Annotated in this window: 104 protein-coding genes and 1 tRNA gene; 65 read left to right on the plus strand and 40 right to left on the minus strand. The window is 45.9% G+C overall.

Features of this window, described 5'->3' with window-relative positions; genetic code table 11:
* Positions 1-441: 441 nt before the first annotated feature.
* The 5 genes from GXP69_RS17835 to GXP69_RS17855 all read right to left on the minus strand — a co-directional run bounded on the left by GXP69_RS17835 (position 442) and on the right by GXP69_RS17855 (position 4,926).
* Entirely contained in the window at positions 442-1,158 is a 717-nt protein-coding gene (locus GXP69_RS17835) for an SAM-dependent methyltransferase (RefSeq protein WP_163916810.1), read from the minus strand.
* A 112-nt stretch (positions 1,159-1,270) separates the two neighbouring features.
* Positions 1,271-2,041: an alpha/beta fold hydrolase gene (locus GXP69_RS17840; protein WP_163916811.1), complete on the minus strand. Its 771-nt coding sequence runs from the start codon at positions 2,039-2,041 to the stop codon at positions 1,271-1,273.
* An 81-nt stretch (positions 2,042-2,122) separates the two neighbouring features.
* Positions 2,123-3,175 (minus strand): selenide, water dikinase SelD, encoded by a 1,053-nt coding sequence (selD, locus tag GXP69_RS17845; RefSeq protein WP_163916813.1) that lies wholly within the window; start codon positions 3,173-3,175, stop codon positions 2,123-2,125.
* 2 nt (positions 3,176-3,177) lie between these two features.
* Positions 3,178-4,206, minus strand: coding sequence for a tRNA 2-selenouridine(34) synthase MnmH (gene mnmH, locus GXP69_RS17850; RefSeq protein ID WP_163916815.1), 1,029 nt, complete (start codon positions 4,204-4,206; stop codon positions 3,178-3,180).
* A 6-nt stretch (positions 4,207-4,212) separates the two neighbouring features.
* Complete coding sequence (locus GXP69_RS17855; RefSeq protein WP_163916817.1) at positions 4,213-4,926, minus strand: pyridoxine 5'-phosphate synthase; 714 nt, start codon at positions 4,924-4,926, stop codon at positions 4,213-4,215.
* Positions 4,927-5,096: 170 nt separating this feature from the next.
* Here GXP69_RS17855 and GXP69_RS17860 point away from each other — a divergent pair, with 170 nt between their 5' ends.
* The 15 genes from GXP69_RS17860 to hemH all read left to right on the plus strand — a co-directional run bounded on the left by GXP69_RS17860 (position 5,097) and on the right by hemH (position 19,478).
* Positions 5,097-5,558, plus strand: coding sequence for a GatB/YqeY domain-containing protein (locus GXP69_RS17860; protein ID WP_163916819.1), 462 nt, complete (start codon positions 5,097-5,099; stop codon positions 5,556-5,558).
* 132 nt (positions 5,559-5,690) lie between these two features.
* Entirely contained in the window at positions 5,691-6,206 is a 516-nt protein-coding gene (locus GXP69_RS17865; RefSeq protein ID WP_163916820.1) for a CvpA family protein, read from the plus strand.
* A gap of 100 nt (positions 6,207-6,306) precedes the next feature.
* Positions 6,307-6,876: an anthranilate synthase component II gene (locus GXP69_RS17870; protein WP_163916822.1), complete on the plus strand. Its 570-nt coding sequence runs from the start codon at positions 6,307-6,309 to the stop codon at positions 6,874-6,876.
* A gap of 32 nt (positions 6,877-6,908) precedes the next feature.
* Positions 6,909-7,682, plus strand: a complete 774-nt coding sequence (locus tag GXP69_RS17875) for an alpha/beta fold hydrolase (protein WP_163916824.1) — start codon at positions 6,909-6,911, stop codon at positions 7,680-7,682.
* On the plus strand, positions 7,679-8,344 hold the full coding sequence (locus GXP69_RS17880) for a CBS domain-containing protein (RefSeq protein ID WP_163916826.1): 666 nt from the start codon (positions 7,679-7,681) through the stop codon (positions 8,342-8,344). The genes GXP69_RS17875 and GXP69_RS17880 overlap by 4 nt, the downstream gene beginning before the upstream one ends.
* A 2-nt stretch (positions 8,345-8,346) precedes the next feature.
* Positions 8,347-9,744 carry a POTRA domain-containing protein gene (locus GXP69_RS17885; RefSeq protein WP_235925822.1) on the plus strand — a complete coding sequence of 466 codons (1,398 nt, stop codon included), beginning with the start codon at positions 8,347-8,349 and terminating at the stop codon, positions 9,742-9,744.
* 10 nt (positions 9,745-9,754) lie between these two features.
* Positions 9,755-10,642 carry an NAD kinase gene (locus GXP69_RS17890; protein WP_163916828.1) on the plus strand — a complete coding sequence of 296 codons (888 nt, stop codon included), beginning with the start codon at positions 9,755-9,757 and terminating at the stop codon, positions 10,640-10,642.
* A 113-nt stretch (positions 10,643-10,755) separates the two neighbouring features.
* Positions 10,756-11,772 carry a DUF6089 family protein gene (locus GXP69_RS17895; RefSeq protein ID WP_163916830.1) on the plus strand — a complete coding sequence of 339 codons (1,017 nt, stop codon included), beginning with the start codon at positions 10,756-10,758 and terminating at the stop codon, positions 11,770-11,772.
* A 49-nt stretch (positions 11,773-11,821) separates the two neighbouring features.
* The gene (gene porG, locus GXP69_RS17900) at positions 11,822-12,586 is read left to right on the plus strand and encodes a type IX secretion system protein PorG (protein ID WP_163916832.1); all 765 of its coding nucleotides are present in this window, start codon (positions 11,822-11,824) and stop codon (positions 12,584-12,586) included.
* Between the two features lie 60 nt (positions 12,587-12,646).
* Complete coding sequence (locus GXP69_RS17905; RefSeq protein ID WP_163916833.1) at positions 12,647-13,390, plus strand: isoprenyl transferase; 744 nt, start codon at positions 12,647-12,649, stop codon at positions 13,388-13,390.
* A gap of 7 nt (positions 13,391-13,397) precedes the next feature.
* The gene (bamA, locus tag GXP69_RS17910) at positions 13,398-15,881 is read left to right on the plus strand and encodes an outer membrane protein assembly factor BamA (RefSeq protein WP_163916835.1); all 2,484 of its coding nucleotides are present in this window, start codon (positions 13,398-13,400) and stop codon (positions 15,879-15,881) included.
* 15 nt (positions 15,882-15,896) lie between these two features.
* Positions 15,897-16,550, plus strand: a complete 654-nt coding sequence (locus tag GXP69_RS17915) for an OmpH family outer membrane protein (protein WP_163916837.1) — start codon at positions 15,897-15,899, stop codon at positions 16,548-16,550.
* Positions 16,551-16,580: 30 nt separating this feature from the next.
* Positions 16,581-17,207 carry an OmpH family outer membrane protein gene (locus tag GXP69_RS17920; RefSeq protein ID WP_163916839.1) on the plus strand — a complete coding sequence of 209 codons (627 nt, stop codon included), beginning with the start codon at positions 16,581-16,583 and terminating at the stop codon, positions 17,205-17,207.
* 82 nt (positions 17,208-17,289) lie between these two features.
* The gene (locus GXP69_RS17925; RefSeq protein ID WP_163916841.1) at positions 17,290-18,327 is read left to right on the plus strand and encodes an RluA family pseudouridine synthase; all 1,038 of its coding nucleotides are present in this window, start codon (positions 17,290-17,292) and stop codon (positions 18,325-18,327) included.
* A 122-nt stretch (positions 18,328-18,449) separates the two neighbouring features.
* Positions 18,450-19,478 carry a ferrochelatase gene (gene hemH / locus GXP69_RS17930; protein WP_163916843.1) on the plus strand — a complete coding sequence of 343 codons (1,029 nt, stop codon included), beginning with the start codon at positions 18,450-18,452 and terminating at the stop codon, positions 19,476-19,478.
* Between the two features lie 248 nt (positions 19,479-19,726).
* Here hemH and GXP69_RS17935 read toward each other — a convergent pair whose 3' ends face one another.
* The 3 genes from GXP69_RS17935 to glmM all read right to left on the minus strand — a co-directional run bounded on the left by GXP69_RS17935 (position 19,727) and on the right by glmM (position 23,068).
* On the minus strand, positions 19,727-20,308 hold the full coding sequence (locus GXP69_RS17935; RefSeq protein ID WP_163916845.1) for an LOG family protein: 582 nt from the start codon (positions 20,306-20,308) through the stop codon (positions 19,727-19,729).
* Between the two features lie 79 nt (positions 20,309-20,387).
* Positions 20,388-21,530, minus strand: coding sequence for a cysteine desulfurase family protein (locus GXP69_RS17940; RefSeq protein WP_163916847.1), 1,143 nt, complete (start codon positions 21,528-21,530; stop codon positions 20,388-20,390).
* A 155-nt stretch (positions 21,531-21,685) separates the two neighbouring features.
* On the minus strand, positions 21,686-23,068 hold the full coding sequence (glmM, locus tag GXP69_RS17945; protein ID WP_163916849.1) for a phosphoglucosamine mutase: 1,383 nt from the start codon (positions 23,066-23,068) through the stop codon (positions 21,686-21,688).
* A gap of 204 nt (positions 23,069-23,272) precedes the next feature.
* On the opposite strand from glmM, the gene mazG reads away from it, so the two are divergent.
* The 13 genes from mazG to GXP69_RS18010 all read left to right on the plus strand — a co-directional run bounded on the left by mazG (position 23,273) and on the right by GXP69_RS18010 (position 35,316).
* Complete coding sequence (gene mazG / locus GXP69_RS17950; RefSeq protein WP_163916851.1) at positions 23,273-24,082, plus strand: nucleoside triphosphate pyrophosphohydrolase; 810 nt, start codon at positions 23,273-23,275, stop codon at positions 24,080-24,082.
* A gap of 519 nt (positions 24,083-24,601) precedes the next feature.
* On the plus strand, positions 24,602-25,468 hold the full coding sequence (locus tag GXP69_RS17955; protein WP_163916853.1) for a MotA/TolQ/ExbB proton channel family protein: 867 nt from the start codon (positions 24,602-24,604) through the stop codon (positions 25,466-25,468).
* Between the two features lie 30 nt (positions 25,469-25,498).
* Complete coding sequence (locus GXP69_RS17960) at positions 25,499-26,101, plus strand: ExbD/TolR family protein (RefSeq protein WP_163916855.1); 603 nt, start codon at positions 25,499-25,501, stop codon at positions 26,099-26,101.
* Positions 26,102-26,123: 22 nt separating this feature from the next.
* A complete protein-coding gene (locus GXP69_RS17965; protein ID WP_163916857.1) occupies positions 26,124-26,648 on the plus strand; it encodes an ExbD/TolR family protein in 525 nt (174 codons plus the stop codon).
* A gap of 3 nt (positions 26,649-26,651) precedes the next feature.
* Positions 26,652-27,479 carry an energy transducer TonB gene (locus GXP69_RS17970; RefSeq protein WP_163916859.1) on the plus strand — a complete coding sequence of 276 codons (828 nt, stop codon included), beginning with the start codon at positions 26,652-26,654 and terminating at the stop codon, positions 27,477-27,479.
* A 197-nt stretch (positions 27,480-27,676) separates the two neighbouring features.
* Complete coding sequence (locus GXP69_RS17975) at positions 27,677-28,522, plus strand: energy transducer TonB (protein ID WP_163916860.1); 846 nt, start codon at positions 27,677-27,679, stop codon at positions 28,520-28,522.
* A gap of 127 nt (positions 28,523-28,649) precedes the next feature.
* The gene (locus GXP69_RS17980) at positions 28,650-28,907 is read left to right on the plus strand and encodes a hypothetical protein (RefSeq protein WP_163916862.1); all 258 of its coding nucleotides are present in this window, start codon (positions 28,650-28,652) and stop codon (positions 28,905-28,907) included.
* Positions 28,897-29,841 carry a PstS family phosphate ABC transporter substrate-binding protein gene (locus tag GXP69_RS17985; RefSeq protein WP_163916864.1) on the plus strand — a complete coding sequence of 315 codons (945 nt, stop codon included), beginning with the start codon at positions 28,897-28,899 and terminating at the stop codon, positions 29,839-29,841. Before GXP69_RS17980 ends, GXP69_RS17985 begins: the two co-directional genes overlap by 11 nt.
* 56 nt (positions 29,842-29,897) lie before the next feature.
* Positions 29,898-31,544 carry a tetratricopeptide repeat protein gene (locus GXP69_RS17990; protein ID WP_163916866.1) on the plus strand — a complete coding sequence of 549 codons (1,647 nt, stop codon included), beginning with the start codon at positions 29,898-29,900 and terminating at the stop codon, positions 31,542-31,544.
* Positions 31,545-32,423: 879 nt separating this feature from the next.
* Positions 32,424-33,311: a GTPase Era gene (gene era / locus GXP69_RS17995; RefSeq protein WP_163916868.1), complete on the plus strand. Its 888-nt coding sequence runs from the start codon at positions 32,424-32,426 to the stop codon at positions 33,309-33,311.
* 69 nt (positions 33,312-33,380) lie between these two features.
* Entirely contained in the window at positions 33,381-34,694 is a 1,314-nt protein-coding gene (gene der / locus GXP69_RS18000) for a ribosome biogenesis GTPase Der (RefSeq protein WP_163916869.1), read from the plus strand.
* Between the two features lie 80 nt (positions 34,695-34,774).
* Positions 34,775-34,963, plus strand: a complete 189-nt coding sequence (locus GXP69_RS18005; protein ID WP_163916871.1) for a hypothetical protein — start codon at positions 34,775-34,777, stop codon at positions 34,961-34,963.
* 173 nt (positions 34,964-35,136) lie between these two features.
* Positions 35,137-35,316, plus strand: a complete 180-nt coding sequence (locus GXP69_RS18010; protein WP_163916873.1) for a hypothetical protein — start codon at positions 35,137-35,139, stop codon at positions 35,314-35,316.
* A gap of 48 nt (positions 35,317-35,364) precedes the next feature.
* On the opposite strand, the gene GXP69_RS18015 is transcribed toward GXP69_RS18010, so the two are convergent.
* Positions 35,365-35,934: a hypothetical protein gene (locus tag GXP69_RS18015; RefSeq protein WP_163916874.1), complete on the minus strand. Its 570-nt coding sequence runs from the start codon at positions 35,932-35,934 to the stop codon at positions 35,365-35,367.
* A 191-nt stretch (positions 35,935-36,125) separates the two neighbouring features.
* Between GXP69_RS18015 and GXP69_RS18020 the strand changes: the two genes are divergently transcribed.
* Positions 36,126-37,205, plus strand: coding sequence for a hypothetical protein (locus GXP69_RS18020; protein WP_163916876.1), 1,080 nt, complete (start codon positions 36,126-36,128; stop codon positions 37,203-37,205).
* A gap of 4 nt (positions 37,206-37,209) precedes the next feature.
* Here the strand turns inward: GXP69_RS18020 and murQ are convergent, their stop codons facing one another.
* The 4 genes from murQ to GXP69_RS18040 all read right to left on the minus strand — a co-directional run bounded on the left by murQ (position 37,210) and on the right by GXP69_RS18040 (position 40,630).
* Positions 37,210-38,025, minus strand: coding sequence for an N-acetylmuramic acid 6-phosphate etherase (gene murQ, locus GXP69_RS18025; protein ID WP_163916878.1), 816 nt, complete (start codon positions 38,023-38,025; stop codon positions 37,210-37,212).
* 48 nt (positions 38,026-38,073) lie between these two features.
* Positions 38,074-38,946: a hypothetical protein gene (locus GXP69_RS18030; protein ID WP_163916880.1), complete on the minus strand. Its 873-nt coding sequence runs from the start codon at positions 38,944-38,946 to the stop codon at positions 38,074-38,076.
* A gap of 38 nt (positions 38,947-38,984) precedes the next feature.
* Positions 38,985-39,254, minus strand: a complete 270-nt coding sequence (locus GXP69_RS18035; protein ID WP_163916882.1) for a cytochrome b5 domain-containing protein — start codon at positions 39,252-39,254, stop codon at positions 38,985-38,987.
* Positions 39,255-39,391: 137 nt separating this feature from the next.
* Entirely contained in the window at positions 39,392-40,630 is a 1,239-nt protein-coding gene (locus tag GXP69_RS18040) for a formimidoylglutamase (protein ID WP_317164611.1), read from the minus strand.
* 144 nt (positions 40,631-40,774) lie between these two features.
* Between GXP69_RS18040 and GXP69_RS18045 the strand changes: the two genes are divergently transcribed.
* The 7 genes from GXP69_RS18045 to GXP69_RS18075 all read left to right on the plus strand — a co-directional run bounded on the left by GXP69_RS18045 (position 40,775) and on the right by GXP69_RS18075 (position 50,489).
* Positions 40,775-42,538 carry an AMP-dependent synthetase/ligase gene (locus GXP69_RS18045; protein ID WP_163916884.1) on the plus strand — a complete coding sequence of 588 codons (1,764 nt, stop codon included), beginning with the start codon at positions 40,775-40,777 and terminating at the stop codon, positions 42,536-42,538.
* Between the two features lie 112 nt (positions 42,539-42,650).
* The gene (locus GXP69_RS18050; RefSeq protein ID WP_163916886.1) at positions 42,651-43,250 is read left to right on the plus strand and encodes a hypothetical protein; all 600 of its coding nucleotides are present in this window, start codon (positions 42,651-42,653) and stop codon (positions 43,248-43,250) included.
* Positions 43,251-43,466: 216 nt separating this feature from the next.
* Positions 43,467-43,901 carry a MarR family winged helix-turn-helix transcriptional regulator gene (locus GXP69_RS18055; protein WP_163916888.1) on the plus strand — a complete coding sequence of 145 codons (435 nt, stop codon included), beginning with the start codon at positions 43,467-43,469 and terminating at the stop codon, positions 43,899-43,901.
* A 24-nt stretch (positions 43,902-43,925) separates the two neighbouring features.
* Positions 43,926-46,328: a 3-hydroxyacyl-CoA dehydrogenase/enoyl-CoA hydratase family protein gene (locus GXP69_RS18060; RefSeq protein ID WP_163916890.1), complete on the plus strand. Its 2,403-nt coding sequence runs from the start codon at positions 43,926-43,928 to the stop codon at positions 46,326-46,328.
* Between the two features lie 82 nt (positions 46,329-46,410).
* Positions 46,411-47,589 (plus strand): thiolase family protein, encoded by a 1,179-nt coding sequence (locus tag GXP69_RS18065; RefSeq protein ID WP_163916892.1) that lies wholly within the window; start codon positions 46,411-46,413, stop codon positions 47,587-47,589.
* Between the two features lie 187 nt (positions 47,590-47,776).
* Positions 47,777-49,570 carry an acyl-CoA dehydrogenase family protein gene (locus GXP69_RS18070; RefSeq protein ID WP_163916894.1) on the plus strand — a complete coding sequence of 598 codons (1,794 nt, stop codon included), beginning with the start codon at positions 47,777-47,779 and terminating at the stop codon, positions 49,568-49,570.
* Between the two features lie 181 nt (positions 49,571-49,751).
* Positions 49,752-50,489: a glycosyltransferase family 2 protein gene (locus tag GXP69_RS18075; RefSeq protein WP_163916896.1), complete on the plus strand. Its 738-nt coding sequence runs from the start codon at positions 49,752-49,754 to the stop codon at positions 50,487-50,489.
* Here the strand turns inward: GXP69_RS18075 and GXP69_RS18080 are convergent.
* Positions 50,477-51,925 carry a hypothetical protein gene (locus tag GXP69_RS18080; protein WP_163916898.1) on the minus strand — a complete coding sequence of 483 codons (1,449 nt, stop codon included), beginning with the start codon at positions 51,923-51,925 and terminating at the stop codon, positions 50,477-50,479. The genes GXP69_RS18075 and GXP69_RS18080 overlap by 13 nt on opposite strands.
* 300 nt (positions 51,926-52,225) lie before the next feature.
* Between GXP69_RS18080 and GXP69_RS18085 the strand changes: the two genes are divergently transcribed.
* Positions 52,226-52,465 (plus strand): hypothetical protein, encoded by a 240-nt coding sequence (locus GXP69_RS18085; RefSeq protein WP_163916899.1) that lies wholly within the window; start codon positions 52,226-52,228, stop codon positions 52,463-52,465.
* 5 nt (positions 52,466-52,470) lie between these two features.
* On the opposite strand, the gene recG is transcribed toward GXP69_RS18085, so the two are convergent.
* The 5 genes from recG to mutY form a co-directional block, all read right to left on the minus strand.
* Positions 52,471-54,567, minus strand: a complete 2,097-nt coding sequence (gene recG, locus GXP69_RS18090; RefSeq protein WP_163916901.1) for an ATP-dependent DNA helicase RecG — start codon at positions 54,565-54,567, stop codon at positions 52,471-52,473.
* A gap of 177 nt (positions 54,568-54,744) precedes the next feature.
* Positions 54,745-55,365, minus strand: coding sequence for a gliding motility lipoprotein GldD (gldD, locus tag GXP69_RS18095; RefSeq protein ID WP_163916903.1), 621 nt, complete (start codon positions 55,363-55,365; stop codon positions 54,745-54,747).
* Positions 55,325-56,686 (minus strand): gliding motility-associated protein GldE, encoded by a 1,362-nt coding sequence (gldE, locus tag GXP69_RS18100; RefSeq protein WP_235925823.1) that lies wholly within the window; start codon positions 56,684-56,686, stop codon positions 55,325-55,327. Before gldE ends, gldD begins: the two co-directional genes overlap by 41 nt.
* A 25-nt stretch (positions 56,687-56,711) precedes the next feature.
* On the minus strand, positions 56,712-57,179 hold the full coding sequence (locus tag GXP69_RS18105; RefSeq protein WP_163916905.1) for a single-stranded DNA-binding protein: 468 nt from the start codon (positions 57,177-57,179) through the stop codon (positions 56,712-56,714).
* A gap of 103 nt (positions 57,180-57,282) precedes the next feature.
* The gene (mutY, locus tag GXP69_RS18110; protein ID WP_163916907.1) at positions 57,283-58,371 is read right to left on the minus strand and encodes an A/G-specific adenine glycosylase; all 1,089 of its coding nucleotides are present in this window, start codon (positions 58,369-58,371) and stop codon (positions 57,283-57,285) included.
* Between the two features lie 315 nt (positions 58,372-58,686).
* Here mutY and GXP69_RS18115 point away from each other — a divergent pair, with 315 nt between their 5' ends.
* The 3 genes from GXP69_RS18115 to GXP69_RS18125 all read left to right on the plus strand — a co-directional run bounded on the left by GXP69_RS18115 (position 58,687) and on the right by GXP69_RS18125 (position 61,733).
* Positions 58,687-58,992, plus strand: coding sequence for an HU family DNA-binding protein (locus GXP69_RS18115; RefSeq protein ID WP_007655567.1), 306 nt, complete (start codon positions 58,687-58,689; stop codon positions 58,990-58,992).
* A gap of 68 nt (positions 58,993-59,060) precedes the next feature.
* Entirely contained in the window at positions 59,061-59,927 is an 867-nt protein-coding gene (locus GXP69_RS18120) for a tetratricopeptide repeat protein (protein WP_163916908.1), read from the plus strand.
* Between the two features lie 210 nt (positions 59,928-60,137).
* Positions 60,138-61,733, plus strand: coding sequence for an Rne/Rng family ribonuclease (locus tag GXP69_RS18125; RefSeq protein ID WP_163916910.1), 1,596 nt, complete (start codon positions 60,138-60,140; stop codon positions 61,731-61,733).
* Between the two features lie 66 nt (positions 61,734-61,799).
* Here GXP69_RS18125 and GXP69_RS18130 read toward each other — a convergent pair whose 3' ends face one another.
* Entirely contained in the window at positions 61,800-62,471 is a 672-nt protein-coding gene (locus tag GXP69_RS18130; protein WP_204282091.1) for a porin family protein, read from the minus strand.
* 75 nt (positions 62,472-62,546) lie between these two features.
* On the opposite strand from GXP69_RS18130, the gene gldB reads away from it, so the two are divergent.
* Positions 62,547-63,539, plus strand: a complete 993-nt coding sequence (gldB, locus tag GXP69_RS18135; RefSeq protein WP_163916912.1) for a gliding motility lipoprotein GldB — start codon at positions 62,547-62,549, stop codon at positions 63,537-63,539.
* An 18-nt stretch (positions 63,540-63,557) separates the two neighbouring features.
* Complete coding sequence (locus GXP69_RS18140) at positions 63,558-64,757, plus strand: glycosyltransferase family 4 protein (protein ID WP_163916914.1); 1,200 nt, start codon at positions 63,558-63,560, stop codon at positions 64,755-64,757.
* 2 nt (positions 64,758-64,759) lie between these two features.
* On the opposite strand, the gene GXP69_RS18145 is transcribed toward GXP69_RS18140, so the two are convergent.
* Positions 64,760-65,260: a YdeI/OmpD-associated family protein gene (locus tag GXP69_RS18145; protein WP_163916916.1), complete on the minus strand. Its 501-nt coding sequence runs from the start codon at positions 65,258-65,260 to the stop codon at positions 64,760-64,762.
* Between the two features lie 124 nt (positions 65,261-65,384).
* Between GXP69_RS18145 and GXP69_RS18150 the strand changes: the two genes are divergently transcribed.
* Complete coding sequence (locus GXP69_RS18150; protein ID WP_163916918.1) at positions 65,385-68,207, plus strand: outer membrane beta-barrel protein; 2,823 nt, start codon at positions 65,385-65,387, stop codon at positions 68,205-68,207.
* A 151-nt stretch (positions 68,208-68,358) separates the two neighbouring features.
* On the opposite strand, the gene GXP69_RS18155 is transcribed toward GXP69_RS18150, so the two are convergent.
* The 7 genes from GXP69_RS18155 to GXP69_RS18185 form a co-directional block, all read right to left on the minus strand.
* The gene (locus GXP69_RS18155; RefSeq protein ID WP_163916919.1) at positions 68,359-69,054 is read right to left on the minus strand and encodes a hypothetical protein; all 696 of its coding nucleotides are present in this window, start codon (positions 69,052-69,054) and stop codon (positions 68,359-68,361) included.
* 175 nt (positions 69,055-69,229) lie between these two features.
* Positions 69,230-70,159 carry a PepSY domain-containing protein gene (locus tag GXP69_RS18160; RefSeq protein ID WP_163916922.1) on the minus strand — a complete coding sequence of 310 codons (930 nt, stop codon included), beginning with the start codon at positions 70,157-70,159 and terminating at the stop codon, positions 69,230-69,232.
* Between the two features lie 132 nt (positions 70,160-70,291).
* Complete coding sequence (gene nth / locus GXP69_RS18165) at positions 70,292-70,975, minus strand: endonuclease III (RefSeq protein WP_163916924.1); 684 nt, start codon at positions 70,973-70,975, stop codon at positions 70,292-70,294.
* Between the two features lie 18 nt (positions 70,976-70,993).
* The gene (locus GXP69_RS18170) at positions 70,994-71,224 is read right to left on the minus strand and encodes a hypothetical protein (protein ID WP_163916926.1); all 231 of its coding nucleotides are present in this window, start codon (positions 71,222-71,224) and stop codon (positions 70,994-70,996) included.
* Positions 71,199-71,801, minus strand: coding sequence for an RNA polymerase sigma factor (locus GXP69_RS18175; protein WP_163916928.1), 603 nt, complete (start codon positions 71,799-71,801; stop codon positions 71,199-71,201). The genes GXP69_RS18170 and GXP69_RS18175 overlap by 26 nt, the downstream gene beginning before the upstream one ends.
* 432 nt (positions 71,802-72,233) lie before the next feature.
* Positions 72,234-72,611, minus strand: coding sequence for a group III truncated hemoglobin (locus GXP69_RS18180; RefSeq protein WP_163916930.1), 378 nt, complete (start codon positions 72,609-72,611; stop codon positions 72,234-72,236).
* A gap of 168 nt (positions 72,612-72,779) precedes the next feature.
* Positions 72,780-73,112, minus strand: coding sequence for a hypothetical protein (locus GXP69_RS18185; protein ID WP_163916931.1), 333 nt, complete (start codon positions 73,110-73,112; stop codon positions 72,780-72,782).
* Between the two features lie 506 nt (positions 73,113-73,618).
* Here GXP69_RS18185 and GXP69_RS18190 point away from each other — a divergent pair.
* Entirely contained in the window at positions 73,619-74,890 is a 1,272-nt protein-coding gene (locus tag GXP69_RS18190; protein WP_163916934.1) for an MFS transporter, read from the plus strand.
* Between the two features lie 58 nt (positions 74,891-74,948).
* Here the strand turns inward: GXP69_RS18190 and GXP69_RS18195 are convergent, their stop codons facing one another.
* Positions 74,949-75,071: a 30S ribosomal protein THX gene (locus GXP69_RS18195; RefSeq protein WP_163916936.1), complete on the minus strand. Its 123-nt coding sequence runs from the start codon at positions 75,069-75,071 to the stop codon at positions 74,949-74,951.
* A gap of 70 nt (positions 75,072-75,141) precedes the next feature.
* Positions 75,142-76,143 (minus strand): T9SS type A sorting domain-containing protein, encoded by a 1,002-nt coding sequence (locus GXP69_RS18200; RefSeq protein ID WP_163916938.1) that lies wholly within the window; start codon positions 76,141-76,143, stop codon positions 75,142-75,144.
* A gap of 559 nt (positions 76,144-76,702) precedes the next feature.
* On the opposite strand from GXP69_RS18200, the gene uvrA reads away from it, so the two are divergent.
* The 7 genes from uvrA (at position 76,703) to GXP69_RS18235 (ending at position 89,468) form a co-directional block, all read left to right on the plus strand.
* Positions 76,703-79,519: an excinuclease ABC subunit UvrA gene (uvrA, locus tag GXP69_RS18205; protein WP_163916940.1), complete on the plus strand. Its 2,817-nt coding sequence runs from the start codon at positions 76,703-76,705 to the stop codon at positions 79,517-79,519.
* 825 nt (positions 79,520-80,344) lie between these two features.
* A complete protein-coding gene (gene tpiA, locus GXP69_RS18210; protein ID WP_163916942.1) occupies positions 80,345-81,106 on the plus strand; it encodes a triose-phosphate isomerase in 762 nt (253 codons plus the stop codon).
* A 93-nt stretch (positions 81,107-81,199) separates the two neighbouring features.
* Positions 81,200-81,559 carry a DUF6150 family protein gene (locus GXP69_RS18215; RefSeq protein ID WP_163916943.1) on the plus strand — a complete coding sequence of 120 codons (360 nt, stop codon included), beginning with the start codon at positions 81,200-81,202 and terminating at the stop codon, positions 81,557-81,559.
* Positions 81,560-81,567: 8 nt separating this feature from the next.
* On the plus strand, positions 81,568-82,395 hold the full coding sequence (gene prmA, locus GXP69_RS18220) for a 50S ribosomal protein L11 methyltransferase (RefSeq protein WP_163916945.1): 828 nt from the start codon (positions 81,568-81,570) through the stop codon (positions 82,393-82,395).
* 24 nt (positions 82,396-82,419) lie between these two features.
* Positions 82,420-87,222 carry a hypothetical protein gene (locus GXP69_RS18225; protein WP_163916947.1) on the plus strand — a complete coding sequence of 1,601 codons (4,803 nt, stop codon included), beginning with the start codon at positions 82,420-82,422 and terminating at the stop codon, positions 87,220-87,222.
* A gap of 147 nt (positions 87,223-87,369) precedes the next feature.
* The gene (plsY, locus tag GXP69_RS18230; protein WP_163916949.1) at positions 87,370-88,014 is read left to right on the plus strand and encodes a glycerol-3-phosphate 1-O-acyltransferase PlsY; all 645 of its coding nucleotides are present in this window, start codon (positions 87,370-87,372) and stop codon (positions 88,012-88,014) included.
* 92 nt (positions 88,015-88,106) lie between these two features.
* On the plus strand, positions 88,107-89,468 hold the full coding sequence (locus GXP69_RS18235; RefSeq protein ID WP_163916951.1) for a dipeptidase: 1,362 nt from the start codon (positions 88,107-88,109) through the stop codon (positions 89,466-89,468).
* A 79-nt stretch (positions 89,469-89,547) separates the two neighbouring features.
* On the opposite strand, the gene GXP69_RS18240 is transcribed toward GXP69_RS18235, so the two are convergent.
* From GXP69_RS18240 to GXP69_RS18275, 8 genes are all read right to left on the minus strand, one after another.
* Positions 89,548-90,207 carry a porin family protein gene (locus GXP69_RS18240; RefSeq protein ID WP_235925824.1) on the minus strand — a complete coding sequence of 220 codons (660 nt, stop codon included), beginning with the start codon at positions 90,205-90,207 and terminating at the stop codon, positions 89,548-89,550.
* Positions 90,208-90,545: 338 nt separating this feature from the next.
* Positions 90,546-91,100, minus strand: a complete 555-nt coding sequence (locus tag GXP69_RS18245; RefSeq protein WP_163916953.1) for a porin family protein — start codon at positions 91,098-91,100, stop codon at positions 90,546-90,548.
* Between the two features lie 224 nt (positions 91,101-91,324).
* Positions 91,325-92,863 (minus strand): YifB family Mg chelatase-like AAA ATPase, encoded by a 1,539-nt coding sequence (locus GXP69_RS18250; protein WP_163916955.1) that lies wholly within the window; start codon positions 92,861-92,863, stop codon positions 91,325-91,327.
* Positions 92,864-93,001: 138 nt separating this feature from the next.
* Positions 93,002-93,661 carry a hypothetical protein gene (locus GXP69_RS18255; RefSeq protein ID WP_163916956.1) on the minus strand — a complete coding sequence of 220 codons (660 nt, stop codon included), beginning with the start codon at positions 93,659-93,661 and terminating at the stop codon, positions 93,002-93,004.
* Between the two features lie 83 nt (positions 93,662-93,744).
* A complete protein-coding gene (lpcA, locus tag GXP69_RS18260; protein ID WP_163916958.1) occupies positions 93,745-94,317 on the minus strand; it encodes a D-sedoheptulose 7-phosphate isomerase in 573 nt (190 codons plus the stop codon).
* Positions 94,318-94,326: 9 nt separating this feature from the next.
* The gene (locus GXP69_RS18265; RefSeq protein ID WP_163916960.1) at positions 94,327-94,674 is read right to left on the minus strand and encodes a hypothetical protein; all 348 of its coding nucleotides are present in this window, start codon (positions 94,672-94,674) and stop codon (positions 94,327-94,329) included.
* A gap of 129 nt (positions 94,675-94,803) precedes the next feature.
* Positions 94,804-96,642: an ABC transporter ATP-binding protein gene (locus GXP69_RS18270; protein ID WP_163916962.1), complete on the minus strand. Its 1,839-nt coding sequence runs from the start codon at positions 96,640-96,642 to the stop codon at positions 94,804-94,806.
* A gap of 238 nt (positions 96,643-96,880) precedes the next feature.
* Positions 96,881-98,569 carry a capsule assembly Wzi family protein gene (locus GXP69_RS18275; protein WP_235925825.1) on the minus strand — a complete coding sequence of 563 codons (1,689 nt, stop codon included), beginning with the start codon at positions 98,567-98,569 and terminating at the stop codon, positions 96,881-96,883.
* A gap of 213 nt (positions 98,570-98,782) precedes the next feature.
* Between GXP69_RS18275 and upp the strand changes: the two genes are divergently transcribed.
* Together upp and GXP69_RS18285 are read left to right on the plus strand one after the other, a co-directional pair.
* Positions 98,783-99,439, plus strand: a complete 657-nt coding sequence (upp, locus tag GXP69_RS18280) for a uracil phosphoribosyltransferase (protein WP_163916964.1) — start codon at positions 98,783-98,785, stop codon at positions 99,437-99,439.
* Between the two features lie 160 nt (positions 99,440-99,599).
* Positions 99,600-100,046 (plus strand): small multi-drug export protein, encoded by a 447-nt coding sequence (locus GXP69_RS18285; protein ID WP_317164612.1) that lies wholly within the window; start codon positions 99,600-99,602, stop codon positions 100,044-100,046.
* A gap of 61 nt (positions 100,047-100,107) precedes the next feature.
* On the opposite strand, the gene GXP69_RS18290 is transcribed toward GXP69_RS18285, so the two are convergent.
* Complete coding sequence (locus tag GXP69_RS18290; protein WP_163916966.1) at positions 100,108-101,466, minus strand: DEAD/DEAH box helicase; 1,359 nt, start codon at positions 101,464-101,466, stop codon at positions 100,108-100,110.
* A 139-nt stretch (positions 101,467-101,605) separates the two neighbouring features.
* Between GXP69_RS18290 and GXP69_RS18295 the strand changes: the two genes are divergently transcribed.
* From GXP69_RS18295 to GXP69_RS18325, 7 genes are all read left to right on the plus strand, one after another.
* Positions 101,606-102,895 carry an erythromycin esterase family protein gene (locus GXP69_RS18295; RefSeq protein WP_163916968.1) on the plus strand — a complete coding sequence of 430 codons (1,290 nt, stop codon included), beginning with the start codon at positions 101,606-101,608 and terminating at the stop codon, positions 102,893-102,895.
* A 90-nt stretch (positions 102,896-102,985) separates the two neighbouring features.
* Positions 102,986-104,320: a dihydroorotase gene (locus GXP69_RS18300; protein WP_163916970.1), complete on the plus strand. Its 1,335-nt coding sequence runs from the start codon at positions 102,986-102,988 to the stop codon at positions 104,318-104,320.
* 15 nt (positions 104,321-104,335) lie between these two features.
* Positions 104,336-104,704 (plus strand): DUF6980 family protein, encoded by a 369-nt coding sequence (locus GXP69_RS18305; RefSeq protein WP_163916972.1) that lies wholly within the window; start codon positions 104,336-104,338, stop codon positions 104,702-104,704.
* A 51-nt stretch (positions 104,705-104,755) separates the two neighbouring features.
* Positions 104,756-104,983 (plus strand): hypothetical protein, encoded by a 228-nt coding sequence (locus tag GXP69_RS18310; protein ID WP_163916973.1) that lies wholly within the window; start codon positions 104,756-104,758, stop codon positions 104,981-104,983.
* Between the two features lie 82 nt (positions 104,984-105,065).
* A tRNA-His gene (locus GXP69_RS18315) sits at positions 105,066-105,139 on the plus strand.
* Positions 105,140-105,273: 134 nt separating this feature from the next.
* Entirely contained in the window at positions 105,274-106,197 is a 924-nt protein-coding gene (locus GXP69_RS18320; RefSeq protein WP_163916975.1) for a PfkB family carbohydrate kinase, read from the plus strand.
* Positions 106,198-106,352: 155 nt separating this feature from the next.
* Positions 106,353-106,553: a hypothetical protein gene (locus GXP69_RS18325; RefSeq protein WP_163916977.1), complete on the plus strand. Its 201-nt coding sequence runs from the start codon at positions 106,353-106,355 to the stop codon at positions 106,551-106,553.
* A gap of 73 nt (positions 106,554-106,626) precedes the next feature.
* Here the strand turns inward: GXP69_RS18325 and GXP69_RS18330 are convergent, their stop codons facing one another.
* Entirely contained in the window at positions 106,627-108,354 is a 1,728-nt protein-coding gene (locus GXP69_RS18330) for a M61 family metallopeptidase (protein WP_163916979.1), read from the minus strand.
* A gap of 274 nt (positions 108,355-108,628) precedes the next feature.
* Between GXP69_RS18330 and rpmH the strand changes: the two genes are divergently transcribed.
* The 5 genes from rpmH (at position 108,629) to GXP69_RS18355 (ending at position 112,265) form a co-directional block, all read left to right on the plus strand.
* Positions 108,629-108,790: a 50S ribosomal protein L34 gene (rpmH, locus tag GXP69_RS18335; RefSeq protein WP_162347583.1), complete on the plus strand. Its 162-nt coding sequence runs from the start codon at positions 108,629-108,631 to the stop codon at positions 108,788-108,790.
* 40 nt (positions 108,791-108,830) lie between these two features.
* Positions 108,831-109,241, plus strand: coding sequence for a ribonuclease P protein component (gene rnpA / locus GXP69_RS18340; protein ID WP_163916981.1), 411 nt, complete (start codon positions 108,831-108,833; stop codon positions 109,239-109,241).
* Positions 109,242-109,269: 28 nt separating this feature from the next.
* Entirely contained in the window at positions 109,270-110,925 is a 1,656-nt protein-coding gene (locus GXP69_RS18345; RefSeq protein WP_163916983.1) for a S41 family peptidase, read from the plus strand.
* A gap of 125 nt (positions 110,926-111,050) precedes the next feature.
* Positions 111,051-111,743: a tRNA (adenosine(37)-N6)-threonylcarbamoyltransferase complex dimerization subunit type 1 TsaB gene (gene tsaB / locus GXP69_RS18350; RefSeq protein ID WP_163916985.1), complete on the plus strand. Its 693-nt coding sequence runs from the start codon at positions 111,051-111,053 to the stop codon at positions 111,741-111,743.
* A gap of 12 nt (positions 111,744-111,755) precedes the next feature.
* Positions 111,756-112,265, plus strand: coding sequence for a DUF2480 family protein (locus GXP69_RS18355; protein WP_163916987.1), 510 nt, complete (start codon positions 111,756-111,758; stop codon positions 112,263-112,265).
* Positions 112,266-112,831: the final 566 nt, after the last annotated feature.

Genomic DNA, 112,831 nt, shown 5'->3' on the forward strand with positions numbered 1-112,831 from the left:
GAGAAGTTAAGCCCGGACGCGCCGATGGTACTGGCCTCACCGCCGGGAGAGTAGGTGGCCGCCAACCCCTTACAAAGCCCTGTCCCCTACAAAAGGACAGGGCTTTTGCGTTTTAATCCCCCCACCCCCACCCAGCAACAACAGCTGCCGAACCAAAGCCAGCGGAAGGGGATGGACTAAGAGCAGGAAAGCTTGCCGAGATCACTGTAAAGGGAGGACATGGGACACCTCCGCAGTGTTACTTCAACTTGATCAGCCTTTATTCTTATTGTCTATCCCTCGAAGACACTGCATCATTACAAGTCATTGTGCAGCTATTTTAACTTATATATGCACTTAAACTTTGGAGGTAAAGCTTATTTTGATGGTATAGTTTCGATGCTACTTCAGAAACCGAAAGGGCAGCCTAAAATGGCTGCCCTTTCGGTTAGTACTTATACTCTATCTATAGATCAAGAACACTGCTGGTTGTTTGTGAATGTCGGGCAACTTCCCTTTCCATTGATGGATAGTTTTTGTTTGGATAAATTCATGTTCAGGTGACGTGATATTTGCTGCAATACAGAGCTTTGTTTCCGGATGGAGCGTAGTGAGCAGATCTTCCAGGAGTTTGTTATTCCGATAGGGCGTTTCCATGAAAATCTGAGTTTGGTTACGCTGCTGCATCTCTTTCTCTAACTGCCTTAAGGCCTGTACGCGTGGTCCTTTATCTATTGGTAAGTAACCATGGAAGGCAAATTGTTGTCCGTTAAAGCCACTGGCCATTAAGCTTAACAGTATAGCAGATGGGCCTGCGAAGGGGATAACCTTGATTTCCTTTTGATGTGCATATTTTACTACTTCTGCGCCAGGGTCAGCAATACCTGGGCAACCAGCTTCTGAGATAATACCTGCATCTATAACTTTCTCAACTATAGGTTTTAGTGAAGCTTGTACCTGTGCCGGCGTTGCGTCCTTATCAATCTGTACAAAAGTTAGTTCTTCTATAGTTAACTCCGGGCAAATCATTTTTACATAACGACGCGCAGTACGCAAATTTTCAACTATAAAATAGCTTAGGTTTCGAACAGTTTCTTTTACCTGTGGTGAGATAACCTGATCAGCTGTGCCTTCCGCCAATATAGTTGGGATTAGGTATATAGTACCGGTCTTTTTCATACTACAAAAATATTAACTATAAAGGTATATAAATATAAAAGCTGCCTTGGCTACTAAGCAAAGACAGCTTTGAAACAATAGGAGGACTATACTATTAATAACAGGTCTATAGTTAATCCGCACTTAGGAAAGTTGTTACCAACTCGTACACTTGATCGGGGGCCTCGGCATGTACCCAATGTCCGGCGTTTGGTATAGTTTCAACTTCAACTAATGTGAATAAACGTTCGATGCTGCCATATATATCCTCTGGTTTGATATACCTAGACCTGCCACCTTTAATGAACAACGTGTGCTTTTTAAAAGGTACATCCGATGTAATGGCTTCTGCTACCTTTTCATAGTTTCTTTCAATCGCATCCAGGTTCATGCGCCAGCCAAAGGTATTGTCCTCTTTGCGGTACAAGTTCTTCATCAGAAACAGGCGAACATCCTCTTCCTGTATTTGTTTCGCTAATTGTGCATCTACTTCTCCACGGCTTGTAACGCGTGCCAGATCTACTGACTGCAGTGCATCTATAATTTCGTCGTGGTGTGGCGGATAGGCTTTGGGAGCGATGTCCACAACTATAAGTTTTGTGATACGGGTCGGGTATTTAAGCGCATAATTCATGGCAACCTTACCACCCATCGAATGGCCCATTATAGCCGGCGTCGGAATCTGTAGTTCATCTACCAGGCGTAGTACGTCTTCTGCCATGGCATCATAATCGTGCTCTTCGGAGTGAGGTGAACGGCCATGATTGCGAAGATCAACTAGGAAAACGTTGTAATGCTCAGCAAATCGTTTTGCCAAGGTTTGCCAGTTATCTAATGTGCCAAACAGTCCGTGCAGAATCAACAGCGGTTGACCATGGCCCATTTCTTTATAGTGTAATTTCATTATTTCAGTTATCAGTTAACAGTCAATCGTTATCAGTTTAGGCTTACGGAACTATAGTTTGAGAGATATAAACTATAGTAACTATAGCACAGCTATCAGTTTTTTCTCAGATTCCCGCTCTTTTAAAATACCCAATGGCTGAAGGTGTAAACTATAGTTGGCAAATAGCTGCAATACTTCTTCACGGCCAGCCGGATCAAGGGCAACTAGTAGGCCGCCGCTTGTTTGCGGATCGCAGAGCAGGTACTTTTGGTCTGGTGTAAGGCCTGCAATTTTATGGCCGTAGCTGTCGTAGTTGCGGTGCGTGCCGCCTGGTATGGCTTTTTGCGCCAGGTATTCGAGTGCCTCTGGTATAACCGGTACCTTATCGAAGTGAACTTCTGCAGCCAAATTACTGCCTTCACACATCTCAGATAAATGTCCCAGCAAGCCGAAACCGGTAACGTCGGTCATGGCTTTTACTTGTGGCAGTTTGCCAAGCTCAGCACCGATCTTATTCAGCTGCATCATTTGCTTTGGTGCCAGATCAGTGTGTTCTGGTTTAAGGATCGCTTTTTTCTGAGCGGTGGTAAGGATGCCTACACCAATCGGTTTTGTTAAGTATAGTTCGCAGCCGGCAGTGGCGGTGTCGTTACGCTTCAGGTTTGGAATGTCGAGTAGGCCGGTTACAGCTAAGCCAAAAATAGGCTCAGGGCTGTCGATGCTATGGCCGCCGGCTAAGGGGATACCTGCTTCGTGGCAGATGCTGCGGCTCCCCTCAATTACACGTTTGGCAACTTCTGGTGCCAGTTTATCTATCGGCCAACCCAGCACAGCAATTGCCATCATCGGGTTTCCACCCATCGCATACACATCCGAAATAGCGTTAGCCGATGCAATCCGACCGAAATCATAGGCATCATCAACTATAGGCATAAAAAAGTCGGTGGTGCTGATAACGGCGCGGTCATTGCCAATGTCGTACACAGCGGCATCGTCGCGGGAGCTGTTACCAACAATAAGCTTTTTATCCTCGGGATAGCTGATGTCGGAATGCAGGATGGCGTCCAGTACTTTTGGTGCAATTTTGCAGCCGCAACCGGCGCCGTGGCTGTACTGGGTAAGTTTTATAGTTTGTGTGGATGTTTCTTCCATGGTTAAATCAGGTTGTTAGTTTTGGCGAAGCGTATGATCTCCAGTGCATTTTCTTCCGGATTTATAGTTTGCAGCGGCAGCATGTATACCTGTTGCTTTGGTTTTAACTGATAATAATATGCTTTGTCGTAATAGGTAAGCGCAATCTCCACCATCTTTCCCATATCCCCTGTCGCAATGGCATCCAGTGCCTCTTGGGTAGCTAAACCTCCGAGGCGTTTCTTTATCTTAACTATAGATGCTTCCAGTACGGTTTTGTCGGTGCGGCAGTATTCGTGCGCCAGCTTTTGCACGCGCAGCTTTTTGGGTACATCTATCACTATCGTTGGGCGCTGCTGCATGTAAGTAAAGAACTCATGCGACATTTTTATGCGACCAATCGTTTCGCCTTCATCTTCAAACCAAACCGCCTGTTCCGGATTTAGTTTTAAAAGTGCAGAGCCAAGCAGGTTCTCGAACTGCTCTGTAGTAGGTTGTGCGGGCATGCCTATACTTCCAAAGGCAGAGCCTTTGTGGTTAGCCAATCCTTCCAGGTCTATAGTTTGCTGGCCAAGCTTTTGCAGGTAAGGTAGGATGTCTGTTTTGCCGCTACCTGTAAAACCGCTGAGCACAACTATAGGCCATGGCTTTGAGAATTGTTCCTGTATAAAATGGCGGTAGGCCTTATAACCGCCTTGCAGCAGGTGCACTTTAAACCCCGCAAAACTCAGCAGCCAGGCCATTGCCCCGCTACGCATACCACCCCGCCAGCAATGCAGCAGTACTTCCTTATCCGGAGCAATGTTGGTAGCATTTTTCACGAACTCCGACATCTTTGGCCCAAACAGATCCAGGCCTAACAGTACCGCCGGATCGTGGCCCTGCTGCTTGTAAGAAGTGCCTACTTTTGACCGTTCTTCATCCGTAAAGATAGGAAAGCTCTGCGCCTGCAGAATGTGGCCGGCTTCGTACTCTTTTGGTGCACGCGCATCCAGTACAGGCAGCTTCTCAGCTTTCTGCAGAAACTCTTCTATCGCTATCGGGTTTATCAAAATGGCTTATTTAAGCTGGCGCAGATATAGTTGTATGGTGTTCTCCAGGCCATAGTACAGGGCATCGCAGATCAGGGCGTGACCAATACTCACTTCCAGCAAACCCGGTAAGTTCTCTTTCAGGTATTTCAGGTTGTCCAGGTCTAGGTCGTGGCCGGCGTTCAGGCCAATGCCAAACTCCTGCGCTTTAACAGCCGCTTTCATATAGGGAGCAATGGCTGCTTCGCGGTTGGCGTGGTACTGGCGGGCGTAATCTTCGGTGTATAGTTCTACACGATCGGTGCCAACTATAGCGGCACCTTCAATCATGCTTTCCACGGGGTCTACGAAAATAGAGGTGCGGATTCCCAGGCTTTTCATCTCTGAAATTATATCCGTCAGGAAATCTTTGTGCTTGATCGTGTCCCAACCGGCGTTGGATGTAATGGCATCCGGGGCATCGGGCACAAGTGTCACCTGTTCCGGTTTCACGTCTTTTACAAGCTTCAGAAAATCAGGGGTTGGGTTGCCCTCTATATTAAACTCGGTAGTAACAATTGGCTTCAGGTCGTATACATCCTGGTAACGGATATGGCGCTCGTCTGGGCGTGGGTGCACGGTTATGCCTTGCGCTCCGAAGCGCTCACAATCTTTGGCTGCCTGTACTACGTTTGGTCTGTCGCCGCCGCGGGCATTCCGAAGCGTAGCTATTTTGTTTATATTTACACTGAGTTTGGTCATGTTGCTTGGTGGCCGCTTTTGCAGCCGGCTAATTTTACTTATAAACGAGATGACTAAATTAATGGAAATTTAAATAAGATGTTACGACTGGTTTTTTGCCGCAACTGTAAAAGCCCCGTAGAAGTAGCATAATGCCCTTAGCTTATATATACTATAAAAAATATAAAACTATGACCTTAAAAGAAAGAGTAGAGGCCGATATTAAAAAGGCCATGCTGGCAAAAGATAAGGCGCGCCTGCAAGCCCTTAGAAGCATAAAATCATTGATACTGCTGGCCGAAACCGAAAAAGGTGGCGGCGAAGGCTTGACTCAGGATACTGAACTGAAACTGCTGACCAAAGCAGCTAAACAGCGACGTGAATCGGCGGAAGTTTACGCGCAGCAGAGCCGTGCCGACCTGGAGCAGATTGAGCTGGCCGAGCTAGCCGTAATTGAAGAATACCTGCCAAAGCAGCTGGATGAAGGCGACTTGCGCATTAAGCTGGTAGAGATTATTCAGCGCGTGGGAGCAACCGGACCTTCGGACTTAGGACGCGTAATGGGTGTAGCTTCAAAAGAACTGGCCGGACAGGCAGATGGCCGGGCAATTTCTGCTGCAGTAGGTGCTTTACTGAACAACACTGATTTTTAATCGCTGGCGAAACTATAGTTTCAGCATCAATTTATAGTTGGTAGCCTAAACCGATTATTTTATCTTAGCGCTGCTGCATTGGCTTTACACCGGTGCAGCAGCGTTTTGTTTTGATCCTATAGTTTCTGCGCCATGAGCACTTTCGATTATTTCCTGCTGGTCCCGATCCTGTTTGGGGCATTTATGGGCTTCCGGAAAGGATTGTTAATGGAGCTGGTGTCTTTACTGGCGCTGGTGCTGGCAATACTTGGCGGGCTGAAGTTTCTGAATGTAGCATTGCCTATAGTTCGGGATTTCGTAGGCGATGTGGGGGTGCTGCCTTACCTTACGTTTATAGTTGTTTTTATTGCCATCATCCTTATAGTTTACCTGACCGGGTTTATCCTCAAAAAGGCCATCGACTTTACACCTTTCGGTTTCTTCGATAATTTTCTGGGAGCAGTGCTTGGTGCGCTAAAGTGGTGCTTCGCCATTAGCCTGTTGCTTTATGTTTCAGACATAGCTGGTATCAGCATTACAGATGAGACCGCTTCCGAATCTATAGTTTACCCGGTGGTACTCAAAACCACGCCTTATGCGCTGGATATACTGAGTTATGTATTGCCGTTTGTTAAAACGCTGATGGATTCGTTGAAAGGGTTTTTTTAGTTGATTTGAAAATGTGGAGATTTGAAAATTTGAAAATTAATCAGACACCGTAAAAATAAATCATAGTATTAGTATTCAGCTCCAAATTCCCAAATCTAAAATGCTGCTTCTGCTCGATAACTTTGATTCGTTTACCTACAATCTGGTGGACTATTTCGGCCAGTTGGGAGTGGAAGCGCATGTGGTACGGAACGATGTGCCATTGTCGGAGATTAAAAAGCTGCCGATAAAAGCTATAGTTCTGTCGCCGGGGCCGGGCACGCCCAAGGGAGCAGGAGTGCTAATGGACGTGATACACGAATACCATGTGCGTGTACCGATGCTCGGAATCTGTTTAGGGCACCAGGCGTTGGGAGAGTTTTTCGGAGCAACGCTGGATAAAGGTGAAAAGCCCATGCATGGCAAGATCTCTGAAATAATCTGCGAGCCGGATCCGATCTTTGAAAATCTGCCGGAGAAGATGCCGGTTGTGCGGTATCATTCGCTGGTATTGCGCCACGCACCGCCAACTATAGTTCCGCTGGCGCATACGGCTTCTGGTGAGCTAATGGCATTTAAACATAACACCTTGCCACTGTACGCGTTACAGTTTCATCCGGAGGCGGCGCTTACTACTTATGGCTTAGAAATGCTACGAAATTGGCTGAGTATTGCTAATATTGCAGTATAAATTATATTTTTTTGGTTAGTTTACCCTCTATTATGGATCTACAGATTAAACGAGAAGGCGAATTTCAGTATATTGATGAGGGACAAGGCGAAGTGCTGCTGTTACTGCACGGCCTGTTTGGTGCCCTTAGCAACTGGAATGGCGTCGTAGATCATTTCTCTAAAAATTACCGCGTGGTTATTCCGCTGATGCCGATCTACGAAATGGCGTTGCACAAGGCAGGTGTACCCGGGTTGGTAAATTTTGTAGAAGATTTTGTGAAGTTTAAGAACCTGCGCGACCTGACACTGCTGGGCAACTCGCTGGGCGGACACGTGGCACTGGTGTATTCTTTAAATAATGCTGCAAAAGTAAAGCGTTTGGTGCTTACCGGCAGTTCCGGCCTCTTCGAGGACTCGATGGGCGGCTCGTTCCCGAAACGTGGTAACTATGAATATGTAAAGGAGCGTGTAGAGTATACCTTCTATAGTCCTGAAACGGCGACAAAGGAGCTGGTAGATGAAGTTTTCAACATTACCAACAGCAATGCCAAGTGTTTACGTATCATAGCTATAGCAAAGTCGGCGCAGCGCCACAACATGGCTAAAGATATCACAAACATTAAAGTGCCAACGCTGTTGATATGGGGCCTGAACGATACCATAACACCGCCGCTTGTAGCACACGAGTTTAACAGGCTGATGGAGAACTCAGAATTATATTTTATAGATAAGTGCGGACACGCGCCTATGATGGAACATCCGGAGCGTTTTAATAGTATCTTAGAAAAATTTCTTGACAAGACCAGTATAGAACAACCCACATGATTGCAGAAGAACTCATCAACCAAATGATCCCGCCGCTTAAGCTCTATGATACCGTAGAGAAGGCGTTGCGCTGGATGGATGAGTTCCGTGTAAATGAGTTGCCTGTAGTTAGCAACCGTAAATACCTGGGCATGGTGACTGCGCTGGGACTGGTAGAGCAAACCGACCGCAATCATACCCTGAAAGAAGTAGAACTGGATTACCAGGATGTGCACGTAATGTATTCGCAGCACTTCTACGATATCATGGAGATTGCAGTCAAAAACAAGATACAGGTAGTTACCGTGCTCGACGAGATGGAAGAGTACATGGGTATTATAACTATAAACGATACCTTGGCTGCTTTCGGTCAGATGTCGGCGCTGCAGGGGCAGGGCAGCATACTTGTGCTAAGCATGCCGGAGCGTGATTACTCCCTGAGCCAGATCAGTCGCCTGATAGAAGAAGATCATACCAAAATTCTGAGCGCTTATGTGTCGCCGGATGAACTGGATCCTTACAAAATAAAGCTTACCCTAAAACTGAATACCACCGACCTGACACGCATTATTGCCACGCTGGAGCGCTTCGAATACCGCATCACAGCACAGTTTCAGGATGCCAGCTCATTTGATGTTGGTAAAGACCGGCTGGATATGTTGTTCAAGTATCTGGATATATAACCTTGTTGCTGCGGCGTTACCTGTTCTGTGCTGCTGTTTTATGGTGCTGCTGCCTGACGGTGGCAAACGCATCGTTGTGTACAGAGCCGCATGTAGTGGTGCAAACTATAGACTTTACCGGCAACGAAGTTACCAAGGAGTTTATCCTTACCCGCGAACTCACCTTTCAGCCTGGTGATACTATTGTAACCGAAGACCTGGAAGCGCAACTCGAAGAGAGCCGCAAACGCATCTACAACCTGCGTCTTTTTCATGCTGTAAACTATAGCTATACCTGTGATAACGGCCTGGTGCAGGTAACCTACCAGGTAAAGGAGCGTGTATATTTATATCCCATTCCTTATTTCGACTTCGCAGACCGTAACTTTAATGCCTGGCTCGAGAAAAAAGACCTTAGCCGCCTGGACTATGGTTTTATTTTAACCCGCAGAAACTTCAGAGGACGTAACGAGGATGTGCGTCTGCGTCTGCAACATGGCTTCAACCGCCGTATAGAGCTTTCCTATCGGGTACCCAATCTGGGAGGCAACCGTAACCTGGGCTACGAGGTCGGGGTGGCAGATTACCGAAGCCATACCATCAACTATAACATCCTTAATAACCGACAGTATTTTTACGAAGAAAAGGAGAGTATGCCGATCAGGCGTACATCGGCGGCGCTGGCCTTGCTGCATCGCCAGAATGTGCAGCGGCAGTCGGCGCTGCGGGTAGCTTACTACCACGAAGAAACCGCCGATACTATAGTTCACCTGAACCGCGACTATTTTAATACCGGACTTTCGAACCGCAACTATATCCGCCTCGACCTGTCACACGTTTTTAACAGGCGCAATACGTTTGCCTATCCGCTCTCGGGCAGCTATTTTGATGCAGGGATAGGGCATGCCTTTTTCCTGAACAATACCGGCACGGGTTTTACTACAGCCCGTGCCAAGTATGTGCAGTATGTGCCGCTGCCCCGCAAATTCTACTATAGTGTTGGCGGAGAGGCGCAGGTGCGGTTGGGTAATAATTTTGCAGTTACCGACAATGTAGCGCTGGGCTACCGTTCGCTGGTGCGCGGCTATGAACTATACGTGGTTGGGGGGCAGCACTATGGCCTGTTCAAGCAGGGGCTTTCAAAAGAATTATTCAACATAAAGGGCATCCACCTTAAATTTATTCGTAACCCTAAACTGAATACGGTACCGCTGGCTGTGTACCTGAACACCTTCACTGATGCCGGTTATACCATAGATAACATTTACGAAGCCCGGAACCCGCTTACGAACAGATTATTGCTGGGTGGCGGGTTTGGCTTGCATGTCGTTACATTTTACGATATTGTGCTCCGTGCCGAGTATACAGCTAACCGCGAAGGCAACCGTGGCTTATATCTGAATGTTGGCTACCCGTTTTAATCAGAAACTTATGAAAATTGCTATACTAGGTAAACCTTTCAGCGAGCAAATCGCGCCTTATATACAAGAACTATTCGACGAGCTGCTGCGCCGCAAGGCAGACCTGATGTTGGTAGAGCATTTTCAGTTATACTTACAGAATACAATTCAGATACCAAACGATATACCGGTGTTTAAGCGCGGCGATAGTTTGGCAGGTGTGGATGTAGTGCTGAGTATAGGTGGCGACGGAACTTTGCTGGATACCGTGACTTATGTAGGGGCGCAGGAAGTTCCGATACTGGGGATAAACACCGGACGTCTGGGTTTTCTGGCTACCATCTCGCACGACAGTATAAATGTAGCGCTGGATGCACTTTACGAAGGGGACTACTCGCTGGATGATCGAGCACTGATCCGGGTAGACTCTGATCAGGAGGTATTTGAAGGCATTAACTTTGGATTAAATGAGTTTAGCGTATTAAAACGCGATAGCTCATCTATGATAGTAGTGCATACGTATATTGATGGGGAATACCTGAATTCATATTGGGCAGATGGGGTAGTTGTAGCAACACCAACCGGGTCTACCGGTTATTCGTTAAGCGCTGGCGGCCCGGTTGTGCTTCCGCAAACCAACAATTTTGTCATTTCACCCGTATGTCCGCACAACCTGAATGTGCGCCCTTTGATTGTTTCAGACAGAAGCGTGATCTCGTTTGAAGTGGAAGGCCGAAGCAGTAGCTACCTTGCATCCCTTGATTCCAGGTCTGTGCCCGTTGATATTAATGTACGGCTGGCTGTAAGAAGAGAAAACTTTGTGGCCCGGCTTGTTAAGTTACACCATGTAAACTTTTTATCTACGTTGCGTAGTAAATTAAATTGGGGCATGGACAACAGAAACCTTTTCCAGAAGTAGAGATTAAATATATCTAATATTATTTTTTTAATAATTCATAATCTCTATTTTTGTCTTTATATCTTTGGTAAAGTGACTGGAATTTGTAGCCGCTTACATAGCATTCGTTCAATATGAGAAAAATCTGTACCCTCGTTTTGTTGCTTACTTTCTCCATGTGCTTTGTAGCTACTGATGCAGAGGCGCAGCGCTTTACCTTAAGGAAGCGTTATGCATCTGTAGGGGTGCATCTGGGAGCCATGAACTATTTCGGGGATATTGTACCCCAGCCTGATTTTACCAGTCTCCGTTTTAAATCCACGAGGCCAAACATTGGGATAAATTATACGTATCGTTACCTGCCACGCGTTTCAGTACGCGGTAGTTTCCATTGGGGACGCATTTTAGGTGATGATCAGCTGAGCGCGTCTCAAAGCGAGTCGGAGAACCTTGGCCGTTACAAACGTAACCTCTCTTTCCGGAATGATATTAAAGAGCTGAGTGTAGTAGGGATTGTGGATTTATTTGAGAACCGCCAGACTTACCGCCGCCGCCCGGACTTTGTGCCATATGGTTTTGTAGGGATAGCTGTTCTCCATCATAATCCGAAGGCATACTATAGAAATGGGTCTCGTTCAGATATTTCGGGTGCCGATGACATTCCGACAGGCTGGTACGAACTACAGCCCTTAGGTACTGAAGGGCAGTATGTAGAAGGGCAGGGTTATCCAAGTCCGTATAAGCGCGTACAGATTGCCATTCCATTTGGTTTGGGCGTACGTTATAAACTGGACCGATACTGGGATTTGAGCTTTGAAGTTGGCTGGAGAAAAACATTTACAGATTACCTGGATGATGCCAGTTCATCGTTTGCAAACAAAGCAGACCTCCTGAGCAGCAACAACAGCAGCCCTAACCCTAAAGCATCGGCTATTTTCTCTGACAGAAGCTTTGAAGGTGGCGGTGCAAATTTCCCGGGTGAAGTAAGACCAGACCCAAGCCCGGGCGTACCTTACCAGCGACTGAACGGTTACGGAACATCAGCTAATACCATGCGTGGCGACAGAAATGATAAAGACTGGTACATCGTTACAGGTGTGAATATTAGCTATATCTTAACTCCACAAATCAGAAGTCCGAAGTTTAGATAATAGAACAAACCCCTGTTCGTTGTTACCTAAACCTCTGTTTAGCGAATAAATGACTTTACATAAAATCAAGCAAGCACTCCTTATTTGTGTAACACTGCAAATAGGGAGTGCTTGTTTTACTACTCCTGCCGAAGCACAATCCTTTGTTACCAGCGAAATTGGTGTAGGGTTGGGCGGTGCCAACTATAAAGGGGAGCTTGCACCCAACTACCGCTTCCTGAATAACCAGCCTGCCATTACATTATTCTACCGTCGTGACCTGAGCCGTACCTTCACGGCCCGCGGAGGAGTTATGCTTAGCCACCGTATAGCTGATGATAACACTATCGGCGATGGGGTGCAGGATCTGCCTTTGCCTAACTATAGGCAAGCCGAGCTGCGTCTGAGCCTGGCGGAAGTTTCGGCGGTAATGGAATATAACTTCTTCGATTATTATGACCTCTCACAAAAGGTTAGAATAACACCCTACTTTTTTGCAGGTATTGCCGGCCTGATCTATAATAAGAAACTCACTTCCGATAATCCGACCCTGGATGAGTTGAACAAACCGTTTGATACGGACCTGACCATAAGTGTACCGTTTGGGGTAGGGGTAAAGTACGCCCTTACCAAAAACTGGAACCTTGGTCTTGAGTTTGGCACACGCATGCTCTTTAACGATAACCTGGATTTCCTGACTGAAGCAGACGGAAAACATGTAGCAAACCCGTACGATAAAGACTGGTATTTCTATAACGGAATCAGCATTTCCTATACCATCTGGACCATTAAGTGCCCGCCTCCTTACAAACGCCAGCCAGGTATATTGGATTAGCCACTTAAATTTTAATTAATTTATCTTGCTTTTTGTAACTTGCAAGGAAATTGTGGTTAAATGGATCTAAGGGAAACAGTAGATAGGAACAATTTACCTAAGCATATTGCCGTTATAATGGACGGTAACGGGCGTTGGGCAAAGCAGAGAGGGGGAATTCGCATTTTTGGTCATAAAAATGCTATAACAGCTGTGCGCGAAACCGTTGAGGCAGCCGCCGACTTAGGTGTGGAGTATCTTACCCTTTATGCTTTTTCTACAGAGAATTGGTCCAGGCCTGAAAGCGAAGTGTCGGCACTGATGCAACTGCTGGTAACAAGTATACGCAAAGAAGCTTCCAGCCTGAATAAGAATAATATACGCCTGCAGACGATAGGAAATACGGAAAGCCTTCCTAAAAGCTGCCAGCGCGAGCTGATGGAAGCCATGGAGCTTACCAAAGGTAATACCCGCATGACATTAGTGCTTGCCCTCAGCTATAGTGGGCGCTGGGATTTAACCCATGCCATGCGCAAGATCTCAGCAAAAGTTGAGCAAGGTGAGCTTTCATCTGATGATATAAATGAAAGCGTAGTTGCAAATCACCTGGCCACAGCGGGTATGCCGGAACCGGAGCTGCTGATCAGGACAAGTGGCGAAATGCGGATCAGTAATTTTCTGCTGTGGCAATTAGCATATACAGAACTATACATAACAGAATTGCTTTGGCCGGATTTCCGGAAACAGCACCTATACGAGGCGATAATAGCATATCAACGTCGTGAAAGGCGCTTCGGAAAGACGAGTGAACAACTAATCAAGTAAAATATTAATGACAAGATCCATCTGGATGCTGTTTTTCCTGTTTCTGGCAGGTACAGCTTCCGCACAAGTGCTCAACAACGCTACACAAACAAACCCTGTAGATTACACGCAGCCGCGCCAATACCAGATTGGTGGCATAACTGTAAGCGGAGCAAAATTTCTTGATCCCAATGCACTTATAGCAGTTACCGGGCTTAAGGTCGGCGATGAAATCACCGTTCCTGGTGAAGACATCAGTCAGGCTATCCAGAAGCTTTGGGCGCAGGGTATCATCGGGGATGTTGATGTAAGCATCACCCGCATCGAAGGCAACCAGATCTACTTAGACTTTTTCCTGAAGGAGCGTCCGCGTCTTTCCAGGTTTGTGTTCTCAGGTATCAATAAATCGCAGAAGGAGGCTCTGAGCGAAAAAGTGATCCTGCAGCGTGGCCGTACAGTAAACGATGCTACCCTAAACAGTACCCGCACCATTATTAAAAAATACCTTGCCGAAAAGAGCTATCTGAATGCCAAAGTAAACATTGTACAGCGCCCTGATTCGCTGCTGCCAAACAGTGTAGTGTTGGATATTCGCATTGACAAAGGCGATAAAGTTAAGATAGGTAACATTGATATAGTTGGAAACGAAGCCTTCTCTGACAGAAAACTGGAGAAGCAGATGAAGAAGACAAAGGAAAAAAGCCTGTTCAACCTTTTCTCCTCTTCTAAATTCCAGGAAAGCGAGTTTGAGAACGATAAGCAGTTACTCTTAGACTTTTATAACTCAGAAGGTTACCGCGATGCGATTATAGTTTCTGATTCAGTGTACAGAATCAGTGATGACCGCTTAGGTATCAGAATTACAGTAGACGAAGGTCAGCGCTATTACTACCGTAACATTACCTGGAAGGGCAATTACCTGTACGATGATGAGTACCTGACCCGAGTATTAGGTATAGAGAAAGGTGATATCTATAACCGTCAGGAACTGGATAAGCGACTGAACTATAACCCAACAGGAATAGACGTGTCGGCCCTTTACCAGAACGACGGTTACCTGTTCCAGAGCATTGACCCTGTGGAAGTACGTGTTGAAGGCGACTCTATCGACCTGGAGATGCGTGTATACGAAGGACCGCAAGCAACAATAAAGAATGTAGTTGTTACAGGTAACACCAAAACCAGCGATCATGTAATCCGGAGAGAGCTACGTACGTTACCTGGCGATAAGTATAGCCGCGATAACCTGATCAGAACAAGAAATGAACTGGCTGCTCTAGGGTACTTTGATCCTGAAAATATTGGTCTGCAGCCGATCCCGAACCCGGAAGATGGTACCGTGGATATCCACTACTCTGTAGTGGAAACACCAAATGACCAGATCAGTTTATCTGGTGGCTGGGGTGGCGCTATTGGTGCTATCGGTACGGTTGGTTTAACACTTAATAACTTCTCTACACGCAAATTCTGGGATCTGGATGAGTGGAGGCCAATACCAAGCGGCGATGGGCAGCGCTTGTCGCTTCATGTGCAGGCAAATGGTAAGTACTATCAGTCTTATTCGTTGTCTTTCACTGAGCCTTGGCTGGGTGGCCGCAGAGCAAACTCTTTAACAGTAAGCTTGTTCAAAACAGTGTATCGTAGAGCAAGTGCTTTTGAGGCAGACTCAAAGCTGGATGTAAACGGTGGTTCCATAACACTTGGACGAAGACTTCAGTGGCCGGATGACTATTTCAACATGAGCCATTCCCTGTCTTATAGCCGTTATACGCTGGATAACTATACATACCTTTTCTCAGACTTTACAAATGGTATATCGAACAGTATATCAGTTGTAAATACAATTTCACGCTATAGCATTAACAACCCGACCTTCCCATCGTCAGGTTCTCAGTTGTCTCTTAGCGTGAATTTAACGCCACCATACTCGCTGTTTAAGGACAATGCAGGTAAGTATGAGTTTGTTGAGTTTAATAAATGGATGTTCGATGCATCGTATTTCATAAACTTGGCAGGGAAATTGGTATTGAATACAAGAGCGCACTTTGGTTTCCTGGGTAAGTATAGTTCAAACGCTACGCTTGGCCCGTTTGAGCGCTTTAAACTGGGTGGTTCTGGCTTAGGCGGCGGTAACGTGTTTGTGGGTACTGAGTACATCGGCTTGCGTGGTTACGACGACGAAAGCGTTGTAAACTCGAATAACTCTGATGCGTTACAGGCAGGTGGTATTGCTTACAACAAATTTGTGGTAGAACTACGCCAACTGATTTCGCCAGCCCCTGCAGCAACTATCTATGGTTTAGCCTTTATGGAAGCCGGTAACAACTTCGGGTCGTATTCAGAATATAATCCGTTTAAGCTGTATCGCTCGGTTGGTGTAGGTGCACGTATCTTTATGCCAATGTTCGGCCTTTTAGGCTTTGACTATGGCTGGAGACTGGATGATTTACCTGGACAGCCTGATGCAAAGCGGGGTATGTTCCACTTTATTCTGGGGCAGCAGCTGCGCTAACCAAAATGAATTAGTATGAAAAAGTTTTTGTTCATCTTTTTAGCTGGCTTTTTTCTGACGCATATTTCCAATGCGCAGAAGATTGGGTATATTGATTCGAACTTTATACTTAGCAAAATGCCTGCTTATAATAAGGTACAGCAGGAGATGGACAAATATGCTGAAACCTGGCAGCGGGAAATTGAAGCCTTGCAAAAAGAGGCTGATAAGCTGAAGCAGGAGTACCGTACGGAGGAAGTGCTTCTTACAGAAGAAATGAAGAAGAAGCGCCAGGCTGAGATTGCGAAGAAGGAAAACGAAGTGCGGGAGTACCAGCGCAAGGTGTTTGGTTACGAAGGCATGATGTTTAAGCGCAGGCAAGACCTGATGCGCCCTATACAGGACGAGGTTTTTACTGCCGTAGAAAAGGTATCAAAGCAGCGTCAGATTGCTATCATGTTTGATAAATCCGGTGATCTGGTTATGATCTATACCAACCCGGTACATGATTATACAGAATATGTGCTGGAAGAACTGGGGCTTGCTTCGGATAAAGCCAATACAAAGGGTAAGCAGCCGGCCGACGCTTTGAAAGATAATCCGGATGATTTGCCTGAGCTTGGAACAGAGAACGAACCTCCGGTAAAACAGCCCAAAGGCACAACAACCAAAAAGAAGTCTAACAACTAATCACAATAAGTAATACAAATTAACCAACCAATGATGAACAAAATCAAAACCTTAGTAGTAGCGTTTTTACTGATCAGCTTTGCGTCTTTTGCCCAGAGCAATGACCAGCCCCTGAAGATTGGTTATACTAACGTTGAATACATTTTACTGCAGCTACCAGAAAGCAAGCAGATAGAGTCTCAGCTTAAAGACCACAGCACACAACTTGAGAACCAGCTGAAAAACAAATACAGCGAGTACGAAACGAAGCTGCAGGCTTACGAGAGAGGTGCTCCTACTATGGACAAAACCATCCGTGAGGACAAGGAGAAAGAGCTGATGAGCCTGAATACTTCTATCCAGGAGTTCCAGCGTAATGCTCAGCAGTCGTTGCAGCAGAAAGAAAAATCTCTGGTAGACCCAGTTATCGCTAAAATCGATAAAGCTATCAAAGATGTAGCAAAAGAGAATGGTTATACCTATATCATCAGCAACCAGGCGTTACTTGCTGGTCCTGAGGATGGTGATATCTCTCCGCTTGTGCTGAAGAAACTGGGTGTAGATCCATCAAAAGCACAAACTACAGCTGAGCCTGCTGCTAAGCCAGCTACACCGGCAACACCGGCTAAGACGCCAGCTAAAACTCCAGCAAAATCTAATACTAAGAAGAAGAACTAATAACGTACTTTCTTATAGTTTTGAAAGCCGATGTGATAAACTTCGGCTTTCTTTTTATGTATAGCCTATACTTCCAATACCCGTGGCAGAATACGAAGACCAGGAAATTACCGCAGAAGACTCAGACGAACTATACGAACACCACCGCATTGTAGTGGATAAAGGGCAGGCCTTACTGCGCATAGATAAGTTTCTGATGGATCGACTGGCGAATGTTACACGTAACAAGCTGCAGGAAGCTATCCGGGCAGAGTCGGTGCAGGTAAACGATAAGCCGGTGAAGGTAAGCTATAAAGTAAAACCCCTGGATGTAATCACAATTACCCTGGCTGAGCCGCCGCGTGATACAAACATAGTTCCGGAGAATATTCCGCTGGATATAGTTTATGAAGATGACGAATTGTTGCTGGTAAATAAACCGGCAGGCATGGTAGTGCATCCTGCTTATAACAACTGGACCGGCACGCTGGTAAATGCCCTGACTTACCACATGCAAAACCTGCCTACAGGCCGCAATGGCGAGGGGCGCCCGGGCCTGGTACACCGAATCGATAAAGATACATCCGGACTCCTGGTAATTGCCAAAACAGAGTACAGTATGGCTTTCCTGGCGAAGCAGTTTTATGATCATACTATAGAACGTACTTATTACGCACTGGTTTGGGGCATACCTAAATCAGATAGCGGAACAATAGTTGGCCACGTAGGCCGTAGTGCTAAAGACCGTAAGGTGATGACCGTTTACCCTGATGGCTCTTACGGAAAGCATGCGGTTACACACTATAAGGTGCTGCGGAAATTTAAGCATGTGTCGCTGGTACAATGTAACCTGGAAACGGGCCGCACGCACCAGATACGGGCACATATGAAGTTTATTGGGCACCCGCTCTTTTCGGATACAACTTATGGGGGCGATAAAATTCTGTATGGTACGCCAAATGGTAGCTACAAAGCTTTTGTTGATAATGCACTTAAGCTGATGCCACGCCAGGCGCTGCATGCCAAATCGCTTGGGTTTATACATCCAATCACAAAGCAGCAATTACAGTTTAACTCTGAGTTGCCTGAAGATTTTACAGCCGTACTGGAGAAATGGGAACTATACGAAAACCAGGAGTAAACAATTTTGGCCTTTGCTGCTTGATGTAATAAGGATTGCCAATCATGGGATAGAAATTATCGATTTACAACTAACGGGTTATCCTTCGTATCTTTGTAAGGCAACAGCACTATAAACTATAGATGAGCAAGAAAAAGACTGGTAAGATAGGTGTTTTACTGGTGAACCTCGGTACACCTGATACGCCCTCAACGCCTGATGTAAGAAAGTACCTGCGCGAGTTCCTGCTGGACAAACGCGTGATTGATATTAACCCAGTGGGCCGTTATGCGCTGGTAAATGGTATAATTGCACCGTTTCGTGCGCCAAAGTCAGCTAAAGTATATCGTGAGTTGTGGACCGACCGCGGTTCGCCGCTTATGTACCACGGCCGTGATTTGCAGGCAAAGTTACAGACTGCCCTTGGCGACAAATATCATGTGGCCTTTGGTATGCGCTACCAGAATCCGAGTATTAAAAGCGCACTGGAGGAGCTCCGCGAACAAAGTGTAGACCGCATCATTGTAGTGCCGTTATTCCCGCAATACGCAGCTGCCACAACAGGTTCGGTACACGATAAGATCATGGAGATCGTAAAGGACTGGTGGATTATACCTAGTATCAACTTTATCTCCAGCTACTGCGACGATCCGAACTTTATAAATGCATTTGCTGAACTGGGTAAGAAATACCTGGCCGAAGATAACTACGACCATGTAGTATTCAGCTACCACGGGGTGCCGGAGCGCCAGGTGCTGAAAGGAAGCGACCATGGTTACTGTAAGCTTGGCACCTGCTGCAACAGCTATAACAAACGCAATAAGTACTGCTACCGGGCTTCCTGCTTTGTTACTTCACGGTTACTGGCCGAAGCCTTGGGCTTACGCGAAGATCAGTACACTGTTGCTTTCCAGTCAAGGTTGCTGAGCGATCCGTGGCTGCAGCCTTACACCGACGAAATACTGAAAACAATGCCTGCCAAAGGTTATAAGAAAGTATTGGCCTTTAGCCCGGCTTTTGTAGCTGATTGCCTTGAAACAACTATAGAAGTTGGAGATGAATTTAAAGAGATGTTCCTGCACGCCGGCGGAGAGAAATGGGTACTGGTAGAAAGCCTGAACTCTTCTGATCCGTGGGTGGAAGCACTCCGCCAGATGGTATTGGAGAATTGATAAGATTTGTAAATGTGGAGATTTGAAAAAAGATAATCTCCGCAAAACTTTAGCAAAAAAGCCGCTGATCTACATTAGCGGCTTTTTATGTTAATTCAGCATTTTGATAACAGGAGGGAAGATAAGGTATGTTATTCTCCCGGAATCTATAGTTCTATAGTTGCGGCTATAGTTGTGGTCTTGCCATTTTGAGCAGGTCAGATAAAGCAGAGTTAAATGACGCCTATACCTGGCTAAACTATAGTTTGCTAGATCCGCTTAAAGTCAACCCAGTAATCTGAAGTAGCATCCGAATACTCGCGTAGTTTTTTGAGAAGAAGTGCAGGGTCGTCTTCAACGATCAGGTTGTCGCGGTGGTCTTGCTTTACAAAGCCTTCTGCTACTGTATGGTCTATCATGTCCAGAAACTTATCATAGTAGCCATTCACGTTATAAAAGGCAACAGGTTTTTTGATAATACCTAACTGGTTCCAGGTAATGATCTCGCAAATCTCATCGAAGGTGCCAAAACCACCGGGCATGGCTACAAAAGCATCCGATCGGGCAGCCATCATTGCTTTGCGTTCGTGCATAGTTTGTACCACATGTAGCTCCTGTAAGCCGGCATGTGCTACTTCCCGGTCTACCAGGCTTTGCGGAATAACGCCAATGCCCTTACCGCCATGTTCCAGTACAGCATCAGCAATCACGCCCATAAGCCCCACGTTACCGCCGCCATACACCAGCGCTATAGTTTGTTCGGCCATTAACTTACCCAATGCTGCTGCTGCCTCGCTGTAAATTGGGTTTGAACCTGTGTTTGCCCCGCAAAATATGCCTATACTTTTCATAAATTTCTGATACTATAGTTAAAGAAAAAAACTCCGGCATTTTACCGGAGCTTTAGGTTTATCTTTTTAAGTAAAGTTGTTATGCTGTTACCTTGTTATATAGCTTAGCTAAAGTTTCAACAGCATAATCTATCTCTTCAAGTGTATTGTATTTGCTGAAAGAGAAACGAACAGAGCCACGGGTCGGGTCTACATTAAGTGCCTGCAGTACATGCGAGCCAGCATTTGCGCCACTGCTGCATGCGCTACCGCCAGATGCCGAAATCTTGTTGATATCCAGACTGAATAGCAGCATTTCGTTGATGTCTGATGGTGGCAGGCTTACGTTCAGTACTGTGTACAGGCTCTTATCCCCAAACTCCGACATACCATTAAAACAGACATCATCCAGTTGCTCGCGTAGCTTATAAATCATTCTGTCTTTCAAACCCTGAATGTGTTTCTGATGCTCATCCATGTCGCGGTAAGCAATTTCCAGTGCTTTAGCCAGACCAATAATACCATACACGTTCTCAGTGCCACCACGCATGTTGCGCTCCTGCGAACCACCTTGTATGAGTGGCTGAATTTTAATATTGGCATCGCTGTACAAAAAGCCAACACCTTTAGGGCCATGAAACTTGTGCGCAGAACCAACTATAAAATTAGCACCCAGCGTTTGCAGATCGTGCTTATAGTGGCCCATTGTCTGAACCGTATCTGAATGGAAAACGGCGTTATACTTTTTGCAGATCTCACCGATCTCCTGGATGTTATTGAGCGTGCCTATCTCGTTGTTAGCATGCATAATAGAAACCAGCGTTTGTGGTTGGTTTGCCAGCAATTCTTCCAGGTGCTCCAGATCCAGGTTGCCGCGTTCATCGTGGCGCAGATAGCTCACCTGCACATCAAACTGTTTTTCCAGCATCTCCATAGTATGCAGCACAGCATGGTGTTCCATTTTTGTAGTAATGGCATGCTTGATACCCAAAGTACGGCAGGTGCAAACTATAGCAGCGTTATCAGCTTCGGTTCCGCCGGATGTAAAGAAGATCTCGGCAGGAGAGGTGTTCAGTAAAGTTGCTACCGTTTTGCGTGCCTTCTCGATAGCTGCGCGCACTTCGCGGCCGTGCGAGTGAATAGAGGATGGGTTTCCATAGTGCTCCAGCATAAAAGGGGCCATGGCATCAAAAACTTCCTTATCTAAAGGAGTAGTGGCAGCATTATCTAAATATACACGCATGTCGGTTTGGGTTTGCATAACTATATAACGAACTACTAAAGTATGAAAAAAAGTTGCGCCAAGAAGAAAGAAAACCAGTTTCTCTCCTTGGCGCAGTTAAAATGACCTTTAAGATTGATACTTACAACAACACATTAAACAACACATTAGGCTTTCTAAGAAATAACCTCTTTAATGTCAGCAATTATTTTGTTGGCCAAGTGCTCAGCTGTTGCGTTGCTATCAGATTCGGCATAAATACGAATGATTGGCTCCGTGTTGGATTTGCGAAGATGCACCCACTCTTTATCGAACTCAATCTTAACACCATCTATCGTATTGATAGGCTGTTTTGCGTAGCGCTCCTGCATCTGGGTCAGTACAGCATCTACATCCACATCCGGTGTAAGCTCTATCTTGTTTTTAGAGATATAATAGTTAGGATAGCTGGCACGCAGGCGCGTCATGCTCATGCCTGATTTTGCCAGGTGCGTCAGGAACAACGCTATGCCAACCAGTGCATCACGGCCATAATGCAATTCAGGGTAAATGATACCCCCATTGCCTTCGCCACCAATTACAGCATTCTGCTCTTTCATCATGTTCACTACGTTTACCTCACCTACAGCAGCCGCATAGTAGTTACCGCCTGCTTTCTCCGTAACGTCGCGCAGCGCTCTGGTTGATGAAAGGTTAGAAACAGTATTGCCTACTTTATTCTTCAGGATATAATCCGCAACGGCTACCAGAGTGTACTCTTCCCCGAACATACTGCCGTCTTCGTTTATCAGCGCAAGGCGGTCTACGTCCGGGTCTACAACTATACCCAAGTCAAATTTGCCTCTTTCAATCACCTTGGAAATTTCACGCAGGTTCTCAGGCAGTGGCTCCGGGTTGTGTGGGAAGTGGCCGTCTGGTTCGCAGTATAGTTTTTCTACTGATTTAACGCCAAGTGCTTCGAGCAGCATAGGTACTGCAATACCACCGGTAGAGTTTACACAGTCAATAGCTACGCTGAAGTTCTTTTCTTTAATAGCTTCTACATCTACTAAAGGCAGAGCCAATATTGCTTCTATATGCTGCTGTATGGCATCGTTGTTCTGAGTGTACTTACCCAATTCAGTTACCTGAGCAAACTCGAACGCTTCTTTCTCGGCCAGTTCCAGAACCAGCTTGCCTTCTGCATCCGAAATAAATTCACCTTTATTGTTAAGGAGCTTCAGGGCATTCCACTGCTTTGGGTTATGGCTGGCTGTTAGTATAATACCGCCTCCCGCTTTTAACGCAGGCACCACCATTTCTACGGTTGGCGTAGTAGACAATCCTACATCCACTACGTTAATGCCAAGGCCTTGCAGGGTGGCACATACCAGCTTATTTACCATGTCGCCGGAAATGCGCGCGTCGCGGCCAACTATAATCGTATTGTTCTGGGTGGTCTGTAGTACCCACGTACCGTAAGCTGCGGCAAATTTAACTACATCCACAGGGGTAAGTGCATCACCTGCCTGCCCACCTATCGTTCCTCTGATTCCTGAAATTGATTTTATTAAAGCCACTTGATCTTAATGTTAATAGACTGCAAAAGTAGTAATATTTACCTTTAAATAGCACACCTTAACTATATGCGCTTGTTTAAACTTTAGTATACTTCTGGATAAGTGGCCGGGCACTTGAATAAGCCTCTTAAGTGTTCACGATGTGTGGTAGTGCTAAACTATAGTTTGCAAACAGCTACCTTCGTATTTTAGTATATTTGCTTTATGGATAAAACTTTTTTTGATGATACGCCGCGCGGGAGACAACTAAAGGCTTTTAACCGCCTGCTGGATGTAATGGATGACCTGCGCGAGAAGTGCCCCTGGGATCGTAAACAAACGATGGAAAGCCTTAGGCACCTGACTATAGAAGAAACCTACGAGCTCTCAGATGCTATACTAAAGAAGGATAAGCAGGAAATAAAGAAGGAGATAGGAGACCTGATGCTGCATCTGGTGTTTTATGCCAAAATAGGTTCTGAGCAAAATGCCTTTGATATAGCTGATGTGCTGAATGCACAGTGTGAGAAACTGATCTTCCGGCACCCCCATATCTATGGTGATGCTACTGCCAATACCGAAGAAGAGGTTAAAAAGAACTGGGAGCAGCTGAAACTGAAAGAGGGCAACAAATCGGTGCTGGGTGGGGTGCCAACTTCGTTGCCTGCACTGGTTAAAGCCATGCGTATTCAGGAAAAGGCAAGAGGGGCTGGTTTTGACTGGGATGATAAAAGCCAGGTATGGGAGAAAGTGCAGGAAGAGCTGAAAGAATTCGAAGCTGAATTCAATGTAGTCGATACCACAACTATAGATAAGGAAAGAGCGACTGCAGAGTTCGGAGACCTTCTGTTTTCACTGATTAATTTTGCACGCTTTATAGATATCAGTCCTGAGGAAGCACTGGAGCGAACCAACCTGAAGTTTATAGAACGGTTTCGTTATCTGGAGACCGAAGCAGCCAAAGATGGAAAGAAGCTGCAGGATATGACCCTGAAAGAAATGGATATTTACTGGAATCGTGCAAAAAATAGGTAGGCACGCATACAATGTATTTTTTCCTTTACTATATTTAAATCACTTTTCTCTGATAAAAACAGAAAAGGTGTTTAGACATTAAAATAGTGCAGTTATATAATTTATCTGGAGTACATCCCTTATTATCCTGCTTTATGCTGCGGATAAAGGCGAGTATATTGTCATAGTTTTCTCCTTATACTTTAATATGTAACAAATGTGCGCCACCTATGTATAATGGTAGTGCTTAATTTTATTGTTAGATTTTTCTAAGAGAATGCACAGCCAATAAGTTTATGCTTTGCATAATATTATTAAATACATAGATTTGTGAATGTGCATTTATCTGTTTAGGCTTTTTTAGGTAAAACAGGCATGTAAAAAAAGTAGGGCAGGTAGGTATAATTACAGGCCGATGTGCTGCTGAGAAAAAAAAAGATGATGTCGTAAAGAACTAAAACTGAAACAATTACATTTTTATAATTACACAATCAATTTTTAATTACAACACAAACAGCTAAACTTTAAACTTTAATCAAAATGGAAAAAAAGACTGCAGTAGTGAGCAAGAATGCTAATGTAGAGAAAAAACCAAGTGCAGTAGGTTCTCTATTTGCGACCATAGTTATTCCGCTTGCCCTTATAGCATGTGTGCTTATCTATATGTTCGTATTTGGTGCCCCTGCTAACTTCCAGGGTAATGATCCAAATAATCAGCCTTTACCAGGTAACTACCTTGGTATAGTTTACAAAGGTGGATGGGTTGTGCCTCTTCTACTTGCCCTTAACCTGTTGGTATTTATCTTCGCTATCGAGCGTGCTCTTACTATCGGTAAAGCAAAAGGTACTAAAAGCGTTACTGACTTCGTACGTACAGTTGCTGCGAAACTTAACCAGCGCGATGTAAACGGTGCTATTGCTGCCTGCGACGCACAAAAAGGTTCTGTTGCAAACGTAGCAAAAGCTGGTCTGCTTAAGTACAGAGAAATGCAGAGCGAAACTGAACTGCTGAAAGCAGAGAAAGTTGCTGCTATCCAGAAAGAGATCGAAGAGTCTACTTCTCTTGAGTTGCCAATGCTGGAGAAAAACCTGGTTGTTATTTCAACTATCGCGTCAATCTCTACACTGGTAGGTCTTATCGGTACAGTACTTGGTATGATCAAGGCGTTCTCGGCTCTTGCAACTTCAGGTGCTCCTGACTCAGTAGCTCTTGCAAACGGTATCTCTGAGGCTCTTATCAACACAGCTCTTGGTATTACTGGTTCTACTATCGCGATTATAGCGTATAACTACTTTACAAGCAAAATCGATGAGCTTACTTACAGCATCGATGAAGTTGGTTTCAGCATGGTGTCTACTTTCACAGCTCAGCACGACACTGCTAATGCAAGACCACAAACTGTATAAGTTAAGTTAAACTGTATTTAACCAGATAAAATGCCTAAAGTAAAAGTAAAAAGAACGAACCCCTCATTGGACATGACGCCAATGGTGGACTTATTCTTCTTGCTGGTTACTTTCTTTATGTTGACTGCAACAGCCCGTCCTGACGAAGCTGTTATTGTAGACACACCTTCATCTGCTTCAGAAATTAAAATTCCGGATACAAACGTAATAACCATTACGGTTGACAAAAACGACAGAGTGTTTTTTGGCGTGGACGGACAGCAGACTAAGGCAGCATTGCTTGATAAAATGGCAGGCAAGTATGGGGTGAGCTTTACCGAGGAGGAGAAAAAGACGTTCTCTCTTCTGAGTAACTTCGGTGTACCGGTAAACCAACTCAAATCTTACCTGGCAATGGAATCAGATGCACGCAAAGAAGTAAACCAGCCGGGAATTCCAATTGACTCAACACGAAACGAACTTGGTGATTGGGTATTACAAACTCGTCTTACTAACCCTCAGGTGGTTATTGCCATCAAAGGTGACCAGGATGTGAGCTACCCAACTATTAAGCGCGTTATGGATATTCTTCAGGAGAGAAAGGTTAACAGATTTAACCTGATCACTGATATGGAGATGAAGCCAACGAACTAATAATTAGAAAGGAGATAAGAAAATGGCAGAAATGCAACAAAAGGCCGACTCTGGCGGCAAAGGCGGGAAAAAACGCGCCAAACGCCAGTCGACCAAAATTGACATGACACCGCTGGTAGACCTTGCCGCCCTTCTGATTACGTTCTTCATGCTTACTACAACCTTCAATAAGCCACAGACCATGGAAATTAACATGCCTGTGAAAGAAGATACACCTGATGAAAGAATAGAGCTTAAGGCCAGTAACGCTATGACTATTATTCTTGGCGAGAACGACAAGCTGTATTACTACTTCGGGTTGGCTGAAGATAATCCGGAATTGGTTGAGTCTAACTATTCAGCTGATGGTATCCGTAAAGTATTGGTATCTCCACAAGTTAAGTCTAACGACAAAATGACTGTGATGGTGAAGCCAATGGAAGGTGCGCGATACAAGAACATGGTTGATATCCTGGACGAATTGAAAATAACTGACACCAAGAAGTTTGCAATGGTTGACATTTCCGATGCAGATAAGCAATTGGTGCAACAAAAAATGGGGAATTAAGATATGGACGCAAGTAAGTTAGCAAAAGCATCGCTTGATGATATCGTCTTCGAAGGACGTAACAGAGCGTATGGTGCCTACCTGCTTCGCAGACTTTACAACAAGCATATCACGATTGCCGCAACTGTAGCAATCTTACTGTTCTTCTTATTCCTTAGCTTCCCGCTTATCAGTAAAATGATACAAGGAGATAAGGAGAAGGAACAGGTGGTAGAGCGAATTGTAACAGAAGTAGACCTGGCCCCGCCGCCGCCGTTGGATGAATCAACTCCACCGCCGCCACCGCCGCCACCAGATCTTCCACCACCGCCACCACCGGTACGTGCTCAAGTTAAGTACACGCCACCGGTAGTTAAGCGTGATAACGAAGTACGTGAGGAGGAAGAAATTCCGGATCAGGAAGTTCTGAAGGAGATTGACGCCGGTACAAAAACTGTAGAAGGTGTTAAGAATGCCCCACTAGACTTAGGTGATATCGATGGTACAAGCAATGTTGTTGCTGAAGTAGTAGAAGAGAAGCCTTATGAGTATGTGGAGCAGATGCCGGAATTCCCGGGTGGTGAAATGGAAATGCATAAATACATTTCGAAAAACATTCGCTATCCAGCCGCAGCTCAAAGAGCAGGTATCGAAGGCCTTGTTGTGGTATCGTTCGTAGTAAGCAGAACTGGTGAGATCTCTGAAGTAAAAGTACTGAAGGGATTGGGAGCTGGTACTGACGAAGAAGCGATCCGCGTAATCAAGTCGATGCCTAAGTGGAACCCAGGTAAGCAGAACGGCCGTGCAGTGCCAGTAAGATTTACCGTACCGGTTCGTTACACAATTCGTTAATAGCTTAGCTAGACAATAATAAAAGCCCGATCAGGAAACTGGTCGGGCTTTTTGATTTTAATAAAAATTGTTCGCCATGCATACTATTTGAAAGTTATTCCGTATATTCAGTTATCACTATTTAAAACTAAAACCATAAACCAACTATAGCATAAAATGAGTACGTGATAAATTGTTAAACTAAAACCCAAACAGCCATGAAAGAGAGCTATTTATTCGACATGACCCTGAACAACATTGTGTTTGAGGGTCGAAATAAAGCCTACGGTGCATACAATCTGCGAAAGGCTTATCACAGGCACATTGCAATAGCTGCTATTCTGGCAATAGCTATTTTTTCTGCAGCACTGATTGGGTCATTAGTAAACAGTATATGGGCTGGGGAATCTGATAAGTATGTGAAACCAACTTACATTATTAACGAGCCTATAGTTATACATTTACCGCCACCACCAACTGTTCCTGACCCAGCTCCCGAGAAAGCAGCGGCTGCACCCGCCTTTCCTGAAAAAGCGGAAGTAGCTACAGCAGCATATGCGGAAATGAAAGTAACGCGCGACGAATTGGTAAAACAGGAAGGCGAGCTGGCAAGCCAGGATGAATTGAGGGATGTTAATTTTGGTACCGCAAAAATAGATGGTATAAAGCCAAGTGAGCTTGATGCCGTTATACCAGCAGATGACTTGAACGGTATTGATGGAGGTGCAGAAGAACCAGCTCCAAACGCGGTATTTGAGAATGCGGAGATATTGCCTTCTTACAAAGGGGGAATGGATGATCTGATAAAATATCTCAGCAATAAATTACGCTATCCAGCACCAGCTCAAACAGCGGGTGTTGAGGGTATTGTAGTAGTTACCTTTGTAGTTGATCGAAACGGGGAGATAAACGATGTGAAGGTTTTAAAAGGGCTCGGCTTCGGTACAGATGAGGAAGCAGTACGTGTCGTAAAAAATATGCCGCGCTGGAATCCTGGCCGTCAGAATGGCCAACCGGTAGCAGTACGTTACACATTACCCATTAAATTTTCATTAAAAAAGTAGAAATCAGACTATAAATTGGAGGCAGAGGCTAAAAAAGTGTAAGCTTTATGGTCTCTGCTTTCAATTTTAATGTGATACCATTAACTTTAGTGATCAAAGAAAGCGTATGTTACATAGATAGCGTAACATGTTAAGACCAAAAAGAGAAAGACCTAACACAACTCAATTCGCCAAAGCCGTAAGAATTTTTGGCCTGCTGATGACGACTATGTACATGGTGTTTGGCGTATTTATCATATTCGCAGATGAATCCAGCCTTAACCTGAACATAACAGATAATGTGCGTTACATGCTGGGCGGTATTCTTATCCTCTACAGCATAGTGCGGTTTGTCAGACTATATCAGTCCAATTCTAACAAAGGCAGAAACAGGTATGAAGAGTAAAATTAATTTGGCCCTGCTTGCTTTCAGTATTGCAGCAGTGTCAGCGTGCGGTAACTCAGGTAATTCACCAACCGACACACCTACATCAGGTGCGATAACGATAAGCGTGGATGAGTCTTTTCAGCCGATTATAGAAACGCAGATCAATACGTTTGAGGGCATCTATAAATACGCCGATATAACAGCCAACTACAGACCGGAAGGGCAAGTGGTGCAAGAGCTTATCAATGATAGCACTAGGGTTGCAGTACTCTCGCGTGAACTAAATGCGGATGAAAATGCTGTATTCAAGAATAAGAACCTGGTACCGCGCGTTACAAAGATTGCGATAGATGCGATTGCCATTATAGTTAACCGCAATAACCCGGACTCTTTGCTAACGATGGAGCAACTGGGTAAGATCTTTAACGGCGATGTAACAAACTGGCAGGAACTTAACAAGAAGAGTAATCTTAAAAATATAGTGGTGGTATTTGATAATAACAACTCAAGTACTGCACGTTACGTTAAAGATTCGCTGATAGCTGATCATAAACTGCCTCAGAATACATTTGCATCAGATTCTCATAGCGCACTGATTGATTATGTGGCTAAAAACGAGAACGCAATAGGTGTAATTGGTGTTAACTGGATTAGTGACCTGGACGATACGACAGCCATTGGCTTTCAGAACAGAATAAAAGTAGTTGGGCTGAGCAGAGATCCTGCACCTGCTTCAACAGAAAACTATTATCAGCCGTACCAGGCCTATATTGCACAAGGAAACTATCTGTTACTGCGGTACCTCTACATTATCAGCACCGAAGGCAGAACCGGCCTTGGCACAGGTTTTGCAGCATATGTAGCAGGAGACAAAGGACAACGCATAATTTTAAAGTCTGGTTTAGTACCTGCCACCATGCCGGTTCGTATAGTTGGGCTTAACAATAATTAAGGAGAACCTTTTCTCAACAATAGTACACATACACATAACCTTAACAACAAATTAAAATGACGAACAACTGGAAGTATATCCTTCTGATGGCCACCGCTTTCCCGACTGCAGCTGCGTTTGCGCAGTCTGGTGATGCAGGAAAGAGAGCCTTAGACCTGGAAAGATATGAGGAGGCTAAGTCTATCTATAAAAAGCAGCTAAACGATAAAAATGCTGATAATGCGTACTATACGTTAGGTGATATTTATCTGAAAACTGATAAACTGGACTCTGCTGCTTACTACTTTAACCAGGGTCTTGCCAAGAACAAGAAATCGGCTTTAAACTTTGCGGGTTTAGGCAAATTGGCTATGGAGCAGGGTAACCGCGCCGAGGCTGAAAAGAACTTTGACCAGGCACTGAAGCAGAGCAAGTCTAAAGATGCAGCTGTACTTATTGCGGTAGCAGAAGCTTACATTAATGCTGACAAAAGAACAGAAGCTGATCTTCAGAAAGCAGTTGAGCATCTGAAGACAGCAGTGCAGCGTGATAAAAACAATGCAGCTGCTTATATTTTGTTAGGTGATGCACAGCTTGAGCTGAAGAAAGGTGGCGAAGCTATGACAGCTTATGATAACGCTATCCGTATTGATGCTAACAATCCGAAAGCTTACCTGAGAAGAGGCCAGCTGTATACACGTTCAAGAAACTATACAGAAGCTGAGCAGGCGTTCCAGAAAGCAACGTCTATCGATGCGAACTATGCACCTGCTTACAGAGACCTGGGCGAACTGTACTACTTTGCAGGCCAGTACGATAAAGCTTTATCTACTTTCCAGAAGTATGTAGACCTTGCAGAAAACACTCCTGAAACCAAAGCGAAATATGCATCTTTCCTGTTCCTGACAAAGAACTACGATAAGACCCTTGCCGAAGTACAGGAGGTGCTGAAGACAGATCCGAACAACACGGTTATGAACCGTCTGCAGGCTTACTCCTATATGGAATTAGGCCAGCCTGAAAAAGCGCTTCAGGCAATGGAAGGCTACCTGCAGAAAGTGGATAAGAGCAAGCTGATTGCTGAAGACTACGAATATTATGGTCGTATACTGAGCAAGAATAACCAGCACGCAAAAGCTACCGAGAACCTGCAGAAAGCAGTAGATATGTCTCCTGAAAAAGTTGAGCTGTATCAAGAACTTGCTAACGCTTACGCTAAAGCTGGTCAGTACGACAAAGCTGTGGCAGTATTTGATAAGAAGCGTGAGAGAACCGAGCCTTCTAACGCGGATTACTACTATGTTGGTAACATCTACATGCAAGCAGGGGCAGAAGCAAGAGAAGCTAAGAATGAGCAGAAAGCACTTGAGTACTTCAAAAAAGCTGACGAAACTTACGCAAACGTTACCACAAGCAACCCAACGTATGCATATGGCCACTATTGGAGAGCTATTGCCAATGCCAACATTGACTTAGATAACTCAAAAGGCCTTGCGAAGCCACACTTCGAAGAGTTTGTGAAGCTGGCAAGCGCAGAACCTGATAAGTTTAAAGCTGCTCTGATTGATGCAAACAACTACCTGGCTTACTACTATTATGATATTCAGCCAAACAGAGAACTGGCCGTAAAACATTACCAGGAAGTGTTGAAGTTAGATCCTGCGAATGCACAAGCTAAAACTGCACTGGCAGAAATCAACAAGACTCCAGCTAAAAAGAAATAAGTAATACTTCTTATACTTTAGAAAAGCCTGCTCAACCTGAGCAGGCTTTTTGTTTTTATCAGGACCACAGATTAAAAAGGGATTGGGTTGTTTACTATAGTTGCTTGCTATAGCTCCATAGTTGGTGCAGGTCCAACCATACCTAACCCATCAGAGCTACGCGCGCTACCTTCGAAATCGCTTCTCGGTAGTCTAAGGCGGGGAATTTTCTGCTACTACTATAGTTTGAGCTATAGTTTATAGTTGGCAATTAACCCACCCCAACCCCTCCCGAGAGGGGAATTGCTGCCATTGTTATAATTAAAGCTTTTGCTCTATAGTTACAGCCCACGAGCAGGCAGGCGCAGCCTGCCCCTTGGAACTACGACCACGAAAAGGCTACAGAACTATAGATATAGAATCAAACTATAAATTAGCTATCGAGTGATTTCAGTCTTTGGGTTGAGCGCCTTTGACTTGTTGCGGTGCCGTCAGGCAACACGAGCGCAGCGAGGGTAGCAAGAAGGCAGCCGCGCGATGCCCGAAGGCGGGGCCCCGCGGCCGTGAGCGCATCAAAGCAACTATAGCACTGTAGGCTAGTAGAGCTCCCTGGATTTGAGGTAAATATGAAAGGAACTGCTTGTGTCCAGTGGCAACTGTAGTTAGCTATAGTACATATAAGATCCTTCACAGCTACGCTGGCTCTTTTCGACTCTCGCCTCCAGAATGCTCAGGATGACAAAGAGAGAACTATAGTTTGTGATAGCTTACTCGTTTCACTCAAAATGACAAAACTATAAATGTCATTCAACCTAACTATCCACCTGTTACTCAATAATTCAGCTATTAGCGTGGGGTCTCGTAAAAAAGAAGTAATTTTGCATCCTTAAATTCGAAAGCATGGCAGAAACTCCGCACAAGGCTGGTTTTGTAAGTATAGTTGGCAAACCGAACGTGGGTAAATCAACGCTGATGAATGCATTGGTAGGCGAGAAGCTCTCCATTATCACTTCAAAAGCGCAGACTACGCGGCACCGCATCATGGGTATCCTGAACGGCGACGACTTCCAGATCGTGTATTCTGATACGCCGGGCATTATCAAACCACAGTATGCTTTGCACGAGTCTATGATGAGTTTCGTGCGTACCTCGCTGGAAGATGCCGATGTGATCCTGTTTGTGACTGATATTTATGAGAAGCACGATGAGGATGACGTGATCAAGCGCTTGCAGCATGCGCAGGTGCCTATTCTGTTGCTGATCAATAAAATTGACCAGGCTACAGAAGAGGAAGTGAAGGAAAAGGTGGCTTACTGGCAGGAGAAAATGAATCCTACGGAGATTCACCCGATTTCGGCGCTGCACAAATTTGGCTTGGATCAGTTATTTCAGCGGTTGCTGCACTATTTGCCGGAACATCCGGCATTTTATCCGAAAGATGAACTGACTGACAAGCCGGAACGTTTCTTTGTGTCGGAGATCATTCGGGAGAAAATTTTCCTGAACTATAAAAAGGAAATTCCTTACAGCTGCGAAGTAGTGATAGAGGAGTTTAAGGAAGAGGAAGAGATCATCCGGATCAGGGCCGAGATAAGTGTGGAGCGCAAAAGTCAAAAAGGAATTGTGATCGGTAACAAAGGCGAAGCACTTAAAAAAGTGGGCATGCAGGCCCGCATAGATATGGAAGAATTCTTCCAGAAAAAGATATTTCTTGATTTGTATGTGCGCGTGAACGAAAACTGGCGAACAGACCAAAAGCTTTTAAGGCGATTTGGTTACAGCGAGTAAGTAGGCGCATGTATTAAAGCTTCGGGGCAAGGTGCTCCGGGGGCACTTTAACTATTTTATACATTAATAATGTCGACTAACATTATTGCTATTGTAGGCCGCCCAAACGTGGGTAAGTCTACTTTATTTAACAGGCTTGTCGGACGCAGACAGGCTATTATGGACAACGAAAGCGGTGTAACCCGCGACAGAAGCTACGGCCACGGCGAGTGGTGCGGTAATTTTTTTACTGTTATTGATACCGGCGGCTACGTGCACGGCTCCGACGATATTTTTGAAGGTGAGATTAACAAGCAGGTAGAACTGGCTATAAAAGAAGCCGATGTAATCCTGTTTATGGTAGACGTGGATGCTGGCCTGACCAGCCTGGATGAAGAGTTTGCCAACGTACTGCGCCGCACCGATAAACCTATCTTCCTGGTTGCCAACAAAGCAGATACTAATGCGCGTGCACACCAGGTGGGCGAGTTCTATGCACTTGGAATTGCAGACGAGATTCATGCTATTTCATCGCAGAGCGGCTCCGGCACCGGCGACCTGCTGGACGAAGTGGTAAAGCACTTTAAAGATAAAGGAATTGAAGACCCGGATGCGGGTATTCCGAAAATAGCGGTACTTGGCCGTCCGAACGTGGGTAAATCATCGTTTGTAAACCTGCTGCTGGGCGTTGAACGCAATATTGTAACTGATATTGCGGGTACGACCCGTGATGCCATCCATTCGCGTTACAATGCCTTTGGGAAAGAGTTTATTATAGTTGATACAGCCGGTCTGCGCCGTAAGAGCAAGGTAAGCGAAGACATCGAGTTTTATTCTGTAATGCGCTCTGTTCGTGCACTGGAAGACTCAGATGTATGTATTGTAATGCTGGATGCTACCCGTGGTATTGAAGCGCAGGACGTAAACATTATTACGCTGGCTGAGAAGAACCGTAAGGGGATCGTAATTCTGGTAAACAAGTGGGACCTGATAGAGAAGGATACTAACTCAACCAAAGAATTTGAGGAAGAGATTCTGAGTAAGATTGCGCCTATCAAGTATGTGCCGGTAATCTTTACATCGGTGCTTACGAAGCAGCGTATACACAAAGCGATAGAAGTAGCAATGGAGGTATACGAGAATAAGAGGCAGAAAATCGCAACTTCGAAGCTGAACGATGCCTTGCTGCCGGATATAGAGCGCTACCCGCCGCCAGCCATTAAGGGTAAGTTTATTAAGATTAAGTACGTAACACAGCTGCCAACGCATAACCCAACGTTTGCGTTCTTTTGCAACTTGCCGCAGTACATTAAGGAGCCGTATACCCGCTACTTAGAGAATAAGATACGTGAACATTTCGGGTTTACAGGTGTGCCGATAAAGGTGCTTTTTAAGAAGAAATAAAAAATTTAAGCCGAAAGCATTACAGCATTAAAATATAGTTATATATTTGTAACTCGTTTTCAAAAAAACAACTAAACATCATGAAAAAAGTATTCGGTTTATTATTCGTTGCTGGTCTGTTCGCTTTCGCATCTTGCAACAACGCAGAAGAAACAGCTACTGAAGTTGAAACTACTGAAACTACAGTAGAAGAAACTGTAGTTGAAGACACTACTAATATGGAAGTTGACACTACTGCAACTCCAGTTGATTCAGTAGAGGTTCTTTAATCAGCAGAAGTAACCGCCCGGCGCATGGCCGGGGAAGAAAGCGGCTCTTGATTTTTCAGGAGCCGCTTTTATTTTATACAACTATATAGGATTATGTACGTATTTGGGTGAATAATTATTTAAGGTAACTATAGTTGCCGGTGATTTTAGACATCAACCAAAACAAATAGATTATGAAAAAGCCTATTTTTATGTTAATGGCAGCAGGATTATTTACATTCGCTTCCTGCGACTCACCTGCTGAGAACCGTGCAGAAGACAATGCAGAACAAATGGAAGATAATGCTGAGCAAGCAGCTGATGATATGGAAGATGCTGCCGATGATATGACAGATACTACTGAAGTTATGTAATTCTAGCATCTAACTAAAAAGGCGACCTAATAAGGTCGCCTTTTTAGTTTAAGCACCCAGCCGGCGCTGCATCAGGTTTTTGAGTAAGGCAAACAGGCGTTTAGGTGGCAGCGTACGCCAGTTTACCATCTCCAGCTTGCCGCCATAGTTCAGGTAATAATCCAGCCCATAGTTCTTCATTTCGCTGAGCACAAAATCCTGGAACCCGATGGCCACGATCCAGCCTTCTTCCACGTCCTCAAACCATTCTTCGTAGTAAGAATCGTCGGAGCCGTGGAAGTTAAACACATTCTCACCTATCAGGATAAAGTGCTTAATACCTTCGTTTACCATCGGGTCTATAACGTTACGTTTCAGTTTCATAATGTCGTTGTTGAGCGCATCATTCCACTCGCCTATAAACTCGATAATGGCAAAGCCAAGCTCATAGTCGGCAAAAAGGATCTTCAGAAACAGCGTCTCTGATTCAATATCGTCCCATTGCGGGTGTATGTAGTAGCCATAAATGGTATTAGTATACTGCGACAGGCTGTTTTCAGCACCAAATAGCGGCGAGCGCGGGTCTTCAGAAGCAGTGTATAGTTCCAGCCAGTTATAAAAAGGCTCAATTGTATGCATAAACAGAAAATCGGGTCGTTAGATAAAATAACACAGGTTAGAACATAAAATCAGCCGCTCCTGTTCATGGAATATACTAATGGTTTAAACTATAGTTGTATCAGTTAAGTATAGACTAAAAATAAAAAACTTACAGCATATAAACCCGAAATTATGCCGGTGCCTGCCGGTAATTTACCCTTATCCGCGTTATGTTGCCACGTAAACTATACTTTGTTTTTTTGCTCCTGCTTTTACTGGCCCACCCCGTGCTGGCCTCTAAACCAGATTACATAAAAGTTTACCACCCTGTGGTGCACGAAGCCGAAATGCTGGTGCTGAGCAAAGATTATAAAGCTGCTCTGAATAAATACAGACAGGCTTTTGATGCTGTGAACGAGCCCTTTGCCCGCGACTACTATAATGCTGCTGTATGTGCCGTACTGGCCGAAGATCAGAAACAGACATTAGACTTATTGGAAAAGCTGGTGCTGAAAGGAGTAGAGTTGCCTTACCTGGAGAAGCAGGAGGTGTTTAAAGGTCTGCATGAGACCAAGGCCTGGAAAAAATTTGTTAAGCACTATCCCAAAAACCGTAAGAAGTTCAGTCACCGCGCCGATCTGGATCTGAGAGCCGACCTGGATGAACTGTATGCCCGCGACAGGTATTTCAGATTTGCTGAAGGCGGGTTGCGCGTTTATGCGGATACGCTCCGTAAGATCGAGAACGAGAACGTGGATATCCTGCTTCGTACCATCGTAAAACGTGGCTACCCGGGCGAACGGCTTATTGGCGTAGGCGATACAATTGAGCAGTTGCCACGCTTCAGCATTGTGATAGAACGGCAGACTAAAGCAAAGAAAGGCTTTGATTTTGCACCTATATTGCAAGAGGCAGTGCAGCAGGGTAACTTGTTGCCGCAGGCAGCAGCCTATTTAATGGAAGCCCAGCAGGGCCAGCGAAACTATAGAACAATAGCTCTTGTAAAAGTATCCTGCACAAACCGGAAAGATTGTGAAGGCAATAAAAAACTAAAGCTGCTGAATAAGTACCTGGTAGAGAAAGTAAGCAATAAAGAAGAAGCTAACATTAATGCTCGCCGCACCGCTCTAGGGCTTGAGCCATTAGCCGACTACCGTAAAAAAGTACTCTATAGTTTGCAGGACAACCGTTTTAAGTTTGCCAATACCTGGTCCGTTAAGCATTATGTAGTGCCTAGCAGAGATGCTGCTGAAGTACTGACCGAGGGACATGAAATAGCAGATACTGCCTTATTTGCAGAAGAACTATAGTTTCTTACTCCTGCGTGCCGTTGCGGTAGGCTTCTATAGCGGCGCGCACACTTCCGAATTTCTGCAACATAGCAGCAGCTTCAGGCCGGCCTAACTGTAGTTCTTCCATTATCATGCGGGTACCGCGGTCTACCAGCTTCAGGTTTGATAGTTGCATATCTACCATCTTATTGCCTTTTACGCGCCCCAGCCGAATCATAGTAGATGTGGTAAGCATGTTAAGGACAAGCTTTTGTGCTGTGCCGGCTTTCATGCGGGTGCTGCCGGTTACAAACTCAGGTCCGGTAATAACCTCTACAGGATAATCGGCTTGTGCAGCAACGGCGCTGTCTGCATTGCAAACTATACAGCCGGTTGCTATACCATGTTCGCGGCAGGTTTTAAGACCTCCGATCACATACGGGGTGCGGCCGGATGCAGCAATGCCAACCACAATGTCCTTATCTGTTATGTTATGCTCCAGCAGGTCTTTCCAGGCCTGTTCCTCATCGTCTTCGGCAAACTCAACTGCTTTCCGGATCGCTGTATCGCCGCCAGCTATCAGGCCAATAACCATCCCGTGAGGCACTCCATATGTAGGCGGGCACTCTGACGCATCTACTACACCCAACCTGCCACTGGTGCCGGCCCCAATATAAAATAACCGGCCTCCCTGCTGCAGACGCTCTACAGTTGCATTTACCAGTTTCTCCAGCTGTGGAATTGCTTCTTCTACAGCCAGGGGCACTGATTTATCTTCCTGGTTAATGCTTTCCAGCAGCTGGCGTACTGGCATTTGCTCCAGGCTGTTGTAGTTCGATGCTGATTCGGTAGTAGACACTCGTATTAATTATGAATTTAGAATTATGAATTAGGCCGAAACTATAGTTTATTCATTGTTGGGTGCCCCAGACTTCTGTAGTAATTCCTGGTGGTATTTAATCAGACCTTCGCTCGGGCTTTGGATGATCGTACCGACCCGCAGACCATATTTTTTAGCTGCCGTTTTCAGGATGTCGGAAAAGTAGTAGGCAATGGAGCCAACAAAGTTTACAGGTAGCTCATCATGTCCGTCGTATTTAACCACATGCCTGTCAAAGAACAGCTCAAAGTTCTCGAAGATCATCTCTTTTATAACCGGATGCTTGCGCTTGTCGTGCATAAATTTGGCAAAGGTAGCCACATACCGGCTCGGGACTTCAGCGCTATAAAGGGTATCCAGGAAAGTGTCTTTTGAGAGCTGATAGGTGTTTTTAAGCGATTTTGCCAACTCTTCGGGCAGTTCACGGTAAAAGTAAGCCCGAAGCAGGAGCTTGCCTAAGTAAGCACCGCTGCCCTCGTCGCCCAGCAAAAATCCCAGCGATGGCACATTGTCTATTATCTTGTTGCCATCATAAAGGCAGGTGTTCGATCCGGTGCCTAGAATGCATGCAATGCCTGGCTTGTGGCCGCAGACTGCGCGAGCTGCACTCAGCAGGTCATGGTCAACGTGTATGTCGCTTTGCGGGAACAGGCGTGCCAGCGCATCAGAAACCCGCTTGTTACGCTCGGGTGAACTACAGCCTGCACCGTAAAAGTAGATAGCTGAAGGAGCTTTTTCTTTCAGCTGCGGCAGCAACGATTTTTCCAGTTCGGTGTATATGTCGTCGCTCTCCTGATACATAGGGTTAAAGCCAATAGTCTGCACATTTTGCAATACATCAGTAGTATTTAATGTATTCCAGTCTGTTTTGGTAGAACCGCTATCTGCAATAAGAACCATAGTTTATCTTTTACTTTAATATTCTGCCAGTTGTGTTTTTACATTTGGCTGGAGTCTTCAGTACGGTATACCGAGTTTTTCACCAGTCCGATCACTTCAAATTTATCAAAAACATACTCAGTATGCGGGGCATCTTTTAATTCTTCGGTCAGGTCCTGGCCGGCCCAATGTTCGTAGTGGTTGCCGGTGCGCCATAACCTCGACTTCCTGACATCATAAATTACGCCTTTATACGCTACCCATACTTCATCCCGGTCCTGGCCATTACGCAGGGCTAGTTGTTGTAAGGTATATTCTGGTAAGCTCATTTTATTGATTTGAAAATTTTGGAATTTGAAGATGATAAAGAGAATCTAGTGCTATGGTTTAAATTATAGTTGCAAACTATAGCAACCTCACAAAGTAAAGTACCTTAGATTTTTTGTGCATCTCCAAATCTGTAAAGTTACCCAATTCTTGCCTGGGTTAAAATCCAGCGGTTAGGTACTTCGCCGTTTGTGGCCTGCAGGTAATCTTCGTAGCTGCATGGTACTATGTGCGGCAGTTTGCCTTCCGTAAGCGACTCCACTTCCATCCACCACTTTTCACTCTGCTTACTTTTGTAGAATACCATGCGGTCGGGGTTCTCGTTAAAGGCTACCGCGTATTTTGTAAACTGGCTGCTGGTGAAAATAAGCTCGTTTTTGCGGTGGTAAAAGCCCTCAATAAAATACCAGATCATGGTCGCGATGGTCATGGAGGTCATGTCGCGGGTATCGAGGGCAGGGTTATACGCGTAAATTCCCAGTGAGGTCAGGTTGTCGTTCAGGCCGGCGTACCAGCATAGCTGGCAGGCTTCTTCGCCGGTCAGGCCAAAGGGGTTAGCAGGCTCATAGCCCGGCGCGTCCTGGTGGCGGATGGCGGAAATATCTATAGTTAGCAGGTCGGCCTGGCGCACTACCGGCTCCATTTCCTGCACATGCTTATGCACTTCGCCTACGCGGTAGGCTTCAAAATGTAGCTTTTCGAGGGTAGCCATTACCTCCGGCTCTACCAGGTACGACTGATATCCTATCTGGCCCAGGCTGAATAGATAGTTTGGCTCATGCATCAGGATCTGGCGCAGCTGTTTCTTGTTCGGCGTGGCATCCATGTCTTCGTCCATGTCCACGCTACTGTCTACAGTTACCATGTTCACTACACGCTCCAGGTGCTCGTAGCCCATAAACTGGCCATATTCCAGGTCGTGCGAGCCACCTATAATTACCGGTATGGTATTGTGTGAGATCAGCACTTCCACAATTTCTTTTATGCGCAAGTAGGTGTCTTCTAAAGTAATGCCAGGGCGCAGGTTACCCAGGTCTACTACTTTGCAGCTGCCGGTACCTTTGGTAAGGGTGTATAGTTTTTTGCGTACGGCACGGGCAGGGGCCAAGGCTGGCTCAGGGTTGTCGGTAAGGCCGCTTCCACGCATTTCGTTTACACCAAACAGTGCTATATCGGCAGAGCGCCAGTCCGGGAACTTGCTTACAAAGCGATTTATGTAGGCGCCCATAGTGCGGGGCTTGTTTAAAGCGGCAAAAATATCTTCGTTCAGCGGCTCAAAAAAAATCGACAGGTTCATGTGTAATGCTGCTTTTATAGTACGGCTGCCATAGTTGTAAGGGCTTATAGTTACGAAACCGGATAGCGTATAATATGGCACTCTAAATATAAGCCTAAATAAATATTTTGTGCGGCTGAAAGTAGCGTAAATGAAAAAAAATAAGTAAAATGCACTAACAAAGGCCTGTAACAGGCTTCCCTGTTCTGCAGATGCAGCAAGCAACCTTAATCAAACTACACTAACATGAGTATCACCCGTACTATTGATCTGTTGTCGCACCAGCTGGAGAATTACCCGCAACCTGATTGCCTTGTATCCAAAGTGAACGGGCAGTGGGTAAAGTATAGTACCCAGGATGTGCAGAACATGGCAAACCTTATGAGCCTTGGCCTGCTGAAGCTGGGCATCGGTAAAAACGACAAGGTCGCCATCATCTCCTTTAACCGGCCAGAATGGGTTTTTGCTGATTTTGGTATCCAGCAGATTGGTGCTATTAGTGTGCCGATGTACCCGACTATAACCGTAGAGGACTACCGCTACATTTTTAACGATGCTGAGGTAAAGGCCATCTTCGTATCCGACAGCGAACTATACAACAAAGTAGTTGCTGCCACTGATGGTATGGATAGCGTAAAGGAGATCTATACGTTTGATGAGGTGCATGGCGCCAAACACTGGAGCGAAATAGTGGAAATGGGCAAGCAGTCTGACCAGGCAGATGAGTTGAATCAAATGCGTGCTTCTGTTGCCCCTGACGATACCTTAACCATTATCTATACTTCCGGCACGACCGGCAACCCGAAAGGCGTGATGCTTACCCATGATAACCTGGTGAGCAATGTGCAGGGTACTGTGCCTTACGTACCGGTAAATAACACCCACCGCGCGCTTAGTTTCCTGCCGCTCTGCCATATTTTTGAGCGCATGCTGTTGTATCTATACATGCGTATGGGGGTATCTATTTACTATGCCGAAAGCATAGAGAAAGTAGCCGATAACCTGAAAGAAGTACAGCCGCACGTATTTACCACTGTTCCACGTCTGCTCGAGAAAGTTTATGACAAGATCGTGGCAAAAGGTATGGAGCTGACTGGTGTTAAGCGTAAGCTATTTTTCTGGGCACTGGAGCTTGGCCTTAAATATGATACTCAAACAGACCAGGGCTGGTGGTACAACAAACAACTGGAACTGGCAAATAAGCTTATCTTCAGTAAGTGGCGCGAGGCCCTAGGGGGTAACGTAATTGCCATCGTTTCAGGTGGTGCGGCACTGCAGCCACGCCTGGCGCGTGTGTTCTGGTCGGCCAACATCCGGGTAATGGAAGGTTATGGCTTAACAGAAACTTCGCCGGTAATATCTGTAAACCGTTTTGAGCCTGAAAACAACATGATCGGGACAGTAGGGTTGCCTATAGATGGTGTAGAAGTGAAAATCTCGGAAGAGGATGGTGAAATTCTAACCCGCGGACCGCACGTAATGAAGGGCTACTATAAGCGCGACGACCTGACTGCTGAAGTAATTGACAGCGATGGCTGGTTCCATACCGGTGATATCGGGGAGATGGTGAGTGGTAAGTACCTGAAAATTACTGACCGTAAGAAAGAGATCTTTAAAACTTCGGGTGGTAAGTACGTTGCTCCGCAGCCTATCGAGAATAAATTGAAGGAATCGGTAGTGATAGAGCAGGTTATGATTGTGGGTGAAGGGCAGAAGTATGCCGCTGCACTTATCGTTCCGTCGTTCCTTGGCCTGCAGGACTGGTGCCAGCACAAAGGAATTTCATATACTTCTGATGCCGAAATGATCAGAAAGCCGGAGGTTCTGGATAAGTTTCAGCGCGAGATCGATAAAGCAAACCAGGGACTGGCGCAGTACGAAACCATCAAGAAGTTTACGCTTATCCCAAACATGTGGACCGTAGAAACCGGTGAACTAACGCCAACCCTGAAAGTGAAGCGTAAAATCATCAGCGCAAACTATAGAAAAGAGATCGATAGCATGTTTTAAACTATTAACTATAGCTGTGTTATCTTTTAGCACAAGCTATAGATTGTTAAATCTTTTTTGTCATCCTGAGGAGTCCTGTCTATAGTTCGGGACTTTTCAGGATGATTTTTTTATGAAACAAACTATAGCTGCCATGTTCAGATGTTCATTTGTTTTCTTAGCTCTACTTTGTTTTGCCTGTAAGGAGCAAAAACAAGACAAAATTATAGTTGCTGATGATTTTGAGCCAGAAGAAACTAAGGTGCAAAGCGAAATTCATTTCGAAAAGATTACTTTCTCTGTGATGCAAGGGTGGAATAATGAGGAATATGACAAAGACTATGAGATTCGCAAGGATGGTACTTTCAATTATCGGTTAAGAAACCGGTATTGCTGTCCTATAAAAGCAAACTATACTGGTACACTAGACTCTTTAAGTATGAGTAAAGTACTTGCTGTGCTTGATTCGATTGATTTTAACACCCTAAAGTTTGTGAATTATGATGAAGAGCATGCTTCATTCTTCTCTATTGCATTTACGATGTTTAATGGGGAAGTGCGATTTAGAGGTGCTCTTGATGCTAAAAATAAGGGTAAGATTAGGGAGCTAGTAGAAATAGTAGAAGCTCAGGAACTGAGGAAGAGCGGGAATCATAAGTTTAGCACTGCTAAAGATGTTATAATTCCCCCGCCTAACTTTACGCCTAGCCAATCTTTACTCGATAGCTTATAACGATCATAGCCCTCCCTCACCAGAAGGGCTTTTTTATTAACGCCAACCATAGTTTCAAAACTATAACCAGTCCCGCCTGTTAGTTAACTATAACTATGCTTGTATGGTATATAATTTAACCTCAGTGGTTGCGCTGAAGGCTAAAGTAAATTTTTTGTTAAAAAGGTATGCAAGCATAACAATTTTGTTTATATTTGGTATACACCATGTATGACAATGAAGCCGGAAGAAACTGTAGACTATAACTTTAAAGTATGTTGGCACGCCATCTCGCGTATGTATAACACAGAAGCGACCAAGGCAGATATTACTACATCCATCGGATTTGTGCTGCTTAATATTGATCAGGAGCAAGGCACGCCCGCTACTAAAATAGCTCCTTTGCTTGGTTTGGAGGCTCGCAGCCTTACCCGCATCCTGAAGAGCATGGAAGAGAAGCAACTGATCTATAAAGTATCGGACCCAAGCGATAAACGCCTGGTACGCATCTTCCTTACGGAGAAAGGGTTGGAGAAAAAGGAGATATCGCGCCAGACGGTAAAACAGTTTAACCACAAAGTGCGGGAACAGATTCCGGACAAAGAGCTGGAAACGTTCTTTAAAGTGTGCAGCCGCATTCAGGGCATGATCGAGAATAAAGAGATATTTTAACCATAGACAACTATAAGCTATTCTATGAAGAGGATTATTAAGAAGGTAGCCGTACTTGGCTCCGGTGTGATGGGCTCGCGCATTGCGTGCCACTTTGCCAACATCGGGGTGCAGGTGCTGCTACTCGACATCGTACCAAAGGAATTGACGCCTGACGAAGAGAAAAAAGGCCTGACGCTGGAAAGCAAAGCTGTGCGTAACCGCATTGTTGATAGTTCGCTAAAAGCTGCTATCGCTTCCAACCCGTCGCCAATCTATCGTAAGTCAGATGCAAGCCTGATACAGACAGGTAACTTCGAGGACAACATGAAGGACATCACTACTGCCGACTGGACCATTGAGGTGGTAGTAGAGAACCTTAAAATAAAGAAACTGGTGTACGACCAGGTGGAGCAGCATCGCAAGCCTGGTACACTTATCACTTCCAACACATCAGGCATTCCGATTCACCTAATGTTGGAAGGCCGCTCTGATGATTTCAGAAAACACTTCTGCGGTACGCACTTCTTTAACCCGCCACGCTACTTAAAGCTTCTCGAGATCATCCCGACGCCTGAAACGGATCCGGCTATAGTTGATTTCCTGATGCACTACGGTGACCTGTACTTAGGTAAGACCACTGTACTGGCGAAAGACACACCAGCCTTTATTGCCAACCGTGTGGGTATCTATGCCATTATGCAGGGCCTGCAGGTAATGAACAAACTGGGCCTGAATGTAGATGAAGTAGACAGAATCTCCGGCCCTATCATCGGTCGTCCGAAGTCAGCTACTTTCAGAACGCTGGATGTGGTTGGTTTGGATACCTTAGCTAACGTAGCAAACGGACTTTACCAGACAGGCGAGAAAGATGAGTCCAGAGAGCTGTTCCAGTTGCCGGGCTACCTGCAGAAAATGGTAGAGAATAAGTGGCTGGGCGATAAAACTGGTCAGGGCTTCTATAAAAAGACAAAAGACGCGAAAGGCAAAACCGAGATCCTGACACTGGACCTGAACACGCTGGAGTACGGACCGAAACAACGCGCCAAATTCCAGAGCCTGGAAGTACTGAAGCCGATCGAAGACCTGAAGAAGCGTGTGAAAATGTTCTCTGGCCAGTCGGATAAAGCTGCACAATTCTTTAATGAGTCACTTTATGGTTTGTTCCAGTACGTGAGCAACCGCATACCTGAGATCTCCGACGAACTATACCGAATAGACGATGCCATGCGTGCCGGCTTTGGCTGGGAGCTTGGTCCGTTTGAGTACTGGGATGCCATTGGTGCCCGCGAAGGTGTGCAGCGCATGACCGAAGCCGGTTATCAGCCTGCGGCCTGGGTAGAAGAAATGCTGAACAGCGGCAAAGAGTCTTTCTACATTGTAGAGAATGGTCAGCGCCGTTACTACGACATCCAAAGCAAAGAATACAAAGCCATACCGGGTGCCGAGAATTTTATTATTCTGGAGAACCTGCGTGGCAACAACATAATCTGGAAAAACACCGGAGCAACTATAACTGATTTAGGTGATGGGATCCTGAACGTAGAGTTCCATACCAAAATGAACACCATGGGCGGCGACGTGATCATGGCACTCAACAAAGGTATTGACCTTGCTGAAAAAGATTTCCGGGGAATGGTAGTTGGTAACCAGGGAGCTAATTTCTCTGCCGGTGCAAACGTAGGCTTAATCTACATGTATGCCCTGGACCAGGATTACGATGAACTGAACATGATCATCCGCCAGTTCCAGAACACCATGATGCGCATGCGCTACTCAGCTATACCAGTCGTGGGTGCTCCTCATGGCTTAACGCTGGGTGGTGGCTGCGAACTTAACCTGCACGTCGACCACATACAGGCTGCTGCTGAGACCTACATGGGGTTGGTAGAGTTTGGTGTTGGTCTGATACCAGGCGGTGGTGGTACCAAAGAAATGACGCTTCGTGCTGCTGATATGTATGCCGACGGTGATATAGAGCTGAACGACCTGAAAAACGTGTTCTTGAACATTGGTATGGCAAAAGTTTCTACATCGGCTAAAGAAGCGGTTGACCTGGGCTTTATGCGCAAATCGGATGGCATAACTATAAACAGTAACCGCCTGATAGCCGATGCGAAAGCGCAGGCGATACTTTTGGCCGAATCTGGCTACACGAAACCGGTACAACGCACAGACATTAAAGTGCAGGGCCGGGGAGCATTAGGAATGTTCCTGACAGGTGCCAACGCTATGATGACAGGTCGCTACATGTCGGAGCATGACCTGAAGATCTCTCAGAAACTGGCTTATGTAATGTGTGGTGGTGACTTGTCTGCACCAACTGAAGTAAGCGAGCAGTACCTGCTGGACCTGGAGCGCGAAGCCTTCCTGTCATTAACAGGTGAGCGCAAAACATTGGAGCGTATCCAGAGCATCCTGACTACAGGCAAGCCGCTGAGAAATTAATGACTAATGAATAATGGGTAATGATTAAGCTCTTAACGAGAAATCAACAATCAACCATTTAACAATTTAGCAATTAGAAAATATGAACAATGCATATATCGTAGCCGGATTTCGTAGCGCCGTGGGTAAAGCGGGACGTGGCGGGTTCCGGTTCACCAGACCTGATGACCTGGCCGCCGATGTCATCAAACACCTTTTGGCTTCCGTTCCAAGCTTAGATCCGGAGCGTGTAGACGACCTTATAGTTGGTAATGCGGTACCGGAAGCGGAGCAGGGCCTGCAGATTGGCCGAATGATCTCCCTGCTGGCGTTGCCGATGTCGGTTAGTGGAATGACGGTAAACCGTTACTGCGGTTCGGGGCTGGAAACTATAGCCATTGCGGCCAACCGTATTTCGGCTGGTATGGCCGAGTGTATCATTGCAGGCGGGACGGAGTCTATGTCGCTCGTGCCAACGGTTGGCTGGAAGACGGTACCAAACTATAAAATCGCTAAAAACAACCCTGACTGGTATTTGAGCATGGGCTTAACTGCCGAAGCGGTAGCCGCAGACTATAGCGTTACCCGCGAAGACCAGGATGAGTTTGCTTATAACTCGCACCAGAAGGCTATTAACGCGATCAAGAATGGTTACTTTAAAGAGCAGATCGTGCCGGTTACCGTTGAAGAAACATACCTGGACGAGAACGGCAAAAAGAAGACGCGCACTTATGTGGTAGATACCGACGAAGGCCCACGTGCCGACACATCTTTGGAGGCGCTGGCGCGACTGAAACCGGTGTTTGCAGCGGGCGGTACCGTAACAGCCGGTAACTCGTCTCAGACCTCGGACGGAGCTGCCTTTGTAATCGTGATGAGCGAGCGCATGGTAAAAGAACTGAACCTGGAGCCGATTGCCAGACTAGTGAGCTATGCTTCCGGTGGTGTTGATCCACGCATCATGGGTATGGGCCCGATCGCAGCTGTGCCGAAAGCCCTGAAAATGGCTGGCATGACGCTGAACGATATCGACCTGATCGAAATGAACGAAGCTTTTGCTGCCCAATCTATCGCGGTAATGCGCCATCTGGATTTTGATCCGGATAAGCTTAACGTGAATGGCGGTGCAATTGCCTTAGGTCACCCGCTGGGTTGCTCCGGTGCTAAGCTAAGCGTACAGCAGTTCCACGAGCTCCGCCGTTTAGGCAAAAAGTATGGCATGGTAACCGCCTGCGTAGGTGGTGGCCAGGGTGTGGCTGGGATTTATGAATTGCTGAAGTAGCAGCACTCCATGGCGCGAGCGTCTTCGCTCGTAACGAACTATAGTTGGGCCTCTGGCCCAGTCGGATTACAAATCCGACCTTATAGGCAAGTCACGGATCACAGATCCGCGCCAGCGCAAGTGCCAATAAAATCAGCATAATTAAACTAACTAAAACAGTATCCAAAACCTTAAACATATCATTCCAATGGAAACTCAAAATAAAACCGCGATACTTAAAGGTGGTGAGTTCCTGATAAAGGAAACGAATCCGCAGGACGTATTTACGCCCGAAGATTTTACCGAAGAGCAACGCATGATGGCCCAGACCTGCCTGGATTTTGTGCAGGAAGAAGTGCTGCCTTTGCTTGACAGACTGGATAACCACGAAGAAGGCCTGATGGAGAACCTGATGAAAAAAGCAGGGGAGCTTGGCTTATTCGCAGTATCTATACCAGAGCAGTACGGCGGCCTGAACATGGACTTTAACACGTCACTGCTGGTTACAGAATCAGTAGGTGGTGGTCACTCGTTCCCGGTTGCTTTTGCGGCGCACACAGGTATTGGTACACTTCCAATTTTATACTTTGGCACTGAGGAGCAGAAGCAAAAGTACATTCCAAAGCTGGTGAGCGGCGAGTGGATGTCGTCTTATTGCTTAACAGAGCCAGGTTCTGGTTCGGATGCGTTGGCAGCTAAAACCAAAGCGGTACTGAATGAGGCCGGTACGCACTACATCCTGAACGGACAGAAGATGTGGATCACAAACGCTGGTTTTGCGGATGTATTCATCGTTTTTGCACAGGTAGATGGTGATAAATTCACAGGTTTTATAGTTGAGAAAGATTACCCTGGCCTGAGCTTAGGTAACGAAGAGCATAAGATGGGTATCAAAGGCTCTTCTACACGCCAGGTTTTCTTAACAGACTGTGAAGTGCCAAAAGAAAACGTGCTGGGAGAGATCGGGAAAGGCCATTTGATCGCTTTCAACATCCTGAATATTGGCCGTATTAAACTATGCGCTGCTACGTTGGGTGCTTCTAAAAAAGTAGCTGACCTGTCAGTTAAGTATGCCAATGAGCGCCAGCAGTTTAAATTGCCTATTTCTAAGTTCGGTGCTATCCGCCATAAACTGGCAGAGCAGGCAATCAGAATTTATGCTGTAGAATCGGCGCAATACCGTGCCGGTATGGATATTTACCGCATGGAGCAGGAACTGATGGCTGCCGGCAAAGACGAGAACGAGGCATTACTTGGTGCTGCGAAAGAATTTGCCGTGGAATGCGCTATGCTGAAAGTAGAAGGCTCTGAAGTGCTGGATTATGTGGTAGACGAAGGCGTGCAGATCTATGGTGGCTATGGCTTCTCAGCTGACTACCCAATGGATCGCGCTTACCGAGATTCACGTATCAACCGCATTTTTGAGGGCACCAACGAGATCAACCGCATGCTTACCGTGGACATGATTCTGAAGAAAGCCATGAACGGTGAACTTGACCTGATGGGACCTGCGCAGAACGTGCAGAACGAACTGATGGCTATTCCAGATTTTGGTGCGGAAGAAGAAGGCGGCTTATTTGCTGCAGAATATAAAGCTATCCGTAACCTGAAAAAGGCTATTCTGTTAGTAGCAGGCACAGCCGTACAAAAGTACATGCAATCACTGGCAAAAGAGCAGGAGATCCTGATGACCATTGCAGACATGGCGATTAAAACCTATGTGGCAGAGTCTACGGTGCTGCGCGTGGAGAAACTGGTGAGCAACAAAGGTGAAGAAGCTGCTGCCAACCAGATTGATATTGCTCGAGTGGTGGTAAATGATGCGGTAGATGCGTCGTTTATAGCTGGTAAAGACGCCATTGCAGCTATGGCTGAAGGCGATGAGCAGCGACTGTTGTTTATGGGCTTAAAACGCTTCACCAAGAAAGATCTGTACAATACAAAAGACGCCCGTCGTCGTATTGCAGCAGCGCTTATCGAAGCAAACGAATACGTTTATTAACTTCTGACAATTTATAGTTTGGAAAGGCTTCTTCTTAGTGAGGGAGCCTTTTCTTTTTCACAGAAGGTGATTTTGCCGGCTTTCGGAGTATCTGTTACTAAAATTTACAAGCCTTAAACCAAAACAACGGCGCATTTTACGTATTGATATAGGCGTTAGAAACAGTGTTTAGATACAAGCTATGAAAGTAACCTGCCTTATACCTTGTTTTAATGAGCGTGAGCGGATTGCCCAGGTGGTAAGCGTTATAGCTAGTACAAGATTTATAGAGCAGGTTATATGCGTAGATGATGGCTCCGTAGATGGCACTGCGGATTATATAGAAGAACATTGGCCTAAAGTGGAGGTGCTGCGTTTAACAGCCAACAAAGGCAAAACAGAAGCTATAAGACATGGTCTGCAGTTTGTGCGGCACAATACCTTACTTATGATGGATGCCGATCTCCAGGACCTGCGCAAAGATGAGCTGGAAGCTGCTCTGGAAGCTTACCGCAACTATACTGTTGTGGATATGATCATCATGCGACGCATAAACTCCCCGTGGTTTGTGAAATGGTATCGTAGCGATGTGCTCCTCTCTGGCGAGCGTATCCTGCAGACTGCAGACCTGAAACAGGTCTTAAGACAGAAGCTGAAATGCTACCAGCTGGAGGTGGCAATAAACCGCTACATGCTGCGCCACAAAAAAGTAGTTCGCTGGATGCCATGGTCCGCCATGAACACCTATAAGGTGGATAAGCTGGGCGTACTGGATGGCTCCCGGAAAGAGTTTAAGATGTATGTAGATATCGTAAACTATGTCGGTTTTTCGCATATGTGCCTGCAGCTGGCATCATTTACCAAAAGACTAAAGCATTACCCTGAAGCAAATCATATCAAGAAGCAGTCGCAGCTATACCTTAAAAACTATTTTAGTTGAATATGATATAGTTTAAGGCTGGCATCGCGCTTCTTAGGGCGTACTACCACGCTTACATCTTTATCTGAGAACCAAGCTGTAAAGTCTTTTACATAAGCCAGTTCTTTGTCGTTGGCTACATTCAGGCGAACTCCTTTTGGTTCGCTGGTTTGGCCGGTTTTGGTGTCAATCTGGCGCAAATACAGGTCGTATTTTCCGTTTAACTCTTCCAGCGTAAGCAGGCTCAGGGTTTTACCGTTCAGGTAAGCACTGTATGAAATTCCAGAGAAGGCATCTTCGGCAGGGGCCTCCTGGTGTTTCATAAGCACTGAATTCCAGTCTGCACCCATGTATTCGGTATAGGCGAACAGCAGCATCTCTTTTGCGAAGTAGGGCGATGATTTTCCGCCCATCGTATATTTCTTCTCTGCCAGCACAAGCAGCTTGTCGTCGTCTGTTTTAAGAAGGTCTGTCAGGTAAATATCCGAAAAGCGCTTTGGCTTGTTCTGGTCCGTCTTGTTCAAATCGTTTACTTTACCTAAAAAGTCAGCGGTGAACCTGAATTCGTCAGCAAATACCATGTCCTCGTTCTCAAAATCAAACTTTACAGCTTTCAGACTATGGTATAAACCTGAGGCTTCTTCAGCAGTTATTACAGCACCGTATAGTTGGTTGTCGGCCATCAGCTTAAACCGGGAATCCATAATGTAAACTTTCCTGCCATCAAATACGCCTCCTACCAGCACACTCATCACTTTTGCCTTCGGGTCATTAGGAGTGTAGCGGCGCACCGTCAGTCGGTTCATGTTGTCGGAGATCAGGCTTATGTACTGGTCACCGTTATTGCTTACCTGTATATCTACAGATAAAATATCGCGCAAGTCGTTCAGGTTATAGTTTACGTCTTTTAATTTAGCCAGCCTGCCATCGAACAAGGATCCGTTTATACTTCTTATCTTATAGTTGCTATCGGATTTAAAGTCATAAACCAGTAACCTGGAGCCATCCTGCGAGAACGCTACGCCTGGCTCGCGATTTGTAACCGGGCTTTCTAATAATACCTGCTTATTTTTCAGTGCACCGCTTGCCAGGTCAATGTAGTAACCGTATAGTTGCTGGTTTGCTCCGTCTTTCTGATATGCTACTACCATGGCCGCATCTTTGGTAGTATAAAATGCATATACCGTTTGCGCATTGGTAAGCGGAATCACGGTGCTCCACTGCTGCTTTAATCTGGCCTGATATTTTTCTACAGCATAGCTGCCATCTGCCTTGCGGCTCAGAATGACAAATTCCTCGGGGCCTGTTGGGATGGTTTTGTTTGTGATTCGCTGGTTATACCTGTCTTCTGAGAGATCCGGATGATACTCGAATGGCATTGTGCCACGGGTTCTGGATTGGGCTATAGTTGTTGCGCTCAGCAATGAAAGAACAAGGATAAAAAGCAGGGTTCTCACAGGTAAAAACAGTTTAGTTATCTCAAACTTAAACTATAGCTCCAGATTTACCAAGAGATTTTTTTCAGTGCTGAAACGAACTATAGCAGATACGCTCTGGCTAATAAAAAATCAGAAGCCTACCTAAAATTCTAAGCTATAGTTGAGTAAGGATGTACTATTATATGATCATGTTGACATGTTTGCTCACAGCTTAAAATAATACATTCGGCAGTATAAACCTATAGTTTACCCAATAGCCACGAAGGGCTGTAACCAGTATAGTTTACACCTTGTAAACCTATTATGACTATGATTTGAATGAAATTTATACTAAAGATTTTATTATTTACAGCACTTTTACTGATAAGCAAATTAACTAAGGAAAACGAACTGGCAACCAGTCCTGCTGAGAGCCCTCAGGTTTTAGTTAGCACAACACAGCATAGTGCACAGGAGCATCTGCCGGTACATAAAACCGGCGGTAATACGCAATTATCCACAGATGTGCCTGATAAACCTGTAAAGAATTTATTAGCGAAACCGGCAATTATAGAGTAGGGATATTAACTGATACGACTCCAGTTTACAGTATTAGCGCTCAACGACTGAATATGCCTGCGGATATTATGATGCTCGGGCTTTTCCAGTTGTGAGTCGTCCTGTAATATTCTTTGTGCAGCAGCACGCGCTTCCTGAAGTATCGGTGCATCTTTAGCAAGGTCTGAGATGAGTAGATCAAGCACACCGCTTTGCTGTGTACCCATCAGGTCTCCGGGTCCACGTAACTTCAGATCTATGTCGGCAATCTCAAATCCGTTATTGGTGCGCACCATGGTTTCCAGGCGGGTTTTGCTGTCTTTGCTGAGTTTGTAGCCTGTCATGAGTATACAATAGCTTTGCTCGGCGCCACGGCCAACGCGCCCACGCAATTGGTGCAACTGCGACAACCCGAACCTTTCAGCACTTTCTATGATCATAACTGAAGCATTTGGTACGTTCACACCTACTTCAATTACAGTTGTAGCCACCATAATCTGCGTCTCGTTCTTCACAAAGCGCTGCATTTCGTAATCTTTATCCTGTGCTTTTAGCTTGCCGTGCACCATACTTACCTGGAACTCCGGAAAAGCCCGCCGTATGCTTTCGTAGCCGTCCATCAGGTCTTTATAGTCCATGCCTTCCGATTCTTCTATCAGCGGGTAAACCACATACACCTGGCGGCCCAGGTTTATCTGGTCGCGCACAAACTGGAAAACACGCAAACGGTGGGAGTCAAATCGGTGAGATGTAATGATCTCCTTACGGCCAGCCGGCATTTCATCTATCACCGATACATCCAGGTCGCCATAAAGTGTCATGGCCAGCGTTCTCGGTATAGGGGTGGCGGTCATGACCAACACATGCGGAATAACACGCGGGTTCTTACGCCATAGTTTGGAACGTTGCTCCACGCCAAAACGATGCTGCTCATCAACTATACACAAGCCCAGGTTATGGAACTGTACCACATCTTCCAGCAAGGCATGTGTGCCCACGATCATTTTCATCTCGCCGGAGCGAAGCTGCTCGTGCAGCTCACGGCGCTCTTTAGCTTTGGTAGAGCCGGTTAGTTTACCAATTTTTATACCCAAGCGGTCGGCAAATGCCTTTAATCCGGTATAGTGCTGGTCTGCCAAAATCTCGGTAGGGGCCATTAATACTGATTGCGCTCCGTTATCAGCAGCTATCAGCATGGTAATAAAGGCAACTATAGTTTTGCCGGAGCCCACATCACCCTGCAGCAAACGGTTCATTTGTTTGCCCGATGTCAGGTCGGTGTAGATTTCCTTGATGACTCTTTTCTGCGCACCCGTCAGGTCAAAAGTCATGTGGTTCTTGTAGAACTCAGTTACGGTTGGCACCTGCTTAAAAACCTGCCCGGCCAGGTCCGCGCGACGCACAAATTTCTGACGTAGCAGGCGCAGTTGCACGTAAAAAAGCTCTTCAAACTTAAGCCTGAACTTGGCTGCATTATACTTCTCTACCGATTCCGGAAAGTGGATATTCTGCAATGCACTACGCTTGTCGGTGAGGCGATAATGGTCAATAAGGTCAGGGGAGAGGGTTTCCTGTATGTTGGGAGCCGCAATTTTCAGTAGTGTCTCGATGTACTTCGAGATCACTTTGCTGTCGATGCGGTGAGCTTTTAGTTTCTCTGTTGTATTGTAAACTGGCTGCAGGAAAGCTGTAGTTTGTTTTACCTCGCTCAGTTCTTCCAGCTCGGGGTGGGCCATGCTAAACTTACCGTTAAACTCCGTCGGCTTCCCGAAAACGATATAGTCGGTGTGGTTCTTCAGGCTTTTTTCCATCCACTTCACCCCCTTAAACCATACCAGCTCCAACTCGTCGCCGGCTTCGTCTACCAATGTAGCGGCCAGGCGCTGTTTACGCCCTTCGCCCAGGAGCTGTTTCCCCCGCACACGCCCGCGTACCTGCACATAAGGCATGCTTTCCTCTAGTTCAGCAACACGGTAAAACTGAGTGCGGTCTAAATAGCGGAAAGGGTAATGCTGGATCAGGTCGCCGTAAGTATACATGTTCAGCTCCTTCTGCAACAGCTCAGCGCGCTGCGGCCCAATCCCTTTCAGATACTCGATCTTGGTATGGAAGAAGTTGCTCAAAACCTATGGGTGTGAATTAGGAATTATGAATGAGATAAAGATACTGATTTTGTCTGAATCAGGATTTGTGGGATGACCTCACCGTGTCTTTAAGACCTGTGAGCGTCTTACTAACTGTAGCAAAAAAACACTCACAGGTTTGTTAAACGCTGTGAGGTTTAAACCAGCAATCAGCAATTATTTGCCTTCCTGCCACTTTAACGTGTTTAACATGTGCACTACATCACGTTTTATAAATTCGATAACAGGAGCCAATGAATCGTTTTGGGTGGCGGTGCGGAAATAGAGGGCGCCACGCAGGAAATGTTTGGTTGAATCGGTTACGTAAAACTGAAACTGGCTTGGTACTTCGCCTTCAAGCTCAAAAACAGAGGCCATGTCGCCGGTTGGGGTTCGGATTTCGGTTTCTTCTATAGAGTAGGCTTTAATCTGGTGCTTGCCGGTTAGTTTACGGGCATCTTCTACCATATCATTCAGCATCTTGTCGCTGCCTTGCAGATCCTTATAAGTTAGCTGCACATCGGCGCCCAGGTTTGGGTAGATAATGTGTATCCAATGCGGCTCCGCAATCATGGAGGAATCGGGGCGCACTTTGGCATGGCTAGAATACTCGAACGAATACGGGTAGTCGGCTTTAAGCGGCTGGTAAGTCTGTTCCGGAAGATCGATGCGGTTATAGCCTTTTGGTTTTGGGATATACTCCGTACCACATGATGCAACTAAAAGTGCCAGGGCAAACCATAGCCCGAATTGTAGTTTAGTCCACTTTGTGGTAGCGCTTCTTTTTACTTCCGACATTTATTTTTACTCGTTTTACGCGTTTGCTATCCGCAGATTCTATAGTGAAATGGAAATGGCCGTAGTTTATAGTTTCGCCCGGCTTTGGTATACGTGAGAAAAGTGCCAGCATCAATCCGGCCACCGACTCGTTTTCTCCTTTAACTTCATTAAAAGCATCGAACGGAACTTCTGTGATTTTGCAGAAGTCGTGCAGCGATGTTTTGGCGTCAAAGATAAACGTATTTTTATCTAACTGAGAATAGATGATCTCGTCGTCGTCAAACTCATCGTTTATTTCGCCTACGATTTCTTCAACTATATCTTCCAAGGTAAGCAGGCCGGTTGCATTGCCAAATTCATTCATCACAATGGCCATGTGCACGTGCTTGTTCTTGAAATCTTCAAACAGGTCGGCAATGCGTTTATTGTCTGGCACCAGAAAAGGTTCGCGCAATAGTTCCTGCCAGTTAAAGTCAGGCCCTCTATCCAGGTAAGGCAACAGGTCTTTTACGTATAGTATGCCTTCAATCCTATCGGTGTTCTCGGTATAGACCGGCACACGGGAATAGCCCCACTTGGTAATTTCAGGCAGGAGCTCGGGCAAGGTCATCGATGATCGGAAAGCAACTATATCCACTCTGGGGCGCATGATCTGCCGAACGGTAATAGAGCCGAAGTTTACCACACCGCGCAGAATACGTCGCTCTTCCGGAGAGGTGTCTTCGTTCGTAAGGGCTACGTCCAGACTATACTTTAACTCCTGTACCGTCTGGTTATAGTTGCGGGTGCCATACTTACGATCCAGCCAGCTGTTTATGGCCATCAACAATTTAGCAAGCGGCTGCACGAGCGGCTCAACTATAGTTATTGCGGGAGCCGTACGACGGGCTATCGTTACTGGGTTTTTATGGGCGTATACCTTTGGAAGCACCTCACCACAAAATACGATCAGAAACGTGGCAAACAACGTGCAGCCTGCCAGTTCCCAGAACTCCAGCATCCCGAAAAGCAACCAGGCAAAGTAAGCAAACAGGGTGATGATGCTTACATTAATGCCGTTGTTGATGATGAGTAAATGCGTGAGCAGCTTGCGCGGGTCTTCTAGCAGTGCTGTAATGCGTTTGTCAGAAGGGTGAGTGCCGGCTTTGAGGTTAGCCAGGTCTTTCTCCTGCAACGAAAAAAAAGCTGCTTCCGCCCCTGATGTAAGGGCAGAAAGCAGCAAAAGGATAGTACAGCCAACTATAGCTGCGATATATTCAATCCTGAGTAAAGCAGATGTATTTTGTAAGAACTGCAGTAAACTATAACTCAGGGGGTCTCCAGGATCTAAACTTCCCAAAATGTAATGTTTTAGTTAAACATAATTAGAACGGCAGGTCGTCCGGCTCGTCGTTTTGAGCAACGCCGGCTGCAGCAGTGCTGCCACCACCAAAACTACCAGCAGCTGCAGCAGTATTGCCGCCTTGGTAATTGGTGCCACCTTCCGATGATCCGCCCTCTCCACGACCGCCAAGCATAGTCATGTTATCTGCTACAATTTCTGTAGAGTAACGCTGAACGCCTTCTTTGTCCTGGTATTGGTTTGTGCGAATCTTGCCTTCTACAAATACAGACTGACCTTTGCGCAGGTATTTTTCTGCTACTTCGGCCAAACCGCGCCACAAAACAATGTTGTGCCACTCGGTTTTTTCCTGGCGCTGGCCGGTTTTGTCTTTAAATGTTTCGGAGGTTGCCAGCGGGAAACGGGCTACTGCCACACCGCCTTCTAAATGTCGTACTTCAGGGTCTTTGCCCAGGTTTCCGATAAGGATTACTTTGTTTACACTTGCCATGCTTACTTTTGTTAAATAGTTAATTGAATTGGGCTACTCCGACAACCAAGCCGGAGGCAATATGGCTTACTGAACTACAAATTTAGAAGTTTATTAGTTCAGTTTATAAATGTAGTAAAATCTTCTCATCTTTCAAATAGTTATTTATCAAAATTGGCTTCGGAATTTCATCGATTTCTGTGGGCGTATAAAGCGCCAGGCGTGTTTCCTGCTCCACTTCAGGTTTCAGCTTTTCGGTGAGGTGTATCAGGTAAAATTTAGCTGTTATTTTCTGATGGCTGAGGATGTGTTTATACTCTTTACGGGGAGGTTGCAATTGTTCCGCTGCAACGGGTATGCCTGCTGCGTTAAGCTCCTCCAGTAACGCTTCCGTTGCCAGTGTTTTATCTGTGCTTTCAAATAGGTAAAAGTCGTAAAGCCCTTGCCAGATATCGCCTTCCAGGCGCTTGCGCATATAGTATTGGCCCTGCCAGCTAAAAACTAAATAATGGAAATAACGCGGTCGTGCCGCTTTAGCCTTCGATTTTACCGGTAGCTCCTGCACCAGGCCGTGCGTAAAGGCAAAGCACTGTTGCTGCAGGGGGCAAAAAAGGCAGTCTGGCATAACTGGCGTGCACTGTATGGCGCCAAACTCCATAATGGCTTGGTTGTAAGTATCTGGTTCATCGGCAGGCACCAGTTCGTTCGCCTGCTCCTGAAACACTTTGCGTGATGCCGGTAGTGCAATGTCCTCTGAAATTCCAAACACGCGTGACAGCACCCGGAAAACGTTGCCATCCAAAACGGCTACCTGTTCTTTAAAGGCGAAAGCTGCAGTAGCTGCGGCCGTATAGTTGCCTACACCTTTCAATTTCAATAGCTCGCTATAGTTATCCGGGAAGTTGCCGCCATACTCCTGCACAATCTGCCTGGCTGTGTGGTGCATGTTGCGTGCCCGTGAGTAGTAACCCAGCCCTTGCCATAGTCGCAAAACTTCATCTTCAGGGGCGGCAGCCAGATCCTGAACGGTAGGGTAAGTTTCTGTAAACTTATTGTAGTAGGGCAGGCCCTGGTTTACGCGCGTCTGTTGCAGAATTACTTCTGAAAGCCATATAAAATAAGGATCGGTAGTGGCTCGCCAGGGTAAATTTCTTTTATGCCGGTTGTACCAGTTAATCAGTGTTTGGGCGAAGTAAGGAGCCTGTTTAGCCATGAGTGGGTAGCTGCAGATACTAAAAGTAGAACTGTTAAAGTTATTGTTTTGTTGTGATACCTGAATCAGGCGGCGCTTTATGTAAAGTTTGTACCTGCGCCGGCATATGGATCTGTTTTGCTCTTGCAGGCAGTGTAATTAATTGAGTAGGTGATGATAACAGGGGATAATTTATACTTAATAATTTAAGCGTAAAACTTTTACATCTCGAAAAGTAAAATTACCTTTGTGCCCCGAAAATTACGGATGAAGTGCAATTATTGCCTTTTTATATTGGGAATTTAACATATCTTAAAATTTATAAAACTTAAAAAAGTGACTAAAGCAGAAGTAATATCAGAGATTGCTGATAAAACAGGGATTGATAAGGCTGATGTGCAATCAACTATCGAGGCTTTCTTTAAAGTTGTAAAAGACTCTATGGCTGATGGTAACAACATCTATGTGAGAGGTTTTGGAAGCTTTGTAAATAAAAAGCGCGCCAAAAAGGTAGCTCGTAACATTTCTAAAAACACTTCGATCATCATCGATGAACATTTTATCCCGAGCTTTAAGCCATCTAAAACGTTCATTGCCAAGATCAAAAACAGCAAAAAGATTAAAGAACTGGCTCATTCTTAATTCTTTCGTATCTTTGCGGACTGAATTCTGATACTTTTATCTTTACAACCAACTAAATTTTTATAGAAATGACACGTAACCAGCTTATTATAGTTATAGTGGCCATTGCCCTGATCGCAGGTATTTTCTTTCTGCCAAAGGTGGTTGTAAACGATAAAGAAGATAAGCTTGCCGCTAACGGTGCCGAAAGCACGCTGCCAGAAGGCCACTCTGCTGATGATGGGCATGACCATGGTACAGGAACCGGTGCTACAACTTCCGACCCACATACCAAGGCTACACCTGAGCAGCTGATGGAACTGGCAACTATAAGAACCCGCTACAATAAAGCTACCGAAACGCAGCAGCGCACACTGCTTGCCGGCGAACTAGCCCAGGCTTATGCTTCGGCTGGTAGATATGATAGCGCCGGTTATTATTTTGAGACCGTAGCACAGGCAAGACCAGGCGAGCGTGCTTACCGCAGAGCTGGTGATAATTACTTCGAAGCATTTACTTATGCTGCATCGCAGGAGCGTGCTGCAGAACTGGGAACCAAGGCGCGTGCCATGTATGAGCAGGTGTTAAAAAACAACCCTGCCGACCTGGATGCAAAAACAAACGTAGCCATGACCTATATTGCCAGCTCCAGCCCAATGCAGGGTGTAACGATGCTGCGCGAAGTAATTGCTGCTGACCCGAACAACCAGAAAGCCCTGTTTAACCTGGGGATACTTTCTATACAGTCTGGGCAGTATGATAAAGCGGTTGGGCACTTCCAGAACCTGGTAAAAGCTAACCCGGCACACGTAGAAGGTAATTTCTACCTGGCTGTATCGCTGGCTGAGACCGGGCAGAATGAAGAAGCAAAGGCCTTGTTTAACAAGGTGAAAACAATGAGAGATGATCCGGCGCTGGCTGCCTCAGTTGATGAGTACCTGGCCCGACTTCAATAATTAAAAGAGATTATCCACAAATAAAAAAACTCCAAGACTATGCCTTGCGGAAAGAAAAGAAAAAGACATAAGATCGCTACGCACAAGAGAAAGAAGCGCCTGAGAAAAAACAGACATAAGAAGAAGTAATTTCTTCTGCGTTTCAGGGAGCCCACTTTGCAACCGCAATGTGGGCTTTGGTCTATACATCCACTAAATCTTTGAGAGAAATTGAGTAATGAACTAATCATCAATTCTACTCAGGATGGAGAACGCATTGCACTCTTACAGGATAAACGCTTAGTAGAATACCACTACGAGCGAAAAGATACCAACTACATTGTTGGCGATATCTTTCTTGGTACTGTAAAGAAAGTAATGCCAGGCCTTAATGCTGCCTTTATTGATATTGGTTACCAGAAAGATGCATTCCTGCATTATCATGATCTGGGTGCCAATATTAAAACACTTAATAAGTTTGTTAAGGTAGCACAGACTCAGAAGAACGCAACGCCAAAACTAAACCAGTTAAAATTTGAACCAGAGATAGACAAACTGGGCAAAATAGCTGATGTGCTCAAAAAAGGACAGCAGCTGTTGGTGCAGATTGTTAAAGAACCTATCTCAACAAAAGGGCCACGCCTATCCTGCGAAATTTCCCTTGCAGGTAGATACCTGGTACTCGTGCCGTTTTCAAACACGGTAAGTGTATCTAAAAAAATCGTTAGTAAAGATGAACGCACCCGTTTAAAACGCCTGATCACGTCGATCAAGCCAGAAAACTTTGGTGTTATCATCCGCACGGTGGCCGAAGGGCGTGATGTGGCAGAACTCGACAGAGACCTGCGTAACATGCTCACTAACTGGGAAGATGGTTTTAAGACGTTGAAAACAGCAAAGCCTTGCGACAAAGTAATAGGCGAGCTTGGCCGTTCTTCTTCCATTTTGAGGGATTTGCTAAACGAAAGTTTTGACAATATAGTAGTGGACGATGTCCAGCTCTATGATGAGATCAAAACATACATCGGCAGTATTGCACCGGATAAGATAAAGATCCTGAAGCAGTACACCGGCAAAACCAAGACCTTTGAACACTACCACATCGAGAAACAGCTAAAGGCTGCTTTCGGGAAAACAGTTACAATACCAGGCGGCGGATACCTGGTAATTGAGCACACCGAAGCACTGCATGTAATTGATGTAAACAGTGGGAATAAATCTAATACCGAAACCGATCAGGAGGCTACGGCTCTGAACGTAAACATGATGGCAGCCCGCGAAGTGGCCCGCCAACTACGTCTCCGGGATATAGGTGGTATCATAGTGGTTGACTTTATTGATATGAAGTCGCCGGAAAACCGCCAGAAAGTATATGAGGTTGTAAAGGAAGAATTAAAGAGAGACCGATCAAAATCTACAGTTCTCCCAATCTCTAAATTTGGCCTGATGCAGATAACGCGTCAGCGTGTAAGGCCGGAACAAAACATTGTAACCGGAGAAGTTTGCCCAACTTGCGGCGGCACCGGAAAAATATCGGCCAGTATACTGGTAACAGATGAAATTGAAGCAGCTGTAGACGACCTGCTTGTGAGCCACAACCACAAAAACTTAACTATTTACCTGCACCCGTTTGTGTACGATTACTATACAAAAGGACTTATTTCGAAACAGGTTAAATGGTTCTTTAAGTATTTCAGGTGGGTGAGCCTCGTAAAAGATACTTCGCTTGGCATTACCGACTTTAAGGTGATGGATGACCGTGGCGAAGAAATAGAATTGCGCACCGCTTTAGCAGAGGAAAGCATTGTGCAGGAAAAAGAAGATTAAACTATAAAAGAAGAGCCGCTCAGGATATTTCCAGAGCGGCTCTTTTGAGTTGCTATAGTTTGCAGCTTAGAACTTAACGCCAACATCTAATGAAACGCCGTTGTTCTTAAGGGATATATTTTTATCGCCGAGCAATTTGCTATAGTACTTGTTGTCTATATCAGAAAGGCCGCGGTGGTAGGTAAGGCCTGCAAAAAGCTTGGTGCTCTCGCCGAACTGAAATTCGGTTCCTCCGCCCAGCATTACTGCCGCCTCAAAAATGTTGAAGCGCTTAGACGTTTTCTCGCCATCAATCACTTTTCTATCATTTACCTTAGCAGCAACTTTGGTGTTGAGCGAGCCGCCTACCTGGAAGTATAAAATAGTTTGAGGTGCTATTTCGTTGGTAAAGAGCTTAAGGGTTAATGGCAGTTCTATATACTGGATGGCAATATCGTCCTTACCCTGTGTGTTGATGCTGCTGCCGTTTTCGTCGCGGGTATAGTTATAGCTGATCTCACTGCCTTTGCTACGGTACACAAGGCCGGTACTGAAGGCATAATTCTGAGCAAAAAAGTAATCGGCTACCACACCCACACCAAGGCGCAGGTTATTGTTTTCTTTCTCGAAGTTATACCTATCTTCGGCAATAAAACGGTTGCCCGATATAGTTGGCGATACCATTAAACCTATTTCTACCTGAGCTGCTGCGCCATATCCGAAGCACAAAAACAGGAATAAAAATGTGAGTTTCTTCATTTGTATAAGTGTTTGTAATGTTCACGTTTCCTTACTACGCAGGAACCTTCTATTTTTGTACAAAAATAAACAGTAATGTCATATAGAATAGTATATATAGCCTTAGTTCTTTTTTTAGTTGGCTGCAGCAGCAATACCTGCGAGATACCAAAAGAGATTGACCGCATTCCGATTGAAGTAACTATAGAACGGCTTGAGAAAGACTTTTTTGATATTGAAGACAAACAGGAAGTCAAAAAGTTTCTGAACGAACACCCGCTTTTTGCTGAAAAGTTTCTGCAGGCCAGTAACTATCCTAACGATTCTATTCTTGTGAATTCCTTGTACGGGCTGGCTACCAATCCGTCGCTCGACTCGCTTGCACGCCAGGCCATGAAAACCTTTGGCGACATGGAGCAGGAAAAGGAGCAACTGGAAGTAGCGTTTAAGGTTATCAAATATTATTACCCTGATTTCCAGCCACCACGTGTACAGACATTTGTAACCGGTCTGAGCCAGGATTTAATGGTATCGGATAGTCTGGTGCTGTTTGGGTTGGAGTTCTTTATAGGAAAGGATGCCCTGTATCGTCCTCAGGTGTATGAGTATATCTTGAATCGTTACGAAAAAGAATACATGGTGCCGGCTGCAATTCTGCTGCTCTCCAATAAGTATAACAAGACCAATCTGGCAGACCGCAACATGCTGTCTGAGATGATAAATGCTGGTAAGGCGTACTATTTTGTGCAAACCGCGATGCCGTGCACACCGGAGCATACTATAATTGGCTACAGCGATCAGGAAGTTGCTGATATTTACCACAACGAAGGCCGCATTTGGGCTCATTTTATTGAAAAGAGCCTGCTTTATGAAAAGAACCCTTTCCTGATACAAAAGTATACCGGCGAGCGCCCTAATACACCTGAAATTGATGCGAAAGCGCCAGGTAGGCTCGGTGCCTGGGTAGGTTGGCAGATCGTGAAGAAGTATATGGAACGTAACCCATCAGTAACACTCCCTGAGCTGATGGCGGAAACGGACTACAAAAAGATTTTTAACGAGTCGAAATATAAACCGGAGAAGCGCTAATCCTTTCCGGCTCCCCTGATGCGCATCTCTATCCTTCATCAGCACCACGCTAACCCCGATTGTCCTGCCACGTGCAGGCAATATACCTTTATGGAGCAGCTGGCGAAGCGGCATCGCATTACGCTGGTAGCTACCAATGCCTGGCGTGCCTTGCGTATGCAGCGCAACTATAGTTGGGTACCTGATGGTGTAGAGCTGCATGAATGTAAGGTAGCTTATGCGAACAAAATGGGTGTACTGCCCAGGCTGGTATCGTTTGTGGCTTTTGCGGCTTGTTCTTTTTTTAAACTGATGCGCTTGCCTAAAGCAGATGTGATGTGGGCGGTGTCGGTGCCACTGTCGGTGCCTTTTGTTATCGCACAGGTGGCAAGGTTAAGGCGGGTGCCGTGGGTGTTTGAAGTGCAGGACTTGTGGCCGAGCTTCCCGATAGAGATGGGCGCAGTAAAATATAAGTGGCTGCAGAACCTGCTTTACCGGATGGAGCTATCGCTCTATAAACAGGCTTCGCACATCATTACCCTCTCACCGGACATGACGGCTTATGTAATTGCCAAAGGCATTGATCCGGCCAAAGTTTCCACTGTTCTGAATGGCACCGATGTTGAGCAGGCAAGCGCTGTAACAGAAGCTGAAGTAGAAGCTATCCGGGCAAACTATAAGCTGCACGACAAGCAGATTGTATTGTATGCGGGCACCTATGGCCGTGCGAACGACATCCCAACTATCATGCGAACTATAGAACTGCTGACAAACAACCCAACTATAGTTTTTGTGCTGGCCGGCACTGGTTACTACGAGCCGCAACTACAGGCGCTGGCGCAACGCGTACCGAATCTTATCCTGCTTAAGCCTCAACCCCGCGACCATGTTTTTACGCTGTTTAAGCTAGCTGATTTGTCGTTGGTGACGTTTAACGACTTGCCTGTGCTGCGCTCTAACTCACCCGCCAAATTTTACGATAGCCTGGCCTGCGGAACACCAGTTATAGTTACCAACCCAGGCTGGACGAAAGAATTTGTTGAAAACTATAGTTGTGGCTGGTATACACCTGCAGAACAGCCCGCACTATTAGCGCAAACTATAGCACAGGTGCTGAGTGAGTCGGAGCAACTTGCAGTAGCAGGAGAGAGGGGCGCAACTATAGCCCGCCAGCTATTCGACAGAAACAAACTAGTGAAGGATGTAGAAACTATCCTTAAGCGTGTAGCTGATCAGTAAGCTTATTTAGCGAGTATATCCCGGAGAGAGGCCTTGCCTGCAGGCAGTTGTTTCAGATTATTTACCAATAGCAGTGCCCTGTCGATGCGAAGCTGGCTACTTTTAACGTCGGCCACATACGTGATGAGGTAACGCTGTTTACCAGGCGGTAGTAACTCAAACATGCGCTTCCCTTCATCATCTTGTGCGAATAGTTCGGCTAACTCTTCCGGAATATTTACCCCAAACTCACTGTTGTCTGGCTTCAGCCTCACCCGTACTTCATCGCCCGGTTTTAAATTCAATTGCTTTAACCGTGCATTGTTGATACTGATGTAGCCGCTTCCTCCACCCAAGGCCACTAACCCACCCTGGAAAGTTAGCTTATCATTTAAGGTGCAGAGTAGTCTTATCTTAAACTTACCGCCTAACTGCTGTACCACATCTGGCAGCACTTCAATATAAGGTCCCGGCAGGTGCGGAAGCTTACTGATGCGGGTGCTATAGTTTATAGTTGGGTGCATGTAGGTCGGATGATACTGTCATAAAAGCTCATAAAAATATGCAGTTTATCCTATATTTATAAACCTAAATTCATATCTTGAAGCGAAATGGTGCTAATTAAGTACCATACGCTAAAGTTTACCTATGAAAACAAAACGAACTACAACTCTACTTAAAGTAGCACTTTCTGCTATAGTTTTAATCACCTATTTTACATTCCCGCAGGTAGCATTGGCTCAGAGCCAGAAAGGAGAATTAAGAGGCTCCCTGACTGATGCTGAAACAAAAGAAGCATTGCCGTATGCCACTGTTGCTGTTTACACAGCACAGGACACAGTAATGGTTACCTTCCGGATGAGCGACGATAAAGGAAACTTTAAAGTACCGGGCCTGCCCCTAAACCAGCAATTGCGAGCCGTCATTACCATGGTCGGCCTAAAGGTTTACCGCAAAGAGTTTACCCTGACAGCAGATAAGCTCACGGAAGACCTTGGCCAGATCAAAATGGAGCAATCGTCGAGCATGCTGGGGGAAATTGTAGTGGTGGCCGAGATACCACCGGTGCTGGTTAAGAACGATACACTTGAGTTTAACGCATCCTCTTTCAAGACACTGCCTACTGCATTGGTGGAAGACCTGCTGAAAAAGCTGCCGGGCGTGGCTGTTGATGGCGGAGGTAATATTACGGTTAACGGTAAAACTGTACATAAGATACTGGTAGATGGGAAAGAGTTCTTTGGCAGCGACCCTAAAATTGCCAGCCGTAACCTGCCTGCCGATGTAATTGAAAAAGTACAGGTAATGAACGACCCCGAAGTACTGCGCCGTGACCCCGACATGCCTGTAGGTGAAATACCACAGGTAATAAACCTGACTTTTAAAAAGGGCATCAAGAAAGGAACATTCGGCAAAGTGTATGGCGGTGCCGGAACAGACGGCAGGTACGAAGGCGGAGGTATTCTGAATGCTTTCCGGGATACCATGCAGATAAGCGTGCTGGGCTACTCCAACAACCTGAACCGGCCAGGCTTTGGCATGAGTGATATGCGAAGAATAGGCGGCTTTGACCGGAGCGGTATGAACAGCATTATGATGATGAGTAATGGAGGCTATGCGATTAACGGTATCGGCTTCGGGGGCATGGGAGAAGGAATCCAGCAATCATCGGGGGGCGGTGCTAACTTTAACACGGTTACCAAAAATGGCATAAAACTAAACCTGCAATACTTTTATGGCGGCATCCAGGATGAACTGAACCAGATCATCAACACAAGGCAGTCGCTGCAAAACGACACACTGAATACCCTGCAGCGAAAAGATAAAAGTGGCAACAGCAATAAACACCAGCTTGGTGGTAAACTGGACTGGAAGCTAAACTCGCTCACGGACCTCAGTTTTACGCCGAGCTTATCTTTTACCAACAGCTTCACTAACCTGGGTGAATTTACAGATACCCACAAGGGAACTACCGGGCCTGTGAACACAGGTATTAACGATACAAGGCAGGAAGATGAAGCAGCAAGCTTATCCGGGAATTACGCTTTGAACCGGCGCTTCGCTAAAAAGGGGAGAATCTTTAACCTGAACGGTACTTACGATTACGCAAAAGTGCTGCAGGACAAGTACAGCCTGGCCCGGAACAGCTTTTTTGAGCCACAACCCAGAACTACAGAACAAGACCAGTACCGGGATAACAACCGGTATAGTTTAGGTATTAAAAACGCTGTTTCCTTCACAGAGCCGATCATAAAGGACCTGAGCGCAGTTTTCAGGCTTAACTCTGAGTATTTTAACGATGAAAATACAATAAGCGCTTTCTCACGGAATCCTGAGACCAATTATTATGATCTTCCTGAAGATGATCTATCGACACAGTTCGACCGCAAAGGGTGGAGAAACTATATTACTACCGGCCTGAAGTGGAAAGTAGGCAAAGTAACCGTACAACCTTCAGTTCGTTTTACGGCGCTAACTATAGAAAGCGATTTCAGGGAGCGTGCCCCGATCGAGCAGGATTACTTTTATATGTTTCCTTCGCTAAACCTGCAGTGGAAGGAGATTTCACTGAGTTACAATGTTGATCTGCGTGAGCCGGATGCGGTTGATCTGCAACCTGTAGTAGATAACACTAACCCACTGTTTATCCGGTACGGCAACACCGAACTGAAACCTACTGTTTCGCATAATGTAAACCTGAGCCTCTACAAGTTCGATATGCAGAAGGGCCTGAACTATAACGTCTTTGTTTATGGTGGCATCAGCAACGATGCCATTACAAGGCAGCGGACAGTGGAAGCCAATGGTGTGCAGGTTACCCGCCCGGTAAACACAGATGGTAACTGGAACCTGAATGGCAGCGCAAGAATCTCGAAGGACTTTAAATATGATTCGTCCAGGAAGATCTCGTTAGGCGCCGGAGTATTTGGTGGTTATAATAAAACGCTTCTTTTACTAAACGGAACAGAGAGTTTTAGCAAGCGCTGGAATATCAGCCCGTCTGTAAACGCCGGACTTAACCTGAACGATAAATTTGAATTTAGCCAGAGCCTGAGGTTTAACATACAAACCAATAATTACGAGCAGGGAGCATTTGCAGCACAAAATGTTATTACTAGAACCTCAGACACAGGCATAGTACTGCGCATGCCGAAAAAGATTGTTTGGGAAGCTAATTTCGAGAGCTGGTATAGTTCCAATACCGTGCCTGGCATACAAAACAACTTTGGCAGGCTGAATGCTGCAGTTATTTTCCTGTTCATGAAGAACGACCGTGCACAACTGAAGCTATCAGTTTACGATCTGCTGGACCAGAATATCAGTGTTTCGCGCATCATCAGGGAAAATATGATTGAAGATTACCAGACGGTAACACTAACCCGCTACGGTATGCTGACCTTTACCTACAACATTCGCAATTTTGGTGGCAAAGTTGGCAGCACCAGCGGCAATACGCTGTTCAGGTTCTAAACTATAGTTGGCTATAGTTTGAGCCATCGTCAAATTTAGGATAATCATTACAAAAAAGCCTGCTGTAACTATAGTTGCAGCAGGCTTTCATATTATAGTTTCTGGCTATTTATTAGCCCGATTTGTAGAGGCGTAAGACCTATAGTTGGTATTACTGTGCTGGTGCTATAGTTTGTCGGTGAGTTTCAGAACTATAGTTTATAGTTTGGCGGTTGCGGTCGGCCCAGTATGCCCAGATAACGAGAAGCCATTGCATTTGTCCGCCCCAGGCTACAGCCTCCATGTTTGGTGGCACCGGACCGAACAGGTTCATGAAGTAAATCACAACCAGAAACACCACCAGCGCCCAGAAACTATAGTTGCCGGTTTTGTTCTTAGCTTTAGTTGTGCGCAGGTATAGCCATAGGCCAACTATAAGCAGCAGCATCTCAAGGGCTATAGTTGCTATAGTTGATGTCCATAAGCCGAGTCCCAGCATTGGCGAATCGCCGGGGTAAAGTGGCAGGTCTGGCATGTGAACGATAAGGTCGATGAGCCAATGGCTTATAACCAGCAAGCCAAGTACTATAGCCGAGCGGGTGTCTTTTCTGATAAGCCAGTACACCAGCCCGAACAGCAAGCCCCAACCCAGCACCAACAGCAAACTATGAGAGATAGGATAGTGGGTAAATTTGAGCGGCACCAACACACCAGGCTCCGGCGCGATTTGCGCATGCTCCATGTTTAACATAAGCAGCGTAGGCCAAAGCAGATCCAGGAACTGCGCTGCCAGGAATAAAGTGCCAAGTGATGGCTTCGGAGCTGCGGCCTTGCCTGCAAGACCAACAGCAAAATGACCTAAGAACATGGGAGTGATGGGTTTTGAAATTTATAGTTTCATTTTTATGCTGGTGCGAGCTTGTAGCTGGTACTCTTTTTATAGCCTGCAAAAGGAAGTGTAGTATGAGCTATAAGCTCGCACCTGCGTGGGACTAGAGTGAGCCTATCGGCTAAAATGTTTACATGTACATGGTTTAACAAAGTCATTCTAGTATGATGATATCATCTGTACGCTTACCGATTATTTCACCAGAATGGGCATTTACAATCAGTTTTATTGACTTATTCCCTACTTTAGGCTCATAAGTTATTTGTTCAAATTCCCATACAATAGAACCAGCATCACTGTCATAGTAAGAATTAGTTCGGGTATAACTATCAATCAATATGCCTTTTTGAGCTATCTCGGTTGCTTGAGCAAGTGAGATAATTTGTGCTTTCTTAGGATTGTTCTTAATATCCGGTAAATCAATCTCTTTCATTAGGTCTCCGCTTTGGTCAAGGGCCAAATTGAAACTGTACAGATTACCTTCACCTTGAGAATCAGTAACCCTAAAGCACAAATTATAACTATAGGGAACATATCCTTCAGCTTTTGCTTCAGGGTTTAGTTCATAAAATCTATTAAGATTTAGAATTTGTCCTCCATTTAATTTAAGCCTTCCATAAAAGCTCTTACCAACTCTTTTTACAAGATGTTGCTTTACCTTTTTTTGTATGTTTTTTGGCAGTTCATCGAAAGAGTATGGTTCTTTAGGAGTGTAATTAGAGTAGCTTATTGTGGGGCAAGTATAATTAGTTACGCTTGTTGCAGGCCTTACTTTTACAATTGGTATGGTGTCATTCATAGTGCTGATATCGTGCCTCCCCGACTCAACATAGTTTTGCCATCGATTCAAAATCTCTACTTGATAAGTAGCGGTGGAGTCATAATCCTTTACATAAAAACGGTATAATCCATTCTCTTTTGACATACCACAATTCACAAACTGGTCATTATTCTTCAGAACTGTACAATAAAGTGGCCCAACTGGCTCTCCTGTTCGCTCATTTACAATTGCAATGCTGAAATATCGTTGGCCGAAAGAAAAAACAGGTAAAATCAAGAAGATTGCTAAAAGAGTTGTTCTCATATTTAGTTTGGCTGCGAAATCTATAAATAAGCGAATTAAGCTATCTAATATAGCCGAAAAACTATATACCAACAAAAAAGCCCACCGCAACTATAGTTACAGCAGGCTTTTATAGTTTATCAGCTCAGCTAATTATATTCCGCCCAGTTTGTTCTCCGGATCATCGGGTATATTCGGGAAGTTTTTCTGGAAGAAGGCGCAGAAATGGGTAAGGGGACATTCTTCGCATTTTGGGCGGCGGGCAATGCAGATGTAACGGCCGTGTAGTATAAGCCAATGGTGTGCTTTGGCAATCAGTTCTTCAGGCAGGTTGCTTACCAGTTCTCGTTCAACTTCCAGCGGCGTTTTTGCTTTCTTATCAACCAACCCTAGGCGCTTGCTAACCCGGAACACGTGCGTATCTACGGCCATAGCCGGCTGGTTCCAGATTACCGAAACGATTACGTTGGCTGTTTTGCGACCTACGCCGGGCAGTTTTACCAGCTCTTCCACGGTGCTGGGCACTTCGGAGTTAAACTGCTCTACCAGCATGCGGCCCAAACCGGCCAGGTGCTTTGCCTTGTTGTTCGGGTACGATATACTTCTGATGTATTCAAATATCTCTTCTGGTGCGGCAGCGGCCAGTGTCTCCGGGGTAGGATAAGCTTCGAAAAGGGCAGGCGTTACCATATTCACGCGCTTATCGGTGCATTGCGCGCTCAGCACAACAGCCAGTATAAGTTCGTACGGGTTGGTATAGGCCAGTTCGGTTTCAGGCTCCGGAAAGTTATTGGTAAAATAATCGATCAGGAGCTTGTAGCGTTCTCGTTTGCGCATAAAAAAAGTTTGCAGTCTTTACGACTGCAAACTTAAGCTTTTTGAGTAATTAAGGATGTTATTTATGGCACGGTCTCCAGGGCTTCTGGTCGCGCCGTCTAATAAATGATGGATCAGCAGGAGATCGGAGCAGCCTTCAGCCAGCTCGTTATCGTGCATTAACGCTACTTCCAGCTGTTCACGGGCATCATCTGCCAATTCGTTATATACATACTGGATAAGCTCATTCTGTGTAGAAGTTTTTATCATACGCAATGTTACTTTTTAGCATCTTCTTCCTGAGGTTGATCAGCGCATAGCGCATACGCCCCAGGGCTGTGTTGATGCTCACACCAGTTGCGTCGGCTATCTCCTGGAAGCTCATGTCGGCGTAATGGCGCATCATAAGTACTTCCCGCTGCGATTGTGGCAGCGTCTGGATCAGCTCGCGCAGACGGGCAAAGGTGTCTTCCTGTATCTGCAGCGACTCGGCAGAGTCGGCGGCAAACGCCAGGGTGTTGAACACATTGCTGCCATCTTCCAGCGTGATCATCGGGCTTCGCTTCTCTTTCCTGAAAAAGTCGATTGCCAGGTTATGGGCAATACGGCATATCCATGACGAGAATTTACCTTCTTCGTTATACCTGCCGCTCTTCATGGTATGGATTGCTTTAATAAAAGCATCCTGCATTAAGTCTTCGGCGATATAAGTGTCTTTCACGATCAACAGGATCGTGGTAAATACTTTGTTTTTGTGTCGGTTTACTAACTGTTCGAACGCATTTTCATTACCTGCGATGTAGAGCGAGACTAAAGCAGAGTCGCTCAGCTGGGTAGTTGTATTCATCGTAAAGCTACATTAGTTTAACGTAGAGCTTTATATCATATTGTGCGCTTTAGAGGTTTTTAAACAGTTTTTATTTGAAGTGTAGTGTCAAATATATGTAATGCTATTTTCCTATGCAACAGGTGTAGCGGCTTTAACCGAAATAAAAATTTAACATCTGGTACACGAACTATAGTTTGCTAAACGTTTAGGCTCCGCTTGCAATAGCTAGTATACGTTAGTAAAATATAAAAGAGTATAACTTAAATTTAATTTATTTTTCCACATATAGTAAGCTGTTGTATACCAATATATTGTATCTTTTGTTTTAGATGTTTTGGGTGCTGGTAAAGCTGCTTTCTAATCTGGTAAGCACATAAAAAACGCCCGTGAAGCAGCCAGGTAAGTGCCGCTCCACAGGCGTATCTATAGTTTTAGGTCTGTTTTTTTATCTTAAACCGCCTGGTAATCTATCAGGCCCAGGCGCATCTGGAAAACCTGGGCAATGCTGGTGGCTTTCTGTTTTATTTCTACGGCCTTTACCCCTTCAAAAAGAGCATCTATAGTTTGGGTAAACAATTCAACCCAGCGGCCGAAGTGCTCACGTTTTATAGGCAGACGCATGTGTTTCGGAAAAGGCTGTCCCTTGTAAGCCATGCTCCCGAACAGTACCGTGCTCCAGAAATTATACATCAGTGGCAGGTGGTGCTCCCAGTCTATCTTCGCAAAATCATTGAACACCGGCCCCAGCAGCTCGTCCTGATTTACGTGGTCATAAAAGGTGTCTACCAATAGTTTTATATCGTCTTCGTTTTCAATGTCGCGTTTCATTTATGCTGCTCCTGGCTTTACTATAGTTTTAAAAACTGCAAGTATAAGGCGGCCGGGGCGGGGATAAAATGATATTGGTCAACATCAGGCAGTTAAACTATAGCGCATAAAAAAATCCTTCGGGGAGTTACGGCTCCGGCGAAGGATTCTTGTTTTAAAGTAAAGTTTTTATCCGCGACTATATTTTTTTAAACGGTTAAGAATAAGCAGTATTCGTCGGTTAATATCCCGTTCTTCTACGGGCTTGCACTGTGCCGAAATATCGGTTGGCTTTTGTAGTTTCTGTTCCAGTGCCTGCAGGTGGGCCAGGTAGCACTCCAGTGTGGTGCACGATACATTTTTAAGGGAGTCGTCGTTCTGGGTGACAGCGCTTTTAATATTTATAGCTTTGGCTATTTCAGCATTTATCAGCTTTGTTACTTCAGCGCTTGTTGTAATTTCCTGCTGGCTCACCTTCTTCTCAATGTTCCCTAATAAACTTCTGATGTCCAGTAATTCCATAGTGTCGAATCTAAAATTGTAAAATAGTATAAAGGTAGTATGCCCCTTTGCTCCTGTAGCGCATTGCCAGAAGCATACCAGTTAAACCCAAATGGTCTTTGTTTACATTTTGTCTTTTGCGTGCGCCTCTAAACAGGATCCTGAAGAAATGCGATACAGGCACACAGACAGAAAACGGAAGCTGTTGCTGAGGAATAATGTCCCGCTCTCTAAAAAGTTATACCTCTTAGATAAGAGGAGTGTTACAGTAAAGTTGTTGAAAAAGTGTTAAGAGGCTCTTCTTGCTTGTAAGGTGTTGTAAACCAGAGGGTAATTATTTTTTGGGTTGATCAGGAAGCAAAAATGTTAAAATTGGTCTTTCTGCTAAATGCACAATTGATAGAACTGCCGGCAATAAAATACCACAGATGCTAAAAACACACTATGGCGCTGCTTACCTTTGCTTTTAGTTAGTTGGTGCCAGGGCACCGAACTATAGAAACTTTAACCCTTTTGCAGGTATAAAAATGGAAGGTAAGCCAGGGGGCAAAACTATAAAACACGACCCGTATGCCGTGCTGCGGCTGCCGGAGTTCAGGTTATACATTTCGGCACGTTTGTGCATTACGCTGGCCATGCAGATTCAGGCTGTTATAGTTGGCTGGCAGATCTACGATATTACCAAAGACCCCTTGTCACTGGGGCTCATCGGGCTGGCCGAGGCTATTCCGTCTATAGTTGTGTCGTTATACGCCGGTTACCTGGCCGACATTGTGCCGCGCAAAAAGATCATTATGGTGGTGGTAGCGGTGCTGATGCTGTGCTCGCTGGCCCTGCTCTATTTTACGCTGGATATGAGCCAGGCCATAGCTGTTTTTGGTGTATTGCCGGTTTACGTGGTTATTTTTATCAGCGGAATAGCACGTGGCTTTATGAACCCCGCTGTTTTCTCGTTTATGCCGCAACTGGTTACGGGTAAGCAACTATACGCTAATGCCATTACCTGGAGCAGTACTACCTGGCAGGCGGCGTCGCTGGTTGGCCCGGCAATAGGTGGCCTGGTATATGGGTTTTATGGTATTACCGCTGCCTACGCTACGGATGCTGTGCTGGTGTTTTTGTCGCTGGTATCGTTTGCGCTGATCGGGGCTAAGCCGCTGCCGGAAAATGTGAACCCGCAAAACCTGAAAGAGAGTCTTCGATCAGGGCTGAAGTTTGTGTTTGGTAACCAGGTTATCCTGAATGCCATTTCGCTGGATATGTTTGCTGTGCTGTTTGGTGGGGCGGTGGCGCTGTTGCCTGTTTTTGCATCTGATATTCTGAAAATCGGACCACAGGGGCTTGGCTTCCTGCGTGCTGCGCCGGCTATAGGCTCTGTAACGATGGCCGTCTGGATGGCTTACCACCCGATAACGGTGCAAGCCGGTAAAAAAATGTTGTGGTGCGTGGCCGGCTTTGGCCTGAGCCTGATCCTGTTTGGCTTCTCTACCAGTTTCTGGTTTTCGCTTGTTATGCTGATTTTGAGTGGCGCTTTTGATAGCATCAGTGTCATTATTCGTTCTACATTAATTCATACGCTTACCCCAGAGTATATGAAAGGTCGTGTATCGTCGGTAAACAGTATTTTTATTGGGTCGTCGAACGAGATCGGGGCATTCAGGGCAGGCGCCATGGCTAGTTGGCTGGGTGCAGTGCCATCAGTAGTGCTGGGTGGTTTTATTACGCTGGGTGTAGTTGGTATAACCGCCTGGAAAGCAGATAAACTCCGCAACCTGGACCTGGAACCACAAACAGCATAGCTATAAAAAACAGAAGCGGCATTACATTTTCTGTAATGCCGCTTCTGACTGTCGCTGTCTACTCTTCTGCCTTTTGCTTTTCAGTAGTTGCTGCAGCTTTGTGAGGTTTGTGTCGGCGTCTGTTACCGTAGCTGCCTTTCGCAATTTTGCCTCTTCTGGATTTTTTATCTCCTTTTCCCATAATCAGTTTTAGTTAGCATTTAGTTTATGCCTACTCATACGGCTATAGTATGGGAATTGGTTATAGTTTACTATTCCAGCACTACCCGCTGGTGCACTACCTGGTTACCGGTTGTAGCTGTCAGAAAGTACAAACCTTTTAGTTTGGGCAGCTCGTGCATCGGCAACTCAAACAAATGGCCGCTGCTGTTTATAGTTCTGGAAAACACTACCCGACCGGCCACATCTTTCAGTTGCAGTAAAGTAGACTGATTAGCGGCATTGCTTACCGTAATGTTGCAGTTGCTGTTAGCACACGGGTTTGGAATTAATGCGGCCTGCATGGCATCACCGGCATCCCATTTAACGGCAATAGTGCTGGAGTAACTTTGAGCATTGTCATAGTCAACCTGTTTCAGGCGGTAGTAATTTGTGCCCTTTCCTGGAAGTTCATCCACAAAACTATAGCTTGATGGTATTGATGTAGTTCCCCTGCCTTGTACTGTGCCTATACTGTTGAATGATTCGCCATCAGTGCTGCGCTCTATATCAAAATGGCTGTTGTTCAGTTCGCTGGCAGTTTCCCAGTTTAGCGCTATCCCGCTTTCTGTTGCCTTGCCTTTAAAACTGGTGAGCTCTACCGGTAACGGAATAATGGCACCGCATTCAAATTCTTCTGCAAATGCAAGCGTTACCATTACTCTGTCATTTCCACCAAGCCCAATCTCTACTCTAAGTAATCCATCATTAAAAGAATTGGCATTAACCTGAAAAGCTACTGTATTTACTGTTTCTGAGATCTCGCTATCAGGGACAACTATTGGACGCCCCTGTACCTGATTTATGGTAATATCTGATACAATACCACATATATCCTGGAAATATATTTCAACATCAAGTTGTTGGTCCTGAGGGCCTCCAGGCTGGTTTATGCTTGGTGTTACACTTAAAAATCCAACTTGAACACAATCATTGTATGTGAAAGAACAAGGTTGGTCGCCGGGTATTTGGGTAGTTTGTGCTGAAGTCCTGTTCGGAACCAGACTCAGGAGGGTAAACAAAAGAGGTATAATTAAACATGTAAACTTTTTCATAGCATGGGTAGTTAGGCGTGGTCTGATATAATTTGCAGCTGCATACCCGGTTGTGTGGGGTAACGGAGTTTCTGTGCCTTATGCCCGGGTGAAGTGGTAAGGCAGATAGGGGTTAAATTGCGCTGATTTAGTCGGGAGAGGGTAAAGCTCCCGGCACCGGTGCAGCTACTTTGGTTTGCCAGCAGTACAACTCTGTGCAAAGCCTGCAGTAACTAATATATGCAGCGGCTATATACAGGTGTACGATTGCTGCACTTTCTCGTTAAAGTAACATCTTGATTTTTAGTAAATAGAGTACAAGTTTGGTGGGCGCAGAAGTTGCACTGCACAGGTAAGATATAGTGCAGAAATGCTAAACCTTTTTGTTTCAGATGCTGTTACAAAAAGATGCCTTATTCCGAGCGGTCGGGGAGGGCAGGTACCTAATTGCTGGCTCTGTTTCGGACTAAAAGCATAAGGTTTTGCCTGCTTCTAAAAAAGGGCAGGTATTCGTAACTTTACAGGATCATATAAGATAAAACAGGTACTGCCGGTGCTTTTGCCGGAGGCCAACGCTACTATGGCAATTACTCCAGACTATAACAAAGAAGAAATAGATCAGCTTGATGCGCGCCAGAATATCATTATTAAGGGCGCACGCGTGCATAACCTGAAAAACCTGAGTGTGGCCCTGCCGCGCAACAAATTTATAGTGGTAACCGGTCTTTCGGGTTCAGGCAAATCTTCGCTGGCTTTTGATACACTTTATGCCGAAGGGCAGCGCATGTACGTGGAGAGCCTGAGCTCTTACGCACGCCAGTTCCTGGGCCGAATGGATAAGCCTGATGTGGATTACATCAAAGGCATCAGCCCGGCCATAGCTATAGAGCAAAAGGTAAGTATAAAAAATAACCGCTCTACGGTTGGTACAAGCACTGAGATCTACGATTACCTGAAGCTGCTTTTTGCGCGCATTGGTAAAACCTTTTCTCCTGTTTCGGGTGAGGTGGTGCGCAAAGATTCGGTTGCTGATGTGGTGGATTTTATTTTCTCGCTGGAAGATGAAGCCCGTGTAATGATACTGGCGCCGCTGCACCTGCAAAAGGACAGAACTCTGGCTAAAGAACTGGACCTACTGCTGCAGAAGGGTTATTCCAGAATTTATGCCGACGGTGAGGTTTACTTTATAGAGGAGCTGCTGGAGCAGAAGAATCCGAAGCTCGGCAAAGAAGTTTATATTCTGATCGACCGTGCGGTAATCTATAAATCGGACGAGGATCTGCAGTTCAGAATTGCCGACTCGGTGCAGACTGCTTTTTTTGAAGGGCAAGGCGAGTGCCGTGTGAAGTTCGGCGATGGTGAAGAGCGTGTTTTCTCAGATAAGTTTGAGCTGGATGGCATCGTATTCGAAGAGCCTTCGGTTAACTTCTTCAGCTTTAACAACCCTTATGGCGCCTGCCAGACCTGCGAAGGTTTTGGCTCTGTGCTGGGCATAGACCCTGACCTGGTTATTCCTGATAAAAGCCTGACCGTGTATGAGGGAGCAGTTGCGCCCTGGCGATCAGATAAAATGAACGAATGGCTGCAGCCCCTGGTGAAGAATGGCATCCGCTTCGATTTCCCGATACACCGCCCTTACAACGAACTGACCGAAGCCGAGCAGGAATTGCTCTGGACAGGTAACAAGTATTTTGAAGGGCTGAATGATTTCTTTAAACATATCCAGGCGCAGACCCATAAGATTCAATACCGTGTGATGCTGTCACGCTATCGTGGCCGCACTACCTGCCCCGACTGCAAAGGCTCTCGTTTGCGCAAAGATGCCAGTTATGTGAAAGTGAACGGCAAAAGTATAACCGACCTGGTACTGATGCCTATTACGCAGGTATTGCCCTTTTTTCAGAATCTTGAGCTAACTGAGCACGAAGAGAAAGTAGCTGACCGACTGGTAACAGAAGTAACTAACCGTTTAGGTTATTTGGAACGTGTTGGCTTGGGCTATCTTACTTTAAACAGACTTTCTAATACACTTTCCGGTGGCGAGAGTCAGCGTATAAATCTGGCAACCTCGCTGGGCAGTGCGCTGGTGGGGTCTATGTACATCCTGGATGAGCCAAGTATAGGTCTGCACCCAAAAGACTCAGAACAGCTGATTGGTGTACTGCGCTCGCTGCAGAAACTGGGCAATACGGTTATAGTAGTGGAGCACGAAGAAGAAATGATGCGCGCTGCTGACCAGTTGATCGATATTGGTCCGGAAGCCGGCTCGGGTGGCGGGAACCTGATGTTTCAGGGTACTTTAGAAGAGCTCACTAAAAAAGCCGACACTTACACTGCCCGTTACCTGAGTGGCCGCATGGAAGTACCTGTGCCTGCGCAACGCCGAAAATGGCGCAATGCAATTGAGATAATTGGTGCCCGTGAAAACAACCTGAAAAACCTGAATGTGAAGGTTCCGCTGAATGTGATGACAGTGGTTACAGGCGTGAGTGGTTCAGGTAAATCGACGTTGATCAAGAAAATTCTGGCTCCGGCTATGCAGAAGCTGCACGGCTCTACTTCTGAGGCAACCGGCAAATTCGATAAACTGGCTGGCGACTATAACAAGATCAAGCACGTAGAGTTTGTGGACCAGAACCCGATCGGTAAATCGTCGCGCTCCAACCCGGTAACATACGTGAAGGCTTATGATGCTATCCGAACGCTTTATTCAGATCAGCCGTTGGCTAAAGCGCGCGGGTTTAAACCATCGCATTTCTCGTTTAATATAGATGGAGGCCGCTGCGAAGTGTGCCAGGGAGAGGGACAGGTGAAGATTGAGATGCAATTTATGGCTGACATCTTCCTGACCTGCGAAAGCTGCCACGGCCAACGCTTTAAACAGGACGTGCTCGACATCAAGTACAAAGACAAGAGCATCTCCGAGGTACTGGACATGACCATTGCCGACAGCATTGATTTCTTTGCCGACCAGCAGAAGATCATTGAAAAGCTGCGACCGCTGAACGATGTTGGGTTAGGTTATATCCGGTTGGGGCAGTCGAGCAATACTTTATCGGGTGGCGAAGCGCAGCGCGTAAAGCTGGCGTCATTCCTGACAAAAGGCATACAGCCGCACCACGAGAACATCCTGTTCATTTTCGATGAGCCAAGTACCGGCCTGCACTTCCACGACATCAGCAAGCTGCTGCAGTCCATGAATGCGCTAATCGAGAACGGCAACACAGTTGTTATTATCGAGCACAACATGGATATCATCAAATCCGCAGACTGGATCATCGACCTTGGTCCGGAGGGTGGTTTGAATGGCGGACACCTGTTATTCGAAGGCACCCCGGAAGACATGGCAAAGCTGGAAGACAACCACACTGCCCGTTTCCTGAAGGATAAACTATAGATTGAACTATAGGTCTTTGAAAAGCCGCAGCAAAGCTATAGTTGCTGCGGCTTTTTTACTTTGTCTGAATCAGGATTTACAGGATTCGGGCTTCGCTATAGTTGCCGCTTTATTTCCATAGTTGCTACTTTTCTGCTGGCGCGGGTTTGCAACCCGTGTCTAACTATAGGGTTGAGTTTGCAACTCAACTGGTATAAAAGGACAGGTAGAATTGCTGGCTGTAGTTCTATAGCTGGCGTTGGTCCAACCACCCCTAACCCCTCCTTGTCTAAGGCGGGGAATTGCTACCATTGTTATAATTAAAGCTTTTGCTCTATAGTTACAGCCCGCGAGCAGGCAGGCGCAGCCTGTCCCCAAGGAACTACTACCACGGAAAGGCGATGCAACTATAGCTATTCATTAACTATAGTAGTAGCTATCGAAGTGATCACAGTCTTTGGGTTGAGCGCCTTGTAGATTTCTGGTGGCGTAGCCATTGCGACGTAGGAGCAAAAGAAATGTACACCGCGCGATGCCCAAAGACGGGGCCCCGCGGCCGTGAGCGCACCAAAGCTGGATTGAAACGATAGGTTGGTAGAGCTCCCAGGATAAACGGGAACTATGAAAGCAACTGCTTGTATCCAGTAGCAACTATAGTTAGCTATAGGACAAATAAGATCCTTCGACTAACGCTCAGGATGACAAAAGAGAACTATAGTTTAAGCCAGATTTCTCATTGAAACTCGAAATGACATTAAACTGAAACTATAAACCATAAATTACTAACTTGCCGTAAAGCAGCGGAAGCTGATAAACAACTATAAATTCATCATCAAACTATAAAACATGAGAAAACGAATTGTTGCCGGCAACTGGAAAATGAACAAGACCTACGAAGAAGCATTGTCGCTTGTGTCGGAGATCGATAATATGGTGAAAGACGAAGTGAACGGCGATGTAACCGTAATCGTGGCACCTCCTTTCCCATTCCTGCAAAGCGTAGGCAAACTGACCCAGGGCAACGATAAATTGTACCTGGCTGCGCAAAACGTAAGCGAGCACGAAAGCGGTGCTTATACAGGCGAAGTGTCAGCAAGCATGCTAAAGTCGGTAGGTACGGAATATGTAATTATCGGCCATAGTGAGCGCCGCATGTACCACCACGAAGATGCCCAAACACTTTACAAAAAACTGAAAGCAACTATAGCACAGGGATTGAAGCCGATCTTCTGCTGTGGTGAACCACTGGAAGAGCGCGATGCTGACCGTCATTTCGATTATGTAGGCAAGCAATTGCACGACAGCCTGTCTTACCTGAGCAACGAAGAGTTTGACCAGGTGATAGTGGCTTATGAACCGATCTGGGCGATTGGTACCGGTCGTACGGCTAGCAGCCAGCAGGCACAGGAAATGCACGCTTACATCCGTGAGCAACTGTCCAGAATGTTTGATGCGGAAGCTGCTTTTAACTGCTCTATATTGTATGGCGGCAGCTGCAACCCGGGCAATGCTAAAGAGCTTTTCGCTCAGGAAGATGTAGATGGCGGCCTGATCGGCGGTGCATCGTTAAAGTCCAGAGACTTTGCAGATATTATTAAATCGTTTTAATCTTCCGGATTTATAGTTAAAAAGGCTGCTAATACTCGGTGTTGGCAGCCTTTTTTGTTACCTTAATCCTTATCTTTGAGTAAATTGTAGTCTATGTCTTTGTTTTTTACCTTTTGGCTGGCACTTTTGCCCTTTTTGAAGCCTGCTGTGGCCGATGCACCTGCCGCCGGTAACGATCACTGCCGCATTTACGGGTCCATCTATTTGGAACGCGACCCCCGGTACAAGAACAATGCATCGCATACAGTTTTCCTGAACGAGGACGAAGCTTTTGCTGACATGGTAGTGTACCGCGAGAGCAACAAACTCTTTGCCGATGCTACTGCCGTGTGGTATATTACACCTACCAAAGCATTTGCAGACCATATTTTATATGTAACCGATAACCGCAATCTGGCCGACATAACGGTGCATTTTACAACGGTTCGGTCTTTTGCCGCTTGCCGAGAATAACATAACACATGGATTTTATAGAAGTAACCCTGAAAGTAAACGCAGAATTTGCGGACATACTTACCGCCGAGCTGGGAGAGCTGGGCTTTGATGCCTTTGTAGAGAACGAAGACGGTTTTAGTGCTTACATTGACGAAGACAAGTATAACCAGCAGGATTTAGAAGAAACCCTGAGTCGTTACTCAGATTTTGTGCAGGTAACGTATACAACTGAGAAAATTGAGCGTCAGAACTGGAACGAAGAGTGGGAGCGTAATTTTGAGCCGCTTTTTATTGGCGATCAGGTGTCGGTAAGAGCATCGTTCCACGAGAAACCTGCCAATGCAAAGTACGACATCGTGATTAACCCGAAAATGTCTTTCGGCACGGGCCACCACGAAACGACCACGCTCATGATCGAGAACCAGCTGACACTGGACCACCAGGGCAAGCGCGTACTGGACATGGGCTGCGGAACCGGTATTCTGGCTATTATGGCCGGTGAGCTGGAAGCTAATGAGATTGTAGCTGTAGAGATTGAAGACTGGACCGTAGAGAATGCGCGTGAAAATGCTGAACTGAACGGTTACGGAAAGATAGATGTACGGTTAGGTGGCGCTGAAACTATAGAAGGTGATCAGCCTTATGATATTATTTTAGCCAATATTAACCGCAACGTACTGCTGGATGATATGCCTGCATATGTGGCAGTTCTTAAAGAAGAAGGCTATTTGCTGCTGAGCGGATTTTATACCGAAGACCTCCCGATACTGCAGGAACGGGCAACCGAACTGGGGCTAACATACCTGTCGCACCGCGTGAAGAATAACTGGGTTTCTGGCATCTTCCGGAAATAGCAAACACCATAAACGTACTACTCTATGAAGTACAAACTTTTACCCTTACTCTTTTTACTGACAACCTTTGTAGCGCAGGCGCAGAGCAAATTTTCAAATAAGCCCGACGAGTTCATCACCGAAGCCAAGAACCTGATGGTTGCCGGCAAGGTGGTGAACGCCGAGCAGTTGAACGCTGAACTGGATGATATCTGGAGCAGTGGCAAGCTAACGGACAAACAGAAGGGGCAGGTAATAGACATTTCGCAGCGCATGTACCGCAAAAAAATGCGCTCTAATCCGCATTACTCCGATTTCTTTACCATACTGACAGCTGCTGTAAACAAGCACAGCCTGCGCGGCAGCAGCCTGAACAATATGCTGGATGTGGTAGAGAAAACAATAGAGAATGAGGACCTGGCAAATGTGGGTAGTTTTCTGAATATCAGTAAACTATACTTAACCACAGGCCGCATTTTTCAGAAACCAAACTATAGACTGTATGCCACCGGGGGCAGTTTTAGCTTTGCTTACGAAGGGGTGTCTAAGAAAAACGATGACGCTAACGCAACCGGCACCAGCGAATGGGACAATATCTCCTGGGATGATGAAGTAGATGCCAACGGCGAAACGATAGATGATGGCTGGGGCGCACCGGTAGCGAAACCTAAAACAGAAGCTCAGAAAAAGGAAGAATCTAAAAAAGCAGCTCAGCGACGTAAGGAAAGCCTGAAACAGCACTTTATCCCTGCTCAACCTGGCGTCTCAGGCCCTATACTCAAGCTTGAGAACGTTGATATTACTTTTGCCACTAACTACGACTCCACAGCCATTCAAAAAACCAATGGCCAGCTGATGCTGACAAAAGGAATGTTTGTAGGTGAAGGTGGCTCCTACGACTGGGAAGCTGGTGGCAGCCCGGCATCTGCTATTCTACGGAAGTATAATTTCGATACCAGTTTTGCAGGCTTTAAAGCGCCGGATGCCACGTTAACTTATAATGCTGTTTTGCAGAGCCCCATAGAAGGCTCTTTTGAGTTCAGGAGCACCAAGCGTGGCGCTGAGGGCGAGAAACTGTACCCACGGTTTGCTTCCTTTACCAACGATGCGCAGGTAAAAAGCCTGGGCGAAAGAATTAACTACCGTGGTGGCTTTTCGCTGGCCGGCGACCTGATCGGAAGCCGCGCGCTGGATGGCAGTTTATCTGAAATTACAGTTGTAGATGGCGGCAAGCGGAAGTTCAGTTCGCGCGCGCTTAACTATACCCTGAACGATACCCTGATCGTAGCCTCGCGGGCCGCTGTTTCCATCTACCAGGAAAAAGATTCTATCTCGCATCAGGCTTTACAGTTGCGTTATTCCAAACCATTAAACAGACTTACCCTCACCAAAGACAAAGGACCCTACAGCCGCACGCCATTCTACGATACGTACCACGCCATGGAGATTACCGCGGAGCGCGTATACTGGGACCTGAATACGCCACACATCAACTTCTCGGTACTCAATACTAAAACCATTATACCAGTACAGCTGGAGTCTACAAATTATTACTCCAACAACCGCTTCCAGCAGATGGTGGGTGTGGCCACGTTTCACCCGTTGCAAATGCTGATTGCATACGCTGCCAAGCACAAGAAGAACGAGTTTTATGCCGCGGATGTATCTGCCTTTAATAAGCTGAATGAGCAGGCCATCCGGCAGGCGGCACATAACCTTTCGCGCGAAGGATTTGTGGACTATGACAACGGTACCGGCTACATTGCGCTTAAGAAGAAAGCCTGGCTGTATGTAGGGTCATCCCAGAAGCTGACAGACTACGACCATATTGTGATTCGCTCTGTTGTGCCATCTGGCCGGAACGCTACCCTGAACATGGACAATAACAAGCTGGAAGTGCGCGGGGTAAATAAAATTGCTTTCAACATCGATACAGCCAGCGTTTATATTATCCCGGATAGTGCCATAGTTCGCATTCTGGATAACCGGAACATTGAATTTGGCGGACAGGTTTTTGCGAGCAGGCTGGCATTTAAAGGTTCGCAGTTCAAGTTCAACTACGACGAGTTCATGATCGATATGCAGCAACTGGATACAATTGCGCTTGTAACCAAAGAGCGACGCTCATCCAGAGGTAAAGTGACGGACCAGGTACTGACGAGCCGCTCCGGCAAATTGACTGGTAAACTATACATCAACAAGCCCAATAATAAATCCGGCAAAGAGTTTTATCCTGAGTACCCTAAGTTTGATGCTCCGGTGGGGGCGCAGGTAACTTTTAACCGGCCTGATGTATTGGGCGGGGCATATGATAGCACCGTTTACTTTGACATGCCACCCTTTAAGCTCGATAGTTTAAGTGCAGGAAAGGGTGCTATCGGCTTCGATGGTACTTTCCACTCCGGAGGCATCTTCCCGCCTATTAAAACCAAGCTCACCATGATGCCGGACGAGACGCTGGGCTTCTATTACCAGCCATCGGCCAATGGTTTGCCAGCTTACGGCGGTAAAGGCATCGCCTACGACACCATCATGATGAGTTCGGCAGGGATACAGAGCAAAGGCACGCTTAAGTATTTAACAGCTACCCTCGAAGCACCAGAATACACATACTACCACGAGGCTGTAAAAACTGAAAAAGGCGCTACAGCAACTATAAAAGAAGAAAAGCTGAACGGTACAGAGTTCCCGGTGGCAACGCTGAGCAACTTCCACATGAACTGGATGCCTAAAGCCGACTCCATGTACCTCTCTACTACCAAAGAACCGATGCTCATCTATAAAGAGAAGTATAAGTTTAAGGGAGTAGCCAAACTATCGCCGGGCGGTATGTATGGTACAGGCGAACTCGATAACCCTATAGCTAACGTTACCTCTCCGCAATTCCTGTTTAAGCAGCGTAGCTTCTCGGGTAATAACTCGCAGATGATTGCCAAGTCGGATGTGCAGGTAACCCCGGCTATTAAAGCGCAGGGTGTGGAGTTTAACTATGACATGACCAAAGGAACCGTAGATTTTGGTATTGAGAAGCAGGGGCAGGCAAGTCTGGAGTTTCCGAGGGCCCAGTATAAAACCTCGATGCGCAGTGCCCGCTGGGACTTTGCAACAGAACGCATTACGCTGCAGTCCGACGATAAAGGGAAGAACTACTTTTACTCTATGCACCCACAGCAAGACTCGCTTAACTTTATGGCGGCTACTGGTGTGTACGACCTGAAGAAGAATACTATCCTGGCCGGTGGTGTACCCTACATAGCCGTTGCCGATATGTATGTGATTCCGGATAGCGGCAAAGTAGAAGTAACAGCCGATGCTACGATCCGGACGCTGCGTAACTCCCGCATTATGGCCGACTCGGCACAGCAGTACCATAAACTATATCAGGGCAACCTGGATGTAAAAGCCAGAAAGTTACTGAATGGTTCTGCTTACCTTACCTACCTGAATGCTGCCGAAGATTCGTTTAAACTGCACTTTACAAACTTCACTTTCGATAACCCGCAGGGCAAGCGTAAGCCGATCTATTCTTTTGCAACGGCTACTGTAGAGGAGAAGGATAAATTCTACATTTTCCCGCGCATCCTGTATCGTGGTAAAGTGTTGATGCACGCTACCAAACCGTACATGGATTTTGATGGTGAACTGAAGCTGACTTTTACCGGAAACGAAGCTGACTCCGACTGGTTCTCTTATAAAAAAGATACACTGAACCCATCCAATGTCCGGATACCGATACAGAAAGCCAAAGCAGCGGACGGAACGCCACTGCGCACGGGTATTCACTTATCGGCATCTACCGCCAAACTATACAATACCTTTGTGTCTCAGAAGCAGAACGAAGATGACCTGGACCTGTTCCTGGTTGATGGCTCTATTTCCTACAACAAATCGAACAAAGAGTTTAAAATAGGCCGAGAAGAAAGGGCGTATGCCAACTCGTATGAAGGCAGTGTGCTGCGATACAGCGAAGCAACCAATACCCTGCACTTTGAAGGTAAATTGAACCTGCTGAAGCCGACACGTAACTTCAAAATCGATGCATCAGGTAGCGGAGTAGCCAACGTAGATAGCAGCAAATATAAGCTGGATGCATTTCTGGCCTTTACCATGAACATGCCGGAGCAGGCGCTGCAGGCAATGGCAGAACACATAGAAGAAAGTTCCGGCGCAGCACCCGAAGCCCTTGATGGCAGCGATGCCACCTACTATAAACTAGGCGAATTTATTGGCGACAGAGGCGTTCGCCGGTACATTACAGAAACGTCACGTAACTATATTTCGCTGCCTAAGCTGGATAAAGCACTTGTCCGTAGTTTGATCCTGAACAAAGTAGACCTGAACTGGTCCAGCGAGCACAAGGCATGGTATAGTACCGGAAAAATTGGTGTGGCCAGTATCCTGAAGGATGATATTAATGCGTTAATAGATGGATATGTGGAAATAAAGCAGGACCTTAATGGTGAGCCAACACTGAACCTGTACTTGCAGGCCGATCAGTATACATGGTACTATTTTAGCTACTATGAAAACGGGCTTACGCTGGTATCGTCTAACGACAAGTTTAACAAGGCAGTGCAGGCAAAGTCAAAACGCGGACGCGGTACTACCACGAGCTATGGCTTTTACCCTGGCGAGTCAATAGAGAAGAATACCTTCCTGGAACATTTCACCAAAACGTATCTGGGTGGCAACGGAGGTTTTAAAGTTGTGACACAACAGCCTGAACCGGGAACTACTGACACCTTTGATTTTGTAGATGATGCACCAAAGAAGGAGAAAAAGAAAAAAAGAAAGAAAGGAAATGACGGCGGAGAAACGGAGCCCGGGCCTGGTATAAATAACCAATAGGTATATAGGAAGCGTATAGTATTTATAAGGCGGTGTATAGAAATAAAATTAAGTTTTGTATATATTTGAATCTTCTAGGAGCCACCCGCGGCTTGCCGGAAGTATTTTAAGGACTTCCGCCGGAATTAAAAAAAGAACCTTACGTTGATGAATATACTTTTGATCGCTGTACTATGTGTAGCAGCTTATTTGATTGGCTCTGTATGTACTGCTGTTTGGCTTGGTAAATGGTACTACGGTATCGACATCAGGCAACATGGTAGCGGAAACTCTGGCGCAACCAATACTTTCAGGGTATTGGGCAAAAGACCGGGAACTATAGTTATGCTGATCGATATTTTTAAGGGTTGGCTGGCTACTTCGCTTGCAGGACTGTTAGTATTGTTTAATGCCATTCCTGCCGATGATCTGATCATTTATCAGCTGATAATGGGTATGCTGGCTGTAGTTGGCCATATTTTCCCGGTATACGAGCGCTTTAAAGGCGGTAAAGGTGTTGCTACTTTATTGGGTATGATGCTGGCCATTCAGACGGATGTTGCCCTGCTATGTATGGTAATCTTTGTGATCGTGCTGTTTACTTCGCGCTACGTATCGCTGGGTTCTATGATTGCGGCCCTGGCTTTCCCGATTCTACTGTTATTGCCACGCTTTCACCCGGATAACCCGATTCTTATAATTTTCGGCTTTATACTTTTTGCGGTAGTTGTGCTCACACACCGTAAAAATATCAATCGCCTGATTGCCGGAGAAGAGAGCAAAGCCAACATTAAGCTGGGCCTCAGAAAATAAAAAACTATAGTTTGCCACTATCATAAGATGCCACCCTTTGTTCATAAGGGTGGCATTTTTTATTAACTTTAAGTCAAATCAACGATACAAGAATGAATAACTATATCTCCGAAAACAAAGACCGCTTCCTGAACGAATTGCTTGACATGCTCCGCATTCCGTCGGTTAGCGCAGACCCAAAGTTTAAGCAGGACGTGTTGCGCACTGCTGAATTTGTAGCAGAAAGATTACGCGAGGCCGGAGCCGATAACGTGGAACTATGCGAAACTGCTGGTTACCCGATTGTATATGGCGAAAAGATAATTGATGCAAATCTGCCAACTGTGCTGGTGTATGGCCACTACGACGTGCAGCCTGCTGACCCATACGAACTATGGAATTCGCCTCCGTTTGAGCCGGTAATAAAAGATGGCAAAATTTACGCCCGTGGTGCCTGCGACGACAAAGGCCAGATGTACATGCATGTGAAGGCTTTTGAGGTAATGATGCGCAACAACGCGCTGCCATGCAATGTCAAGTTCATGATAGAAGGGGAGGAAGAAGTAGGTTCGGCTAACTTGGGCACGTTCGTGAAAAACAACAAGGCAAAACTGGACGCCGATGTTATCCTGATTTCAGATACCGGTATGCTGGGCAACGATACACCATCTATTACCACTGGCCTACGTGGCATGAGCTACATGGAAGTGGAAGTGATCGGCCCTAACCGCGATTTGCACTCCGGCCTTTATGGTGGCGCCGTAGCGAACCCGATCAACATTCTTTGCCAGATGATCGCATCGCTGCACGACGAGCACAACCGCATTACTATACCAGGCTTTTACGACAATGTAACAGAACTGAGCCAGGAAGAACGGGCCGAGATGGCGCGTGCTCCATTCAGCCTTGATAAGTATAAGCAGGCTTTGGATCTGGGAGATGTACATGGCGAAGAAGGTTATGTAACGATGGAACGCACTTCTATCCGCCCGACGCTTGATGTGAACGGCATTTGGGGTGGCTACACTGGCGAAGGTGCTAAAACGGTTATCCCTTCTAAAGCCTATGCAAAAATTTCGATGCGCCTGGTACCAAACCAGACTTCAGAAGAGATAACTGAAAAGTTTACCAAACATTTTGAAAGCATCGCTCCGGCCAGCGTAAAAGTAGTGGTTAAGCCACACCACGGTGGCGAGCCGGTTGTTACGCCTACCGATTCTGTTGCTTACCAGGCGGCTGCTAAAGCCTACGAAGAAACCTTTGGCATCAAACCTATTCCGGTGCGCAGTGGTGGCTCCATTCCTATAGTTGCCATGTTCAAATCTGAGCTTGGCCTGGATTCGGTGCTGATGGGCTTTGGCCTTGATACGGATGCAATCCACTCGCCAAACGAAAACTTTGGTGTATTCAACTACATGAAGGGCATCGAAACCATTCCGTTGTTCTATAAATACTATGCCGAAATGAGCAGGTAACTATAGGTTTAGCCTAAAGCAAAAATCCCTGGCACTGATGCAGTGCCGGGGATTTTTTATAGTTTGTATAGTTACTAGGTTATCTGCCACTCGGGATAGTAATGCCTAATGTAAACATGATGGTTGAGTGGCGTGCATTTCTGATATCATTGTTGAAGTTTACGTCTTCATCTACAAAATCGCTGAAGCTGCCGTTGTACCGCACACCTAAGTTAAGGCTGTTACCCAGTGCAAAGCCTACACCAGCTGCATAGCCTACTTCAAATTCCTTCAGGCCATCTTTGCTGCCTTCGTCGCGGGATGATGATTGCAGGTCTCCGTTCAAATACGTTTTGGTTTCGTTGTTAACATTCAACAGGTAAGATGCCTGCGGACCGCCTTCAAAGTACAACGGGCCGGCTTTTACTTTTGCAAGTATAGGCAGGTCCAGGTAGTTATAGTTTACCTTACCTACGCGGCGCACATCGCCAAGCGGAGTCGAAAATTCAGTATCTGCATTTTTAAAACCTTTCTGTGAGTAAAGTAACTCAGGCTGAATAGAGAAGAAATCGCCAACAAGGCCAATGTTGTACGTGATACCGCCGTGGAAGCCCCACTTGTTTTCGAAGTTGTCTTCGTTACGCAGATCGCCGGAAAGATTGGACAAGTTTGCACCACCTCTGAAACCAACGCCTGATTGAGCCTGTACTGCTGTAGCGCCTGCAAACAGCATAGCGCCTATAATTAGTAATTTTTTCATTTTCTTAAGTTTTATAAATTGTACTACAATACTTCAGTTGTGTTTGTTGCCGTATACGGCAAACCATTAGTATTTAGATTCTTTTTGTTCAATATTAATTGGTAAAACTCTGCAGAAGCCAGGTAATAGTTAACTGATTTGGTACCGGGCCTAAACTATAGATTGCAATCTGATAGCGACAATACAACAACGATGCCAAAATATAGTTTAGTGCTATATAGGCTGCATTTATATAGGAGGTATTTAGTAAGCGATTGGAGAACAGGTAACTATAAAAAAGCAAAGCCCGGCCTGAGCCGGGCTTCGTTCCATAGTTTTAAGTTGTACTAAGGCAAATATTATCTGCTGCCGAAGGTATAACCAAGCGTAAGCATAAAAACATCATTATAAATTTTGGCATTACCTTCATCAAATAACTTAGAGAAGTCGCTGTTATAGCGGACACCAACACTGATTCCAAGCGGGGTACCAACACCTATACCGGCAGCATAACCGAGACCAAGCGTTTTGTAGTCAACATCCAGCCCGTCCAGATCCTGGTTATCACCAACATTTATCCCCAGTTGGGGACCAGCTTCAAAATAAAGCAGGCCGGTATTTACTCTTGCCAGTACCGGTATATCGATGTAATACAGGCGAAGATCTTCACCTACACCCTCAGCCCCCTTCATCGAGAACAGCAATTCAGGCTGAATCGAGAAAAAGTTATCAGCTGAAACCGGTATGTTAGCCGTTAAGCCTGCATGTGCACCAAAAATTCTGTCAGCATCTCCGGAGTCATCTCCTCTGAAACCAGAATAGTTTGCTCCAACCCGCAAACCAACTCCTACCTGGGCCTGAGCCGATAGCGTTGTTGTCAGAACAAGGGCAAATAAGAAGAGTAATTTTTTCATAGTTGCAATCGTAATTTGAATAATTCTACAACGGATACATTTATCCGCCAATTGTATGCCTATTACGCAGAGTTGCCGGAAAGGTATAGCTTTTACAAGCTGATTTACGGTAGCAGTATGGCAAAACTAGCGAACATAAGGACAGGTTATACTAAAAAAAGAGCGTCACCTTTATGGGGTAACGCTCTGTGTAACTATATTATGGTTAGTATGTTATAGTGGGTTTATGCTGCCCAGCCTTCGCGGTCCAAACTACGGTACTGTATAGCTTCGGCCAGGTGCTCAATTTTTATGTTAGGACTGTCAGCCAGGTCAGCAATGGTGCGGCTAACTTTCAGAATACGGTCATAAGCGCGAGCTGATAAACCGAGGCGCTCCATAGCAGTTTTCAGTAGTGTACGTCCTGCATCATTTATCTGGCAAATGTCTTTCACCATCTGCGACGGCATCATGGCGTTTGAGTGAATCTGTGGGAAGTCTTTAAATCGTTCCTGCTGCACGGCGCGAGCTTTTACTACGCGTTCTCTAACGATAGTGCTGTCTTCAGATTTGCGTGTTGCCGTCATCTCATCAAATGTAACAGGCGTTACTTCTACATGCAGGTCAATACGGTCGAGGAGTGGGCCGCTTACTTTATTTAAATAACGTTGCACCACGCCTGGTCCGCAAACACAGTCTTTCTCCGGGTGATTATAGTAGCCACATGGGCACGGGTTCATACTGGCTACCAGCATAAAATTAGCCGGGAAATCTATCGTTGTTTTTGCTCTGGATATAGTCACACGTCGCTCTTCAAGCGGCTGACGCATTACCTCCAGTACCGTGCGTTTAAACTCCGGCAGCTCATCCAGAAATAATACACCGTTATGGGATAGTGAGATCTCGCCGGGCTGTGGTACGCCACCACCGCCAACTAAAGCTACATCTGATATAGTATGGTGTGGTGCACGGTAAGGCCGTGTAGTTAATAAAGAGGATGCCTCGCCCAGTTTACCGGCAACAGAATGGATTTTAGTGGTCTCCAATGCTTCGTGCATCGATAATGGCGGAAGTATGGAAGGCAGGCGTTTGGCCAGCATGGTTTTACCGGCACCCGGCGGTCCGATCATGATCAGGTTGTGCCCACCGGCAGCAGCTATCTCTAAAGCACGTTTAATGTTTTCTTGTCCCTGCACATCTGCAAAGTCGGCAGCATACTGGTCGGCCTGGTTCTGGAAAAGTTCGCGGGTGTCGCTTGTGACAGGATCAATATGCAGCCTGCCATCTAAGAAATCGATTGCTTCTTTTATGTTATTAACTCCTATCACATCGAGGTTATTAACTATAGCAGCTTCATTGGCATTCTGAGCGGGAAGTATAAAGCCTTTAAAACCTTCTTTGCGGGCTTGTATGGCAATAGGTAGTACACCTTTTATAGGTCTTAGTGTGCCATCCAGCGACAGTTCGCCCATGATCATGTACTGCGAAATTTTATCGGATGCGATCTGGCCGGATGCAGCCAGTACGCCCGTGGCTATAGTTAAGTCGTAGGCGGAGCCTTCCTTCCGGATATCGGCGGGAGCCATGTTAACAACCACTTTCTGGCGGGGCATTTTATAGTGGTAATGCTTTAATGCTGCTTCTATGCGCTGTTCGCCTTCTTTAACGGCATTATCGGGGAGGCCTACCAAATAGTATTTCGTGCCTGCTGTAACGCTAACTTCTACCGTAATGGTATAGGCATTTACGCCCTGTACTGCGCTGCCAAATGTTTTGATGAGCATACTTTCTGATAAAAGAAGTATAAATTTATCCTGATTGGAGTCGGAACATCACCTTTTTGAAAATAATTCCGGTTTCGGACTGTCCGGAGTAAAGATAGCAAATTGAGGTAAGGTGCGACCTGAAAAGTAGCAGTTACGCTACAGTCTGGTCATGTCGGGGTGCATGGGCAGGTAGCTGTTCGTTACGTCTTCACCTGCTTTATGAACGGTAACTGCTATGCAACTGCTATCGGGTACAGCCATCTCAAAAGCGATACCTTTTGCGTCATCGTCGAAAATATAAATGCGTTGCCGCCCAACCTGGTAATAAGCAATGGGAGCTATCGTATAGTGCCGCCTTATAGTTGCTATGTTATTGCCAGCACCAATATTTTCAGGAGTCCTAAAAGCAGGGGAGTTTACGCGTACCTGGCGTACCAACAGGTAATCTTCGGGACCGTCGGTATAGCTGTGGCTAAAGTATACGGCTACTACATGACTTCTTTTGCTCTTGCTAAACCAGTAAGAGAGTGCTTTTCCCATGGCCGCATCTCCGCTATCAGGCTTCCCAAGCTTATTGCTTACCTGCTCAGCAGTCTGGTTCAGCCTTACCTGCCCGATACGCAGCCCCGGTATAATCAGGAATGTAGAATCGGGAGTAGCTTTTTCTACTATAGGTTGGGGTGGTAAACTGGTAGTATCTGGGGTTGAAGTATTAGTAGCAGCCTGCTCCGGCAATTGATTTTCCGGACGCTTGGAATCTTTATCTGAGCAGGATTGCAACAGAACTATAAGCAATATATAGAGCAGGTAGCGCATACTATAGGATCCAATCACAGCTGTTATTTCAGCGGCTTTATCCGTTTATACGTGCTAAACCACACGGCGTAAACTATAAGTTGTTATGTAAGCTGCTTTTCCAGCAGCATGATCAGGATATGAATTACCTTGATGTGGATTTCCTGCACACGGTCGGCATAACCAAAATGAGGTACCCGGATTTCGACATCGCAGAGCGGAGCCAGTTTGCCACCGTCTTTACCTGTTAAGCCAACAACCAGCATCCCTTTGGCTTTGGCGGCTTCGGCTGCTTTAAGCACATTGGCAGAATTGCCGCTGGTGCTGATAGCAAGTAACACATCATGGGCATTTCCCAGAGCCTGTACATAACGCGAGAACACATGGTCGTAACCATAGTCGTTGCCTACACAGCTCATGTGGCTGGCATCTGAAATAGAAATGGCTGGCAGTGCCTGGCGGTCGTCGCGGTAGCGGCCGGTCAGTTCTTCGGCAAAGTGCATGGCATCGCACATAGAGCCACCGTTTCCGCACGAAATGATCTTACCACCTGCTTTTATGGCAGCGGCCATAGTTATGGCAGCCTGTTCAATAGCTGACAGGTTATTTTTATCCGCTATAAAATTTGCAAGCGTTTGCTGGGCCTGCTCCAGTTCTGCCAGAATTGTTGTAGTCATTGTAAGTTTTTAAACAGCAGCGGCCTGCAGGCGTTCTTCTGTAGCCGGCGTCTTAAAGTTGTTGTTGCGGAACTCCTGACGTCTTTCATAAAGCTCAACCTTCAGGTCGTTTACCTTTAGTTGCGCAATGTGATTCTCATAACGCAGGTTGCCGCTATATAATGTGCTGAGCACAACTTTAACCAGCAGCAGGAAAGCACCGACTCCAGCAAAAGTCTTATAAAGCAGCAGAATGTCGGCTTCAGATCTAACCCTTGTGAATATTGCACTTTCGGCAACAAGGCCGGTAACCACCAGCGTCAGGGTCAGTGCATAGGCCACTGCCACAATGTTGAAAAGAGTATTAAGTATTCTCATGCTTCAGGGTGTGTTATAGTGTAAAGTATCGTGTTTATAAATCTATAAAAAGATATTTTTATTTTAAACACTCTGCCGCTAATTCATTTAATTACACACGGTTGTGGTTTAAATAGTGCAATTTATATATTATTGCACCAATTGCATTTGCGTTAGTTTGGCATACAGGCCGCTGGTTTGCGATAATTCCTCATGCGTGCCTCGCTCTACAATCTGCCCTTTCTGTAACACTAAAATCTCATCGGCGTGCTGAATAGTACTTAAGCGGTGCGCAATAACGATGGATGTTCTGTTCTTCATAAGGTTGGTTAATGCCTCCTGTACTAATTTCTCTGATTCGGTATCCAGTGCCGAAGTAGCCTCGTCCAGAATAAGGATTGGCGGGTTCTGAAGTATAGCTCTGGCAATGCTTAAGCGCTGGCGCTGCCCGCCCGAAAGCTTGCCGCCCCGGTCGCCGATAGTGGTCTGGTAACCCTGTTCGGTGTGCATGATAAACTCGTGGGCATTGGCAATTTTTGCTGCCGCTATTACTTCTTCTTCAGTGGCATCAGTCTTATTAAAAGCGATGTTGTTGAAGATGGTATCATTAAAGAGAATAGACTCCTGGGTTACTACCCCGATCTGCGCCCTCACCGATTCTACCGTGTAATCGCGGATATCGTGGCCATCGACCAGAATAGCTCCGGAAGTAGGATCGTAGAAGCGCGGCACCAGGTCAGCTAACGTGGATTTACCTCCGCCAGACGGGCCAACCAGCGCTATCGTTTTACCTTTCGGGATATGGAAATTTATATCCTGCAGTACTGCTTTTTTGCCGTATGCAAACCCAACGTTGCGGAACTCGATCTCATGTCTGAATGACGGCAATACCTTTGCGTCTGGTTTATTGGCAATCAATGGCTCTGTATTGATCACCTCCAGTACACGGTCGCCGGATACAAGGCCGCGCTGAATATTACTGAATGCCCCGGACATGGCTTTGGCCGGCACAAGCACTTGCGAGAAAAGAATGATGTAGGTAATGAATTCTGCCGCAGAAAGATCAGACTCCTGACGCAGCACCATAGTACCACCGTAAAGTAGTAGGCCAGCCACTACCGATACGCCCAGGAATTCCGAAAGGGGGGAGGCCAGGTCACGTTTGTTGGCAATGGAGCGCTGAATGCGGGCATAACGGTCGTTCTGCTCATGGAACTTACCAAGTATAAATGGCTCTGCATTAAACGCCTTGATCACACGCATGCCACTCAGCGTTTCATCTATAATAGAAAGTATAAAGCTGAGTGAATTCTGCCCTTCCTGGGCTTTGCGCTTCAGCCTTTTTGAGATGCCGGCAATAATACCACCAGACAGTGGCAGCAGTATAAGCGAGAACAGCGTAAGCTCCACCGACATGTTAAAGAGCAGCACAAAGAAGGCGATAATAGAAACCGGCTCACGCACTACAACGGTCAGCGTACTCACTACCGATACTTCTACTTCCTGTATGTCTACAGTCAGGCGTGTCATCAGGTCGCCTTTGCGCTCGTTGCTGAAGTAGCCCATATGCAGCTCGGTTACGCGCTGGTACACCGCACGGCGCATGTTACGCACCACGTGTGCACGCAAGGCACCGATTACCCTGAAGGCCAGGTAACGGAACAGGTTTGCCAGGAAAACTGAAACGATAATGATGATACAGACAAACAATAGGGCTCCTTCGCGGCCCTGCTGCTGAATGATCTGTCCGAAATGGTAATAAAAGAAATCCTGGAAGAAATCGATGCTTAGGTTAAAATGGGGCTTGTTGGCCACCATCGCTGCCACCTGCTCGTCTCCAACTTTGCCAAATAACACGTCCAATAGTGGAATGAGGAGCGTGAAGTTGAAGAGGCCGAAGATGATGCCAAAAAAAGTATAAATGGTATAGAGCGGAACGAACCGGCTATAAGGTCTTGCAAACTGCAGTATCCGAAGGTAAGTCTTCATGTTAAAATCTTGTGTTGCCGTCTATTTGCTTGTGTAGAAGGTGTTAAGGCAACATTTGTCTCCTGCTTTTCTGAGACAGTGAACTATAATTCTGTTTTATCTGACCCGCTTGTTGCCGAATCAGGTGCAAAGATAACGGATAACAAGCAGTTTTAACGCATGGTGCCATTTGTAAACAAAAAACGGCTATACCTGCTTGCTGCAAGTATAGCCGCTATAGTTTAAACTATTGTTTCTGTTAAAACTCGTGCAGGCGCTGCGGTATGTTCCACCTGAAAGATACAGAAGAATAAGCAGTATTCAGGTCGCCGCTGTTTATCTCAGCATCTGTTCTGCGGATGATCTGTTTTAAATCAATAAATACGTTGTGGCGTAGCTGGAAACTGGCTGTAAAGTCTAAGTGAATCTGGTTGGTAGTGTTACCCTGTGCTATTTTATGGCCATAGTCTGACGGACGTTTGGTGTAAGGCAGGTTTACGTTACCACCCCAGTTTATCGTGTCGGTCGCTGAGTACTCATCCTGGCCATATTTGGTATAGATGGCTTTGCCGGTCAGGTTCAGACGCGGAATTGGCTGGTAACGCACCACGCCGATCAGCTCGTACAGGTTGGCACCAGTTGGGTGCGCCAATGGTTGGTTAAAGTGCTGGTAATTTCTGAAGTTGTCGAGGTGCTGGTAAGTATAAGGCCGGATGATGTTCACTTCCCCTTGCAGGTCCAGGTTATCCAGGCCAAATGCGTTGATATACTTGGCTCCTAACTGACCAGCCTGTTTGTTGGCCCACCAGCCGTTGCCCGCTTTTACTTCTTTCAGCAGGAATTCATCCAGCATCAGTTGGCCGTATAGTTGCACGCGGTTCCAGATGTTCCACCTGAAATCAGCTGCCAGCGTTACGTTGTCTTCGCTGCCGATGGCCTGCTCAATGCTTCTGTAAAAAATGATCGGGTTCAGGTACTGTAGCTCAAAACGGCCTTTGCGGCGACCAAAAATTACAGTCTCGGAAATACCCAGGTCAAAGTTGTCGGTTACCTGCACGCCCAGGCGGTGGAAAGCCATGTACTTTTTATCGAATAGCACGTCCTGCGACAGGCGGCGGTATTCGGCGGTAAGCTCCTGGAACAGGTTCATGTATTGTATGCGCCAAACCTGCGTGTTCAGTTTCAGGAAGAAAGCTGGCGGAGCATAGTCTGACAGCAGAAGGGAGCGGTAACCATTGCCTATAAAGTGGCGGTCGTGGCCCAGTTGTATCTCCACGTGCTTTGTCAGGTTATAGTTCAGGTAACCGCGTGCCTGCAGAAAATCGAAGCCGTCGCCTTTAAAACGTTTCCACCAGCCTTCGTGCGGCACCACATTTTCCTGCTTAAAGCGGCGTACCACATACTCCGGAAATTTGGCTTGTGTCTCCGCTATGTAAGTATAAAAACCCAGCCGCTCATCAATCATTCCTTCTACCTGCACACCGCGGGTATTGGTATAGCGCAGCCCGTCCGACTGGTTATCGTTGCCGAACTCAAAATGCAGCACCGGGCTAACGCGAACTATAAAATCACGGCCTTCATAATGATAAAAGTCGGTACGGTTTTTATAAAAGGTGTTTAGAATGGGGCGGGCACTGGTGTTGTTTTCCTGGTTGGTATAGTTCCAGTTATCGTTCAGCAGGTACTCGGTGTTAAACTGATCTACTCTGGATTGGGCATTACGTGCGCTGATTTCGGCCAGTTGGGCTACATCCTGCCGGCCATACGGGCGAACGGCAGGGTGCAGGCGCTGCGTCTCGTTGTTGATAGGCTGGTTGCCATACAAAATCTGGTAACGGTCTATCAGGCGGTAAATGTCCGGGTCGTAGGGCACGTAAGTATCCTGGGCCTGCAGGGTTGTGCTGCCGGCCAGGCCAAGCAGCATCAGCAAACACGCTATTTTCTTCATGTGTGGTGCGTTCAGGTGGATAAAAAGTAATATCCTGAAAGCCGAATTTACTGCTTTTATATGATTTTGTTCGGGTGTGATAGAAAATATACAGGATTGACAATGCGGTATATTCCGGAACTATAGCTATGGCACTCGGTAACTATAAATTTATAGTTGGAGATTGGTGCGTCGGCGGTACTTCTGTATCTTTAGCAGGAAAATACACCGACCATGCAACACGAGAACCTGCATATCCTGACAGCCACGCCTTCGCTGGCCAATCATTTTGTAGCCGAACTCCGCGACATAAACGTGCAGCACGACAGCATGCGCTTCAGAAGAAACCTGGAACGGCTGGGCGAACTGCTGGCTTACGAGATATCGAAAACGATGCCTTATACCACTGCTGGCGTTACCACACCACTGGCACAAATGCAGACACAGCTTTTAGTGGAGCAACCTGTTATAGCAACTATACTCCGGGCTGGTTTGCCGCTTTATAATGGCATCATGAACTACTTCGATAAGGCCTTCAGTACGTTTGTGGGTGCTTACCGCGTGGAAGAAGAGAATACCGAACTGCAGATAAACATGGAATACCTGGCCTCTACCAACCTGCACGATAAAATCCTGATCCTGGCTGACCCGATGCTGGCTACCGGAAAATCGCTGGTAAAGTCTTACAAAGGCATGCTGCGCCATGGTAAGCCAAAGCAAGTGCACGTGGCTGCGGTTATTGCATCTCCGGAAGGCGTGAAGTACCTGCAACAGGAAATACCGGAAGCGCATGTCTGGCTCGGAGCTTTGGATGATCATCTGAATGAGAAGTCGTACATTGTGCCTGGCTTGGGCGATGCCGGCGATTTAGCTTTTGGTCCAAAGATCTGATACTGAATTAATAGTTTCGATCGTTTTATTCCAGAAATAAGCTCCGTGCTATAGTTTATAGTCCAGTTAACTTATTGGTATACTTATATTTTCAGGGAACAGTAGTTGCGTATACTATAGCTACAGAAGCAGTTGATAGGCAATCGTAAAGAAGGGTAATGTGGAGATCATAAAATATTTGTCGGTGTACCTGGTTAGCATGGTCAAGTTTTTTGCCGGGCCGGTAACAGGTGTTTCGGTGGGGCTAACCTACATGGAGTCGGTGTTGCTGACTATAGCTGGTATGATGACCACCGTACTGGTTTTCTCCTTTATTGGAAGAGAATTCTCGAAGTGGTGGTCCAGAAGGCAGCGCGAAAAGCATAAGCCGGTATTCAGCAAGAAGAACCGCCGTATTATTAAAATCTGGAAAAACTTTGGTGTGGTGGGTGTAGCTTTCCTAACGCCTATTTTACTGACGCCTATAGTTGGCACCGTGGTAGCAGCGCTGTTTGGGGCTCCACGCAAACAGATATTTATACACATGCTTTGGAGCGCCGTGATCTGGAGTGCTTTGCTGAACCTGATGGTATTTGAGTTTGGCGATCTTGCCTCAAAGTACTTTTAACTATAGTTTAAACTATAACCAAAAGGGCCTGTAATTTTAAATTGCAGGCCCTTTTGGTTAATTAGCGTTTACGGCTTCCTTTCTTTTTGGTCTTCTTCCAACCCGAATCCCTGGGGTCGCCTTTCTTTTTGCCTTTTTCGAAATTCGATTTGTGCCTGCTCTGCTTCTCATGGAAAGCACCTTTAAAGTCCGGATTATCGCGGCGCTTCTGGCGGTCTATTTCCATGGCAATCTCCTGCTGCTCTTCAAAAGTAGTTTCGTGTATTTCTACTTCTTCCGGCAAAGGCAGCTCCGGTATCTGCATGCGGATGATTTTCTCGATACGGCGCACGTGGTACATCTCGCCTTCGTTGGCAAAAGTTATAGCAGCGCCTTCCTGCTCGGCGCGGCCTGTACGGCCAATGCGGTGCACATAATCTTCGTACACAAACGGCACATCAAAATTGATCACGTGGCTAACCATCGTTACGTCGATACCGCGGGCTGCTACATCGGTAGCTACTAAAAAGCGCACATCGCCTCCTTTAAAAGCTTCCATGGAGTTGATGCGGGTATTCTGGCCTTTGTTGCCGTGAATGGCGCGCACTTCGCCGTACTCTTTGCGCTCCAGGTATTTGGCTACGTTTTCCGCATTCTTCTTGCTGCGCGTAAAAATGATAACACGGTTAAAGTTCGCGTTGTCCTGTATCAGGTGCTCGAGTAAAGCAATTTTAGTACGAATGTTCGGTACGCGGTAAAGGGTCTGGGTTACAGTCTCAACAGGTGTGGCCTGTGGCGTTACTTCAACTCTAATCGGGAATTCCAGGAATTCTTCTGAAAGCTGGATTACTTTATCCGGCATAGTGGCCGAGAAAAGCAGGTTCTGGCGTTTGCGCGGTATCACTTCCAGTAACTGGCGGATCTGCGGCATAAAGCCCATGTCCATCATCTTATCAGCTTCATCCAGAATCAGTGTCTTTAGTTCTTTCAGTATAAGGTCGCCCTTCAGGTATAGTTCCATCAGGCGCTTAGGCGTAGCTACTAAAATATCGATGCCTTTGCTTATCGTTTCGATCTGTGTTTTCGGGCCCAGGCCACCATAAATAGCCGTGTAGCGCAGGTCGGTATATTTGGCCAGTAGCTTAATGCTCTCCTCTATCTGCATCACCAGTTCGCGGGTTGGCGCAATTATTAGCGCGCGCGGGTGCTGGCCTTGTGCGTACTTTACCTTCATCAGCAAAGGCAGCAAAAAAGCAGCTGTTTTACCCGTTCCGGTCTGGGCAATGCCTAAAATATCGTGCCCCGCCGAAATAAGCGGAATAGCCTGCAATTGGATGGGCGTCGGCTTCTCATAACCGGCATCGGCAATGGCGTTCAGCAGCTGTTTATTCAGCTTAAAATCCTCGAACGTGGTTATTTCTTTCTCTGCTTCTTCGGCCATGGTACTATTACAAAGTTTTTTTACAAAGGTACGGTAAAAATGGTTAATACAGTTTAGAAGCCACTTTGCCTCAAGTTTTATGTATAGTTTAAACACTATATTTTTCGTTAACTTGAGCAGCTATACTTTACCGCATAATATGAAAACAAAACTTATAGTGAGCTTACTTAGCCTTGTTCTGTTAGCTAAAACCACATTTGCCCAAACTATAGCTGATAGGGTTGCTTATGTTAAAACACATGCAACTATTGTAGAAAATACGGAGCCAACTAATGAGAACTATAGCGACCTGGCACAGCTCAAGTCTGTGTTAAAGGATACGGAGATTGTTGGTCTGGGAGAGCAAACGCATTACGATGGTAGTACTTTTAAAGCTAAAACCAGGTTAGTTAAGTTTTTGCACCAGGAACTTGGGTATGAAGTCATCGCTTTTGAAAGTGGCTTTTACGATACTTATAAAGCCTGGCAAGAGATACAAAAAGGTAAGCAAACTATAGAAGCCGCAAGGAACTCTGTTTACCCGTTGTGGATTACTGCAGAAACGGAAGAACTATTTAAGTATATAGATAGCCAGAAGAATTCAGACCGGCCTTTGATTTTAGCTGGCATAGACTGCAAGTTTTCAGGGGCTTACTCCACCAACAATTTACTGAACGATTTCGAAGCCTACTTAAAGGAAATAGATTCTGAAGTTTTACAGGATACTGCTCAGTGGTCAGCTTTTGGTAAAGCTATGAGAAGAGCAATTGCTGTATCAGACTATTTTACCAAACCAGGTCCTGAAGATACAGTGGTTGTACAGCAGGTATTGCATTCTGTGCTTAGAGAGATCACAACTAATTATGATTCGCAGGACACAGACTCTCAGAAGAGTTTATTCTGGCAGCAGTTCTGCAGAAGTACCTTGGCAGAAGTGACCCGGAAGTTTTCAAAAGACCAGGTGCGCGACAAGCAGATGGGAGACAATCTCGTGTTCCTGAAAGATAAGCTTTACAAGGACAAGAAAGTTATAGTTTGGGCTGCATCATCACATCTTACCTATAATGGGCACAACATAGACCGGGAATTTTATCAACAAAACCTGAGGTTAGGAGATTATATAAAGCAAGCCTATGGCGATAAATACTATAATATTGGCTTCACAGGCTATAGAGGTAAAATAGGTAAGTTACTTTTCTTCCATCTGATAAAAGTAAAGAAGCATAAAGAGAATAGCATCGAGTATGTGCTGGGGCAAACGGAGCATCCTTATCTTTTTCTTGATCTGAACAGACCTGATCTTCCCACCTGGCTGCAGGAACACCTTGTTGCAAGACTGTTTGGCTATCAGGAAATACGTATGAAATTGCCACAAATAATAGATGGGCTCTTCTATACTAAAGAGATATTTCAAAGTAATCCTATAACTAGAACTTCTAATGAACTATAGGATTACTCTCAGCGAATAAGTTTTACCCCAGCTATAAACACTTTCCGGTATTGTTTTTAACCTTCGTCACAGTTCCCGTATCTTAGCAACATGAAAAGCATCCTGATAAAGAACGCCCAACTCGTAAACGAAGGAACTATAACCACTGCCGATGTGCTGGTGAAAGACGGTCGCATTGTACAGATAGGTCAAACTATAGCTGCCGAAGCTGATGAAACGATAGACGCGACTGGCCTGCATTTGCTGCCCGGCGTAATAGATGACCAGGTACATTTCCGGGAGCCAGGCCTGACGCACAAAGCAACTATAGGCACCGAAGCAAGAGCGGCTGTAGCAGGCGGTACCACTTCTTTTATGGAGATGCCGAATACGGTGCCGAATGCCACAACCCAGGAACTGCTGGAAGACAAGTATAAAATTGCAGCCGAGACATCGTTGGCGAACTACTCTTTTTACATGGGGGCCACCAACGATAACCTGGCCGAAGTGCTGCTGACCAACCCGAATACAGTTTGCGGTATCAAGATATTTATGGGTTCTTCCACGGGGAACATGCTCGTGGATAATGCCGAAACACTGGAGCAGATCTTCTCGAAAGCCAAGTTGCCAATTGCCGTGCACTGCGAAGATGAGCAAACTATCCGCGATAACATGGCCATTTACCAGGAGAAGTACGGCGATGATATTCCGGTAAAATGCCACCCCGAGATCCGTAACGAAGCAGCCTGTTTTAAATCGTCTTATCTGGCGGTTAAGCTGGCCGAAAAACATAACACGCGCCTGCACATCCTGCACATCTCTACTGAAGAAGAACTGAAACTTTTCCGAAATGATATTCCGCTGGAGCAGAAGCGCATTACCGCTGAAGTGTGCGTACACCACCTGTGGTTCGATAAGGAAGATTACGATAAGTACGGTTCGCAGATAAAATGTAACCCGGCTGTAAAAGAGCATCGCCACAAAGAAGGGTTGCTGCAAGGCCTGCTGGAAGATAAACTGGATGTAATTGCCACCGACCACGCGCCGCACCTGTGGGAAGAAAAGCAAGGCAAATACAAACAAGCCCCCTCTGGTGTTCCGCTGGTGCAGCACTCGCTGCAGATGATGCTGGAGTTTGTGAAACAAGGCAAGCTTACACTGGAGAAGGTGGTTGAGAAAATGGCGCACGCGCCGGCTATCCTTTTTAACGTGCGCGAGCGCGGCTACATCAGAGAAGGTTACTGGGCCGACCTGGTGCTGGTAGACCTGAACAAACCTTACACCGTTACCAAAGACAACACCTACTATAAATGCGGCTGGTCTCCTTTCGAAGGGCACACCTTCAGCTCAACTATAGCCCATACTATAGTTTCAGGGCACCTGGCCTTTAGCAACGGCGCGTTTGATGAGAGCAAGAAAGGGGAGAGGCTGCTGTTTGACCGCTAATAACTATAGTTTGTTATGGAGTTAGAGAAGTTCAAGGAGCTACACTATAAGTTCTTCGGGAAGGAGCTGCCGCAGGAAGTGCTGGAATCGGAAGAGTATGAAGCATACGAAGAAGCCATACACGAAGACGAAGCCTGCTACAGTTGGGCCACTGCTGAAAAGCTGAAGTCAAAGGGCTTTGATTACGAAAACTACTGCTGCATGATGATGGCAGATAAAGTTTTCGAAAGCCTGGATGAAGACGGCGAGATAAAGTACGACGACCCGGAAGTGATCATAAACAAGTGGGATGAAGGCTTATATGGCATACCGGTACATAACGGTGGCGCTACGATGGTAGTGATCAACTACTGCCCGTGGTGCGGCACAAAGCTGAGCAAGTAATTGCCTGATACGAACAGATCAGCTATATTTAATAAACAAACTATAGTTGCTATGGAAAACAAACCAAGCTTTTGGGAAATCTATAAGAAAGATGCTTTCAGCAATAGGAGGGCAATGCCGTTATTACTTCTTGTTGGGTTCTGGCTGGTGCTGGTATTTACACTATCAGAATTTGATATCATGCAGATGCCCAAATGGTTAATTGGTTCTGTGCCTTTGTTGCTGGCTGAGCTGGCCTACATCTATAGTTGCTTCCGAAAGTATAAAGCTGCGGTTTAATAAAAAAAAATAACCAAAATCGCGCTCAGCCTATTGCATTGTGTGATTTCGTCCGTATATTTGCACTCTCAAACGAGACACGGTGATCGTAGTTCAGCTGGTTAGAGCACCAGATTGTGATTCTGGAAGTCGTGGGTTCGAATCCCATCGGTCACCCAAAGCCCTTGAAGCTAACCTTCAGGGGCTTTTTTGTTTAGGTTAATTGCTAACTTGCCGAATGAGTAAACCACTGATTTAAAGTAGAAACCCATTCGTAATTTATAATTCGTAATTCATAATTAGCAAAAGATATGAGCTTAGTAGTAGTAGGTTCGATGGCGTTTGATGCGCTGGAAACTCCCTTCGGGAAAACAGACAAGATTGTAGGTGGCGCAGCTACTTATATTTCTTTGTCATCTTCATACTTCGTGAAGCCGGTAAACGTGGTATCAGTTGTGGGTGGCGATTTTGACCAGGACCACATTAAACTGATGCACGAGCGCAACATCAGCACCGAAGGTGTGCAGGTAAAAGAAAATGAGAAATCGTTCTTCTGGTCGGGCCGCTACTTCAACGACATGAACAGCCGCGAAACGCTGGTTACAGAGCTGAACGTACTGGGAGATTTCGACCCGATTATTCCGGACAGCTACCAGGGTTGCGAATACCTGATGCTGGGTAACCTGGCACCGCAAGTTCAGAAAACCGTGATCGAGCGCCTTACCAGCAAGCCAAAGCTGATCGTGATGGATACCATGAATTTCTGGATGGACATTGCTTTACCAGAGCTGATGGAAACCCTGAAACTGGTAGATGTACTTTCGATCAACGACGAAGAAGCGCGTCAGCTGAGCGGTGAATACTCATTGGTTAAAGCTGCTAAAAAGATCATGGCGATGGGGCCTAAGTTTCTGATAATCAAGAAAGGCGAGCACGGAGCACTGTTGTTTAACGAAGACAAAGTATTCTTCGCGCCAGCCTTGCCATTGGAGGAAGTGTTTGACCCAACCGGAGCCGGTGATACCTTTGCAGGTGGCTTTATTGGCTACATTGCCAGCACCAACGATATCAGCTTCGAGAACATGAAGCGCGCTATAATTTATGGCTCGGCCATGGCGTCGTTCTGCGTAGAGAAATTTGGTACCGAGCGCCTGAAAAACCTGACACAGGAAGAGATTGAAAACCGCGTACAGAAGTTCGTGAACCTGGTTGCTTTTGATACCGTGCTACAGTAAAACAGCACCTATAAACTATAGAAAAAGGGAGGCGAAAGTCTCCCTTTTTTGTTGGCCGATACCTTGCCGGTAGCAGTACTTCAAACTATAGTTTTGTAACTAATCGGGGCAAACAGCTGTAAAACTATAGTACAAACTACTTAAGAATCCAGGCTATGAGCTTACAAAATAAGAACAAGAAAACACTCGACGAGTTGAAGAAGAATAATCCGAACCAGGAGGATTCGAAGAAGCTGATGGGAAATGTGGACGACAACCCACCACGCAATGCGCTTAATAAATCTGACACCAAAGTCCAGAATCCGAACAGGAACCTGGCGAAAGGTGGCAACAACACGCCTTACGATAAAAAGTAAGGTACACGAAACAGAATAAGACTATGATTAATAGGCGCGGGCAGAAAGTTTAAAGCTTTTTGTCCGCGTTTTTTTATGCCTCAAAATTTTGGTTCAGCCATAGTTTAAAATTCTCTTTTGCCGCTGCTGTTGCGTCTGGCAGTTTTTCTATAGTATACTTCGGGTAAAATGTTTTAGCAGTAGGTGTTAACATAACCTGTCGCAGCTGCTTCTCCCTGAAAAGGGTAAGTGTTATCGTTTCGGTAGGAGAGAGCTGTTGCAACAAATGCTGTAGGTTCTGCTCCAGTTTCCGGCCATTCAAGGCAACCAGTTCATCATCAATGCTTAAAGCATCATAGGCAGGAGAGCCAGGTGCTATAGAAGTGATTTTTATAGTTTGCTCCTGCGATACTTTAAACCCAAACCGGCTCTCGTAAAGTAACGTGTTTTCGTGTTGCTTCAGGGTACAGCCCACATAATGCAGCGCTTCGTCTAAAGCAGAATCTATAGTTGTGGTGCCGTTTATATAGTTTTCGAAATATGGTTTAAAAGACTGGGCCGCAACTTCGTCTACCAGATCGGCATAGTTCTGTTCAGTATAACCTATAGTTTGCCTCCCGAAACGTTCCCATAGTTCGCGCATTACATTATTCAGGCTTGCCCGGTTGTCGGTGGCTTTCCGTAGCTCCAGGTCGAGCAACATAGCCGTTAAAGCGCCTTTTACATAAATAGACACTTTACGATCCGGGATGCCGGGTTTATAGCCATCCAGCCAAAGGTCAAACGACGAATCAGCAACCGACATCTGATAGCGGCTATAGTCTGTAAAGTAGCGTTGCAGGGTGGTGTTCAGTTCATCAAAATACTGTTGTGCAGTAAAAACGCCTGCCCGGGCCAGCATATAATCGCCATAGTAGGTAGTAACTCCTTCTGCCACATAGCCGGTTCTGAAATAGTTCTCCTGCGCAAGGTTGTAAGGCAGCATTTCTTTCGGCCGGATCTTTTTGATGTTCCAGGTATGGAAAAGCTCATGCGAACTCACGCCCAGAAACTCCTTATAAAGCGCCGGTGACATCAGTAGTTCTCCGGGGCCCAGTGTAATAACTGTGGAGTGGCTGTGCTCCACGCCGTGGTAAGTGCGGTATGGCAATATAAGGTTCAGGTAATGATACTCAGGCACCGGGAAATCGCCAAACACGTCAAGCTGTGTTTTGGTAAAGGCTTCAAAGTCGTGGATAATTTTTGGCCAGTCGGGTTTGCAGTCGCCCTGTATCCAGATATGGAAAGTGGTGCCGGCTAAACTATAGCTCGCGTGCTGCAGGGAGTTGCTGGCTATAAACGGGCTGTCCACCAGTTCATCATAGTTTTCAGCTCTCAGAATATGCTTCCTGATTTCAGGTAAGGCGCAGGCAATCTGCCATTTTTCGGGTAAGGCTATAGTTACTTCGCAAGATTCGTGCCCGCGCCCTTCCACGGCCATCAGGCAGTTTATCGGGTTTACGTAAAGCATTTGCTCATCCAGCCACGAGCCACCGGCATCCATTTGGCGGGCATAAAAACTATAGTTTATAGTTACCGCTTCAGCGTCATTGGCCTCTACTACCCACCTGTCTTTTGTTGTTTTCCGGATGGCTATAGCTGCGCCATGTGCAGTAGCGGTTACTTTGTAAAGTTTCTGGGCAAAATGCTGCAATTCGTAACGCCCCGGGCGCCAGGCAGGTAGCTGCAGGTATAGTTCCTGCTGCTTGTTGCCGGTTATAGTTATGCTGATGTGCAGGATATGCGACAGTGCCGAAGTATAGCTCAGGTGGTACGCGATCATAGTTTTAGTTGCTGGTTGTTGGTTATTAGTTGTTAGATGATAGTTAAATTACTGAATGATTAAATTGCTAAATTGTTAAATGGTTGTACCAGCTTATAACACATTCCGTTTAAAGAATCCGTTAATAAAGTAAAGGCTATAAGTTATAGTTCTGGAAAATAAATTTTAAAACAATCAACAATCAACAAGTATTTGGTAAAAAAGTAGGCACTTGGTTTGATAATTAAAAAAGGTTCTCTAATTTTGCAGGCCATAATAAAACCATTGGCATACGATGAAAAGAACATTCCAGCCTTCTCAGAGAAAAAGAAGAAATAAGCACGGCTTCAGATCTAGAATGGAGACCGCTAACGGTAGAAGAGTATTGGCTAGCAGAAGAGCCAAAGGCAGAAAGAGACTAACTGTTTCTGACGAGAAAAGACACAAGGCAGCTTAATTCCTGAAAAGGAATCAGCTTTGCTATAGTATAGCCGCTAATGACGACAGAAGCAGCTAGCGAAAAGCAAGCCGGGCAGCCCACAAAACATACATTTTCGAAAGAAGAACGCTTGTGCAGTAAGCGACTAATCTCGCTGCTGTTTTCCAAGGGTTCTTCTTTTAATTTGTATCCGCTTCGCTTTGTTTACTATACTGAGCCTGGCGCTACACCTGTACCCACGCAGGTCGTAATCTCTGTCTCTAAGCGCCACTTTAAACGCGCCGTAGACCGCAACCGCCTTAAGCGGCAAATCCGCGAGGCCTATCGTCTTAACAAACACTTCCTGCTCGCCAATCCGGCCAAAGCTCCTGCTTTATTGGGTATCCTGTATATCGGTAAAGAAAAAAAATCCTTTCAGTCTATCCAGAAAAAACTAAATTCAGGTTTGGAACGTTGTTTGAATACGTAGGCTAATCTCGTTCCCTAACCCGAATATTATGTATAAAAAATATCTTGCCGGCATAGTTGTGGCTGGTTTAGGCTTAGGTTTGGTGTCTTTCAAATCTGATTCTGACCGTTACTTCGAGATTGCCAAAAACCTCGATGTATTTGCCACTCTCTTTAAAGAAGTAAACACTTATTACGTGGACGATGTACCGCCTGCACAAATGATGCGCACCGGTATTGATGCCATGCTTAAGTCGCTGGACCCTTATACCAACTACATCCCGGAAGATGATATCGAAGATTTTCGTACCATGACCACCGGTCAGTATGGCGGAATCGGGGCGGGAATAGGCAGCCATAACGGTAAGGTGGTTATTCAGATGCCTTACGAAGGTTCACCAGCTCAAAAGGCCGGCCTTGTTATTGGCGACGAGATACTGAAAATTGATGGTGTAAGTGTTGCCGGTAAATCGTCTTCAGAGGTAAGCCGTCTGCTGAAGGGACAGGCAAACACACCTATTAAACTCGAGATTAAGAGCTACGGACAAAATAAATCCCGCACTGTAGAACTGACCCGCGCTAATATTACCGTTGAAAACGTGCCTTACATTGGTATGCTCGATAATGAGATTGGCTACTTTCAACTATCAGGCTTTACTATGGATGCTTCCCGCGAAGTGAAACAGGCTGTACAGAAGCTAAAAGAAATGGGGGCCAAGAAGATTATTTTTGACCTGCGCGATAACCCGGGTGGCCTGCTACACGAAGCAGTAAACATTTCGAACGTGTTTGTGGACAAAGGCAAAGATATAGTTAGCACAAAGGGTAAAGTAAAAGAGTGGAACAAGACCTACAAAGCCTTAGACGAGCCGCTCGATAAAGAGGTGCCGCTTGTGGTGTTAACTAGTTCGCGTAGTGCATCGGCTGCCGAAATTGTAGCCGGCGTAATGCAGGACTACGACCGTGCGGTGCTTGTTGGCGAGCGTACTTTCGGTAAAGGGCTAGTGCAGGCAACGCGTCCATTGTCTTACAACTCACAGTTAAAAGTAACTACTGCTAAATATTATACACCAAGTGGTCGCTGCATTCAGGCCATCGACTATTCGCACCGCAACGAGGACGGTAGTGTAGGCACTATTCCGGATTCGTTGAGAGTAGCTTTTAAAACTGCTGGCGGCCGCACCGTGTACGATGGTGGTGGCATTAGCCCGGATGTAGAAGTGAAGCAGCCTGAATATTCTGAGATCACCAGAACTATAGTGACCAAAGGGTACATGTTTGAGTTTGCTAACAAGTACAGAGCTGATCATCCAACTATAGCAGCAGCCAAAGAATTCCAGCTTTCAGATAAGGATTACCAGAAGTTCGTCGATTTCTTGGCTGATAAGGACTTGTCTTACACTACTAATGTAGAAAAAGAACTCGATGAATTGACCGGCACATCAAAAGAAGGAAAGCACTACGACGATATTAAAGCAGAGCTGGAAGTGATCCGTAAAAAGGTATCGCACAACAAAGCTAACGACCTGCAGCGCTTCCGTACCGAGTTACAGGAAATGCTGGAAGCCGAAATTGCTTCTCGTTACTACCTGCAGAAAGGCTACATCGAAGCTAGCTTCGACGATGACCCGGATATACTGATGGCGAAAAGCGTTTTAAATGATCCACAAAAATATGCTTCTTACTTAAAAGTAAATTCAAAGTAAGAATACATAGTAAAGTATATAGTTAAGGGAGATGCTGCAAAGTGTCTCCCTTATGCTTTTATAAACTATAGCTTTATAGTGTAAGCAGGAAGCAGTACTTTTGCATTACACAAGTATATAATAGTATGCCTTTACTTCTTTCCCTGGAAACATCATCAACGGTTTGTTCCGTGGCTTTGCACCGAAACGAACAATTGTTGGGCGCATCTGAACTGCAGATCGAGAAATCGCATTCATCGCACATAACTGTAATGATAAACCAGCTGGTAGAAAACTGCGGTGCTGAGCTGAAACAAATTGATGCCATAGCGGTTTCTGGAGGACCAGGTTCTTATACAGGGTTGCGCATTGGAAGTGCTACGGCAAAAGGAATCTGCTATGCTTTAGATAAACCTTTGATCTCGGTTTCGACGCTGCATAGTTTGGCGCTGCAAGTAATTAAAGCAACTCCAAACCCGGAGCAATACCTGTTCTGCCCGATGCTTGATGCCCGCCGTATGGAAGTTTACACTTGTCTGCTGGATCATGAACTGAATGAAGTATTGCCAATAGAGCCTGTGGTGCTGACAGCGGAAAGCTTTAACGAAAATTTACAGTCAAAGCAGATCATCTTTTTCGGAAGTGGCGCAGGTAAGTTTAAGCAATACCAGGAAGGTAACCCGAATGCATTGTTTATAGATGATGTAATGCTCTCAGCCAAACCTGTAGGCGAGCTGGCCATGCGTAAGTATGAGCAGGGGCTTTTTGAAGATGTGGCCTACTATGAACCCTTCTATCTGAAAGATGTTTATAATACAGGAAGCACAAAACAGGCATAAATAACGATAGCTATGTCAGAGATAATAAATAAAGTGGCGCAAAGTGCGCTGGTAACTATAAACCTGGAAGAGCTCCTGCATCCAGGCGAGCGTGTGGTCTATGATATTAAAGATAATCTTTTCCACGGCCTGATGCTGCGCGAGAAAGATTTCAGAGCCTTTATAAAGGAGAATGACTGGTCGGTTTATGATGGCAAGAACGTTGCGATCATATGCTCAGTTGATGCTATAGTTCCCACATGGGCTTATATGCTGTTAGCTACAAAACTACAGAACCACGCAAATTACTATGTGTTCGGAGATCTGGATGCTTTGGAGCAGGCATTAATGCAGGAAGCAATAGCTAAGATAGATCCGGAAGAATACCGCGATGGTAAGGTGGTGATCAAAGGTTGTGGAAGCATACCAGTGCCTACTTATGCTTACGTAGAAATTATGCGCAAGCTTTTACCGGTAGTAAGTAGTCTGATGTATGGCGAGCCATGCAGCACAGTGCCATTATATAAAAGGCCAAAAGTTTAAGTTCTTTAATAATTGAAGCACTTAGTAAAGCCTTACCACTCAGTAAGGCTTTACTTTTTTATAACGAATAAAGGTGCTGTAAGAAAATTGATGCACAGTTGGAACTATCCAGCCGGTTGCGGCTGTTCTTTCTTCACGTCCGGCCGGCGGGACCTGGTTATAAGGGCTTCCCAACCGGTTTTAGCGAGCGGCCAGCAGGGCCGGTGGAAAGGCGGGGCAGGCCTCTGCAAAATAATTCCGCAGAGTTTCAGCCACTTAGCTGGTATAGGCAAAAATCTTTTCCCGGGTTGCTTGCAAGGCGGGAAAAACTCCCTACTTTTGCATCCCCGTTCAGCAGGAAGGGTTGGAAAGAAAGGAAGAAGAGGCGAGGGCTAAACGGAGCGGGCAACCGATCTCTAGGAGCGCTACGGCTTGTTTTAAAAGCAACATCCGCTTTTAACTTCCAAAAAAATCTTTTTGTAAATGCTTGCAAACATCACCGGAAGGGTGTTACCTTTGCAACCCGGTTCAGGCAGTGAGTCGGACGCAGTTCAGGTCTTTGCTTTAGAAGGGAAGGCCAGGTGAAA

Origin of the sequence: Pontibacter burrus (assembly GCF_010686685.1) — a bacterium.
Classification (GTDB): domain Bacteria; phylum Bacteroidota; class Bacteroidia; order Cytophagales; family Hymenobacteraceae; genus Pontibacter; species Pontibacter burrus.

Excerpts from the sequence above, each read along its gene's own strand:
- GXP69_RS17835 (WP_163916810.1), bottom strand. The coding sequence starts at position 1,158 with ATGAAAAAGACCGGTACTATATACCTAATCCCAACTATATTGGCGGAA.
- GXP69_RS17840 (WP_163916811.1), bottom strand. The coding sequence starts at position 2,041 with ATGAAATTACACTATAAAGAAATGGGCCATGGTCAACCGCTGTTGATT.
- selD (WP_163916813.1), bottom strand. The coding sequence starts at position 3,175 with ATGGAAGAAACATCCACACAAACTATAAAACTTACCCAGTACAGCCAC.
- GXP69_RS17855 (WP_163916817.1), bottom strand. The coding sequence starts at position 4,926 with ATGACCAAACTCAGTGTAAATATAAACAAAATAGCTACGCTTCGGAAT.
- GXP69_RS17860 (WP_163916819.1), top strand. The coding sequence starts at position 5,097 with ATGACCTTAAAAGAAAGAGTAGAGGCCGATATTAAAAAGGCCATGCTG.
- GXP69_RS17865 (WP_163916820.1), top strand. The coding sequence starts at position 5,691 with ATGAGCACTTTCGATTATTTCCTGCTGGTCCCGATCCTGTTTGGGGCA.
- GXP69_RS17870 (WP_163916822.1), top strand. The coding sequence starts at position 6,307 with ATGCTGCTTCTGCTCGATAACTTTGATTCGTTTACCTACAATCTGGTG.
- GXP69_RS17875 (WP_163916824.1), top strand. The coding sequence starts at position 6,909 with ATGGATCTACAGATTAAACGAGAAGGCGAATTTCAGTATATTGATGAG.
- GXP69_RS17880 (WP_163916826.1), top strand. The coding sequence starts at position 7,679 with ATGATTGCAGAAGAACTCATCAACCAAATGATCCCGCCGCTTAAGCTC.
- GXP69_RS17890 (WP_163916828.1), top strand. The coding sequence starts at position 9,755 with ATGAAAATTGCTATACTAGGTAAACCTTTCAGCGAGCAAATCGCGCCT.
- GXP69_RS17895 (WP_163916830.1), top strand. The coding sequence starts at position 10,756 with ATGAGAAAAATCTGTACCCTCGTTTTGTTGCTTACTTTCTCCATGTGC.
- porG (WP_163916832.1), top strand. The coding sequence starts at position 11,822 with ATGACTTTACATAAAATCAAGCAAGCACTCCTTATTTGTGTAACACTG.
- GXP69_RS17905 (WP_163916833.1), top strand. The coding sequence starts at position 12,647 with ATGGATCTAAGGGAAACAGTAGATAGGAACAATTTACCTAAGCATATT.
- bamA (WP_163916835.1), top strand. The coding sequence starts at position 13,398 with ATGACAAGATCCATCTGGATGCTGTTTTTCCTGTTTCTGGCAGGTACA.
- GXP69_RS17915 (WP_163916837.1), top strand. The coding sequence starts at position 15,897 with ATGAAAAAGTTTTTGTTCATCTTTTTAGCTGGCTTTTTTCTGACGCAT.
- GXP69_RS17920 (WP_163916839.1), top strand. The coding sequence starts at position 16,581 with ATGATGAACAAAATCAAAACCTTAGTAGTAGCGTTTTTACTGATCAGC.
- hemH (WP_163916843.1), top strand. The coding sequence starts at position 18,450 with ATGAGCAAGAAAAAGACTGGTAAGATAGGTGTTTTACTGGTGAACCTC.
- GXP69_RS17935 (WP_163916845.1), bottom strand. The coding sequence starts at position 20,308 with ATGAAAAGTATAGGCATATTTTGCGGGGCAAACACAGGTTCAAACCCA.
- GXP69_RS17940 (WP_163916847.1), bottom strand. The coding sequence starts at position 21,530 with ATGCGTGTATATTTAGATAATGCTGCCACTACTCCTTTAGATAAGGAA.
- mazG (WP_163916851.1), top strand. The coding sequence starts at position 23,273 with ATGGATAAAACTTTTTTTGATGATACGCCGCGCGGGAGACAACTAAAG.
- GXP69_RS17955 (WP_163916853.1), top strand. The coding sequence starts at position 24,602 with ATGGAAAAAAAGACTGCAGTAGTGAGCAAGAATGCTAATGTAGAGAAA.
- GXP69_RS17960 (WP_163916855.1), top strand. The coding sequence starts at position 25,499 with ATGCCTAAAGTAAAAGTAAAAAGAACGAACCCCTCATTGGACATGACG.
- GXP69_RS17965 (WP_163916857.1), top strand. The coding sequence starts at position 26,124 with ATGGCAGAAATGCAACAAAAGGCCGACTCTGGCGGCAAAGGCGGGAAA.
- GXP69_RS17970 (WP_163916859.1), top strand. The coding sequence starts at position 26,652 with ATGGACGCAAGTAAGTTAGCAAAAGCATCGCTTGATGATATCGTCTTC.
- GXP69_RS17975 (WP_163916860.1), top strand. The coding sequence starts at position 27,677 with ATGAAAGAGAGCTATTTATTCGACATGACCCTGAACAACATTGTGTTT.
- GXP69_RS17980 (WP_163916862.1), top strand. The coding sequence starts at position 28,650 with ATGTTAAGACCAAAAAGAGAAAGACCTAACACAACTCAATTCGCCAAA.
- GXP69_RS17985 (WP_163916864.1), top strand. The coding sequence starts at position 28,897 with ATGAAGAGTAAAATTAATTTGGCCCTGCTTGCTTTCAGTATTGCAGCA.
- GXP69_RS17990 (WP_163916866.1), top strand. The coding sequence starts at position 29,898 with ATGACGAACAACTGGAAGTATATCCTTCTGATGGCCACCGCTTTCCCG.
- era (WP_163916868.1), top strand. The coding sequence starts at position 32,424 with ATGGCAGAAACTCCGCACAAGGCTGGTTTTGTAAGTATAGTTGGCAAA.
- der (WP_163916869.1), top strand. The coding sequence starts at position 33,381 with ATGTCGACTAACATTATTGCTATTGTAGGCCGCCCAAACGTGGGTAAG.
- GXP69_RS18005 (WP_163916871.1), top strand. The coding sequence starts at position 34,775 with ATGAAAAAAGTATTCGGTTTATTATTCGTTGCTGGTCTGTTCGCTTTC.
- GXP69_RS18010 (WP_163916873.1), top strand. The coding sequence starts at position 35,137 with ATGAAAAAGCCTATTTTTATGTTAATGGCAGCAGGATTATTTACATTC.
- GXP69_RS18015 (WP_163916874.1), bottom strand. The coding sequence starts at position 35,934 with ATGCATACAATTGAGCCTTTTTATAACTGGCTGGAACTATACACTGCT.
- GXP69_RS18020 (WP_163916876.1), top strand. The coding sequence starts at position 36,126 with ATGTTGCCACGTAAACTATACTTTGTTTTTTTGCTCCTGCTTTTACTG.
- GXP69_RS18030 (WP_163916880.1), bottom strand. The coding sequence starts at position 38,946 with ATGGTTCTTATTGCAGATAGCGGTTCTACCAAAACAGACTGGAATACA.
- GXP69_RS18035 (WP_163916882.1), bottom strand. The coding sequence starts at position 39,254 with ATGAGCTTACCAGAATATACCTTACAACAACTAGCCCTGCGTAATGGC.
- GXP69_RS18045 (WP_163916884.1), top strand. The coding sequence starts at position 40,775 with ATGAGTATCACCCGTACTATTGATCTGTTGTCGCACCAGCTGGAGAAT.
- GXP69_RS18050 (WP_163916886.1), top strand. The coding sequence starts at position 42,651 with ATGAAACAAACTATAGCTGCCATGTTCAGATGTTCATTTGTTTTCTTA.
- GXP69_RS18055 (WP_163916888.1), top strand. The coding sequence starts at position 43,467 with ATGAAGCCGGAAGAAACTGTAGACTATAACTTTAAAGTATGTTGGCAC.
- GXP69_RS18060 (WP_163916890.1), top strand. The coding sequence starts at position 43,926 with ATGAAGAGGATTATTAAGAAGGTAGCCGTACTTGGCTCCGGTGTGATG.
- GXP69_RS18065 (WP_163916892.1), top strand. The coding sequence starts at position 46,411 with ATGAACAATGCATATATCGTAGCCGGATTTCGTAGCGCCGTGGGTAAA.
- GXP69_RS18070 (WP_163916894.1), top strand. The coding sequence starts at position 47,777 with ATGGAAACTCAAAATAAAACCGCGATACTTAAAGGTGGTGAGTTCCTG.
- GXP69_RS18075 (WP_163916896.1), top strand. The coding sequence starts at position 49,752 with ATGAAAGTAACCTGCCTTATACCTTGTTTTAATGAGCGTGAGCGGATT.
- GXP69_RS18085 (WP_163916899.1), top strand. The coding sequence starts at position 52,226 with ATGAAATTTATACTAAAGATTTTATTATTTACAGCACTTTTACTGATA.
- gldD (WP_163916903.1), bottom strand. The coding sequence starts at position 55,365 with ATGTCGGAAGTAAAAAGAAGCGCTACCACAAAGTGGACTAAACTACAA.
- GXP69_RS18105 (WP_163916905.1), bottom strand. The coding sequence starts at position 57,179 with ATGGCAAGTGTAAACAAAGTAATCCTTATCGGAAACCTGGGCAAAGAC.
- mutY (WP_163916907.1), bottom strand. The coding sequence starts at position 58,371 with ATGGCTAAACAGGCTCCTTACTTCGCCCAAACACTGATTAACTGGTAC.
- GXP69_RS18120 (WP_163916908.1), top strand. The coding sequence starts at position 59,061 with ATGACACGTAACCAGCTTATTATAGTTATAGTGGCCATTGCCCTGATC.
- GXP69_RS18130 (WP_204282091.1), bottom strand. The coding sequence starts at position 62,471 with ATGAAGAAACTCACATTTTTATTCCTGTTTTTGTGCTTCGGATATGGC.
- gldB (WP_163916912.1), top strand. The coding sequence starts at position 62,547 with ATGTCATATAGAATAGTATATATAGCCTTAGTTCTTTTTTTAGTTGGC.
- GXP69_RS18140 (WP_163916914.1), top strand. The coding sequence starts at position 63,558 with ATGCGCATCTCTATCCTTCATCAGCACCACGCTAACCCCGATTGTCCT.
- GXP69_RS18145 (WP_163916916.1), bottom strand. The coding sequence starts at position 65,260 with ATGCACCCAACTATAAACTATAGCACCCGCATCAGTAAGCTTCCGCAC.
- GXP69_RS18150 (WP_163916918.1), top strand. The coding sequence starts at position 65,385 with ATGAAAACAAAACGAACTACAACTCTACTTAAAGTAGCACTTTCTGCT.
- GXP69_RS18155 (WP_163916919.1), bottom strand. The coding sequence starts at position 69,054 with ATGTTCTTAGGTCATTTTGCTGTTGGTCTTGCAGGCAAGGCCGCAGCT.
- GXP69_RS18160 (WP_163916922.1), bottom strand. The coding sequence starts at position 70,159 with ATGAGAACAACTCTTTTAGCAATCTTCTTGATTTTACCTGTTTTTTCT.
- nth (WP_163916924.1), bottom strand. The coding sequence starts at position 70,975 with ATGCGCAAACGAGAACGCTACAAGCTCCTGATCGATTATTTTACCAAT.
- GXP69_RS18170 (WP_163916926.1), bottom strand. The coding sequence starts at position 71,224 with ATGATAAAAACTTCTACACAGAATGAGCTTATCCAGTATGTATATAAC.
- GXP69_RS18175 (WP_163916928.1), bottom strand. The coding sequence starts at position 71,801 with ATGAATACAACTACCCAGCTGAGCGACTCTGCTTTAGTCTCGCTCTAC.
- GXP69_RS18180 (WP_163916930.1), bottom strand. The coding sequence starts at position 72,611 with ATGAAACGCGACATTGAAAACGAAGACGATATAAAACTATTGGTAGAC.
- GXP69_RS18185 (WP_163916931.1), bottom strand. The coding sequence starts at position 73,112 with ATGGAATTACTGGACATCAGAAGTTTATTAGGGAACATTGAGAAGAAG.
- GXP69_RS18190 (WP_163916934.1), top strand. The coding sequence starts at position 73,619 with ATGGAAGGTAAGCCAGGGGGCAAAACTATAAAACACGACCCGTATGCC.
- GXP69_RS18195 (WP_163916936.1), bottom strand. The coding sequence starts at position 75,071 with ATGGGAAAAGGAGATAAAAAATCCAGAAGAGGCAAAATTGCGAAAGGC.
- GXP69_RS18200 (WP_163916938.1), bottom strand. The coding sequence starts at position 76,143 with ATGAAAAAGTTTACATGTTTAATTATACCTCTTTTGTTTACCCTCCTG.
- uvrA (WP_163916940.1), top strand. The coding sequence starts at position 76,703 with ATGGCAATTACTCCAGACTATAACAAAGAAGAAATAGATCAGCTTGAT.
- tpiA (WP_163916942.1), top strand. The coding sequence starts at position 80,345 with ATGAGAAAACGAATTGTTGCCGGCAACTGGAAAATGAACAAGACCTAC.
- GXP69_RS18215 (WP_163916943.1), top strand. The coding sequence starts at position 81,200 with ATGTCTTTGTTTTTTACCTTTTGGCTGGCACTTTTGCCCTTTTTGAAG.
- prmA (WP_163916945.1), top strand. The coding sequence starts at position 81,568 with ATGGATTTTATAGAAGTAACCCTGAAAGTAAACGCAGAATTTGCGGAC.
- GXP69_RS18225 (WP_163916947.1), top strand. The coding sequence starts at position 82,420 with ATGAAGTACAAACTTTTACCCTTACTCTTTTTACTGACAACCTTTGTA.
- plsY (WP_163916949.1), top strand. The coding sequence starts at position 87,370 with ATGAATATACTTTTGATCGCTGTACTATGTGTAGCAGCTTATTTGATT.
- GXP69_RS18235 (WP_163916951.1), top strand. The coding sequence starts at position 88,107 with ATGAATAACTATATCTCCGAAAACAAAGACCGCTTCCTGAACGAATTG.
- GXP69_RS18240 (WP_235925824.1), bottom strand. The coding sequence starts at position 90,207 with ATGAAAAAATTACTAATTATAGGCGCTATGCTGTTTGCAGGCGCTACA.
- GXP69_RS18245 (WP_163916953.1), bottom strand. The coding sequence starts at position 91,100 with ATGAAAAAATTACTCTTCTTATTTGCCCTTGTTCTGACAACAACGCTA.
- GXP69_RS18250 (WP_163916955.1), bottom strand. The coding sequence starts at position 92,863 with ATGCTCATCAAAACATTTGGCAGCGCAGTACAGGGCGTAAATGCCTAT.
- GXP69_RS18255 (WP_163916956.1), bottom strand. The coding sequence starts at position 93,661 with ATGCGCTACCTGCTCTATATATTGCTTATAGTTCTGTTGCAATCCTGC.
- lpcA (WP_163916958.1), bottom strand. The coding sequence starts at position 94,317 with ATGACTACAACAATTCTGGCAGAACTGGAGCAGGCCCAGCAAACGCTT.
- GXP69_RS18265 (WP_163916960.1), bottom strand. The coding sequence starts at position 94,674 with ATGAGAATACTTAATACTCTTTTCAACATTGTGGCAGTGGCCTATGCA.
- GXP69_RS18270 (WP_163916962.1), bottom strand. The coding sequence starts at position 96,642 with ATGAAGACTTACCTTCGGATACTGCAGTTTGCAAGACCTTATAGCCGG.
- GXP69_RS18275 (WP_235925825.1), bottom strand. The coding sequence starts at position 98,569 with ATGAAGAAAATAGCGTGTTTGCTGATGCTGCTTGGCCTGGCCGGCAGC.
- upp (WP_163916964.1), top strand. The coding sequence starts at position 98,783 with ATGCAACACGAGAACCTGCATATCCTGACAGCCACGCCTTCGCTGGCC.
- GXP69_RS18290 (WP_163916966.1), bottom strand. The coding sequence starts at position 101,466 with ATGGCCGAAGAAGCAGAGAAAGAAATAACCACGTTCGAGGATTTTAAG.
- GXP69_RS18295 (WP_163916968.1), top strand. The coding sequence starts at position 101,606 with ATGAAAACAAAACTTATAGTGAGCTTACTTAGCCTTGTTCTGTTAGCT.
- GXP69_RS18300 (WP_163916970.1), top strand. The coding sequence starts at position 102,986 with ATGAAAAGCATCCTGATAAAGAACGCCCAACTCGTAAACGAAGGAACT.
- GXP69_RS18305 (WP_163916972.1), top strand. The coding sequence starts at position 104,336 with ATGGAGTTAGAGAAGTTCAAGGAGCTACACTATAAGTTCTTCGGGAAG.
- GXP69_RS18310 (WP_163916973.1), top strand. The coding sequence starts at position 104,756 with ATGGAAAACAAACCAAGCTTTTGGGAAATCTATAAGAAAGATGCTTTC.
- GXP69_RS18320 (WP_163916975.1), top strand. The coding sequence starts at position 105,274 with ATGAGCTTAGTAGTAGTAGGTTCGATGGCGTTTGATGCGCTGGAAACT.
- GXP69_RS18325 (WP_163916977.1), top strand. The coding sequence starts at position 106,353 with ATGAGCTTACAAAATAAGAACAAGAAAACACTCGACGAGTTGAAGAAG.
- GXP69_RS18330 (WP_163916979.1), bottom strand. The coding sequence starts at position 108,354 with ATGATCGCGTACCACCTGAGCTATACTTCGGCACTGTCGCATATCCTG.
- rpmH (WP_162347583.1), top strand. The coding sequence starts at position 108,629 with ATGAAAAGAACATTCCAGCCTTCTCAGAGAAAAAGAAGAAATAAGCAC.
- rnpA (WP_163916981.1), top strand. The coding sequence starts at position 108,831 with ATGACGACAGAAGCAGCTAGCGAAAAGCAAGCCGGGCAGCCCACAAAA.
- GXP69_RS18345 (WP_163916983.1), top strand. The coding sequence starts at position 109,270 with ATGTATAAAAAATATCTTGCCGGCATAGTTGTGGCTGGTTTAGGCTTA.
- tsaB (WP_163916985.1), top strand. The coding sequence starts at position 111,051 with ATGCCTTTACTTCTTTCCCTGGAAACATCATCAACGGTTTGTTCCGTG.
- GXP69_RS18355 (WP_163916987.1), top strand. The coding sequence starts at position 111,756 with ATGTCAGAGATAATAAATAAAGTGGCGCAAAGTGCGCTGGTAACTATA.